The sequence below is a fragment of the Acidovorax sp. JHL-9 genome (genome assembly GCF_000426205.1).
GTDB lineage: Bacteria > Pseudomonadota > Gammaproteobacteria > Burkholderiales > Burkholderiaceae_C > Acidovorax > Acidovorax soli.
The window spans coordinates 1-112,032 of sequence record NZ_AUEX01000005.1; the positions used below are offsets into that span (position 1 = coordinate 1).

Consider the following 112,032-nt stretch of genomic DNA (forward strand, 5'->3'; position numbering starts at 1 on the left):
CTTCACTTCTCTCTCATGAGCGTTTGTAGTGCTAAGCACTAGTTCCAAAGAACTTGGCACTCGCCATCAAACGCCCACGCTTATCGGCTGTATGTTTTTAATGAACCAGATCACAAAGCGCCTAAGCCGCTTCATCATCTTCAACCCGCTGCGATCAGCGAAGCCTTAAATTCTAGCACAGTTTTTGAAGAACCGTCAAACTTTCGAAAACTTTCACTCTCCAGATCCCAGCCACTCACAGCAACCAGACCCACCGAGCGAAGCCTTGAATTATATACCGGGTTTTTACCCAGACCAACCCAAAACCATCTTCTTTTTTCCTCCGCCGCCTGCAACCTACCAAAGAGGGCTCAAGGCAGCGAAGCCATAAATTGTAGCACGGGAAAGTGAGGGAAGTCCAACTTCGCCCGCCGTCTTCAGCCGTGCGCGGCAACAGCCGACTCCAGCGCGTCCACGAACAGATGCGCCACGTCGCAGCCCGTCTGTTCCTGGATCTCCTGGAAGCACGTCGGGCTCGTCACGTTGATTTCGGTGACGCACTCTCCGATGACGTCCACGCCCGCCAGCAGCAAGCCCCGGCTCTGCAAGACAGGGCCCAGTGCTTCGGCAATCTCCCAGTCACGCGCAGACAGTGGCCGTGCCACGCCCTTGCCGCCTGCCGCCAGATTTCCCCGGACTTCGCTGCCCTGCGGGATGCGTGCAAGGCAGAAAGGCACCGGCCTGCCCCCGATGATGAGGACACGCTTGTCGCCGTCCACGATCTGCGGAAGGAATTTCTGCACCATCACGCTTTGCGCTCCGTGGCGGTTGAGTGTTTCCGTGATGCTGCCCAGATTCAGCCCGTCCGGACCGACCCGAAAAATGCCCATGCCTCCCATGCCATCGAGTGGTTTGAGAATGATGTCCTGGTGTTCTGCATGGAAGTGCTGGATGTCTTGCGGATCGCGGGTCACCAGCGTGGGGCCGATGAACTGGGGAAACTCCATGATCGCCAGCTTTTCCGGGTGATCGCGCAAGGCGCGCGGCTTGTTGAAGACGCGTGCACCCTCCCGCTCGGCCTGTTCAAGCAAGTGGGTGGCATAAAAATATTCACTATCGAAGGGCGGATCCTTGCGCATGAGCACGGCATCGAATGCCGTGAGGGGAGAACTACGCAGTGGCTGCGCCTGGAACCATTCGGTCGCATCGCCCGTGAGGGAAATGTCGCGCACCCGTGCAGTCACCTGGCTGCCACGCTGCCACACCAGATCCTGTGGCAGACATGCCGCCAGCTGGTGTCCACGCCGCTGCGCCTCGCGCATCATGGCAAAGGTGGTGTCTTTGTAGATCTTGAAACCTTCGAGCGGATCAGCGATGAACAGGAGTTTCATGGTTTGTCAGGAAAAAATCGTGCGTTAAGTATCGACAGGGTGAACAGGCGGCCACCCCAATGGCATCGCCGCGTTCACTGCGTCCGACCTGGTCAGACGCTCCCGACTTGGGAACGCCTGTACTGTTGCACAAATAGCGCAAGGCTGCCGGCGAGCACACCCCAGAACGCAGACCCCACCCCCGCCACCACCACGCCGCTGAGGGTGACCAGAAAGGTGATCAACGCCGCCTCGCGATGGGACTCTCCCTGCAGCGCGGCAGCCAAGCCATTGCCGATCGTGCCCAGCAATGCCAGGCCGGCGATGGCCACCACCAGCTCCTTGGGAAACGCGGTCAACAAACCCGTGACGACCGCGCCGAAGAGGCCGATCACCACATACAGCAAGCCGCAGGACACCGCAGCCGTGTAGCGTTTGTTGCGGTCCGGGTGGGCCTCGTGGCCCATGCAGATGGCAGCCGTGATGGCGCTGAAATTCAGTGCATAGCCACCAAAGGGCGCCAGCACCAGTGTCGCGAGCCCCGTCATGGTGATGAGGCGCGACACCGGCAGGTCATACCCCGTGGCGCGGATCACCGCCACGCCCGGCAGGTTTTGCGAAGCCATGGTCACGACAAACAGGGGCAGGGCCAGGCTGATGGCAGCAGACCAGGTGAACTGCGGCGCCGTGAACACGGGCATGGCCAGCTCGAAGCGGATGGCCGACCACGACATCTCGCCGCGCAGCGCCACAAAACCGATGGCCAGCGCCAGCGTGATGACCACGGCATAGCGTGGCAGCAGCCGGCGCGCCACCAGATACGTCCCCAGCATCAGCAACACCAGGGGCAGGGCCGTTTGCGCCGCGGCAAAGGCCTGCATGCCAAAGCGCGCGAGCACCCCGGCCAGCAGCGCTGCGGCAATCTCCATGGGAATGCGGCTCATGGCGCGCTCGAACCAGCGCGTAACACCCGCCACCGTGATCAGGACGGCACACACCATGAAGGCGCCCACCGCCTCGGCCATGCTGAAGCCTCCTGCCAGTCCGGCGGTGGCCAGCACGGCTGCACCTGGCGTGGACCAGGCCACCATCACCGGCTTGCGCAGCAAGAGCGAGGGCACCAGCGAGCACAGGCCCATGCCCAGCCCCAGCGCCCACATCCACGAGGTGATTTGCGCGGGTGTGGCCTGAAACGCCTGGGCCGCCTGAAAAACAATGGCCACGGAGCTCGTGAACCCCACCAGCACCGCCACAAAGCCGGCGGTGAAGGCGGAAAGGCTCAGGTCTTTGAAAAATTGCATGGGTGCATTCTGGCATCGCCGCGCGCCAATATTGCTACAAACTCAATAGCACATTGTGCTTGCAACCCAAGCACCACACACCAAAAACATGCCACCCTGGCTAGATTTCAATCTTGGAGCCCAGCTCCACCACGGCGTTGTTGGGCAAATGCAGGAAGTCGGCGGCGCCACTGGCGTTGTGGTGCATCTGGGCAAACAGCTTCTCGCGCCAGGGCGCCATGCCGCTGCCGATGGTGGGAATGATGGTGTCGCGCGAGAGAAAGTAGCTGGTGGTCATGGGCTCCAGCTCACAGCCCCGGCCCCGCAACTGGTGCAGGGCACTGGGGATGTCGGGATCGTTCTTGAAGCCGTAATGCACCACTACCTGCCAGCAATCGTGCCCCAGGGGCTCCACCTGCAGGCGCTTGTCCAGTCCGATCCAGGGCACTTCGTGGTTGCGCACGGTGACGAACAGGTTCTGGCGGTGCAGCACCTTGTTGTGCTTGAGGTTGTGCAGCATGGCGTTGGGCACGGCCCCTGGCTCTGCCGTGAGGAACACCGCCGTGCCGTCCACGCGGGTGGGTGGGTTCAGGAACACAGATTCCAGGAAAGCCTTGAGGTCGATGGCATCGGCGCGCAGCTTGTCGTTGAGCAGGCGGCGCCCCTGCTTCCAGGTCATCATCAGCACGAACACGCCGCCGCCGATCATCAGCGGGAACCATCCGCCCTGGAACAGCTTGAGCAGATTGGACGTGAAGAAGGCCAGGTCCACCACGAAAAAGCAGCCAGTGGCCGCAATGCACAGCGCCAGCGGATAGCCCCAGCCATAGCGGATGACAAAGAACGTCAAGGTGGTGGTGATCAACATGTCCAGCGTCACGGCGATGCCATAGGCCGCAGCCAGGTTGCTGGACGAGCGGAACATCACCACCGCCAGCACAATGGCCACGAAAAGCCCCCAGTTGACCAGCGGGATGTAGATCTGCCCCGTGTCCCGCACGCTGGTGTGCAGGATGTTCAGGCGCGGCAGATAGCCCAGCTGGATCACCTGCTTGGTCACACTGAAGGCGCCCGTGATGAGCGCCTGCGAAGCGATGACCGTGGCCAGCGTTGCCAGGATCACCAGTGGCACCAGGGCCCAGTCAGGCGCCATCATGAAAAACGGATTCTTCACCGCCTCGGGTTCGGCCAGCAGCAGCGCACCCTGGCCAAAATAATTGAGCGTGAGCGCCGGCATGGCCACACCAAACCAGGCCAGGCGGATGGGCCGTTTGCCAAAATGGCCCAGGTCGGCATACAGCGCCTCGGCCCCGGTCACGCACAGCACCACGGCACCCAGAATGATGAAACTGGTGCCCGGATGGGCCCACATGAATCCCAGCGCGTGGTGCGGGCTCATGGCCCAGAGGATTTCAGGGTGGGTGACGATGTGCGACACCCCCAGCACGGCCAGGGACAGGAACCACAGGAGCGTGATCGGGCCGAAAAATTTGCCGATGCCGCCCGTGCCCCGCTTTTGCACGGCAAACAGGCAAAACAGCACAACCAGCGTGAGCGGAATCACATACTGCTTGAAATGGGGCGACACCACCTCCAGCCCCTCCACCGCGGACAGCACCGAAATGGCCGGGGTGATGACGCCGTCGCCATAAAACAGCGAGGTGCCAAAGATGCCCACCGCCAGCAGCCCCTTGCGCAGGCGGGGCTTGTCTTTCACCGCCTGCGAGGCCAGCGCCAGCATGGCAATCAGCCCGCCCTCGCCGTTGTTGTCTGCACGCAGCACCAGCACCACGTACTTGAGGGAAACGATAACGGTCAAGGTCCAGAAGAAGATGGACAGGATGCCGTAGATGTTGTCCGGCGTGAACGGGACATGGCCCGAGCCGAAAACTTCCTTGACCGCGTACAGCACGCTGGTGCCGATATCGCCGTAGACAACACCGATGGCGCCCAGCGTGAGCGCTGCGAGCGATGATTTGGAACTTTGCACTGACACCCCCCGCGGCGCTGGGCAAGACGGGGTTCCGTAACTTTTGGGAATGCTATTGTGCGCCCGCCATCGCACTGGTGGACCGGTCCCGGCTTTTTGTTGCAGTGCAACAACTACGCGCCGACCCCGGTGCCCGTGCGAGGCATGGCCCCGGGTCAGTCGTAAATCTCGGCGTCCGGGTTGGTGGCTTCCAGCTCGTAGCTGGCGGCCAACATGGCCAGGCGCGCCACCACGCCATACATGTAAAAGCGGTTGGGCGCACTCACACCCGGGCGCACGCCGGGCTGGGGCATGTGCGTGCTGTGCTCGAACGCCAGCGGCACAAAACTCGCACCGGGGGCGTTGAGGTTCTCATCCACGCCGCGCTCGGCATGCATGCGATAAAAGCCGCCCACCACATAGCGGTCCATCATGTAGACCACCGGCTCGGCCACGGCCTCGTGCACGCGCTCCTGCGTGAGCACCCCTTCCTGGACGATCACGTCGCTGACCGGCTGACCGTCCTTGATGACGGCCATCTTGTTGCGGGTCTTGCGGTTCAGGTCGTCCAGCTCCTTGGCATCGCGCACGGTCATGATGCCCATGCCATAGGTGCCATTGTTGGCCTTGACGATCACGAAGGGTTTCTCGTGGATGCCGTACTCCTTGTACTTGCGCCGCACCTTGGCGAGCAGTGCATCCACCCCGGTTTGCAACCCGTCCATGCCCGTGCCTTCGGCAAAGTCCACATCACCGCACTGGCTGAACAGCGGATTGATCAGCCAGGGGTCGATGCCGAGCATCTTGCCGAAACGCTTGGCCACTTCTTCGTAGTTCTTGAAATGCGTGCTCTTCCTGCGCACGCTCCAGCCTGCATGCAGGGGCGGCAGCAGGTACTGCTCATGAATGTCCTCCAGGATGCCCGGCGCGCCGGCTGAAAGATCGTTGTTGAGCAAAATCGTGCAGGGGTCGAAATCCTTGAGGCCCAGCCGCCCCTTGGTGCGGATCACGGGCTCCAGCATCACCGAGTCGCCATTGGGCAGCTCGATCAGGGTGGATTTCTTGATCTCGGGGCTGATGGAGCCCACGCGCACATTCAGGCCCGCCATGTTGAAGATGCGCTGCAGCTGCACCACATTGGCCAGGTAAAACGTGTTGCGCGTGTGGTTCTCTGGAATGATCAGCAGGTTGCGCGCCTCGGGGCAGATCTTCTCGATGGCGGCCATGGCGGCCTGCACGGCCAGGGGCAGCATCTCCTTGGTGAGGTTGTTCCAGCCGCCCGGGAACAGATTGGTATCCACGGGCGCCAGCTTGAAGCCGGCATTGCGAATATCGACCGAGGTGTAGAACGGCGGCGTGTGCTCCATCCACTCCAGGCGAAACCAGCGTTCGATGGCCGGCATGGAGTCGAGGATGCGCTGTTCGAGTTCGTTGATCGGCCCCGTGAGGGCCGTGATGAGATGCGGAACCATAGATGCCCTCGGGAAGCGGTTGCGGTGAATTGTAGGAGTTGGGGTCGGGCCAGAGATTCGCAAGGCAGCGCGCTGGCCGGCCCCTGCCGGTCAGCGCCGCCAGAACGCCGGCGTGAGCAGGGCCATGAAGCTCAGTATCTCCAGCCGCCCCAGCAGCATGGCCAGGGTGCAGACCCATAGCTGGAAATCGGTCAGCACGGCGTAGTTGGCGGCGGGGCCCACACTGCCCAGGCCCGGCCCCGTGCAGTTGACGCTGGCCAGGACGGCCGAAAACGCGGTCACCAGGTCCAGATCGGTCAGCAGCAGCACCATGCTCAGGCCGAAAATGGTGGCGCCATACACCAGCATGAAGGCCAGCACCGAGAAGATCACCCGGTTGTCCACCACCGCTTCGCCCAGCCGCACGGGCTGCACGGCGCGCGGATGCACCAGCCGGTTCATTTCGCGGCGCGCCTGCTTGAGCAAGATCAGCACGCGCACCATCTTGATGCCGCAGCCCGTGGAGCCCGCACTGGTCGCCAGGCCCGACAGCAGCAGCATGAACACGGGAGCAAACACCGGCCAGCCCAGATAGTCCACCGTGGAATAGCCGGTGGTGGAGGCCAGGGACACCAGGTTGAACAAGCCGTGGCGCAGCGCATCGAGCGGCGCATACACCCCCTTGACCCACAGCAACCCGGCCACCAGCAGCCCCCCGCCGACCAGCGTGAACAGGGTGGCGCGCAGCTCCGGGTCGCGCCAGAAACCACCCCAGTGCCCCTTGCGGATGGCCACGAAATACAGCGCGAAATTGCAGCTGGCCACCAGCATGAAGAAGATGCAGATGGCCTCCAGCAGCGGCGACTGAAAATAGCCGAAGCTCTGGTCATGGGAGGACAGCCCGCCCAGGCTCACGGTGGAGAACATGTGCATCAGCGCATCCAGCGGTGCCATGCCCGCCCCCCAGTAGGCCAGGCCACACAGGGTGGAGAAAAGGGCGTACACGCCCCACAGCCCTTTGGCGGTGCCGGTCATGCGCGGCGTGAGCTTGGTGTCCTTGAGCGGCCCGGCCGCCTCGGCCTTGAACAGCTGACTGCCACCCACCCCCAGCAGCGGCAGCACCGCCACCGCCAGGATCAGAATGCCCATGCCGCCCATCCACTGCAAAAAGGTGCGCCAGACGTTCACCGACACGGGCAGGGTGTCCAGGCCCGTCAGCACCGTGGCGCCCGTGGTGGTCAGGCCGGAAACGGCTTCAAAGTACGCGTGCGTGAAGGACATCGGCCGCCCGGTGTGGTGCCCCGCCAGCATCAGCGGCACGGCAGCCGCCAGTGGCAGCAGCATCCACACCAGCGAGACCAGCATCACGCCGTGGCGTGGCTGCAGCTCCTGCCGGAACAGGCGCAGGCGCCACCACAACCATGCGCCCGCCAGCATCGTGGCGCCCATGGCCAACGGGTACACGTACCACACCCCGTCCTGGGTCCACAGAGAAACCGCCAGCGGCAGCCCCATGGACAGCGAAAAGATCATGACCAGGATGCCCAGCACACGCAGGACGGGAAACATGTCCACCATGGTGTTGCGCGGACCTGTTCCGGTTCAGAAGAAAGTGGCGCTCACGCGAAAGAGCTTTTCCACGTCGCGCACCAGCCGCTTGTGCGGCAGGAAGAACACCACATGGTCATTGCTCTCGATCACCGTGGCACTGCGCGGAATGATCACCTGCGGCTCGCGCGGCGCATCGGGCGCCCCCCCGGGTGCATCCGGCACCTCCGGCGCATCGGGCAGGCCGCGCACGATCAGGCCGATGTGCACGTCGCGCGGCAGGGCCAGCTCGCTGACCTTGCGGCCCACCACCCGGGAGGTCTTGCGGTCGCCACGGGCCGCGATCTCCAGCGCCTCGGCCACGCCCCGGCGCAGGCTGTGCACGGCCTGCACATCGCCCTGGCGCACATGGGCCAGCAGCTCGCCCAACATGGCCTGCGCGGGCGACAGGGCAATGTCGATCTGCGTGCCGTGCATCAGGTCGGCATAGCTGCGCCGGTTGATCAACGCCAGCACGCGGCGCGCGCCCATGCGCTTGGCCAGCAGGCAGGACATGATGTTGTCCTCGTCGTCGTCGGTCAGGGCCAGAAAGAGGTCGATCTCGTCGATGCTCTCGTCACCGAGCAGGTTTTCATCGGTGGTATCGCCCTGCAGCACCAGGATGTCGGACGGCAGGCGCGAGGCCAGCTCGATGCAGCGCGCACTGTCGTTCTCGATGATCTTCACCAGATAGCGCCCCGGCTCCCTGCCCAGCTCCAGCGCCAGGTGCAGGCCCACACGGCCGCCGCCGGCGATCATGATGCGCCGCACTGGACGCACCGGTGTGGCGTCCCGGCGGTGCAAGGTGGCCAGCACATGGGCGATGTGCTCGCGCGCGGCCAGCACAAAAACCTCGTCGCCGGGCTCGATGCGGGTTTCCCCGGCGCAGGCCACGAAGCGGTCGGGCTCTTCCGGAAAGCGGCGATAGATGGCCACCAGGCGCACCGCCACCTCGGGGGTGCTGCTGCGCATCTCGGCCACGGTGTGGCCCACCATGGGTGCGCCGGCCCGCGCCCGCACCGACACCAGGCAGGCCCGCCCGCCAGCGAACTCGCGCACCTGCATGGCTTCGGGGTATTCGATGAGCTTGCCGATGTAGCGGGTGAGGGATTCCTCGGGGCAGATGATGCGGTCCACCGCAAAGCCCTCGGTGGACACCAGGCGCTCATCCCGCTGGAACCCGGTGGAGCGCACGCGCGCAATGCGCTTGGGGATGTTGAACACCAGCTGCGCCACCTTGCAGCACACCAGGTTGGTCTCGTCCTGGGCGGCGCAGGCGATCAGCAGGTCGGTGTCCTGCGCGCCCGCCTCGGCCAGCACGGCGGGCTCGATGCCGTTGCCCACCACGCCGCGCAGGTCATAGCGCGATTCCAGGTCGCGCAGGCGCTCGGCGTCGGTGTCGATGACGGTGATGTCGTTGCGCTCCGACACCAGGCTGTCGGCCACGCTCTGGCCCACGCGGCCGGCTCCGAGGATGATGATTTTCATGCCGAATCAACCATCAGCCCAATATATTCAAGCGCAAAAGCTATTAAATATATAGCAAATCAGATCCGCACCTCGCCATCGCCCAGCACCACGTACTTGAGCGAGGTGAGGCCTTCCAGCCCCACCGGCCCGCGCGCGTGGAACTTGTCGGTGCTGATGCCGATTTCGGCCCCCAGGCCAAACTCGAAGCCATCGGCAAAGCGCGTGCTGGCATTCACCATCACGCTGGCCGAATCCACCTCGCGCAAGAAGCGCTGGGCGTGCATGTGATTGGTGGTCAGGATGGCGTCGGTGTGGTGGCTCGAATAGCGGTTGATGTGGGCGATGGCCTCGTCCACGCCCGCCACCACCTTCACGCTGATGATGGGCGCCAGGTACTCCTCGCTCCAGTCCTGCTCGGTGGCGGCCGCCAGCCGGGTACCAGGCACCGACTGCAGGATGGCCAGCGCCTCGGGGCAGCCGCGCATCTCCACGCCCTTGGCGGCATACACGGCGCCGATCTGCGGCAAAAACTCCGCCGCCACACCACGCGCCACCAGCAAACCTTCACTGGCATTGCAGGGGCTGTACTTGTTGGTCTTGGCATTGTCGGCAACCTTCACGGCCATGGCGATGTCGCAGGGGTCGTCCACATAGGTGTGGCAGTTGCCGTCCAGGTGCTTGATGACCGGCACCTTGGCATCGCGGCTGATGCGCTCGATCAGGCCCTTGCCGCCGCGCGGGATGATCACGTCCACATACTGCGGCATGGCAATGAGCTGGCCCACGGCCTCGCGGTCGGTGGTCTGTACCAGCTGCACGGCATCCTGCGGCAGGCCGGCCTCGGCCAGGGCCTGCTGCACGATTTTGGCCAGCGCCTTGTTCGAATCGATGGCTTCGGAGCCGCCGCGCAGGATGCAGGCGTTGCCGCTCTTGATCGACAGGCTGGCGGCCTCGATGGTCACGTTGGGCCGGCTCTCGTAGATCATGCCGAACACGCCGATCGGCACGCGCATCTGGCCCACGCGGATGCCGCTGGGCTGCTGCTTCATGCCGATGATTTCGCCAATGATGTCGGGCATGGCGGCGAGCTGCTCGCAGCCCTGGGCGCAGGTCTCCAGCACCTTGGGGCTGAGCTGGAGGCGGTCCACCATGGGCTCAGGCAACCCGGCGGCACGGGCGCGCTCCAGGTCGACGGCATTGTCGGTCTGCAATGCGTCCACGTTCTCGCGCAGCAGGCGGGCCAGGGCCTTGAGCGCTTTGTTCTTGATAGCTGCTGGCGCTTTGGCCATCAGCGCAGAGGCCGTTTTTGCCTGCAAACCGAGGGTGTGGGTGTATTCGGTGACGTTGAGGGCGTTCATGGCAGGATTTTGCCGCAGATACCCCGCTGCGTGCCCGCCGCACTGCGGTTACCCTTGCCCCTTCACTTTGCGGCGGCTCCGATGACACGCTCCCACCTGCTCCAACCCGTGCAAGAAGCACTCCAGGCCTTCACCGCGGGTGCACTGCCCGCGCCCGCCCTCAGCCGCACTGCCCGCGAACAGGCCGAACTGCTCGCCGCCCTGCCGCCACGCTACGCCGAGGTGCTGCACGGCCTGCTGGACCGGCTGGAATCGAGTGCGTTGTTCTCGGAAGAAAGCTGCTCGTTCAGCCAGCAGGATCTGATCGCCAGCCTGCAGATGTGGATCGACAAGGCGCGCGGCCTGCTGGAATCCATCTGAACCAATGCCATTTTTCTGACAGCTATCAGCGCTTGATGGATAAGGTCCAGAGCCAAAAAAACAATGAAAACCTGGCGGTGAAACCTCACCGCGCCGCTTGCGCCAGCCGGCACAGCTGAAACGCCAGCCGATGCAGCGCCTGCCAGCCATTCGTCGGCCAGTCGGGCACCTTCAGGCCCTTGACGATGCCATCCACCTGGTGGGCCGATTGCAGCAGCCGCGCCAGTGCGGCATCGCTGGCCTTGGGCAGGATGCGCTCGAACAGACGCTCCTTGGGGCCCCAGATGCGGTTCTCGCGCAGGGCCATGGGCAGGGGGCGACCCGCGTTCATCGCGTCCTTCACGCGTTTCAGGGCGCGGATGTCTTCGGCCAGCGCCCAATGCACCAGCACCTCGGCCTCGCCCTCGGCCTGCAGGCCGTCGAGCATGCGCTGCACCCGACCCGCCTGCCCGGCCAGCACCGACTCGGACAGTTTGAACACGTCGTAACGCGCCACATTGAGCACGGCGGCCTCGACCTGGGCCTGCGTCAGCTCGCCCGGGGGGTGCAGCAGGGCCAGCTTCTGGATCTCCTGGTGCGCGGCCAGCAGGTTGCCTTCCACGCGGTCGGCAAAGAACTGCAGCGTGCGCTGGCCTTCTTCGCCCGCCACCACGCGCTGGCTTTGCGCGGCCAGGCGCTGGGCAATCCACTGCGGCAGCTGCGCGCGCTCGATGGGGTCGATCTGGATGGAGACTCCGTTGCCCTCCAGCGCGGCAAACCAGGCGCCGGTGCGCGTGGCCTTGTCCAGGCGGGGCAGCATCACCAGCGTGAGCGTGCTGTCGTTGCCCTTGGCCGCCTCGGCAATCTGCTGCAGCGCCACGCTGCCGTCCTTGCCAGGCTTGCCCGAGGGGATGCGGATCTCGATGATCTGCTTGTCGGCAAACAGGCTCAGACTGCCGCCTGCGGCCAACACGGCGCTCCAGTCAAAGTGGGCGCCGGCCACGGTGTAGCTGCTGCGCTCGGCATAGCCCTGGGCCCGGGCAGCGGCCCGGATGGCATCGGCCGCCTCCTGCTGCAGCAAGGGCTCGTCGCCATGCAGTACATAAAGCGGCGACAGACCCCGTTGAAGATGCGGTGAGAGTTGGGCCAGGGCGACTTGCATGCGGCAAAGTTTATCGCCTCGCCATGCACCGAGCGCCCACCGCCGCCAGGACGCCCGCGCACGGTGCACAACGGGGGGCACGGACTGGTCTGCTGTTTTGCTGTTCATGGGTGCCCAAAGCCCCGAGAATTCCGTCCGGGCACCAGCGCCCGCATCAAACTCCACCGCCTTCCCGGAAAGCACCAGCACCATGCCCCCCAACGCCCTGCGCAGCACCCAGCCCATCAGCCTGATCGGCGCCCCCACCGACATTGGCGCGGGCGCGCGCGGCGCCTCCATGGGCCCCGAGGCCCTGCGCGTGGCCGGGCTGCAGGCGGCGCTGCAACGGCACGGGCTGCAGGTGCTGGACCGGGGCAACTTGAGCGGCCCGTCCAACCCCTGGCAGCCGCCCGTGGACGGCTACCGCCACCTGCCCGAGGTGGTGGACTGGAACCAGCGCGTGTGCGATGCCGTGTATGCCGAGCTGCAGCGGGGCCACCTGCCCATCCTGCTGGGCGGCGACCACTGCCTGGGCCTGGGCAGCATCAGCGCCGTGGCGCGCCATTGCGCCGAGGCGGGCAAGCAGCTGCGCGTACTGTGGCTCGATGCCCACGCCGACTTCAACACCAGCCAATTGACCCCCAGCGGCAATGTGCACGGCATGCCCGTGGCCTGCCTGTGCGGCTTTGGCCCGGCCGCGCTGACACAACTGGCGGGCATGCCCGGCGGCGGCCCGGCGCTGCGCCCCGACCAGATCCGCCAGATCGGCATCCGCAGCGTGGACGAAGGCGAAAAGCGCTTTGTGCACGAACAGGGTCTCGAAGTCTTCGACATGCGCCACATCGACGAGGTGGGCATGCGCCAGACCATGCAGCAGGCGCTGGCCGGACTAGATGCCCACACCCACCTGCATGTGAGTTTTGACGTGGACTTTCTCGACCCCGACATCGCGCCCGGCGTGGGTACCACGGTGCCCGGCGGCCCCACCTACCGCGAAGCGCAGCTGTGCATGGAGATGATTGCCGACAGCGGGTGCCTGGCCTCGCTGGACATCGTGGAGCTCAACCCCGCCCTCGATGTGCGCAACCGTACGGCCGCGCTGGCCGTGGACCTGGTGGAGTCGCTGTTTGGCAAGAGCACGCTGATGCGCGCGCCGTCGGCATCAGCGCCTGCGCCTTGAGCAGGCGTCAGCGCTTGGCCACCGCCAGCCGGCGCAGCAGTTGCTGCACGATATCGGTCTGCATGTTGCGGTACAGCAAGGCCTCTTCGGCCTCCTTGGCCAGGGCGATGGCTTCGTTGTAGCTGATCTCGCGCTGCTGCAGCAGCTCGGTGTTGGGGATCAGCTCTTCGCCGGCCGGCGTGCGCAGCTTGAAGCGCACGCGCAGGCGCAATTCCAGCTCGCGCACCTGGCCCGAGGCATTGAGGCCCACCACCACGCGCTCGCGCTGCTCCGACAGCAGGTCAAGCACGGCCTCGGCGGTCGGCAGGTCGGCAGGATCGCGCAGCACCTTCAGTGTGCTGCCCGAGCCCTGCAGCGTGCGCACCAGCTCCCGCGCCAGGGACGAGCCCTGCGGTGCCGCCACGTAGAGCGTTGCGAAGGAAAACTCGGGCACCCCCCGCAGGCGAAACCCGCAGGCGGCCAGCAGTGCCACGGGCGCGAGGGAGAGCAATGTGCGCTTGTGCATCACGGTCACACTACCACGTTCACGAGACGGCCGGGCACCACGATGACGCGCTTGGGTGCGGCGCCAGCCGCGTGCGCCACAAACGCCTCGCTGGCCAGCGCGATGCGCTCGATCTCGGCCTTGTCGGCCTGTGCCGGCACATGGACGGAGCCGCGCAGCTTGCCGTTGACCTGCAGCATCAGCTCGATCTCGTCCTGCACCAGCGCATCGGGATCGACCTGCGGCCAGGGCGCATCGAGCAGATCACCCAGAGACCCGGCGTAACCGAGCTGCGACCACAGGCTGTGCGCCACATGCGGCGTGGCCGGGTACAGGCAGCGCAGCAGGATACCGAAGCCTTCGACGAGCGCCACCTGGGCGCCGGCCGAGTCGGTGGCCTTGAAGTCTTCGAGCGCGTTGATCATCTTCATCGCGCCCGAGACCACGGTGTTGTACTGCATGCGCTGGTAGTCATAGTCCACCTGCTTGAGCACGGTGTGGATCTCCAGACGCAGGGCCTTGGCCTCCTTGCCGAATTCCACATCCTTGAGGGCTTTGGCGCCAGTCACGCCTGCGCCGGCAGCTTCCAGATCCATGGCAGACAGCTTCAGGCCGAAGTTCCACACGCGGCGCAAAAAGCGGTAGCTGCCCTCCACCGCCGCGTCGTTCCACTCCAGCGTGGCTTCGGGTGGAGCGGTGAACATGGTGTACAGGCGCGCGGTGTCGGCGCCGTACTTCTCGATCAGGTCCTGCGGGTCGACGCCGTTGTTCTTGGACTTGGACATGGTGCCCACGCCCTCGTAATCGATGGGCGTGCCCACGGGCAGCAGGCCATCGCCGCTGGTGGCCTCGTTCTTCAGCTTGGCGCCGATGATCTTGCCGCCCTCGTCCAGCACATGCTCCACGTCGTGCGGCCAGAAGTAGTCCTTGCCGCCCTTGGCGGTGCGGCGGCTGTAGATGTGGTTGAGCACCATGCCTTGCGTGAGCAGCTTGGTGAAGGGCTCATCGACCTTGACCAGCCCCAGGTCACGCATGACCTTGGTCCAGAAGCGCGCATACAGCAGGTGCAGGATGGCGTGCTCGATGCCGCCGATGTACTGGTCCATGGGCATCCAGTAATCGGCACCTTCCGCAACCATTTTTTCAGCGTTCTTCGGATCGCAATAGCGCATGAAGTACCACGAGCTGTCCACGAAGGTGTCCATGGTGTCGGTCTCGCGGCGCGCGGCCTTGCCGCAGACCGGGCACACGACACCGGCGTGAAAACCCTCATGCTTGTGCAGCGGGTTGCCCGAGCCGTCAGGCACGCAGTCGGTGGGCAGCACCACCGGCAGATCTTTCTCGGGCACGGGCACGGCGCCGTGCTCGTCGCAATGAATGATGGGGATCGGTGTGCCCCAGTAGCGCTGGCGGCTCACGCCCCAGTCGCGCAGGCGCCAGGTGGTCTTGGTCTCGCCCAGGCCCTTGGCCTGCAGGGCATGGGCCACGGCGGCCACGGCGTCCTTGTAGGAAAGGCCGCTGAAGCTGTCGGAGTTGATGGTGACGCCGCGCTGCTTGTCGCCGTACCAGTCGTTCCACTGGTGGTAATCAAAGTGCTCGCCATCGACCAGCACCACCTGCTTGATCTCGATGCCGTACTTGAGGGCAAAGGCAAAGTCGCGCTCGTCGTGCGCGGGCACGCCCATCACGGCGCCGTCGCCATAGCCCATGAGCACATAGTTGCCGACCCAGACTTCGACCTTTTCCTCGGTCAGCGGATGCGTGACAAACAGGCCCGTGGGCATGCCCTTCTTTTCCTGCGTGGCCAGCTCGGCCTCGGTGGTGCCGCCGCTCTTGCATTCTTCGATGAAGGCTGCCAGCTGGGGGTTCGCCCTGGCGGCGTGGGCGGCCAGCGGGTGCTCGGGCGCCACGGCGCAAAACGTCACACCCATGATGGTGTCGGCACGCGTGGTGAACACGTACATCCTGCCGCCGCCGATCAGCGCGCCATCGTCGCCTGCAATGTCGTGCGGGAAGGCAAAGCGCACGCCTTCGCTCTTGCCGATCCAGTTCTCCTGCATCAGCTTCACACGCTCGGGCCAGCCGGGCAGCTTGTCACCGGTCACGAAGTCGAGCAGTTCCTCGGCGTAGTCGGTGATCTTGAGGTAGTAGCCGGGGATCTCGCGTTTTTCCACCGTGGCGCCGGTGCGCCAGCCCTTGCCGTCGATCACCTGTTCGTTGGCCAGCACGGTCTGGTCCACCGGGTCCCAGTTCACGACCTGGGTCTTGCGGTAGGCAATGCCCTTTTCGAGCATCTTCAAAAACAGCCACTGGTTCCAGCGGTAGTACTCGGGGTCGCAGGTGGCGACTTCGCGGCTCCAGTCGATGGCCAGGCCCATAGCCTGCATTTGCTTCTTCATGTAGGCGATGTTCTCGTACGTCCACTTGGCGGGCGGTACGCCGTTCTTCAGCGCCGCGTTCTCGGCCGGCAGGCCGAACGCGTCCCAGCCCATGGGCATCAGCACGTTGTGGCCGTTCATGCGCAGGTAGCGCGTGAGCATGTCGTTGATGGTGTAGTTGCGCACATGGCCCATGTGCAGCTTGCCGCTGGGATAGGGCAGCATCGAGCAGGCGTAGAACTTCTTCTTGTTCGCGTCTTCCGTCACGCGGTAGGCGTCGGTGGCGGTCCAGTGGTCGTGCGCCGCGCGCTCGACGTCTTGGGGAGAGTATTTTTCTTGCATGGAGGCTCTGCTGGGTGAGAGGGAGGCAGCCGCTGGGCGGCTTTGGCAGATTTTAGGCGGTGACGGGCGCGGCGCCGGGCCTTGCACTGGTGGCTCAGGGTGCTGCTGCGGGCTGCTCGGCGACAAAACCGATGCGCTGCAGCCCCGCGCTGTGGGCTGCACCCATGACTTCGACCACGCGGCCATAGGGCACGGCCGCATCGGCACGCAACTGCACCTCGGTGTCGGGCCGGGCGGCACCAATGCGCTGCAGCCGCTCGGCCAGGGCGGCCTGCGACAAGGGCTGGTCGTCCAGATAGGCCTGACCGCTGCGGTCCACCACCAGGGTCACGAATTGGGGCGCGTCGCCGGGCGTGGCCCCTTGCGCGCGGGGCAGGTCGAGGCGGATGGCACTGGCCAGCAAGGGCGCCGTGAGGATGAAGATCACCACCAGCACCAGCATCACGTCCACCAGGGGCGTCATGTTGATGTCGCTCATGGGCTGGGGCCCGGGGGTGCGCTCCAGCCGGCCGAAACTCATGCCCCCACGCTCCCCGCTGCGCCTGGTTCGCTGCCCCCCAAGGCGCTACCTTGAACAGGGGCCGTGTCGGCCAGCAGCTCGCGCAGGTCGCGCGCAAAACCTTCCAGGTCGGCCTCGATGCGGCCAATGAAGCGGCCGAACACGTTGTAGGCCAGCACGGCTGGAATGGCCACCGCCAGGCCGGCAGCCGTCATCACCAGGGCCTCGCCCACGGGGCCGGCCACGCGATCAATGGTGATCTGCCCGGCACCTGCCATGGCGGAAAGCGCATGGTAGATGCCCCAGACCGTGCCCAGCAAGCCGACGAAGGGCGCCGTGGAGCCCACCGTGGCCAGCAGCACCTGTCCCCACTGCAATCGCCCCAGGGCACCATGCAGGGCATCGCGCAAGACGCGGGTCAGCTGCTGCGACAGGCTCCCGGAGGTGGCCAGGGTGGCCTGTGCACCGGGATTCGACTGATTTGCTACTGAATTTGCAGCAACAACCAAAGGAAGAAAAAGCGCTTCACGGTCAAAGGACGGCAGACGCTGCGCCGCGATGTCCAGCGATGGCGCCTGCCAGAACGCCGCCGTGCAGCGCGCCACGTCGGCCGTGGCCCGGTGCATGAGGCGCATCTTCCAGAAGATCACCACCCAGCTGGCCACCGACATGGCCAGCAGCAGCAGGGCCGTGCCCTGCGTCACGGCATCCCCCTGGCGCCACCAGTGCAGTGCGTCCATACCGGCTCGCTGCGGGGTTAGTTCAGGCCCAGCACGTCGAACATGTCGAACATGCCGGCCTTGCGGTCTGCGAGAAAGCGCACGGCACGCAGGCTGCCCTGGGCATAGGTGGCACGGCTGGACGATTTGTGGGTGATTTCGATGCGCTCGCCAATGCCGGCGAACAGCACGGTATGGTCGCCCACGATATCGCCCCCGCGGATGGTGGCAAAGCCGATGCTCGACGGATCGCGCTCGCCGGTGACGCCCTCGCGCGCATAGACGGCGCATTCCTTGAGGTCGCGCCCCAATGCTTCGGCAATCACTTCCCCCATCTTGAGGGCCGTGCCCGAGGGGGCATCGACCTTGTGGCGGTGGTGGGCTTCGATGATCTCGATGTCGTAACCGGTCGCCATGGCCTTGGCCGCCATCTGCAGCAGCTTGAGCGTGACGTTGACGCCCACGCTCATGTTGGGCGCCATCACGATGGCGGTGCGCTGGGCACATGCCGCGATCTCGGCCTTCTGCGCCTCCGTGAAGCCCGTGGTGCCGACGACGGCCTTCACACCCAGTTCGGCGCACACGGCCAGGTGGGCCAGCGTGCCTTCGGGGCGGGTGAAGTCGATCAACACATCGGCGTTCTTCAGACCCGCACGCACATCCGCGGTGATGGCCACTCCGCTGGCGTGGCCCAGGAAAGCCGTGGCGTCCGAGCCGATGGCGGGGCTGGCCGCCACGTCCAGCGCACCGGCCAGCACCATGTCGTCGCTGGCGCGCAGGGCCTCGATCAGCATGCGGCCCATGCGGCCGGACGCGCCCGCCACCGCGACGCGCAAGGAAGGGGAAGCGGCTGGGTTGGGCAAAGAGTTGCCTGTCATGTGATTCCTGTATCGGTGGATGTGGCGGGTAACGCCGGGTGCCGGAGCCCCGGGCCGCAGCCCTTAGCGCACAGGCGCTTCGAGCGGAGGGTAAGAGTTGGAAGCGGGCTCGGCAGGTGCAGGCACGGGGGCCTTGGGCGCGCGCTCGGGTGCGGGGAAACGCGCCAGCTGGGCGTCGGTGGCCTCCAGCACGGGCACCTTGCCCTTGGTGGAGCGCGATCCCAGGGACGCCACAAACTCGGTTTCGGAGGGCATGGTGTCACTGTCAAACCGCTGCAGCAGATCCCCCTGGAAGAACACGGTGAGCTTGCGCGTCTGCAGCTCCTGGCCGGGACGCTGGATGGTGAACACGTATTCCCAGCGCTCTACGTGGAACAGGCTGGTCACCAGGGGCGTGCCGAGGATGTCGCGCACCTGCTGCCGGCTCATGCCCGGCTGAAGCGCCTCGACCTGCTCGCTGGAAACGAAGTTGCCCTGCACCACAGCCACCTTGTAAGGCGTCACGATGCTCGCCAGGCGGTTGCTGGCACTGTCCAGGCTGCTGCAGCCGGCCAAGGCCGCCAGGCAGGCACCGATGAACAAGGTCACGCCCGGGCGGGCGCTGCAATGGGCTTTGACGGGCATGGGAAAGGGTCGTAAGGCTATGATGAATCCATTGTAGCGGCTGGTCCTGCGTGGCTGGTCGAGCCCGCTGGCGCACGAAAGACAGGGTCATGACGAATATCGACGAACTCAAAAGCACAGGCCTGAAGGCAACCCTGCCGCGCCTGAAGATCATGGAGATTTTCCAGAAGGGCGCGCAACGCCACATGACGGCCGAGGATGTCTTTCGCGTCTTGCTGGAAGAGCGCTCGGACATCGGGCTGGCCACGGTCTATCGGGTGCTCACGCAGTTCGAGCAGGCGGGCATCCTGATCCGCAGCAATTTCGAAAGCGGCAAGGCGATCTACGAACTCAATGAAGGCCAGCACCACGACCACTTCGTGTGCACATCCTGCGGCAAGGTGGAAGAGTTCTACGATCCGGAAATCGAAAAACGCCAGCAGATCATTGCCAAGGCCAAGGGCTGGGTGGTGCAGGACCACACCATGGCCCTGTATGGCCAGTGCGCGCACTGCGCCGCTAAATGAACCACCCCTGAGTCGCTTCGCGTCCCGTCCCGGTGCGTCTCCCTTCAAGGGCCTGCGGATCAGTCCCCTGAGTCGCGCTCCATGGCGCGGCGGTGCCGCTCCACGAATTCCTGGTAGGTATCGATGCCGCGCAACTGCAGGATGGTGTTGCGCACGGCCGCCTCCACCAGCACGGCAATATTGCGCCCCGCCACCACCTGGATCACGACCTTGAGCACTGGCACGCCCAGCACGTCCTGCGTCAGGGGCTCGTAGGGCAGCCGCTCGTAGTCACGCTCCAGCGTTTCCTTGCGCACCAGGTGCACGATGAGCTTGAGGCGCATCTTGCGGCGCACGGCGGTCTCGCCAAAGATGGCGCGGATGTCCAAAAGACCGATGCCGCGCACCTCCAGCAGGTTTTGCAGCAGCTCCGGGCACTTGCCCTCGATGGTGGTCTGGTTGATGCGAAACAGGTCCACGGCATCGTCGGCCACCAGGCCGTTGCCGCGCGAGATCAGCTCCAGCCCCAGCTCGCTCTTGCCCAGACCGGATTCGCCCGTGATCATCACCCCCAGGCCCAGAATGTCCATGAACACGCCATGCATCGTGGTGCGGTCGGCAAAGTGCTTGGAAAGGTAAGCCCGCAGCACATCGATGACGAACGCCGAAGACTCGTGCGTGGCGAACATCGGGATCTGTGCGCGCTCGCACATGGACAGCAGCGCATCCGGCGCGGCCTGGCCGTCGGCCAGCACCAGCACCGGCGGCTCCAGCGTGACGATGCGCCCGATGCGGCGCTGGCAGTCTTCCGGCGTGGCGTTGGTGAGATAGGCGATTTCGCGCTCGCCCAGGATCTGCACCCGGTAGGGATGTATGTAGTTGAGGTAGCCGACGAGATCGGCGCCCGAGCGTGCCGCGCGCACCGCCACCTCGTCAAAGCGGCGCTCTGAGGCGCCCAGGCCTGCCAGCCACTCCCATTTCAGGGTGCCCCGGAATTCCTCGAACAGGACATCGGCGCTGACGACGTTGGGCTTCAAGGCAGTCCCGCCAGGGTCAAGGGAAAAATCAGGCCACCTGGGTGGACTGCCACTCGGCGATCATGCCGTGCAGCACCGTGGCATCGTCGCAGGCCTTGAGCTTTTCGCGCAGCACCGAGTCGCTCAGCAGTTCGGCGATTTCCGAGAGGATTTCCAGGTGCTTCTGGGTTGCCGCCTCGGGCACCAGCAGGAAAATCAGCAATCCGACCGGCATTTCATCGGGTGCGTCGAAGCCAATCGGCTGCGCCAGCTGGAAAACCGCGGCCATCGGCGCCTTGAGCCCCTTGATGCGGCCATGTGGAATGGCCACGCCGTGCCCCAGGCCGGTAGAGCCCAGGCGCTCGCGCGCAAACAGGCTGTCGGTGATCAGCGCCCGCGAAAGACCGTGCAGGCTTTCAAACAGCAGACCCGCTTCTTCAAAAGCACGCTTCTTGCTGGTGGCGTCAACGCTCACAAGGACTTGAGCAGAGGGCAGGATAGAGGCGAGTCGGTTCATGGTCAGGGTAACAATTATGCATACATTGGCAAAAACCCTGATAGCCACGCGCAGGGCAGCAAAAAGCCGCCCGATGGGCGGCTGCGGTTGGCAGGCTGCACCTGCATGGTTTATGCGAGCATTTCGCGCTTGGATGCGTCGTGGTGGTCCTGGATGCGGTCCTTGTGGCGCACAACCTGGCGATCCATCTTGTCCACCAGCTCATCCACTGCGGCATACAGGTCGAAGTGGGAGCTTTCTGCAAACAGGTCGCTGCCCTTGACGTGGATATTGCATTCCGCTCGCTGCCGTTTCTCCTTTTCCTTTTGCTTCTCTACTGTCAGCAGTACCTTGACGTCGACAACCTGGTCGAAATGGCGCGTGATCCGGTCCAGCTTGGTGGTGACGTAGTTGCGCAAGGCGGGGGTCACTTCGATGTGGTGACCGCTGATCGTCAGGTTCATATGAAAGTCTCCTGTGGCTCTCTGTGACAAAAATGCCGCCCTGGATCAAAGAGCGGCCCGGGGAACTCGGATGCATCCTTCGGCGTGAATTCACTATGCCCCCGCACCAGACCAAAAGCAATCCCATACCGCCCCCGGCGGCCGGGTTATGCCGGCGCAGGTGCCATGGCGGCCAAAAGCGCGCACAATGAGCAGGTTATGGGCACACCCCTTGCGCGCCACTGCACCCCGGTGCCGCCCACCCACCCCGCAGGCAACCGCCCCGCCAGGCCAGCGCACAGGCCACCCATGGCCGCAGCGCCCGACCAATCCACCACCACGTAAAATCCGCCGGTCCGAAGCTGCCTGTTTTTTCGCAATTTCTAACAATTTCCGGCCCCTGACCCGCCCTCCGCTCCGCCAGCCCGCACCACCACCATGACCCAGCCCAGCATCTCTGCCCTGCACACTTCTGCCCTGACCTCGCTGCCCCTGCTGGCGCGTGGCAAGGTGCGTGACAACTACGCCGTGGGTGACGACCGCATCCTGATGGTGGCCAGCGACCGCCTGTCGGCCTTCGACGTGATCATGGGCGAGCCCATTCCCGGCAAGGGCGAGCTGCTCACGCAGATGGCGCTGTTCTGGTTCGACAAGCTCGGCCATATCTGCCCCAACCACCTGACGGGCGACGACCCCGAAAGCGTGGTCAGCCCTGCCGAGGCGGCGCAGGTGCGCGGCCGCTCGATGCTGGTGCAGCGCCTGCGGCCAATCCCCGTGGAAGCCGTGGTGCGCGGGTATCTCGCCGGCAGCGGCTGGAAGGAGTACCAGGCGTCGCAGTCGGTCTGCGGTGTGCCCCTGCCCGCCGGCCTGACCAACGCCGCCAAGCTGCCCGAGCCCATCTATACGCCTGCCGCCAAGGCCGCAGCGGGCGAGCATGACGAAAACATCACGTTCGAGCGCACGGTGGAAATGATCGGCCTGGACCTGGCCACGAAAATCCGCGACCTGAGCATCGCCATCTACAAGGCCGCGGCCGAGATCGCGCTGGCGAAAGGCATGATCATTGCCGACACCAAGTTCGAGTTCGGCCTGGCGCCCGATGGCACCCTGGTGCTGATGGACGAAGTGCTCACGCCCGACAGTTCGCGCTACTGGCCCGTGGAAGGCTATGCCGAGGCATTGGCCCAGGGCGAAAACCCGCCGAGCTACGACAAGCAGTTTGTGCGCGACTGGCTGGAGCAGGCCCAGGTCAACGGCAAGCCCTGGGACAAGACCGCGCCCTCGCCCCGCCTGCCACAGGCCGTGATCGAAAAGACCGCCGCCAAGTACCGCGAGGCGCTCGAACGCCTGACGGGCTGAGCGCAACCCGGCAAAGGCAAAAGGCCCCGCGGGGCCTTTTTTCATGCGGTGAGCAGCGCCGTCAGCTCAGCACGACGGAGCTCAGGCGGCGGCGGTAGGTTGCCACCACCGGGTCCTCGGGCGGAATCTGGCCTTCCGCCACCTTCACCTTGGGTGGCTCGATGATTTCCAGGATGGCCACATAGGTCTTGCGCGCCGCCTCGTCGCCCCAGGCCTTGTCGCGCATCAGGATTTCGAGCAGTTCGTCCATCGCATCGGTCCAGCGCTGCTGCGCCATGAGCCAGCGGGCGCGGGCGAAGCGGCTGTCGAAATCGCGCTTGTTTGCGGCAATTTTCACATCAAAATCGGCTCCCGCGTTTTCACCATATGCGCCAGCAGCGACAAAATCAAGCGCATCCATCCAGGCCTTCAGGGCACCGAGCTTGCGCGACGCAGCGGCCTTGGCGATCACCGGGGCAAATGCCACCTTGGCGTCGTCTTCGCGGTCCAGTTGCAGCAGCAGCTTGACATAGTCAAAGCGCGCATCGTCATTGGCCGGATCGGTGACCACGGCATGCTGCAGCTTTTCGAGCGCGGTGTCGGTATCGCCTTCGGCCAGCGCATCGAGCGCCTCCTCTTCCTCGGCTTCTGCCTCCAACACTTCGGCCGAGGGCAGATGCTTGTCGAGAAACGCGCGCACCTGGCCCTCGGGCAAGGCGCCCATGAAACCGTCCACGGGCTGTCCGTTCATCAGCAGCACGCAGGTGGGGATGCTGCGGATGCCGAACATGCCGGCGATCTGCTGCTCCTGGTCCGAATCGATCTTGACCAGCTTGAAGCGGCCGGCGTATTCGGTTTCAAGCTTTTCCAGCACCGGGCCGAGCGACTTGCAGGGGCCGCACCAGGGCGCCCAGAAGTCCACCAGCACGGGCACGTTCATCGAGGCGGCTACCACCTCGGCTTCAAAATTTTCTACGGTGACGTCAATCATGGTGGTGCAGGGCTTAGAGTGGAGCGGTTTGCGTGCTATTTTGGCCCATCGAAATGCCCCCGCGCCAGCCGGGGAGGCGCAAAAAGTAAAATCGCGGGTTCCACCTACAGCGGTGCAGCGGGCGCGGCCCGCGGTTCAGCACCTCCAACACCATGAAACCCATCCAGATCGGCGTGGTCATGGGTTCCAGCAGCGACTGGGACACCATGCAGCACGCAGTGCAAATCCTTGCGCAATTCGGTATTTCGCACGAGGCCCGCGTGGTCTCCGCCCACCGCATGCCCGACGACATGTTTGCCTACGCCGAGGCGGCCGCTGGCCGGGGCCTGAAGGCCATCATCGCCGGCGCCGGCGGCGCCGCCCACCTGCCCGGCATGATTGCCGCCAAGACCACCGTGCCCGTGCTGGGCGTGCCCGTGGCCAGCCGCCACCTGCAGGGCGTGGACTCGCTGCACTCCATCGTGCAGATGCCCAAGGGCATCCCCGTGGCCACGTTTGCCATTGGCACCGCTGGCGCCGCCAATGCCGCACTGTTTGCCGTGGCCCTGCTGGCCTCTGAAAACCCCGAACTGCGCCAGCGGCTCGAAGCCTTCCGTGCCGAGCAGACCGAGGTGGCGCGCAACATGACCCTGCCGCCTGCCGCATGAGCCAAGACACTTCTCTCCCACCGCTGCTGCCGGGATCCACGCTGGGCGTGCTCGGCGGCGGCCAGCTGGGCCGCATGTTCGTGCACCAGGCCCAGGCCATGGGTTACTTCACCGCCGTGCTCGACGCCGACCCCACCAGCCCCGCCGGGCTGGTGAGCCACCACCACATCCAGACGGACTACGAAGACCCGCAGGGCCTGGCCGAACTGGCCCGCCTGGCGGATGCAGTGACCACCGAGTTCGAGAACGTGCCCGCCGCTGCCCTGGCCGCGCTGGCTGCGCAATGCCCGGTATCACCCGCCGCCAGCGCCGTTTCGGTGGCGCAGGACCGCGTGCGGGAAAAAGCCCATTTCGTGGCCTGTGGCGTGCCCTGCGCACCCTATGCCGTGATCGAAACCGCCGAGCAATTGGCCTGCGTTTCAGCCGATCTCTTGCCCGGCATTTTGAAAACCGCCCGCATGGGCTACGACGGCAAGGGTCAGGTGCGCGTCAAAACCGCTGCCGAGCTGGCCGCCGCCTGGGATGCCGTCGGCAAGGTGCCCTGCGTGCTGGAAAAGATGCTGCCGCTGCAGCTCGAATGCTCGGTGCTGGTGGCACGCGGCGTGGACGGCGCCATGGTGCACCTGCCCGTGCAGCGCAACCTGCACCGCGATGGCATCCTGGCCGTGACCGAGGTTCACGAACAAAACTTGCCTCCAGCGATTGCGGAACAAGCGGTAAAAGCGGCGAAATCCGTGGCGCAAGGTCTGGACTACGTGGGCGTGCTGTGCGTGGAGTTTTTCGTGCTGCAGGACGGCAGCCTGGTGGTCAACGAGATCGCTCCCCGCCCGCACAACAGCGGCCATTACAGCCAGAACGCCTGCGATGTGTCGCAGTTCGAGTTGCAGGTGCGCACCATGGCCCGCCTGCCGCTGACGCAGCCGCGCCAGCACAGCCCCGCCGTCATGCTGAACCTGCTGGGCGACCTGTGGTTTGCACAGGGCGATGCAGAGCAGACACCGCCCTGGGCCGCAGTGCTGGCCCTGCCCGGCGCCCATCTGCACCTGTACGGCAAGCGCGAAGCCAAACGCGGCCGCAAGATGGGGCACCTCAACATCACCGCGGCGACCCCTGAAGCTGCGCGTGCCACCGCCCTGAAGGCCGCGGCCTTGCTGGGTATCGCACCGTTCTGATGGCGCCGCTGCAAGCATGATTCTGGACGGCACCCTGCCCGAATCCATCGCCGCCGCCGCGCGTGCCGTGCGCAGCGGCGCCCTGCTGGGCCTGCCCACCGAAACGGTGTATGGCCTGGCGGCCGACGCGAGCAGCGATGCCGCCGTGGCGCAGATCTTCGCCGCCAAGGGCCGCCCCAGCGACCACCCGCTGATCGTGCATGTGGCCGATGCCTCGGGCATCGGCCACTTCGCCAGCGCGGTGCCGGACTTTGCGCAAAAGCTGGTGGACGCCTTCTGGCCCGGCCCGCTCACCCTGATCCTGCCGCGCCTTCCGGGTGTGGCCACGGCCGCCACCGGCGGGCAGGACAGCGTGGGCCTGCGCTGCCCCGCGCATCCCGTGGCCCATGCGCTGCTGGCGGCCTGCGCCGCGTCCGGCGATGCCGCCACCCACGGCGGCCCGCCTGTGTGGGGCGTGGCGGCACCGAGCGCCAACCGCTTCGGCCGCGTGAGCCCCACCACCGCCCAGCATGTGCAGGACGAGCTGGGTGCCGACCTGCTGGTGCTCGATGGCGGCCCCTGCGCCGTGGGCATTGAAAGCACCATCGTGGACTGCACGCGCGGCGTGCCCGTGCTGCTGCGCCCGGGCGCCATCACGCGGGCGCAGATTGCGGCGGCCTGCGGCATCCAGCCGCTATCCAAAGAAGAGCTTCCAGCGCATACACCACGGGCATCTGGAACGCTGGAGGCCCACTATGCCCCTGCCGCCAAGGTGCGCCTGATGGACGCCCGGGCGCTGCAGACCGCGCTGGACCTGCTGGGCGCCGATGCGGCACACATCGCCATTTATGCCCGCAGCGCGCTGCACACACGCTCGTCCAGGCTGGTGATGCGCCGCATGCCCGATGACGCCGCCGCCGCCGCGCAGCAGCTGTTTGCCGTGCTGCGCGGCTTTGACGACCAGGCCGTAAAGCTGATCTGGATCGAGACCCCGCCCGCCACCCCCGAATGGGAAGGCGTGCGGGACCGGTTGCAGCGCGCCGCTGCGGCCTGAGAGGCTGAGCCCCGCGCTTTACATCCGTTGACCTTGCGTCGTTAAACTAGCCCCCCACTTTTCTGGAGAAATACATGGCAGCAAATTGGATGCGCCGCACCTTCGTGGTTGCCGCATGTGCGTCGGCAGCGTTGCTGGCGGCCTGTGGTTCGAGCACGATCGAATCGAAGCTCACGCCCGACCGCTTCATTGCCTTTGGCGATGCCTTCAGCGACGTGGGGCAAAAAGGCGCACGCTATACCGTCAACGACGGCTCCGTCAGCAACTGGACGCAACAGGTTGCCTCGCGCTACGGCAAGACCATCACCCCTGCGGCATCGGGCGGCCTGAGCTATGCCGTGGGCAATGCACGCGTTTCGGCCAAGCCCGATGCGGCTGGCGACGCCACCACCCTCACCATCACCGAGCAGATCGACCGCTTTCTGGCCGGCGGCAGCTTTGGTGCCAGTGACGTGGTGTTCGTCAACGCCGGGGCCAGTGACGTGATCGCGGGCATGGCTGCACTCAAGGCCGGCACCCAGACCGAAGCCAACATGTTGGCCGCAGCCCATGCAGCCGGCCAGGAACTGGCGGGCCAGGTGCGCCGTCTCGTCAATGCAGGCGCCAAGCAGGTGGTGGTAACCGGCACCTACGACATGAGCAAGTCGCCCTGGGCCACGGCCACCAACCAGGCGACCCTGCTCCACAACGCCAGCAGCCGCTTCAACGACGGCCTGCTGGTGAACATCGTCGATCTGGGTGCGACCGTGCTGTATGTGGATGCGGCCTACTACGTCAACCTGTTCACCAATGCCCCTGGCTCCTACAGCTTTGGCAACGTCACCACGCCGGTGTGCACCTCGGTGGATGCGGGCAACGGCATCGGGATTGGCACCGGCCAGGTCAATTCGGCCCTGTGCAATACCTCCACCTTGCTCGCTGGCGCCAACCAGGACAAGTATGTATTTGCCGACGCGGTCTACATGACGCCCTCGGCCCACCGCCAGTTCGGCAACTACGCCTACGACCGCCTGCGGGCCCGCTGGTAAGCCGCGCCGCGCACAGGCAGCAAAAGGCCGGCCCGAGGGTCGGCTTTTTTCATGCGCGCAGTGCCTGGCTATCGGACGGCATCCAACACTGCCCGCGCCTGGGCATGGCAGAACGGGGGCTCGTAGGTACCGTGGTAGTTGCCGTAATACGTGGCAAACGCCGCCGAGGCCGGATCGGTGGGCGCCTTGCCTCCGGGCCCGTACGTGGCCTGCACCAGCGCATCGACATCCACCGAAGTCACGTTGGTCAGCCCCCGGCTGTCAAAGTCGGCCTTCATGGCCTGCTGGTGGATGGCCGGCGGCACCGTGGGGTCGCCCGCACCACCGCACAGCAGCAAGCGCGCCCTGGGGCTCCAGCCCAGGAGGTCGTTCTTTTTGGCCGCCAGAAACAAGAGGTTGGTGCCACCGGCCTGGGCTGCAGCCAGGAACTCGGGCTGGAACACGAGGTCACGGGCCTGGTTGGGCGTGACGCCGGGGCCCCCGGGCAATGCGCCCGAGGACACCAGCGTGGTGGTGTCGAGCGTGGGGCTGGGCAACAGGGTCTCGATGTAACCCGAATAAGGCAGCTTGAAGGCCGTCTTGACGTCGGCATAGACATTGCCATACACCTTTTGCCACGAGGTCACCAGGTAAGGCACGAAGAACTGCACCCCGGCAATCGCATCGGGCACCCGCAGCTGGCCCGACAGGTTGTAGGGCCCCGCCAGGTGGGCTCCTGCCACCACGTTGAACTCGCCGGCATGGTCGCGCTCCGCCGCCCGGTGGGCGGCCATGGACGCATGGCCACCCTGCGAATAGCCGGTGAACATCACCTTGCCCGAGAGGTTGGCGCCCACGCTGGCCGCCGCCGCCCGCGCGGCGCGGACGGAGTCGAGCACCACCGTGGCTTCGGAATCCGCATGCAGATACGGGTGGTAGGCATAGGCCGATTTGGCGAAGCCCAGGTAATCGGTGGCCACCACGGCGTACCCTTGGGCGGCATACATCGCTGCCAGCAAGAAGGTTTCGCCGTCTTGCGGGTTGGCCAGCGTGCGGGGCTTCTGCACATCCGTGCCCTTGGCGTAGGCCACCAGGGGCGCGGGCGCGGTGCAGGCAGGGCCTCCCGGCACCAGCATCACGCCCGATGCGTTGGTGCTCTCACCCTCCCGCACGCCCACCGTGGTGTAGTTGAGCGCCACCACCCGGACATCGCACCGGGCCTTGCCGCTGATCGCCTGCAGGCCGCTGGCCGCCGTCGTGGCATCGATCTGTGCGGCGGTCAGCGTGGTCAGTGTCGCAGCCGGCTCCACCAGCGCACCCCGCTGCGGACCCTCCGAGCCCCCGCAGGCGACCAGCAACGCCGCGGCCGCGGCAACACAGGAAGGGCGGAAATACGTCATGAAGCGATCCCTTGGAGCGGTGAAGAGCCTCACATCGTGCGCGCACCCGCACTGCAGCATCCATAGGGAATTACGCGGCCCGCACCCGCGCCCAGACGCCTGGGCGACACCCCTGGGATTCAGCCCTTGCGGCGCGCGCCGTAGCGCAGCTTCATGCCCAGAATGGCGCCCGACAGTGCCAGCGTGACGGCATTGGCCGCAACAATGGGCCAGGCGGCCAGTGCCACGCCATAGGCCAGCCACAGCGCCACACCCAGCGTGAAGGTGCCGTACATGCCCAGCGAGATGCCGCTGACGTCGCGGGTGCGGAACGTATGCAGCGCCTGGGGCAGAAAGCTGCAGGTGGTCAGGGTCGCAGCCAGGTAGCCGATGAGGTCGTGCAGGGGCATGATGTGAATTGCTTTGAGGCTATTGATCGCGCGCGGTCCAGTCCACCAGGGCGTCGAGCACCGGCCGCGCGGCGCCCGCCTGTGGGTGGTTGACGATGGCCACCAGCACATAGCGGCGGCCGCTGGCGGCATGCACATAGCCGGCAACGGCCATCACGTCGCGCAGGCTGCCGGTCTTGAGGTGGGCCGCGCCCGCACGGCTCTGGCTGCGACGCAGCGTGCCGTCCACGCCGGCAATCGGCAGGGAAGCCACCAGCTCGGGCATCACCGGCGACTGCCAGGCGACCTGCAGCATGCGCGCCAGGGACTGGGCGCTGATGCGGGCCTCGCGGCTCAGGCCAGCGCCGTTGTCGGGCAGGGGCGGTTCGGCATCACCGATGCGCCCCTGCCACCACTGGCGCAGCGTGTCGCGCGCGCCGTCGAACGTGGCCACGCCATTCCTGCGCAAGGCAAGCGTGAGGAACAGCTGCTGCGCCATCACGTTGTTGCTGTATTTGTTCACGTCGCGCACCACCTCGGCCAGAGCGGGCGATGTGGCCACGAACACCGGCATGAGCCCCGCAGGCACCTTGCCGTCCCGCACGCTGCCCGTGAGCTTGCCGCCCAGTTCGCGCCACATGCCCTCCACGGCGCGTGCGGCAAAGCCTTTGGGGTCGGGGAACGCCGCCGCCCACACGCGCTCGCCACAGCGGGCCGGATACGCACCCTGGAACGCGGTACGTGCCGGGTCGGCCAGCTCGGCCCGCAAGGCGGCGCGCCAGTCGCCGCACTCCGCGCCGGTGGCGGCCAGTGGCACCGTGGCCTGGCGCTGCACGCCGGCCAGTGGCGGGTCGTACTGGATGCGCGCCAGCCCGGCGGTGGCATCGGGCACAAAGGTCATGGCCACTGCGTGGTAGTTCAGCAGCAAGGCATCGGGCGCCGCGTTGTAGGGGCGCAGCGGCTCGCCGTCGAAGCGGGCAGCATCATGGTCGGGCACGCCAAAAGCGGTGCGGTCCAGCACGATGTCGCCCACGATGACCTGGATGCCCTGGCCCTGCAGGCGGCGCAGCAGCAGCCACAGGCGTTCCATCACCAGCTTGGGATCGCCCTGGCCCTGGATATACACGTTGCCCTTGAGGCTGTCGCCCTGCACCATGCCGTCCACATACACGGGCGTATTCCAGGTGTAGGCGGGGCCCAGCAGGTCGAGGGCCGCGTAGGTGGTCACCAGCTTCATGACCGAGGCGGGGTTGGTGGCGACCTGCGCGCGGTGCGCCAGCCGCGGTGCCTGGCGGCCGGCCTCTGCATCCACCACCAGCACGGACAGGGCCTCCCGGGGCAGGCGGGCACGCGCCAGTGCCGCCTCCACCTCGGCAGGAAGCGATGCCGGCGCCTGGGCATGGGCTGCACCACCCACGGACAGAAGGCACAAAAACCACCAGCGCACCATGGCCGCGCGGCAACCAGCAGGAACAGACATCATCGGCCAAGTCTATCGCCGGGGTGCATTGCGCAGACCGGAAAATCCCGCAGCGCGCTGGTGCGCCCCTGATAATTGCACTCCGAACCCAGACCCACCCGGCCCCATGAACCTGCTTGCCTTCGACACCAGCACCGACACCCTCTCCATCGCCGTGCAGGCCGGAGATGCCTGGTGGCAGCACACCGGACCGGGGGGCGCGCAGACCTCGGCCACGCTGGTTCCCGCCATTCGCACGCTGCTGGCGCAGGCGGGGCTGTCCTTTGCCACGCTGGACGCGATCGTGTTTGGCCGCGGCCCGGGCTCGTTCACCGGCCTGCGCACGGCCTGCGCGGTGGCCCAGGGGCTGGCCTTTGGTGCGCGCGGCGGCGCGGGCGTGCCGGTGCTGCCGGTGGACACCCTGCTCGCCGTGGCCGAGGAAGCCCGCCACCAGCACGGCTGCACCCAGGTGGTGGCCGTGCTGGACGCGCGCATGGACGAGGTGTACGTGGCGCATTGCGAATGGCAGCCAGACCAGGGCGGCGCTGCCGGCCACTGGCGCACCGATGGCGACTTCGGCCTGTGCGCCCCCGAGGCCGTGCAGGTGCCCGCAGGCTGGACACTGGCGGGCAACGCCGGGGCCGCCTACGCCGGGCGCCTGGCACCCGACGCCCTGCACGCCAGCGCGCTGCCCACGGCCACGGCCCTGCTGCGGCTGGCCCCCGCCCTGCTCGCAGCGGGCGGCGCCGTGCCGGCCCGCGAAGCCCTGCCCCGCTACATCCGCGATAAAGTGGCCTACACCGCTGCCGAACGGGCGGCCCTGCGTGCAACCCCGCCCGCACAGACAACACCATGAGCGCCATCCTCTCGCCCCCCGCCCATGCCCCCGAGGCACGCTTTGAGCCGCTCACGCTGTTCCGGCTGGACGACGTGCTGGACGTGGAATGCAGCGCCTATTCCCATCCCTGGACACGGGGCAATTTCACCGACGCGATGGCCTCGGGCTACCAGGCCCAGCTGCTGATGGCGGGCGACCAGCTGCTGGGTTACTTCGTGGCCATGATGGGGGTGGACGAGGTGCATCTGCTCAACATCACCGTGGCCCCGGCCTGCCAGAGGCAAGGCTGGGCGCGCGTGCTGCTCGACGCCCTGGCGCTGTGGGCGCGCGGGCGGGGTGCCCAGTGGCTATGGCTGGAAGTGCGCGTGAGCAACGAGCGCGCCCTGCATGTCTACCAGGCCCACGGTTTTCGCCGCGTGGGCGAACGCAAGCGCTACTACCCGGCCCCTGGGGGCCAGCGCGAGGACGCCGTGGTCATGAGCCTGCCGTTATGAGTCCGCTGCCATGAGCCTTCACCTCGATGCGCGCCAGCGCGCCATGCTGCAAGAGATGGGTGTCACCGTCTGGGCCCCCGCAGAAACGCCGGCGCCTGCGCCCCCGCCCGTGGCCGATGCCGTGCGTTCCCAGCAGACTGCGACCGCGCCCGCCGCGCACCCGCCGGCGATGGCTGCGGCGGATGCCGGCTCCCGGACGGCACCGCATACCGCACGGGAACGTGCAATCCCCCCGGGCGTCGCCCCGGCCGTCCAGCCGCCCATGCCGCAGGGCGGCAGCGCACCTGCGCTGATCCTGCATGCGCCGCAGGCGCTCTACCCCGCGGCCGACCCCGCGCAGACGCCGGCAGGGCTGGGTGCTGGCTGGCTGGTGGTGGCCGAAAGCCTCTCGCCCACGGAGCCCCTGGCGGGCGAAGCGGGCCGCCTGCTGGACAACATGCTGCGGGCCATGCGGCTGCACCTGCACCCCCGCGTTTTTCTGGCGATCCTGGAGCGCCCCCCGGCCAGCGCCGCTGCAGCGGCCGCCAATGTCACCGCGGCACTGGAGGAAGTGGTGGCGACGCTGCACCCCGCCATGGTGCTGGTACTGGGCCATGTGGCGGCCCGGGCGACCCTGGCGCGCACCGAACCCCTGGGCCGCCTGCGCGCCGAGTTGCACCAGCTGGCGGGATGCCCCGCCATCGTCACCTACGACCCCGCCTTTTTGCTGCGCGCCCAGGGCAACAAGGCCGCTGCCTGGGCGGACCTGTGTCGTGCGCTGGCGCTGGTGCAGGCCACCCCCGCCAGCCCCTGAAAGCCTGTCGACGATCTCGCAGGGATCGTCAACAGGCCCTGAGAATCGGGGTACGCCGCCCCCGCCGGCCCGCGTCACACGCACGCCACGGGCCGGTGCCATAATTCGCGGCTTGCACTTTGACGGAGAAAACCCCGTGGAAACCTACCCGAGTTGGTAGCTTTCAGCTCCCCGGCCTGCCCGTGGGGATGAAAGCACCCCCAAACCCCACTGCAGATGCCACCAAACAGGGAGTGAGCCATGCTCAATATCTTTTCGCTTGCCAACGGCCGTTTGTTCCAGGAAGAAATCGAATCCCTGGAAGAACTCACCCGCTTTCAGCCCATCTGGGTCGATCTGGAAAACCCCACGATCGAGGAAAAACGCTGGATCAAGCAGCACTACGGCCTGTCCATCCCCGAAGACGCGATGGACGAGGACATCGAGGAATCCGCCCGCTTCTACGAAGAAGACAACGGTGACCTGCACATCCGCAGCGACTTTCTCATCGACGACAACGATCAGCCGCGTTCGGTGCGCGTGGCCTTCATCCTGAACCTGACCAACCCCACGCTGAAAAGCAAGGGCGTGCTGTTCTCGATCCACGACGAGGACGTGCCCGTGTTCCGCCTGCTGCGCATGCGCGCACGCCGGGCACCGGGCCTGATCGAGGATGCCAAGGAGGTGCTGCTCGCACTGTTCGACGCCGACGCCGAGTATTCGGCCGACACGCTGGAGAACATCTACGACGAGCTGGAGAAGGTCAGCAAGCAGGTGCTGGCCGGCGACGTGACCGATGCCCGCGCCGGCGAGGTGCTGGCCGCCATCGCCCGCCAGGAGGACTTGAACGGACGCATCCGCCGCAACGTGATGGACACGCGCCGCGCCGTGAGCTTCATGATGCGCAGCAAGATGCTCAGCTCCGACCAGTTCGAGGAGGCCCGCCAGATCCTGCGCGACATCGAGTCGCTGGACAACCACACGGCCTTCCTGTTCGACAAGATCAACTTCCTGATGGACGCCACGGTCGGTTTCATCAACATCAACCAGAACAAGATCATCAAGATCTTCTCGGTGGCCAGCGTGGCGCTGCTGCCGCCCACGCTGATTGCCAGCGTGTACGGCATGAACTTCCAGCACATGCCTGAGCTGGCGCAGACCTGGGGCTACCCGTACGCCCTCGCGCTCATGGTGGCCAGCGCGCTGGGGCCCATGTGGTACTTCCGCAAGCGCGGCTGGTTGAAATAGCCCCCCTGTGGCGCTGACCTTGGGCGCGTCAGTGGCAAACAATGGTCGAATTGACCATTAACGCTTACCGAAAAGCGCCAGGAGCTATCAATTTCATAGCTTTTGCAGAAACCCGTGCACCATGTGGTCGGCATAGCGGCTGGCCACGGTCTGCACAAACAGCGCGAAGTCGCCGTGCGCGGTGTCGTCGGCGCGGTCGGAGATGGTGCGCACGGCGGCAAACGGCACGCCGTAGTCCAGGCACACCTGGGCCACGGCGGCACCTTCCATTTCCACGGCCAGCACGTCGTGGCCCGCGTCGCGCAGCAGGGTGCGCAGCCGGTCGGACTCGTGCGCGGCCGAGACAAAGCGGTCGCCACTGGCCATCAGGCCGTGGTGCACTCGCTGGGTGGGGTTGGTGGTTTTGAGATCAAACTGCCCTTGAGCGCTTGCCACGCAAGCGCGGGCAGCGTCCAAAAGCAGAGCCGACAAAGCCGCATCGCAGGCCAGTCGTGCCCGTGCGTAGCCGGGCAGCTCCCAGCGCGGGAACAGGGGCGAGGCATCCATGTCGTGCTGCACATAGTCCTGGGCCACCACCACATCGCCCACCCGCACACCATCGCCCACGCCACCGGCCACGCCCGTGAACACGATGCGGTCCGCACCAAAGCGCTCGATCAGCGCCGTGGCCGTGGTGGCCGCCGCCACCTTGCCGATGCCCGAAAGCGCCAGCACCACGCCGTGGCCGTGCAGTGACCCGGTCCAGAAGGTACGCCCCGCGTGCACCCTGCGCTGGGGCTGCTGCAAGCTGGTGACAAGGCCGGATTGTTCTTCGGGAAGTGCGCTGAGGATGGCCGTGGTCATGAAAATAGCCTCTGAAAAAGAGAAGGCGACCGAAGCCGCCCGCAAGGGTGAAGCGGGGCACTGCGGCCCCGCGGCCTCACTTCTTGTCGCGCAGTTCGCGGCGCAGGATTTTCCCGACGGGTGTCTTGGGCAGCTCGGTGCGGAACTCGATCACCTTGGGCTGTTTGTACCCCGTGAGCTCGCGGCGGCAGAACTCGCGCACATCGGCCTCGGTGAGGTCGGGCGACTTCTTCACGATCACCAGCTTGACGGCCTCGCCCGACTTCTCGTCGGGCACGCCCACCACGGCGCATTCCAGCACGCCCGGGCAGTTGGCCACCACCTCCTCGACCTCGTTCGGGTACACGTTGAAGCCGCTGACCAGCACCATGTCCTTCTTGCGGTCCACGATCTTGAAAAAGCCGCGCTCGTCCACGACACCGATGTCGCCGGACTTGAAATAGCCGTCTTCGGTCATGACCTTGGCGGTCTCATCGGGGCGCTGCCAGTACCCGGCCATCACCTGCGGTCCCTTGATCACGATTTCGCCGGGCTGGCCCACGGTGGTGACCTCATGGCCATCATCGTCGAGCAGCTTCATGTACGTACTGGGCAAGGGCACGCCAATGGTGCCGGTGAATTCCTTGGCGGTCACCGGGTTGCAGCTGGCCGAGGGGCTGGTTTCCGACAGGCCATAGCCTTCGCAGATGGGGCAGCCGGTCTTTTCGAGCCACAGCTTGGCCACCGCGCCCTGCACCGCCATGCCGCCGCCCACCGATACCTTGAGGTTCTTCCAGTTGACGGTGTTGAAGTCGGGGTGATTGGCCAGTCCGTTGAACAAGGTGTTGACGGCCGGAAAACTGTGGAAGGTGTGCTTGGACAGCTCCTTGAGCACGGCCGGCAGGTCGCGCGGATTGGGGATCAGGATGGTCTTGCCGCCTGTGCGCATGGACAGCATCATGTTCACCGTGAACGCGAAGATGTGGTACAGCGGCAGCGCGCAGATGCTGGTGGGCTGCTCGCCGGCGGGCACCTTCTTCATGACCGGATCGTTCCAGGCCTCGGACTGCAGCACATTGGCGATCACGTTGCGGTGCAGCAGGATGGCCCCCTTGCTCACGCCCGTGGTGCCGCCGGTGTATTGCAGCAAGGCGATGTCGTCGGGCCGGATGTCGGGCTTCTTGAACGTGCCACGCGTGCCCTGGGCCACCGCATCATTGAAACGCACGGCGCCCGGCAGGTTGTAGGCGGGCACCATCTTCTTGACGTTGCGCACCACGTAGTTGACCAGAAGCCCCTTGAGCATACCCAGCTGGTCGCCCATGGCGCACAGCACCACATGCTTGATGGGCGTGTGCGCAATGCAATGCTCCAGCGTGGAGGCAAAGTTCTCGATGATCACGATGGCCTTGGCACCCGAGTCCTTGAGCTGGTGCTCCAGCTCGCGCGGGGTGTACAGCGGGTTCACATTGACCACGACAAAGCCTGCCCGCAGGATGGCCGCCACCGCGACGGGGTATTGCGGCACGTTGGGCATCATGATGGCCACACGGTCCCCCTTGACCAGGCCCAGGCCCTGCAGGTAAGCCGCAAAAGCACTGCTCAAGGCATCGGTCTGTGCAAACGTGACCTCCTTGCCCATGAAGCTGTAGGCGATGCGGTCGGCGTATTGGGTGAATGCCTCGTCCATGAGGGCAACGAGGGAGGGGTAGTGTGACGGGTCGATGTCGGCGGGCACGCCTTGCGGGTAGGCGGCCAGCCACGGGCGGTCGGTCATTTGCGCGGTCTCCAGGTAGGTTTTATTGCGGCCATGAAAACACGCCGGCTTTTTTCAGCACGGCCGTGCTTTTTCTGCGGACGGATTATGCCCGTCAGCCTTTGAGCGCGGCGAGTACTTCGTCAAGCATCTTCTTGGCATCGCCGAACAGCATGCGGTTGTTGTCCTTGTAGAACAGCGGGTTGTCCACCCCCGCATAGCCCGAGGCCATGGAGCGTTTCATCACGATCGAGGTCTTGGCCTTCCACACTTCGAGCACCGGCATGCCCGCGATGGGGCTGGTGGGATCGTCGAGGGCGCTGGGGTTCACGATGTCGTTGGCGCCGATGACCATGGCCACGTCGGTCTCGGGGAAGTCCTCGTTGATCTCGTCCATCTCCATCACGATGTCGTAGGGCACCTTGGCCTCGGCCAGCAGCACGTTCATGTGGCCGGGCATGCGGCCCGCCACCGGGTGGATGCCAAAACGCACGTTGACGCCCTTGGCACGCAGGGTCTGGGTGATCTCGTTCACCGTGTGCTGGGCCTGGGCCACGGCCATGCCGTAACCGGGCACGATGATGACGCTCTTGGCCTCGCGCAGCAGCTCGGCGGTCTCGGCGGCGCTGACGGGCACCGCCTCACCCTGCGGCTCCGCTGCATCACCCTTCTTGGCGGGCGTGCCAGCGCCCGAGCCGAAGCCGCCCGCGATCACGCTGATGAAGTTGCGGTTCATCGCGTTGCACATGATGTACGACAGGATGGCGCCCGAAGAACCCACCAGTGCGCCGGTGACGATGAGCAGGTCGTTGGAGAGCATGAAACCCGTGGCCGCCGCCGCCCAGCCCGAATAGCTGTTGAGCATGGACACCACCACCGGCATGTCGGCGCCGCCGATCGCCATGACCATGTGGATACCGAACAGCAGCGCGATCACCGCCATCACCATCAGCGGCACCATGCCCTGCTCTATCGTCTCGGCGCGCAGGAACTCGCGGCCGAACCAGACCACCACCAGCAGCGCGGCCAGGTTGAGCCAGTGGCGGCCGGGCAGCAGCAGCGGCTTGCCGCCGATCCTGCCGTTGAGCTTGCCGAAGGCGATGAGCGAGCCGGAGAAAGTCACGGCACCGATCAGGATGCCGACATAGATCTCCACCTCGTGGATGATCTTCTCCGCGCCCTGCAGCTGGATCGAGGTATCGACATAGCTGGCAAAGCCCACCAGGCAGGCCGCGAGGCCCACCAGGCTGTGCATGAGCGCAACCAGCTCGGGCATCTGGGTCATCTTGACGACCTTGGCGGCATACAGGCCGATGCCGCCGCCGACCACCAGCGCGCCGACGATCCAGGCCATGCCCGAAGGGCTGACGCGGGGGCCGAACACCGTGGCCAGCACGGCCAGCGCCATGCCGACCATGCCCAGCAGGTTGCCCCGGCGCGAGGTTTCGGGGTTGGAGAGCCCACCCAGGCTCAGGATGAACAAAATGGCCGCTCCCAGGTAGGCAACGGTAGCGAGACTTTGGGACATGTGCGTCTTTCCTTGGCTTTGTCGTTGTTATTTGCGGAACATGGCGAGCATGCGGCGCGTCACGGCAAAGCCGCCGAACATGTTGACCGCCGTGAGCACCAGTGCGGCAAAGGCCAGCCAGAGAATCAACCCATCAGGGCGCCCGTTGACGCCGGCATCGGGTGGCGCAATCTGCACCAGCGCGCCGATGGCGATGATGCTGGAAATGGCGTTGGTGACGCTCATCAGCGGCGTGTGCAGCGCGGGCGTGACGTTCCACACCACCATGTAGCCGATGAAGCAGGCCAGCACGAACACCGTGAAATGCCCCAGGAAAGCCACGGGCGCATAGGCGCCGACGGCCCAGAACAGCAAGGCCAGCACGGCAAAGACGATGGTCAGCGTCTTGGCGGACATGGGTTCACCCGGGCCGTGGCTGGATTTCTTCACGGCCACGGGGGCCGCCGCAGCCTTGGGCGCAGGCGCAGGTGCCTGCTTGAGCGGCGGGGCGGGCCAGGTGATCGCGCCGTCCTTGACCACGGTGAGGCCCCGGATCGCGTCGTCCTCCATGTTGACCACGGCCACGCCGTCCTTGGCCTTGCACAACTCTTCGGTCAGGCGCAGCAGGTTGGTGGCATACAGCGTGGACGACTGCTTGGCCAGGCGCGAGGCCAGGTCGGTGTAGCCGACGATGGTCACCCCATGGCGCACCACGGCCTGGCCAGGCACGGTCAGCTCGCAGTTGCCGCCCTGCTCGGCGGCCATGTCCACGATCACGCTGCCGGGCTTCATGCTCTGCACCATCTCGGCGGTGATGAGCTTGGGCGCGGGCTTGCCCGGAATCAGCGCGGTGGTGATGATGATGTCCGCGTCCTTGGCCTGCTCTGCGTACATCTGCCGCTGCGCGGCCTGGAAGCCTTCGCTCATGACCTTGGCATAGCCGCCGCCGCCCGAGCCCTCCTCTTCGTAATCCACCTTGACGAATTCACCGCCCAGCGACTTGACCTGGTCGGCCACCTCGGCGCGCGTGTCGTTGGCGCGCACCATGGCCCCCAGGTTGGCTGCGGTGCCGATGGCGGCGAGGCCCGCCACGCCCGCACCGGCGATGAACACCTTGGCGGGCGGTACCTTGCCCGCCGCCGTGATCTGGCCGTTGAAGAAGCGGCCAAAGGCGTTGGCCGCCTCGATGACGGCGCGGTAGCCCGAGACACCGGCTGTGGAGGTCAGCGCGTCCATCTTCTGCGCGCGCGAGAGCGTGCGCGGCAGGCAGTCGATGGCGAGCACCGTGGCCTTGCGGGCCGCCAGCTGCTGCATCAGCTCGGGATTCTGGGCGGGCCAGATGAAATCGATGAGCGTCGTGCCCTCGCGCATCAGCGCCACTTCGTCATTGCTGGGCGGACGCACCTTGAAGACGATGTCCGAAGCGGCCCACAGGGCGGCAGCGTCGCCGACGATCTGGGCCCCGGCGGCGCGGTAGGCGTCATCGCTGAAATTGGCGGCATCCCCGGCACCCGACTCCACGGCGACCCGGAAGCCCAGCTTGATCAGCTTTTCCACCACCTCGGGCACGGTGGCCACACGCTTTTCGCCGGGGAAGGTTTCCCTGGGTATGCCGATGCATTGCACCGGTGGAATGGGGTTTGCCTGCATGAATGGTCTCCTCCAAGTTGAGTGATCGTTGCGCGAGCCCCGCTGTGGCTTGCTGCGCTATCGAACCGGGCCGCGATGCTCCGCCCACGCACCCGTGCGCGCTAACTGACCACGAGCTTACATGAAGAAAATGCAAGGCCCACCACCTCCAGGACCCTCTCGCCTGGTTGGCCCCCCCAAAACGCCAACCGGCAGCACAAGGGCTGCCGGTTGGCGCTGGAGGGGGGCGCAAAAACGTCAGTTGACCACTTGGGCCAATTCGCCCGCAGTGTATTTCTGGGCCATCACGGTCAGCGATGCTCCCTTGATCTTGCCCCCCTGGCCTTCACAGCCGAACTCGATGTAACGCTGCTTGCAAATCGCCTTGGCGGCTTCGCGTGCGGGCTTGAGCCATTCGCGGGCATCGAACTTTTCGGGGTTTTCGGCCAGGAACTTGCGCACCGCGCCCGTCATGGCCAGGCGGATGTCGGTGTCGATGTTGATCTTGCGCACGCCGTGCTTGATGGCTTCCTGGATTTCGGCCACGGGCACGCCATAGGTTTCCTTCATCTTGCCGCCGTACTGGTTGATGATGGCCAGCAGCTCTTGGGGAACCGAAGACGAGCCGTGCATCACCAGGTGGGTGTTGGGGATGCGGGCATGGATTTCCTTGACGCGGCTGATGGCCAGGATGTCACCTGTGGGCGGACGGCTGAATTTGTAAGCGCCGTGGCTGGTGCCAATGGCAATGGCCAGGGCGTCCAGCTGGGTGGCCTTGACAAACTGGGCAGCCTCTTCAGGGTCGGTCAGCATCTGGCTGTGGTCCAGCTTGCCTTCGGCACCAATGCCATCTTCTTCCCCGGCATCACCCGTCTCCAGATTGCCCAGGCAGCCCAGCTCGCCCTCCACCGTGACGCCGAACTGGTGCGCCAGCCCCACCACCTTGCGCGTGACTTCGACGTTGTAGTCGAACGACGAAGGGGTCTTGCCGTCCTCCATCAGCGAGCCGTCCATCATCACCGAGCCAAAGCCCAGGTCGATCGCGCCTTGGCACACCTTGGGCGAAGTGCCATGGTCCTGGTGCATGACCAGCGGAATGTGGGGGTACATCTCGGCAGCCGCCTGGATCAGGTGCTTGATGAAGGGCTCGCCCGCATATTTGCGCGCGCCGGCGCTGGCCTGCAGGATGACGGGCGCACCCACCTCGTCGGCTGCAGCCATCACGGCCTGCACCTGCTCCAGGTTGTTGACGTTGAAGGCAGGAATGCCATAGCCGTTGGTGGCAGCATGGTCGAGCAGTTCGCGCATCGAGACGAGGGGCATGGTGGTGAAGTCCGTTCAGGGTTGAGGGAGGCGCTGACAGGCAGCCGGCGCGGTGGTAACCGCTTGGTAACCTGGATTTTACCCGGCCGCCACAGCGCTGGGGGGCGGAAAATCCAGACGGTAGCAGGTGGTGAATGGCGCCGGCGCAGCCGCCACGCCAAAAGTGCCGTGATGCATCTGTGCCACACGCAGCACAATCTCATGCCCCAGGTGCAGGCTGTCCGTCGGGCGCGCGACGCTGGCGTTGCCCGCAGCCGCCTGGGCACGCCCGCCGTCGTCACACACCTGCAGCCAGACCGCCCCGGTGTCGGACTGCCCTATCTGCACGGAAATCCGGGTGCCATGCGGCGTGTGCCTGAGGGCGTTTTCGACCAGATTGCGCAACGCCAGGTCCAGCAGCACGCCATGGCCCGCCATGGGCAAAGCCTCGGGCGCCACCACGGCGATCTCGCCCCCCCGCTGCCAAGCGGCCTGGGCATAGTCGGCACACACAGCGCGCGCCGTGGCGGCCAGGTCCACCGGCGCCTTGGCTTCGTGCAGCTCGGCACGGCTGGCCCGGGCCAGCGCCAGCAACTGGGTCAGCACGTGGCCCGCACGCAAGGCATCCTGCTGTATCCGCGCCAAGGCCTGTGCCTGCGCGTTCGGGTCCAGCCCACCGCCCAGCGCACTGGCCTGCAGCGCGATCGAAGACAAGGGTGTGCGCAGCTCGTGTGCCACCTCGTTGGCCAGACGGCGCTCGCGCACCAGCGCGGCCTGCTGCCGCTCCAGCAGGGTATTGATAGAGGCCACCACCGATTCGAATTCGCTCCATGCGTGGCGCGACGCCAGCCGCTGTGCGATGGCAGGGTCGAGTGCAGCCACATCCGCAGACAGTGCATACAAGGGCCGCAATCCCCGGTGCAAGGCCAGGCCCAGGGCCAGGGCCACCACCGGCAGCAGCCACAACCCCGGCTCGACCATCTGGTCGGCGATGTCCTGCGCCAGCTCGTCGCGCTCGCGCAACTCCAGCAGCACCATGACCTTGCGGGTTCCGGCCTCATCCCATTGCGAAAAGCTGCGCCAGGCCACGGCCTGCGGCCCCAGGCTCAGATCGGCGAACCCCTCGGCCTCATTGAAGGCAGGCAATGGTGCGCTGCCGCTGTGCGCCAGCACATGCCCCGCAGCATTCCATTGCACCACGCTGATGGACTGCTGGTAGTCATGCGCCTTGAGCCAGGGCATGGCGGGGCGCCGCTTAGTGACGGCCTGGTCCACGGCTTCAACAGCGCGCAGATTGATGAGCAGCGCCGCCACACTGGCCAGATGGCCGTCGGTCAGCTCATCCGCCTCATTCACTCCGGCGCGGTACCCCATGAACACGAAGCTGCCCCACACGAGCACCAGCGCCCCCAGAGACCACAGCAGCAGATGCCGGGTCAGCGAGTGGCGGACCGGGCCCCGGGAGGAGCGGGCAGCGGAACCCGGCGCTGTCACCCCAAGGTCTCCTGCGGCATGAAGTAACCCACGCCCCGCATGGTCTGGATGCACCCGCTGCCCAGCTTGCGACGCAAATGGTGGATGTGCACTTCGACCGCGTTGCTTTCAATGGCCGATTGCCAGCTGTACAGGCGCTCTTCGATCTGCTGGCGGGACAGCACCCGGCCCCGGGCCTGCAGCAGCACGAGCAGCACGGAAAACTCGCGCGGCGACATATCGACCGGTTTGCCGGCCTGCACCACCGTGCGCGCAGCCGGATCCACTTCGATATCGCGGTAGCGTATGGTCGGAGAAGCCCGGCCTGCCGCCCGGCGCAGCAGTGCACGCAGGCGTGCATCGAGTTCATCGACATCAAAGGGTTTGACCAGATAGTCGTCGGCCCCCTGGTCCAGGCCGGCGATGCGCTGGCTGACCAGATCGCGGGCCGTCACGATCAGCACCGGGGTCGCAGGATCGGGCAGCGCTGGCGCGCCAGCGGCCGGCGGACTGGCGCGCAGCCGGTGCAACAGCGCCCCGCCTTCACCGTCGGCCAGCCCCAGGTCCAGCAAGACGGCGTCAAAGCGCTCGGCACGCAGGGCGCCCCAGGCCGACGCAATGCCATCGCACACATCCACGGCATAGCCGCGTTGCTGCAGGTTGGTGCGCAGCCCGTTGGCAATGCCTGCATCGTCTTCGACCACTAGGATTCGCATGGCCCGATTGTCACCGCGACTGCACCCAGAAAAAAGTTTAAGACCCCGTTAAGCGCCCACACCTATCGTGCCGAACATGTCGCAGTCAAGCCTTCCTTCCGCCTCGCCACCCCACTCCCTGCGCAGCACCCTGGCCTGGACCCTTGGCGCATTGGCATGCCTGCTGGCCTGGGACGCCCTGGGGCAGGACCGGGCACTGGCCCATGTTTTTGGCTCGGGCACCGGTTTTCCGATGCGCGAGCAGTGGTTCTTCACGCAGGTACTGCACGAAGATGCCCGCCACCTGGGCTGGCTTGTGGTGCTGCTGCTGATCCTGGGCATATGGTGGCCGATGGGCCTGCTGCGGCGCATCGACCTGGGGGAGCGGCTGCAACTGGCCGCCAGCGCGCTGGTGGCGCTGTTTGTAGTGAGCAGCCTCAAGAGCCTGAGTGCCACCAGTTGCCCCTGGGATCTGGCCGAGTTCGGTGGCGTGGCCCGCTACGCATCGCACTGGGCCCTGGGCATCGTGGATGGTGGAGGGGGGCGCTGTTTTCCCGCGGGCCATGCCTCGGCGGGGTTTGCCTTTGTGGGCGGCTACTTTGCGCTGCGGCGGCGCCAGCCGCGCGCCGCGCGCCTGTGGCTGGCGGCATCGCTGGTGGCAGGCCTGATTCTGGGCGGCGCCCAGCAGGTGCGTGGTGCCCACTTCATGAGCCACACCCTGTGGACGGGCTGGCTGTGCTGGACCACCGGCTGGCTGTGCGACCTCGCGGCTGCCGCGCTGCGCCGGCGCCTTGCGCTTGCCGACAGCCCACAACCCGGCGCGCCGCCGCCTGCAGCCAGGTGACCTGGCCGTTGTTCACACCGTGAACGGGGTCAGCTTGCGCGGCAGATTTTCAGCATGTTGGTGCCACCGGGTGCGCCCATGGGTTCGCCGCAGGTGATGGCATACACGTCGCCGCTTTGCACAATGCCACGGCTCTTGAGGTGGCCTTCGGCCTGCGCGAGCGCCGTGTCGCGGTCGGCGCTGGTGTCCATGAGCAAGGGGCGCACATTGCGGTACATGGCCATCTTGCGCTGCGTGGCCACCTTGGGCGTCAGGGCGTAGATCGGGATATGGCTGCGGTGGCGGCTCATCCACAGGGCAGTGGAGCCGCTGTCGGTCATGGCCACGATGGCCTTGGCCTCCAGGTGGTGGGCCGTGAAAAGCGCCCCCATGGCAATGGACTGGTCGATGCGGCCGAAGGTGCGGCCGGTGAAGTCGGCATCCAGCCGATGGTCCTCGGCCGCCTCGGCGGCGGCGCAGATCTTGGCCATCTCTTCCACGGTTTCCAGGGGATACTTCCCGGCCGCCGTCTCGGCGCTGAGCATCACCGCATCGGTGCCATCGAGCACGGCGTTGGCCACGTCGCTCACCTCGGCCCGGGTGGGCACGGGGTTGGTGATCATGCTCTCCATCATCTGCGTGGCGGTGATGACCACCTTGTCGAGATCCCGCGCCATGCGGATCATCTTTTTCTGCAATGCGGGCACGGCCGCGTTGCCCACCTCCACCGCCAGGTCGCCGCGCGCCACCATGATGCCGTCGCTCACGCGCAGGATGGACTCCAGGTGCGGAATGGCCTCGGCGCGCTCGATCTTGGCGATCAGCCCCGGCTTGTGGCGGTATTCCGCCGCCGCCACGTTGCACAGCTGGCGCGCCATCTCCATGTCGGTGGCATTCTTGGGAAAGCTCACGGCCACATAGTCGGCCTGGAAACCCATGGCCGTGCGGATATCTTCCATGTCCTTGGCGGTGAGCGCCGGCGCCGTGAGGCCGCCGCCCTGCTTGTTGATGCCCTTGTTGTTGGACAGCTCGCCGCCAATCTTCACCGTGGTGTGCACGGCCTCGCCGCGCACGGCGTTCACCGTGAGAACGATCAGGCCGTCGTTGAGCAGCAGCACATCGCCGGGCTTCACGTCGCGCGGCAACTCCTTGTAGTCGAGTCCCACGCCGGCCAGATCGCCCGGTTCGTTGCGGGAGGCATCCAGCACGAACGGGGCGCCCTGCTCCAGCTGCACCCGGCCTTCGGCAAACTTGCCGACCCGGATCTTGGGACCCTGCAGGTCCGCCATGATCGCCACCTCGCGCCCGGCGCGCTGCGCAGCGGCGCGCACTGCCGTGGCGCGGTCGATGTGGTCCTGCGCCTTGCCGTGGCTGAAGTTCAGGCGCACCACGTTGACGCCGTTGCGGATCATGCGCTCGAGCAATTGCGGGTCGCTGGAGGCGGGGCCCAGGGTGGCAACAATCTTGGTGGCGCGGCGGGTGGACATGGATGCGTCTCTTTCACTGAACGTGTAATTAAGTTTCCATTTTTACACGGAAGAGGTTACAAGCGCGGAACCACTGGTCGCCATGCCGCCTGGCCACAGCACTGCAGGCACCCGCTTCAGGCGCGCATCAGGGCCTCGATCTCGTCGGCCTGCACCGGCACGCCGCGCGTGATCAGTTCGCAGCCCGCCTCGGTGACGATGGCGTCGTCCTCGATGCGGATGCCGATGTGGTGAAACGCCTCGGGCACACCCGCGGCGGGCCGCACATAGATGCCCGGCTCGACGGTGAGCACCATGCCCGGGCGCAGCACGCGGCTGGGGCGATTGGTGATCAGTTCGCCCGAGAGCGGATCCTTGCGCTGGCCCACCTGGCCCACCTCGCCGGGCTCCACGTAGCTGCCGCAGTCGTGCACGTCCATGCCCAGCCAGTGGCCGGTGCGGTGCATGTAGAACTGGAAGTACGCCCGCTGGTCGATCACGTCCTGCGCCGTACCCACCTTGTTCTTGTCGAGCAGGCCCAGGTCCAGCATGCCCTGCGCCAGCACGGCCACGGTGGCGTCGTGCGGGTCGTTGAAGCGCGCGCCCGCCCTGGTGGCGGCCACGGCGGCGTCCTGGCTGGCGAGCACCAGGTCGTAGAGCGCACGCTGTGGTCCGGTGAAACGGCCATTGGCCGGAAAGGTGCGCGTGATGTCGCTGGCATAGCCGTCGAGTTCGCAGCCGGCGTCGATCAGAACCAGCTCGCCGTCGCGCACGGGCGCGGTGTCGGCGCGGTAATGCAGCACGCAGGCATTGGCCCCCGCCGCGACGATGGAGCTGTAGGCGGGGTATTGCGAGCCCTGCTGGCGAAATTCGTGCAGCAACTCGGCATCGAGGTGGTATTCGCGCACCTCTTCACCCGCACGCAGCATGCGGGCCGAGCGCTGCATGGCGCGGATATGGGCGCCGGCGCTGATCTGGCTGGCGCGGCGCATGATGGCCTGCTCGTGTTCATCCTTGACCAGGCGCATCTCGTCGAGCAGGGTGCACAGGTCGTTTTGCACTGCGGGGCACAGCGCACCGTAGCGCACGCGGGCGCGCACGGCATTCAGCCAGCCCTCCACCCGGGCGGCCAGCCCGCCGTGCGTGGCAAACGGGTACCAGACGCAGGCCCGGTTCTCCAGCAGACGCGGCAGCTGCGTGTCCAGATCGCTGCTGGCATGGGCGGCCTCCACGCCCAGCGCGGCAGGCGCCGCCGCGGGGCCCAGCCGGTAGCCGTCCCAGATCTCGCGCTCGAGGTCCTTGGGCTGGCAAAACAGCGTGCTGCGGCCTTCCTGCGTCAGCACCAGGCAGGCGCCCGGCTCGGTGAAGCCCGTGAGGTAATAGAAATAGCTGTCGTGGCGAAACAGAAAGTCGCTGTCCCGGTTGCGCTGGCGCTCGGGGGCCGTGGGGATGATGGCGATGCCGCCTTCGCCGAGCATCGCGGCAAGGCGGGCCCGGCGCTGGGCGTAGATGGATGTCGGTAGACTCATGCGCTCATTTTGGGCCCTCCGGGCGAAGTGCTGCCTGCCACCCGGCGAATTTCCTTTCACTTTCCGGCTTATCGGTGCCGCACCCGCACGGGCACCTCCTTCCCTTTCTCCATCGCATGCCTGATTTGTTCACCTCCCTCTGGCAATTCACCCTGGCCACCTTCGTGCCGTTGCTGGGGCTCGTGTTGATCGTCGCACTGCCCATCTATGGTGTGTATGTGCGCTGGATCGACATCCCCCGCAAATGGCTGCTGGCCCGGCGCACGGTGCAGGTGCTGCTGGCCGTGGCGCTTCTGTGCAATGCCTGGCTGGGCGTGCGGCTCTACCTGTCGCACAGTACCCAACAGGCCTGGCAAGACGGCGCTTCCGTCCGCGCAAGCCGTGAGCGGTTTGTGCTGCCCCAAGACCATGTATATGGCGAACTGACCATCCCTGCGGGCAGCCTCATCAACCGCCGGGACCCATTCGACAAGGGCGAACCGGACCGCCCGCTGGCGTTGCATGGCCTGGAGGCTGTGCGCTTTGCGCAGCCAGTGCAGGTGGCTGGCGTGTGGGCCAGCGCGCTGCAAACCGTTCCCATGCGCGTGGAGCTGGCGCAGGACCAGCGTATCGGCCCGCTGCACCGCTTTGACAGCGCCAGCCAGAGCTGGGTGCCCAACACCGTCGTGTCGGCACTGAACTGCAAGAAGGGCCAGATTGCCCTGTTCCACGTGCCGCACATTGCCTACGACATCCAGGCGGAGCTGGACAAACCCGCACCCGATGGGCCACAGGCCCGGTTCCTACCCAGCCAATGGCTGTTTCGCAACTGCGAGACGGGCCCGGCCATTGCCATCGAACCCGCACATGGCAACCGCGCCCCGGCAGACTCGCCATAACCGTCTCAACGGTTGAGCTCTGCCAGCCGCTCGGGCGTGCCGACATCGGTCCAGCGGCCGATGTAGAGCGAGGCCGATACCCGGCCAGCGTCCATCGCACGGCGCAGCAGCGGGGCCAGCGGCGCGGCGATGCCGCCGGGGTTGCCCGCCGGGATATCACACCAGGGCGCCGCAAAAAGTTCAGCACGCAACAGGGCGATGGTGCTGTAGGTGTAGCGCGGCGTGGGGTCGTTGGCGGGCAGGTTCAGCGCCACGCCGCCGGCCGACAGGCCAAAGTCGCCACGCGGGTTGTGTGCCGGGTTGGGCACCAGCCACAGGTGGGCCAGATGGTCGCTGGCGGCAAAGGACTGCACGGCGGCACGGTCGAACGCGAAGTCGGGCGCAAACACATCGCCCGCCGCCAGCCAGAAAATGGGGCCCAGCTGCGGCAGGGCGCGGGCAATGCCGCCGGCCGTTTCCAGCGCGGCGCCAAAATCCACGCCCTCATGAGAGTATGAAATCGATAGCTGCTCGTGTTTACGCAGCGCTTCCTGCATGCCATTTCTGCTGGAAAAATAGGCCGGAATCTGCTCGCCCAGCCAGGCGGTGTTGATCACCACGCGCGACACGCCGGCGTCGGCCAGCGCCTGCAGATGCCATTGCAGCAGGGGCTGGCCCTGCACCTGCAGCAGCGGCTTCGGGGTGGTATCGGTCAGGGGCCGCATGCGTTCTCCGCGGCCTGCCGCCAGCACCAGGGCTGGCACCTGCACAGCAGTGGACTGCGTCATTGCACCGCTCCGGTGGCGGGCCCCACGGCGCCGCGCTGCAAGGCATGGCGCTGCACCTCGGCAGGGTCGAAAAGGGCCAGCAGCGCATCCATCAGGGCCTGTGCCCTGGCCGAATGGTCGGCGCCAAAGTTGCAGACATACACATCCAGCGTGACGGCGCTCTGCTCGGGCCAGGTGTGCACGCACAGATGCGACTCGGCCAGCAACACCGTGGCGGTTACCCCGCCAGGGCCTTGCTCCGTGGCCGGGAAGCGGTGGAACAGCTGGCCCACCGCCTGCAGCCCCGCCGCGCGCACGGCATCCGTGCAGGCCAGGGCCAGGGCGGCGGCATCCAGCAGGCGCTGGGGAGCGCAGCGGCAGCCACGCAGATCGGCAGTGAGATGCAGTCCTTGCATGGCCTGCACTGTAGTGCATGGCCGCCGCTGCCCAGGTCTGCCGCAGGCCCATTCAGGCACACGAAAGCCGCCCCGGTAAAATGCGGGGTTTCCCCTGAACCTCCCACCCCCTGACCCCTCCCCCATGGCCAACACCCAGCAATCCCAACAGATGGCCAACGCAATCCGCGCGTTGGCCATGGACGCAGTTCAACAAGCCAACTCCGGCCACCCCGGCGCGCCCATGGGCATGGCCGACATGGCCGTGGCGCTGTGGAGCCGCCACCTCAAGCACAACCCTGCCAACCCCCAGTGGTTTGACCGCGACCGTTTTGTGCTGAGCAATGGCCACGGCTCGATGCTGCTGTATGCGCTGCTGCACCTCACGGGCTACGACCTGCCGATGGGCGAACTGAAGAACTTCCGCCAGCTGCACAGCAAGACCGCAGGGCACCCCGAAGTGGGCCACACCCCCGGTGTCGAAACCACCACCGGCCCGCTGGGCCAGGGCATCACCAACGCCGTGGGCTTTGCGCTGGCCGAGAAGCTGCTGGCCAGCGAATTCAACCGCGAAGGCCATACCGTGGTGGACCACCACACCTACACCTTCCTGGGCGATGGCTGCCTGATGGAAGGCATCAGCCACGAAGCCGTGTCGCTGGCCGGCGCCTGGAAGCTCAACAAGCTGATCGCCCTGTACGACGACAACGGCATCTCCATCGACGGCCAGGTCGCCCCCTGGTTTGCCGACAACACTCCGCAGCGCTTTGCGGCCAGCGGCTGGAACGTGATCGGCCCCATCGACGGCCATGACGCCGACACGGTGGACGCCGCCATCGAAGAGGCCAAGCAGCAGACCGAGCGCCCCACCCTCATCGTGTGCAAGACGCACATCGGCAAGGGCAGCCCCAACCGCGCCAACACGGCCAAGGCCCACGGCGAGCCGCTGGGCACCGACGAAATCGCACTCACGCGCGCAGCCCTGGGCTGGACCAGCGAGCCCTTCGTGATTCCGCAAGACGTGTATGCCGACTGGGATGCCAGGGCCAATGGCCAGGGTTTTGAATCCGTCTGGAACGAGCGTTTTGATGCCTACAGCAAGGCCTTCCCCGAACTGGCTGCCGAGTTCAAGCGCCGCATGGAAGGCAACCTGCCCGCCCATTTTGCGCAAGTGGCCGTGGACACCGTGGTCGCCGCCCACACCAAGGGCGAAACCGTGGCCAGCCGCAAGGCCAGCCAGCTGGCGCTGGAAGCCTTCACCGCTGCCCTGCCCGAACTGCTGGGCGGCAGCGCCGACCTGACCGGCTCCAACCTCACCAACACCAAGAGCACGCCCAACCTGCGCTTTGACCCGCAAGGCGCCGTGGTGCAGACCGAGGTCGAGGGCGGCAGGAAAATCGGTGGCCGCCACATCAACTACGGCGTGCGCGAGTTCGGCATGGCCGCGATCATGAACGGCATTGCGCTGCATGGCGGCTTCATCCCCTACGGCGGCACCTTCCTGACTTTCAGCGACTACAGCCGCAACGCCATCCGCATGGCAGCACTGATGAAGCAGCGCGTGATCCACGTCTTCACGCACGACTCCATCGGCCTGGGTGAAGACGGCCCCACGCACCAGTCGGTGGAACACGCCGCCAGCCTGCGCCTGATCCCCAACCTCGACGTCTGGCGCCCCGCCGACACGGCAGAAACCGCCGTGGCCTGGAGCGTGGCCCTGAGCAACCGCGACAAGCCCACAGCCCTGCTGCTCTCGCGCCAGAACCTGCCCTACGCACCCAAGCGCGACCTGGGCGACATCTCGCGCGGCGCCTATGTGCTGTCCGAGCCTGCGGACGTGGGTCTGAAGAAAAAGGCCCAGGCCGTGATCATTGCCACCGGCTCCGAAGTGCAGCTGGCCCTGAAGGCCCAGCGCCTGCTGGCCGACCAGAAGATCGCCGTGCGCGTGGTCTCCATGCCCAGCACCACCACCTTCGACCGCGAAGATGCCAAGTACAAGAGCAGCGTGCTGCCCGCAGGCCTGCCCCGCGTGGCCGTGGAAATGGGCGTGACCGACGGCTGGTGGAAATACGGCTGCGCGGCCGTGGTGGGCATCGACACCTACGGCGAATCGGCCCCGGCGCCGGTGCTGTTCCAGCATTTCGGTTTCACCGAAGAGAACGTGGCAGCCACCGTGCTGGCCGTGCTCCAGCGCAAGTGATCTGGCAAGGGGCCCCGCAGCGATGCGTGGCCCCTTTGGGTTTTGGATTTTCGGAAATCAACTTTGGAGAGACTATGACGATCAAGATTGGTATCAACGGCTTCGGCCGCATCGGCCGCAACGTGCTGCGCTCGGCCATCCAGAACTTCAGCGACATCGAAGTCGTTGGCATCAACGACCTGCTGGAGCCCGACTACCTGGCCTACATGCTGCAGTACGACTCGGTGCACGGCCGCTTCAAGGGCGAAGTCTCGGTGGAAGGCAACACCCTGGTCGTCAACGGCAAGAAGATCCGCCTGACGCAAGAGCGCGATCCGGCCAACCTGAAGTGGAACGAAGTCGGCGCCGACGTGGTGATCGAATCCACCGGCCTGTTCCTGGACAAGGCCTCGGCCCAGAAGCACATTGATGCGGGCGCCAAGAAGGTGCTGCTGTCGGCCCCCTCGAAGGACGACACCCCCATGTTCGTGTTCGGCGTGAACCACGACACCTACGCCGGCCAGGCCATCATCTCCAACGCCTCGTGCACCACCAACTGCCTGGCCCCCGTGGCCATGGTGCTGAACAACAAGTGGGGCATCAAGCGCGGCCTGATGACCACCGTGCACGCCGCCACCGCCACGCAAAAGACCGTGGACGGCCCGAGCAACAAGGACTGGCGCGGCGGCCGCGGCATCCTGGAAAACATCATTCCGTCGAGCACCGGCGCTGCCAAGGCCGTGGGCGTGGTGATCCCCGCCCTCAACAAGAAGCTGACCGGCATGTCCTTCCGCGTGCCCACCTCCGATGTGTCGGTGGTGGACCTGACGGTGGAACTGGACAAGGCTGCCACGTACGACGAAATCAAGGCCGAGATGAAGGCCCAGTCCGAAGGCGCCCTGAAGGGCGTGCTGGGCTACACCGAAGACAAGGTGGTGGCCACCGACTTCCGTGGCGACACCCGCACCTCCATCTTTGACGCCGACGCCGGCATTGCACTCGATGGCACCTTCGTGAAGGTCGTGAGCTGGTACGACAACGAATGGGGCTACTCGAACAAGTGCCTGGAAATGGTGCGCGTGGTATCCGCCAAGTAAGCGCTGCTGCCCCATGGAAAACGCGCCTTTCGGCGCGTTTTTTTATGCCTCGCCCGGGAAGACCGGGCTCAGCCCACCGTGCAACAGTGCTTATTCCTGCGCTTCACGGATGGTGTCGCGCCCGTGGCGATCCTTCGCCCGGCCCAGGTCGGCGTCCAGCGCGCGCATGAGCTTGTCCATGGCGCCGATGAAGGCGGCGGCCATCTTGTCGGCATCGGCCGTCACGGTCACCGGCGGGCGATTGGCCACGCGGGCCTCGACGCGGCAGCGCTTGTCCTCCACGCCCGATTTGCCAGCATCCACGTCGCTCAGAAACACCTCCACGCGCGTGAGGTGGTCCCGAAACCGCACGAGCCGGGTGCCAGCCTCGTCCTGGATCCATTGCGCGAGCGACTCTCCACCCTGGATGTGGTCGTCGGTGTGTACTTGTACTTGCATAGGGCGCTCCTTGTGAAAATGAAACGGCATGGCGACAGGCCATGACCACCCGTCTGCCTTCATCATGCACGCAAGCGCAGCCCGAGACTTGACGTCCGTCAATGGCAGTTCACCACCTTGGAAAACAACGCCACGGCGCACGCACCCGGCGCCAGTGCCGGAACGGGCATGTACGGCACTTTCCTACAGACGTGGCCGGGGTGTGGTGCTACAAACACAATGGCACACCGCCCTCGCACAGTCTTGCTGCGCACTGCGCCTGTTCCCCATCGGAGCCTCTTCATGCCCGCTTCCCGCCGCCTCAAGATTGGCCTGTCGGCCTGCTTCCAGCATGCCGACCCCACCCGCCCGTTGTTCACTGGCAAGACCCTGCAGTACGTCGAGCAATCGATTGCCCACTGGCTCATGTCGGCCGGTGCCATGGTGGTCATGGTGCCCTGCCCCACGGGCGAGACGGCACGCGGCGACGTCACACTGGACCACTATGCCGAATGGCTCGATGGCATCGTCATGCACGGTGGCGCCGATGTGTGGCCCGGCAGCTACGGCGAGGAACCCCTGCGTGAAGAATGGGTGGGCGACCGCGTGCGCGACCTGTACGACCTGGCCCTGGTGAAAGCGTTTGCCCAGGCCGGCAAACCCATTTTTGGTGTCTGCCGGGGCCTGCAATTGATCAACGTGGCGTTTGGCGGAGCGCTTTACCAGGATCTGCAGACCCAGCATCCGGGCGCGCTGCAACACCGCAATGCCACCACCTACGACCAGCATTTCCACGACATCCACATCGTGCCCGGCACGCATCTGGCGCAGCTGTACCCGGAAAAACCGCGCGCGCGTGTCAACAGCATCCACCACCAGGGCATCAAGCGAGTGGCTCCGGATTTTGTGGTGGAGGCTCTCAGCGAACCCGACGGCGTGCCCGAAGCGATCCGCCTGCAAGCGGCGCCCGGGCGCGGCTACATCGCCGCCACGCAGTGGCACCCCGAGTTTCACCAGATCGGCTCGGAAACCCTGGACGACACCGCGATCCTCAACGACTTTCTGGCCGCCTGCAGCGCCAGCAAGGCGCGTCCAGCAGCGCCCGGCCCCGGTCCGCTGCACCTGCGCGCCGCACGCCTGCTGCGCCAGGCGCTGCGGCGGCGCCATTGACGCTCTCCCACTCGGGACACTAGCGGCCCACCGGCATCAATGCTGGTGGCCGTGCGCCCCGTGCACGTGGCGGTGGGCGATCTCTTCGGCGCTTGCAGCGCGCACCTCGGTCACCTTGCAGCTGAACTTCAGTGCCTGGCCCGCCAGCGGATGGTTGCCATCCAGGTGCACTTCGGGGCCCTTGATCTTGACGACGTTGAACACCTGGGGCCGGCCATCGGCGCCCGCGCCCTGCAGCTGGCCGCCCACCTTCACGCCCGGGGGAAACTCGGCTTTGGGGATGGTGCGCACCAGGCTTTCGTCGCGGGCACCAAAGGCGTCTTCCACCGCCAGATCGAGTGCCGTGCTGAAGCCGACGGCCTGGCCTTCCAGCGCCGCTTCGACCTTGGGGAAGATGTTTTCATAGCCGCCATGCAGGTACGACAGGCTGCCGCCGTCGAGCGGCTTGCCCTGCGGCGTGGTGACCTTGTAGGTGATGGTGACGGCGGAGTCTTTGGTGATGTTCATGGCAATGGCTTTCGGGAACCGCGGCGCATGAACCAGGCCCATGCACCGCACAAAGCAGCCATTGTCGGCGACTCGGGCCATTCCAGGGCACGATCAGGGCTCCCCCGCCGCTTCACCCCAGGCATTGCCGCGCGCATTCGAGCAGGCTGCGCGCCCAGCGCGCGCGGGCCGAGGTATTGAGCCACAGCAGGCCGACCTTGCGCGCATCCGGGGCACGGCCGTCGCCGCCCGGCAGCGCCAGCGTGCATACATCGCGCCCCTGGGACAGCACGCGGCCGATGTCGGGCACCAGGCCCACGCCCAGGCCCTGGTCGACCATCATGGCCACGGCCAGCACCGAGTTGAGCTCCATGCGCTCCACGGGAACTATGCCCTGGGCCTTGAGGTAGCGGTCGGCCAGGCGCCCGCCAGCCAGCGCGCGGTCGTAGCGCACCAGGGGTCGGCTGCGCAGCAGCGCCAGCGGGTCCTGAAGCGCGTCCTCCCGGCGGCACAGCACGACCAGGGGTTCCTCGCGCAGTTCGGCCCAGCAGACGGTCTTGGGCAGGTCGAAGGAGGGCTTCAGGCAGATCAGCACGTCGAGTTCGGACTGCACCAGGGCCGTGTACAGCTCGGGCGTGAGCCCGGCGCGCACGCTGATGTGAACCTGCTCATGGCGGGCCACGAAGGCCTGCATGACGGCGGGCAGAAAGCCGTGCAGGGCCGTGTTCACCGTACCCAGGCGCAGCTCGCCGCCGTCGGCGTCGCCCAGCACCCATTCGCGCAGGCCGTCGAAGTCCTGCAGCAGCCGCTGCCCGCGCTCGAACAGGCGCTCGCCGGCCGCGGTGGCGCGCACGCTGCGGCCATGGCGCACCAGCAGGCAAGCGCCGAGCCCGGCTTCGAGCACGCGCATCTGCTGGGCGATGGCCGAGGGGCTGAGGTCGAGCTGGCGCGCGGCTTCGGACATGGAGCCCGTCTGCACGACGCGCAAGAAATTGTGTATGTACCTGAGATCCATTTGACACATTTTCTTCAAACAAATGCCAGCCGCAAGCCCTGTTTTCCGGCATCGGCCTGGACCATACTGCGGGCAACGAACTTCCAAGGAGACAAGAAAATGCGCGAGTCCGATGTCCTCAGCAGCCGCCAGTGGCTGTCCACCGCGGCGGCCGGCCTGGGCGCTGCCGCCCTGCCCGCCTGGGCACAGCGGCGCAGCACGCGCATCGTCGTGCCATTTGCGCCCGGCGGCGGCAACGATGTGCTGGCGCGACAGATGGCGCACGGCCTCAACGAGGCCTTCGGCTACGGCATGATCGTGGAGAACAAGGCCGGCGCGGGCGGCAATCTGGGCACGGAGATGGTGGTACGCGCACCCGCCGACGGCAGCATCTTTCTGCTGGGCCATACGGGCACGGTGTCCATCAATCCTTCGCTCTACCCGGGCCTCAAGTTCAATGCCTCCACCGATCTGCAGCCGGTGGCCATGTTCGCCTCCTCGGCCCTGCTGCTGGTGGTGCCGGCGGCTTCACCCGCCAAGAGCCTGGCCCAGCTGGCCGAGCTGCTGCGCCGCCGCGGCGGCGAACTCAATTACGCCTCCAGCGGCTCGGGCACGGGCGGCCACCTCACGGGCGAGATGTTCGCCCACGCCCTGGGCGCCAAGGCCATCCACGTGCCGTACAAGGGCACGGCCCCGTCGCTGACCGATCTGGTCGGCGGCAATGTGGACTTCAGCTTCGGCGTGATTCCGGCGGCCATGGCGCTGGTGAAGGCCGGCAAGCTGCGCGCCCTGGCCGTGACCGGCGCCACACGCCAGCCGCAGCTGCCCGACGTGCCCACGGTGGCCGAGTCGGGCGTGCCGGCCCTGGCGGATTTCGAAAGCTCGCTGACCTATGGCGTGCTGGCCCCCAAGGGCACGGCGCAGGAGACGGTCAATGCCCTGGGGCGCGACATTCTCAAGGTGGCGGCCTCCAGCAGCTTCCAGTCGCGCCTGGAGGTGGAAGGCGCCGTGCCGCTGCTGGGCGACAGCAGGCAGTACGCAGCCCGCATCCGCCAGGAAAGCAGCAAGTGGGCGGCGGTGATCAAGGCGTCGGGAGCCACGGCCTGAGGCCGGCGCGCGCAGCATGACCCTGGTGAACGACTATCTGGGCCCGGCAGGCGGCGGCGCCTGGTTTTCCGATGCGCAATGGCTACAGGCCCTGCTGCGCTTCGAGTCCGGCCTGGCCCGCGCGCAGGCCGATTGCGGATTGATTCCGGAGCCCGCGGCCCAGGCCATTGCCCGCGCCTGCGCGCAGGCGCCGCTGGACCGCGACCGCATTGCCGAACAGGCGCGCGCCAGCGGTGCGCTGGGCCTGGCCCTGGTGAAGCCGCTGCAGCAGTGGCTGCAGGCGCACGCGCCCCAAGGCCTGCCCTGGCTGCACTGGGGTGCGACCACGCAGGATGCCGTGGACACGGCCAGCGCCCTGCTCACCCAGCAGGCGCTGCAAGCCCTGCTGGCTGAGCTGCAGGCCCTGGTCGCAGCGCTGGTGGAGCTGGCCACGCGGCATGCGGCCACCCCCATGCTGGCGCGCAGCCTGCTGCAGCCCGCGCAGATCACGAGCTTCGGCTTCAAATGCGCGCAGTCGGCCGCGGCGCTGCAACGCAGCATCGACCAGCTCGCGCAGCTGGCGCCCCAGGCCTTGTGCGTGCAGCTGGGCGGCGCCGTCGGCAATGGCGCGACGCTGGGCACGCACAGACTGGCGGTGGAGCAGGCGCTGGCGCGGCACCTGGGCCTCGGGGCCAGCGGCCGCAGCTGGCATACGCAGCGCGACACCTGGATGCGCCTGGCCATGGAAGTCGCCGTCTGCTGCGGCAGCCTGGCCAAGCTGGCGCGCGACTGGTCGCTGATGTCGCAGTACGAGGTGGGAGAGATCAGCGAGGCCGTGCGCGGCAGCACTTCCAGCGCCATGCCGCACAAACGCAATCCCGTGCACTGCATGCAGGCCGTGGCCCAGGCCCAGGCCGTGCCGCCGCTGGCCGCCCTGCTGCTGGGCTGCATGGCCCAGTCCCATGAGCGCGCGCTGGGTGAATGGCAGGCGGAAGTCGCCCACTGGCCCGAGCTGTGGCGCCACGCCCATGGCGCGGCCGCCGCACTGCGCCAGGCGGCGCAGACGCTGCAGGTCCACCCACGGCGCATGCTGGAGCATGTGGCCAGCCTGCGGGGCCTGGTGTTTTCGGAAGCCTGCGTGCATGCGCTGGCGCCCTTCACCGGCAAGCATGAGGCCCTGGCCGCCGTGGAGCAGCTCGCGCCCCTGGCGCTGGAGCAGCAGCGGGACCTGCAGGAGCTGCTGGTGCCATGGGCCGCCGGCCGCACCGCGCCCGCACAATTGCCAGCGCTGCGCCGCGCGCTGGCCCTGGCCTGCGAACCGCAGCAGGCCGTACAGGCTTCGCAGCGCGAATGCCTGGCCCTTCTGGCCAGCCGTGCGGCAGCCACCTTGGAAGAAAGCCCTGTCAATGCAGAACACACCGACATCTGCCCCTGAAGCCGCCGACAGCCTGCAGCGCGGCCTGGCCAATCGCCGCCGCGTGCTGGGCGATGCCTGGGTGGACCGGTCCGTGGAGAGCGCCAATGTGCTCAATGTGGAGTTCCAGCGCATGATCACCGCCTATGCCTGGGACGGCATCTGGAGCCGCCCGGGCCTGGAGCGCAGCACGCGCCGCATCATGGTGCTGGCCATCACGGCCGCCATGGGACGCTGGGAGGAGTTCGAGCTGCACATACGCACGGGCCTGCAGGCCGACCCGGCCGACAGCGAGGCCGCCCCCCTGGACCTGGACACTATCCGCGAGGTACTGCTGCAGACCGCCGTCTACGCCGGCGTGCCCGCAGGCAACACCGGCATGGCGGTCACGCTCAAGGTGCTCAAGGACCTGGGCCGCACGCCGGAGGCTGCCCGCTTCGTTCCCTGAGCTTGCCGTCTCAGCTTCTCAGGCCTGGGGAGGCTGTTCGTCGGCTTCCGCGCCCGGATAGCGCGCAAAGCGCCGCGCCTCGGTGCCGTGCACCGGGTCCTGCTCGGGCCACGGCCAGCCGCCGAACTGGGTGCGGCGGTAATCGTTCATGGCCTGCATGATCTCGGCTTGCGTGTTCATCACGAAGGGGCCGTACTGCGCCACGGGCTCGCCCATCGGCTGGCCCTGCAGCAGCAGGCATTCCACGGCGCTGGCGCCGGTATTGGCCAGCAGCCAGTCCTGGCCGGCGACCACTTCCAGCGCGGCGTGGCGGTCCACCTCCTGCGGGCCCACGCGCAGGCTGTCGCCCACGAAGAAGTACAGCATGCGGCGCGTGCCCTGGCCTTGTGCCGCAGGCAGCGTCCACTGGGCGCCGGGCTCCAGATGCAGCGTCCAGATGGCCACGTCGCCCTCGGGCTGCGAGGCCCAGGACTCGGGCGGCGGCGCCAGCGGTGCGGGTGCGCCGGGCAAGGCACCCGCCACCACCGTCACCGTGGTGGCACGGCCTGCGGCATCGCGGTGCACCAGGCGCGGAATGTGCTCGTTCCACAGCATGGTGAAGTGCGGCGCCACCATCTTGTTGCGCGCGGGCAGGTTCAGCCAGATCTGGAACAGTTCGAGCGGGTTGGGCTCGGTGGCGTTGAGCAGCGGAAACATCTCCGAGTGCTGGATGCCCCGCCCGGCCGTGACCCACTGCACATCGCCTTCGCCAAAGCGCGCGGCCGCGCCCAGCGAGTCGGCATGGTCGATGAGCCCCTTGCGCACCAGTGTGACGGTTTCAAAACCGCGGTGCGGGTGGCCGGGAAAGCCCGGCACGGTATCGCCGTGGTACATGCTCCAGCCGTCCTTGCGGCTGAAGTCGCTGCCGATCTGGCGGTCTTCCAGCGACACGGCGGGCGCAAAGGCGCCGTTGCCTGCGGGGTAGGCATCGTCATGGTGGGCGCAGAACAGGAACGGGTCCATCGTGGGCCACAGCGGGCCCAACGCCTGGGCTTGCATGATGGGCTGGATGGCGGTGGTGGGGGACGACGGCATCAGGGACTCCTTGGCAGGTGCGCCACCACGATGGGGCGGCACGTGGGTGGAATATGGGGCCAACGCTACCGCAGCAAAAGTGCGCCGGATGGAACACTGCGGTGCACTGCACAGGACAGCGGAATGGGCCCCTCCGACATCGTGCAAGGCGCACAGCCTCTCTGGGCAGCATATTCTGGATGAAATACGCCTCAAGCGCTTTGCATCAATTGCCAAAAGCTATCAAAACAGAAGCGTTCTGCACCACAGCGAATTCAAGGCTGCTGGCGCACAAAGGCCACCGTCAGCCCCTTGGCGGTGACCGTGATGGGCCCCGGCTGCAACCCCAGGCCGTCGAACACGGCCGTGTCTTGCGGGCGCAGCTGGTGCAGCGTGACTTCGCGCAGCGCCTGTTCGGCCAGCACCGGGCCGTAGGCGTTGAGGAGTTCGGTGACGGCGGGCTTGAGGGTGGGAAAATCCAGCGGCCCCAGCCGGATCTGGTGGGCGCGCAGGCTGCGGTCGCTGGCCTCGTAGCGCAGCGCAAACTCCACATCGAAACTGCCCGCATGGCTGCGCCGCAGCGCGGGTCCTGTCGCATCCACCGCCATGGCCGCGCCCAGGCGGTTCACCTCGGGCAGCAGGCGCAGGCGCGGCGCCTGCACCGTCAAATCCAATAGCCCCTGCACTGGCACACTGCGCGGAAACTTCTGCCCCACCATCTCCTGCAACTGCGCCAGCGGCACGGTGTAGCTGGGCTGGGCCTGCACACCGCGCGCGCCCAGCAGCGCCGCCCCCCCCAGGGCCAGGGCCAGGGCGCGGGTGGCGGTGGTCAGAAATCGTCGGCGATGCAGCATGGGTGGTCTCCTGGAATGCAGGTGGGACACGGATGCGGTGAAAAGGTGCCGCATCTGCGGTGCGGTGTAGTTGCTGAAAGTTTCTTCACGCAGTGCTGCATGCGGTTCACCGGAACCTGTGCAGGGTCTCACAGGGAGTCATGCACAGGTTCTCAGCGCCCCACCACCGACCAGCCGGCCTTCTGGTTGCTCTTGTCGTTCTCGTACTCCCAAGCCGTGCCGCAGCGGTCGCACACATAGCGGGTGATGGTCACTTCACCGTGGTCGCGGTCTTCCTTGCGGTTGCCGCGCTGCACCAGTTCGGCGTGGCCGGGCGCCTTGCGCCAGTTGCGCTGGATGCCCTGGCAGGGCTCGCACAGCGCCATGGGTTTGAGTTCGTTCTGTCGTGCCAGGTCTTTGGTCATGGGGGGAGCCCTGGGGGCTGGTGTGTTGGGGGTGGGCCTGGCTTGCAGCCAGCAGGGCGGCTACTGTAAGGCACCGGCGCAAGGCACCGGAGTTTGCGAGCAGGCTCAGGCCATTGTGCTGACATCGCGCAGGCGCTGGTGCAGCGCGTTGCCCTCGTCCACCGGCAGCTGGTTCTTGGCCTGCAGGTAGTGGTGGGTGAACACATCCAGGTAAGCCTCCAGCGTCTGCGCCGCGCGGGTCTCGCCGGCCAGTTCGAGGCACAGGGCTGCCACCTCGCAGGTGCACAGGTGGTCATCGCGCAGGGTGTGGCGCAGGCGGTAGCGTGAGCGTTGCCCGGGCTGCAGGCGGAGCACGGGCAGGCGATCCAGATAGGGGCTTTTGCGAAACATGCGGCGCGCCTCGGGCCAGGTGCCGTCCAGCAAGATGAACAGCGGGCGCTTGCCGGTGGTGCCGCGCGGGGCGTCGGTGTCAGCGTTGCGGGGCAGGGCCTCCACCATGCGCTCGGGCGCCACGCCTTCACCCGGAAACACCACCACCGGCTGCCACTGGGGATCGGCCAGCAGGGCCAGCAGATCCGGGTGCACCGCGGTGCGCGCCCAGCCGAAGGCAAAGGTGTCGGCCACCACATCGGCGATCAGCCAGCCGGTGTTGCTGGGCTTGAGCGCCTCGACATCGCCCATCAGCAGGCACACACCCGCGCGCGTGGGCACGGCCGGGCGCAGCGCGCACAGGCAGTGGCTGGGCAGCAGGCGGCAACCAGGGCAGCGCTCGCCACGCGGGCCGCCACGCGCCAGAAAAGGCTTGGAGCTGCGCGCCAGGCGCTCGGCGCGCTGGCGGGCGACGGCATGGGGTGGTGCGGGCACGCAAGACATGCTCAACGCCCGCCCGCGCATTCCAGCGCGAACAGCGGCACTTCGCAGCGGTGGCTCAGCCACACGCCGCCGCCGATCTCGGCAAACCCTTCCTGCAGGCCGCGCCGGTACAGCTCGGCCCGGTGGCGAAACAGGCGCGGGTCAGTCAGATCGTCGTCGATGATGTCGCGCTCGTAGTCTTCGCGCGTGACGGCTTCGACATACAGCGCGCCCCGGCTCAGCTGGCCCAGATTGCGCAGGGCCAGTTTCAGGTCGGATGGGTTCAGGTAGGGCAGCACGCCCTGGCAGATCACCAGATCGAAGGGCTCGGCCGGACGGCCGGCCACGTCGGGCGCCTGGTAATCCACCACCGAGCCGCGCTCCCAGCCAAAGCGGCCGCACAGGTATTCGCTGAACTCCACGCCGTGGTAGCTGGCCTCGGGAAAATGCCGCGCCAGCGCCGCGCGCCACAGGCCGATGCCGCAGCCCACATCGAGCACCCGCTGCACCGGCACGCGCAGGTATTGCAGGTAACTGCAGACAAAGGCGCCCAGCCGCTCGGCGTGCTCGGGGTCGATCACGCTGGTTTTCTTGTCGTAGTAGTAGCGCTGGTAGTACGCCTCGTCGAACCATTCATCACTTGCAGATTTCACTCGCCACTCCTTCGGCCATGGGACGCACTACACCTGCGTACCCGTATGCCGGAGCAGGCAGTGCCGACTACCGTATGCGCCCAAGTATCGCGCAGCGGGTGGAGGCACGGCTGGCGCCGGGCCATTGCCGCCGGGCGGTGCACAGGGCTGGCGACAGAAAGCTCACGGCTTGGACACCCTGAAGCCAACGCCGCAGTCTCTGCACAGGGTGTGGGCAACCCCTAATCGACCGACGCACCCGACGCCTTCACCGCGGCGCCCCACTGCTTTATTTCGCGGGCAATGAAGTGATCAAACTCGGCGCCCGTGGTGGGTGCGGGCTCTGAACCCCGATCCCGGATGAAGCGCGCCAGCGGCTCGCCACGCAACAGATCCACCACCTCGCGGTTCAGGCGCTGGATGATCTCGGGCGGTGTGCCCTTGGGCGCCATCAAGCCCAGCCAGCCCACGGCCTCGAAGTCCTTGAACTCGGGCACGCCACTCTCGCGCACTGTGGGCACTTCGGGCATTTGCGACGAGCGCTGCGCCGATGTCACGGCCAGCGGGACCGCGCGCTTGCTCTGAATATGCGGCAGCGCGGCCGTGACCGAATCCACCATGAGCGGCACCTGCTCGCCCAGAAAATCCGCCTGCGCCGGGCCGCTGCCCCGGTAGGGAATGTGGGTGATGAACACGCCAGCGCGCGACTTCATCATCTCGCCCGACAGATGCTGTGTGCCCCCAATGCCTGCGCTGGCATAGTTGAGGCGGCCCGGCGCCTTGCGCGCCTGCTCCACCAGCTGCTTCATCGACGTGATGCCCGCGCCCGGCGTGGCCAGAAAGATCAGTGGCACCTTGGCAATCAGCGAAATGCCCACCAGGTCTTTGGTGGGATCGAACGACACCTTCTTGTAGAGCGTCTGGTTCACCGCCATCGCGCTGCCCGCTACCAGCAGCGTGTAGCCATCGGGGGTCGAGCGCACCACGAACTCGCTGCCGATGTTGCTGCCCGCCCCGGCCTTGTTTTCGACCACCACGCTCTGCCCCAGGCGCTGGCCCAGTTGCTCGGCCAGCGCGCGCGCAAAGATATCGGTGGCCTGCCCGGTCGGGAATGGAACGATCAGCTTGATGGGCTTGTCAGGCCAAGCCGCATGGGCCTGCGACGCGCAGCCCAGGGCGAGGCCGGCGGCCACGGAAAGTACAAGACGGCGATGCAGCATGGGGCGTGTCTCCTTGGGTTTTTTGTGACGGTGTGCAGCCCCGCAATGCGAAGCCGATGCCTGCGGCTTGCTGGGCCTGCCCACCCATTCTGCCGCGACCACATCCCCATGAAGCATTCACCGTGCTTGCGCGCTCCACTCTGCCCGCCCGAGGTCATGGTGGCACTCGATACGGCCAGTTTTTTCCGGCGGGAGCCTCAGCGCAGGTGCACGCCGCCATTGGAAAAATCCCTGCGAATGTGGGCGTCAAGCGCGCACCCATTTCGATGCCCCATCCTCGTGGCGTAAAAACCCCGACGGATCGGCAACCACGCAGGTGATGCAAAAGTGCGTGGCAGCGCCTGGCAGGCGACGCCCATGGCCGCACATCACACCACCTGCAGATACCGCCCCGCCAGCTCTTTCTGCGCGGCGGCATCCACGCCCAGCACCTCCACCAGATACGCCTGCACGCCACCAAAGTCGTTGTCCACCGAGTGCAGCGCCGCATCCAGAAACTCCTCCTGCACGCGCCACAGGACGCGCAGCACTTCTTCGGGGGCGTGGCTGCCCATGCCGGGCGGGCGCTGGTAGAGCGCGTTGGTGAGCAGGTAGTCGTGCATGACCACATCGCGCGGCACGCCCAGGGCGAGCAGGATGAGGGCGGCGGCAAAGCCGGTGCGGTCCTTGCCGGCGGTGCAGTGGAAGACTGTAGGCGCGTCGCTGGCCAGCAGCAGGCGAAACAGCGCTGCAAAACGCGGGGCGTTGTCGTGCACGAAGCCGCGATACGTCTCCTGCATCAGCGCCACGGCGTCTTGCGCAGTGAGCTGGCGGCCAGCGCGTTGCAGCTCCAGGGCACGCTGCACCACGGTGGGTTCGATGGCCAGCGGGTGCCGTGCCACGCCAGGCAGGGCGTAGGCATGGGCCGCGCTTTCGGCCTGGCCGCGAAAATCCACCGCGCGGGCCACGCCCAGCCCGGCCAGCAGGGCCTGGTCTTGCGGTGTGAGGGCCGCCAGGTGGTCCGAGCGGAAAAGGCGGCGCCACTTCACCGGCTGCCCGCCGTGGCCGGTGTAGCCGCCCAGGTCGCGGAAATTGCTGGCGCCCGTTAACGGCAGGGAGCGTGTGGGGCTGCTGGAAAGTGTGGAAGCTTGCTGCTGCATGGCCAGGGTTTGGAGTGCGTGGACGGGAGGTGGGTCCAGCTTAGCCCATGCGGGTGACAGTGTATGGCCCGCTCTGTCACCACCTCCTGCCCCTCAGCCCAGGTGATTGCCCAGGATGCCCGCCAGCTCGAACATGCCCGCGCTGTCCTTGCCGAATACGGCGCGCAGCTTGTCGTCGGCGACGATGGTGCGCTTGTCCTTGGGGTCCTGCAGGTTGTGGGCCTTGATGTATTCCCACATCTTCTTCACGGCCTCGGGCCGGGCCACGGGCTCGGCGCCGATCACGGCGGCCAGGGCAGCGCTGGGCGCCTTGCCTGCGGCGGCCTTGCGCGGTGCCTTGGCGGCGGCGGTCTTGGTGGCCGCAGCTTTCTTGGCGGGCGCCTTTTTGGCTGCGACGGTTTTGCCTGCGGCACCTGCGGTTTTGGTCGCGTAGGCGCCAGCGGCGGACTTGCGTGGCGGGAACTTGGATGGCGCAAACTCGAAGTTGACCTTGCCCGCCTCCTTGTCCCACGCCAGGTGGGCCTTGAAGGCGCGGCGCGTGCGCATGCTCACGAACTTGTCGAGCAGGTCGGTCTTGCCGGTCTCCAGCAGCTTGGTCATCTGCTCGCGCTCCACGGGCTGTTGCAGGATGATCTTGCCGCTCTTGAAGGTGCAGCTCGGCGTGGGCTGGGCGGCGGTGGGCACGGCCTTGCTGCACACGTAGTTGCTGCCGTGCTCGTGCACTTCAGACCCACAGATGGGGCAGGTGCCCAGCGATGCGTCTTCAAATTCCACCAGCTCGCCGGATTCCTCGGCATTCTTGTCGTCGCCAAAATCGAATTCGAGCTTGTAGTTGTGCGCCTCGTCGTCGTACTTGATGACGATCTCGGACGTGAACGGCCAGCCCGCCTTGGAGCGGAAGCCCTCCAGCGGGCCGATCTTCCTGTCGCGCAGCAGCTGCTCGGCCTCGGCCGTCTCGAAGGTGCGCCCGGCGGGCGACTTGCCGAAGCTGAAGCCGCAGCCCTCGGCGCCGGGCTTGCCCACGCAGGCGTAGCGGCGGTAGTTTTCCTTCACTACACCGCCGCAGTTGGGGCAGGGCGATTCGAGCGTGGCGTAGTCGCCAGGGATGGTGTCGCGGTCGTATTCCTTGGCCTTCTTGACCATGCGCTCGGTCATGGCGGCGATCTCCTGCATAAAGGCTTCGCGGCTCAACTGCCCCTTTTCCATCTGCGAGAGCTTGTATTCCCACTCGCCCGTGAGTTCGGCGCGGCACAGCTCCTCCACCTCCAACCCGCGCAGCAGCGTCATGAGCTGGAAGGCCTTGGCCGTGGGGATGATCTCGCGGCCTTCGCGCAGCATGTATTTTTCGGTCAGCAGCCCTTCGATGATGGCCGCGCGCGTGGCCGGGGTGCCCAGGCCTTTTTCCTGCATGGCAGAGCGCAGTTCTTCGTCGTCGATCTGCTTGCCGGCGCTTTCCATGGCGCCGAGCAGCGTGGCTTCGGAGTAGCGTGCGGGCGGCTTGGTCTTGAGGCCCTTGGGGTCCACCTGCAGGGTGTTGACCTTCTCGCCGGGCTGCACAGCCACGAGGTTCTGGCCCTTGTCGCCGTCCTTGCCGCCTTCCACTTCGTCGGCCGCTTCCTTGCCGTAGATGGCCAGCCAGCCCGGCTTGACCAGCACCTTGCCTTCGGTCTTGAAGCTGTGCGGGGCCACGGTGGAAATACGCGTGGTGACGGTGTACTCGGCGCTCGGGAAGAACACCGCCATGAAACGGCGCACGACCAGGTCGTACAGCTTTTGCTCGGCTTCGCTCAGGCCACTGGGTGCCTGCAGCGTGGGGATGATGGCAAAGTGATCGCTCACCTTGCTGTTGTCGAAGATGCGCCTGGACGGGCGGATGTAGTTGTTGTTCAGCGCCGTGAGCGCGTGCGGCGCCAGGTGGCGCATGCCGCTGTCGGCCAGCATCTCGAAGGTCTGCTTTGCCACCGGCAAATAGTCTTCGGGCAGCGCGCGCGAGTCGGTACGCGGGTAGGTCAGGGCCTTGTGGCGTTCGTACAGGCTTTGCGCCAGGGCCAGCGTGGTCTTGGCGCTGAAGCCGAACTTGCCGTTGGCCTCGCGCTGCAGGCTGGTCAAATCGAACAGCAGGGGCGATGCCTGGGTGGTGGGCTTGCTCTCTTCGGTGACGGTGGCCTGCTGGCCGCGCACGGCGTTGGCAATGGCCTGTGCTTCGGCGGCAGACCACACGCGGTCGGCCTTGGCCTCGGCATCCTCGCCCTTCTTCCACTTCGGGTCGAACCACTTGGCGGGGTACTCGCCCGCCTGGGCGCCAAAGGTGGCGTGGATTTCCCAGTAGTCGCGGCTGATGAATTTGCGGATTTTTTCCTCGCGCTCCACCACCAGCGACAGCGTGGGCGTCTGCACCCGGCCCACGGTGGTCAAAAAGAACCCGCCGTCGCGCGAGTTGAACGCCGTCATGGCGCGCGTGCCGTTGATGCCCACCAGCCAGTCGGCCTCGGAGCGGCTGCGCGCGGCGCTGGCCAGGCCGGCCATCTGCTGCTCGGTGCGCAGGGCGCTGAAACCGTCGCGGATGGCCTGGGGCGTCATGGACTGCAGCCACAGGCGCTTGACGGGCTTGCCCAGCGGCTTGCTGCCACCGGCGTACTGCTCGATCAGGCGGAAGATCAGCTCGCCCTCGCGGCCCGCGTCGCAGGCGTTGATGAGTTCGGTCACATCCTTGCGCTTGGCCTGCTTGACCACCGCGTTCAGGCGGCTCTTGGTCTTGTCCACGGGCTTCAGATCGAAATACGGCGGGATCACGGGCAGGTGCGCAAAGCTCCATTTGCCGCGCTTCACGTCGAACTGCTCGGGCGCCTGGATCTCCACCAGGTGGCCCACGGCGCTGGTGACTACATAGCGGTCGTTCTCGAAGTGGTCTTCGTGCTTGTCGAACTTGCCGGCCACGGGCGTCAGTGCGCGCACGATGTCTTGCGCGACGGAGGGTTTTTCTGCAATTACCAGGGTCTTGGTCATTTGGGGGCTCTCGCCTGTCATTTGGCTTGCCCGGCTTGCGGGCGCTTCTACAATTCGGCTCTCACGCGCATGCACGCGCACGCACATGTGTGTGCACCATCAAGTTAACAGAGTTTTTGCCATGCCCCGCTCCGCATCGCCCGCCGCCCCCACTGTTGCACCAGGCCGCCGCATCCAGACCCGGCGCTCGGGCGTGCATGGCAAGGGCGTGTTTGCCGTGCAGGACATTGCCGAGGGCGAGGTGCTGGTGGAGTACACCGGCGAGGTCATCGGCTGGCAGGAGGCACAGGACCGCCACCCGCACGACCCCCTGCAACCCAACCACACGTTCTACTTCCATGTGGATGAAGACCATGTGATCGACGCCAAGTTCGGCGGCAATTCGTCGCGCTGGATCAACCACAGCTGCAACCCCAACTGCTACGCCGACGAGCGGGACGGCCGCATTTTCATCACCGCGCTGCGCAATATCAAGGCCGGCGAAGAGCTGAACTACGACTACGGCCTGATCATCGAAGAGCGCTACACCCCGAAGCTCAAGGCCGAATACCCCTGCTGGTGCGGCAGCCCCAACTGCCGGGGCACGCTGCTGGCGCCCAAACGCGGCTGGGCACCACCGGTGCCGCTGCCACCGTCGAGGCCGTCCTCCTCTAAAGCTAGCAAGACCGCAGAGGCGCCTCGGAAGGCCAAGCCGCGAGGCCGCAGCCAGTGAGCGCCACATCCCCCATCCGCTGGCCCGCCGAGGCCATCTGGGAGGCGGTGTCGCCACTGCTGCCGGGCTTCACCGTCGAGGTGCTGCCCACCATCGACTCCACCAACACTGAATTGATGCGCCGCGCCCGCGCCGGCCAGTGCGAACCCACCCTGCTGGTGGCCGAGCAGCAGACGGCAGGGCGCGGGCGGCTGGGACGGGTGTGGCAGAGCGACGTGGGGGCTTCACTCATGATGTCCCTGGGACTCCCGCTGGCACCGGCCGACTGGTCGGGCCTGTCGCTGGCCGTGGGGGTGAGCGTGGCCGAAAGCCTGCAGCCCGTGCCGCCGCCCCCGGGGGTGGAGCAGCCGGCACGCGTGGGCCTCAAGTGGCCCAACGACCTGTGGCTGGGGGGTGGCAGCGGTATGGCGGGCGACCGCAAGCTCGGCGGCATCCTGGTGGAGACGGCAAGTTTCGTCGCGCCCCAGGAGGCCGCAGCGGCCCGCCCCGCCAGCGCCCGTTATGTGGTGGTGGGCATCGGCATCAACGTGCTGCCGCGCAGCCCCGAGGGCCTGAGCATGGCGCCCGGCAGCCTGCAGGAGGTGGAGCCGGGGCTGGATGCCCCCACCGCGCTGCTGCGCATCGTGCCCCCGCTGGTGGCCATGCTGCAGTCGTTCGAAGGCTATGGCTTCGCGCCCATGCAGGCCCGGTTTGCCTCCCGCGACGTGCTGCAGGGCCGCGCCGTGACGCTCAGCGACGGGCAGGCCGGAATGGCCCATGGCGTGGCCGAAGATGGCGCACTGCTGGTGCACACCGCGCAGGGCATGCAGGCCATCACCAGCTCTGAAATCAGCGTACGGCCCGCGGCCGCGCGCCCCGCCTGAAAGACCTGCCCCATGCTGCGTCTTGCCGCCATCGTCCTGCTGCTGGCCAATGCCGGCTATTACGCCTGGTCGCAGGGCTGGCTGCGCACCTGGGGGCTGGCGCCGGTCGAACAGTCCGAGCCCCACCGCCTGGCGCAGCAGATCCGCCCCGAGACGCTGCGCATACTGCCGGCCCGCGACACCGCCCCGGTGGCAGCCCCCGTGGCCAGCGAGGCCCCTGCCGAGGCCGCCACGGTGTGCCTGCAGGCCGGTGTGCTGAACACGCGCCAGGCCGACGCCGTGCGCAGCGCCGCCGCCGGCCTGCCGCAAGGCAGCTGGAGCCTGGAACCCATCACCATTGCCGGGCGCTGGATGGTGTACATGGGCCGCTTTGCCGACGACGAGGCGCTGGAAAAGAAGCGCGCCGAGCTGCGCGCCCGCAAGCTGCCCTTTGACCGCCCTGGCAACCCTGCCCTGGAGCCGGGCCTGTCGCTGGGCCGCTTTGCCACCGAAGAAGCCGCCCAGCGGGCGCTGGCCACACTCAACGGCCAGGGCGTGCGCACCGCCAAAGTAGTGGCGGAACGGGCCGAGGCCCAGGGCTTCACGCTGCGCCTGCCCGCCCTGGACAGCGCCACGCACGCGCAGGCCGAAACACAGCTGCGCCAGGCCCTGGGCGACAAGACGCTGCGCACCTGCCCCTGAGGAAATTGAAAAAACGGCTGCAGCGCTCTACAGCAGAGCGCTACATGCTTCCATTCCAACGGCAAGCCACTGCCTGCACCCGGGCGGGCTCAACCCTGCGGGGCATCGGCGTCTGGCGAGCGCGCGGCAAAGCGCACCGTGAACCGCGCGCCCGGCGGTTGCTGGCCCGGGTGGGCATCTTCCAGCAGCACCTCGGCTGCATGCTGGCGCGCGATCTCCAGCACGATGGGCAAGCCCAGGCCCGAGCCGTCGGCCTCGCTGCCCAGCGCCCGGTAAAAGGGCTGGAAGACCAGCTCGCGCTCGGACTCGGGCACGCCGGGGCCCGAGTCTTCCACCTGCAGCAGCAGCACATGGCCAAAGGTGTCGGCCAGCACGCGGGCGGTGACCACGCCGGGCCTGTCGGGGGTGGAGGGGGTGTAGTTGATGGCGTTGTCCACCAGGTTGCGCACCAGCTCCTTGAGCAAGGTGGGGTTGCCGTCCACCCAGATGCCGGGAGCGCCCGGCTGGGCGCCGTCGTAGCCCAGGTCGATCTGCTTGTCGAGCGCGCGCGGCACCGAGTCGCGCACCACCTCGATGGTCAGGCGGGCCAGGTCGCAGGGCACACGGGCAATGCCCGCGCCGCTGCCCTCGGCGCGCGCCAGCGCCAGCAGCTGGTTGACGGTGTGCGTGGCGCGGATGCTGGAGCGGCCAATCTGCTGCAGCGAGCGCTTGAGCTCTTCGGTGCTGGTGCCCTCGCGCTGGGCCAGGTCAGCCTGCATGCGCAGCCCCGCCAGCGGGGTCTTGAGCTGGTGGGCGGCGTCGGCCAGAAAGCGCTTTTGCGTGGCCAGCGAGTCGCCCAGGCGCGTGAGCAGGTCGTTGACGGATGACACCAGCGGCGCCACCTCCAGCGGCACGGTGCGGTCGTCCAGCGGCGAGAGGTCGTCAGGGCTGCGCTCGCGGATGCGCTGCTCCAGCTGGTTCAGCGGCTGGATGCCACGCGCCAGCGCCAGCCACACCAGCAGCACCGCCAGCGGCAGGATGACGAACTGCGGCAGCATCACGCCCTTGATGATTTCGGTGGCCAGCACGCTGCGCTTTTCGCGCGTTTCGGCCACCTGCACCAGGGCCAGCGGCGCATCGGGCAGCGGCAGGCGCACCCAGATGTAGGCCACGCGGATCTCCACGCCGCGCAATTCGGCGTCGCGCAGGCGCACGTCGCCGGGCGCGGGGCGGTCGTCGTCTTCGGGTTGCGGCAGGTCGCGTTCGCCCGAGAGCAGCTTGCGCCCGGGGCCCATCACCTGGTAGTAAACGATGTCGGAATCGTCGGCGCGCAGGATCTCGCTGGCCGGCTGGGGCAGGTTGAACTGCACCTTGCTGTGCTGCACCGTCACCAGCTGCGCCAGCGCATGGGCGTTGTATTCGAGCGCACGGTCAAACGGCTTGTTGGCCAGGCCCTGCGCCACCAGCCAGGTCAGCGCCAGGCTCACGGGCCACAGCAGCAGCAGCGGCGTGAGCATCCAGTCGAGGATTTCGCCGAACAGGGAGCGCTGCTCGCGCTGGAAGATTTTCAAGGTTTCAAGCCTTTTTGGCCTCTGGCGCTTATCCAATAAGCGCCAAAAGCTATTATTTTTGCTTCAAACTTGGACACCGCACTCACCCACAGCCGGTGCAACTGGCGCGGCCCAGGCCAGTGCACCCGTGGAACTGGCTTTGCCAGGCCACCGGGTGCGTCCCCCTCCCGAAGGAGAGGGGGAAGGCGCGAAGCGACTCAGGGAGTGCATCCTTATCCAGGAATCTTTTCCAGGCAGTAGCCCAGCCCGCGCACCGTGGCAATGCGGATCGGGCCTTTCTCGATCTTCTTGCGCAGGCGGTGGATGTAGACCTCGATGGCGTTGTTGCTCACCTCCTCGCCCCACTCGCACAGGCGCTCCACCAGCTGCTCCTTGCTCACCAGGCGGCCGGCACGCTGCAGCAGCACTTCGAGCAGGCCCAGCTCGCGCGCCGACAGCTCGACCATCTTGCCGTCGATGGTGGCCACGCGGCCGGCCTGGTCGTACACCAGGGGCCCGTGCTTGATGGCGCTGCTGGTGCCGCTCATGCCCCGGCGCGTGAGGGCGCGCACGCGGGCTTCGAGCTCCTGCAGGCTGAACGGCTTGGCCATGTAGTCGTCGGCGCCGTAGTCCAGCCCCTTCACGCGCTCGTCCACGCTGTCGGCGGCGGTGAGGATGAGCACCGGCAGGGCCGAGCCCCGGCTGCGCAGGCGCTTGAGCACCTCCAGGCCGTGCATCCTGGGCAGGCCCAGGTCGAGGATGAGCAGGTCGAACTCGTTGTTGGTCATGAGCGCGGCATCGGCCTCGCTGCCGCTGGCCACATGGTCCACCACGGCGCCCGATCCGCGCAGCGTGCGCAGCAGGCCATCGGCCAGCACCTGGTCGTCTTCGGCAATGAGGATGCGCATGCGGGGTCTCCTGGTGGGGGGCAGCGGTCTGGCGCCGCGCCTGTGCCACGATTTTAGGCGGCGCAGCCCCGCAAATGCTGCGCACTTTGCCGGGAGAACGCGGCGGTGGCGCGCTGCCCCCCCCGGCCACCGCTGCCTTTCAGCGCGGATCGGTGGCCAGCAGCTTGTGCACCAGGGCCTGCAGGTCGGCCTGCAGGCGGGCCATGCCCTCGGGGTGCTGCGCCAGCGTGTGCTCGTCCATGTAGAGCTTGCGATTGATCTCGACCTGGATGCTGTGGCGCTGCTGCGCCGGGTTGCCGTAGCGGCGCACCAGCTCCACGCCTTTGTACGGGTGGTTGTAGTCCACGCTGTAGCCGCAGCCGCGCAGGTGCTCGCAGATCAGCGCCGACAGCGCCGGGCTGGCCGTGCTGCCGTCGCGGTCACCCACCACGAAGTCGGCATGCACGAGGCCCGGGAATTCCGTGGCGAAACGCCCGGCCACCGCGGGCATGGAGTGGCAGTTGAGGTGGATGCTGTAGCCGTGGCGCGCATGGGCCGCGTCGATGGCCGCGCCCACCGCCGCGTGGTACGGACGCCAGCAGCGGTCGATGCGTGCGCGCACCTCGGCCACGGACAGCAGGCGCTGGTAGATGGGCTCGCCGTCGTCGGTGAACTTCCAGACCAGGCCCTTGCCCAGGCGCACCTTGCTGAGCACCCGGGGGTCGGTGGAGAGGGGGTCGGTCCATTCACCATCGAGCAGCGTGGTGTCCAGTTCGGTGGTGTCGCGGTTGGCATCGAGGTAGATGCGGGGGAAATGGGCCTCGATCCAGGCCACGCCGAGCGCGGGGGCAAAGGCGTAGATCTTCTCGACATGCGTGTCTTCCGCGCGGCGCAGCGTGGCCAGGTCGAGTGCAGCGCCAAAGTCGGCGGGGTACTGGGTGCCGCTGTGCGGGGAATCGAGCACCAGCGGCGTCGTGCCGGGCTGGTACGACACCATGCGCGCGGGCGGCGTTGCGCCACCGGGCGAGCCCGTGGCACCGGGCTGGGCTTGCTGGAAGCGGTGGTTGATCAGTTTCAAGGCTGCATGCATAGGCAGAGTGTGCTTAAGGGGGGGCGGCCGGCCGCGCCGCCCGGACCCGACAGACCCCATGGTTATTCCGGTGCCTGTCCGGCTGTGGCCGTCGGGCCCGCAGGCCCGTGCTGCGATCAGTCGAGGCTGACCTTGGCGAATGCCGCCACGCCCTTCATCTTGTCGATTTCGCGGGCGATCTGGGCCGTGAAGGCCTTGGGCGTCGTGCCCGAGGGGTACAGCCCCTGCGCGGCCAGCCGCTCACGCACGGCGGGCTCCTGCAGGGCCTGGGCCACGGCCTGCTGGATGCGATCCACCGCCGCCGACGGCGTGCCGGCCGGCGCCACCAGGCCAAACCACGACGGATCGTTGTTGGCGGCATGGCCCAGTTCGCCGTAGGTAGGCACATCGGGCAGCACATCCAGCCGCTGGGGCCACGAAACGGCCAGCGCCTTGACCTTGCCGGCCTTCACGTGCGGCAGCGACGAAGCCACCTGGTCAAAGTACACCGCCACCTGGCCCGCCAGCACATCGTTGATGGCCGGGCCCGCGCCACGGTAGGGGATGTGCACCATCGAGGTGCCTGTGCTGCTCTTGAACAGCTCGCCCCACATGTGGCCGATGGTGCCGTTGCCCGGCGTGGCATACGACACCTTGCCAGGGTTGGCCTTGAGGTATTTCACCAGGTCGGCAAAGTCCTTGACGGGCAGCGCCTTGGGGTTGACCACGATGACGCCCGGGGCCTTGACGATTTCGGTCACGCCCACGAAATCCCTGGTGGGGTGGTAGGGCAGCTTGCTGTACACGGCGGGGTTCACGCCATGGGTGGACAGCGTGGCCACGCCGATGGTGAGGCCGTCTGCCGGGGCGCGGGCCACTTCCGCCATGCCGATGGAGCCGCCTGCACCACCGCGGTTTTCCAGCACCACGGGCTGCTTGAGGATGCGGGCCATGGCGTCCTGCAACGTGCGTGCCGTGATGTCGGTGGCGCCCCCGGGCGGAAAGGGGACGATCATGCGCAATGGCTTGCCCTCCTGGGCAAAAGACATTCCAGGCGCTAAAGATACGGTTGCCAATGTGGCCAGCAGGTGACGGCGTTGCATAGCTTGTTTCTCCTTTGAGATGCACCGAGGTTAACGAAAGGGATGCCATTGACCAAGCAATGGATATGCCTGATAACATTCCAATCTGGAATGTTTTGAGTACCCACCACCATGTCGCTGCGCCGCCTCGCGCCCCCGCTGCACCTGCTGCGCGCGTTCTCCACCGTGGCGCGGTTCGGCGGCGTCTCGCGCGCCGCCGAGGCGCTGCACCTCACGCAGAGCGCCGTCAGCAAGCAGGTCAAGGACCTGGAGACCTGGGTGGGCGTGCCGCTGTTCGAGCGCACCCGCAAGCGCCTGGCCCTCACCCCTGCCGGCGAACGCTACGAGAAGGCCGTGCAGGCCGTGCTGCTGCAACTCGAAGCCGCCACGCTGGAGCTCATCACCAGCGACGACGGCGGCGGCGCGCTGCACCTGTCGAGCCTGCCCACCTTTGGCGCCAAGTGGCTCATTCCACGGCTGCCGCAGTTCCAGCAACAGCATCCGCAGGTCACGCTGCATTTCGTGCCCTATGTGCACAGCTACAACTTCGAGCGGCCCGAGCTCGACTGCGCCATTTTGTTTGGCGATGGCCACTGGCCCGGCGCCCACGCCCACTACATCACGGGCAACGACGTGGCGCTGATCGCCCCGCGCACCAAGGTGGCCGACTGGCCCATCCATGCCCCGCGCGATGTGGCGCGCCACACCCTGTTGCGCCATGTGACCGTGCCCGAGGCCTGGCTGCGCTGGAGCGAGACGCACGGCGTGCCGGGCGCCATCGACCCGCTGGCCGGCCCGCAGTTCGACCAGTTCCAGACCATGATCCGCGCCGTGATGGCCGGCATGGGCCTGGCCCTGGTGCCGCGCTGCCTGGTGCAGGACGAAATCACCGCCGGCCTGGTGCGCGAGCCGCTGGCCGATTCCGCCCAGCGCGGCGGCTACCAGAGCGATGTGGGCTACTGGCTCTGCTACCCCGAAGGGCGCACGCAGCTGCATGCGCTGCAGTGCTTTCGGCAATGGCTGCTGGCCTGCGCCGCGCCGGTGGGTGCTCAGGCGCCGGTGTCGCCGCCCGCGTAGGCCTCCAGCCCAATGGCCACCACGGTGGCCACGTCGTTGCCCACCTCGGCGCGAAACTCCGCCTCCGCCTGCGCCACCGCGTCCCGGAACGCCTGCAGCCAGGCCAGACCCGTGGGTGTGAAGCACACGCGGCGCGCGCGTGCGTCCAGCGGATCGGCTGCGCGCGTGACCAGCCCCCAGGCCTCGCACTGGTCCACCAGGTGGGCCATGGCCTGCTTGGTCATGCCCGCGCGCTGGGCCAGGTCGGTCAGGCGGTCGCCCGACAGCGCAAGGTGCCGGGTGATGTGCACATGGGCAGCGGTCACCTGGTCGCGTGCCGCCAGGTTGGACAGGGCCAGCGGCACCTCGACATTGCGCGCCATGAGCTGCAGCACCCGGGCATCGAAGCGGCGCAGCGCGCTGCCCATGAGGCGCCCGAGGTGGGTCTGGCGCCAGCGGTCGTCTGGCCCCTGGGAAGGCACAGGGGAAGCGGCGGCAGGGGAAAAATCACTCATGCCAAATTGTCAGGCAAACTGACCAAAAATTGCTTTGTTTTGATTTCACAGCGCGCATAAACTACTGTTCAAGCATCCAGCCTGTGATTAACCGCAGAGCGATGCCAGCATCCAACCTGTTGTTTTTCAAGGAGTTTCTCATGGACGTCGCAGTCAAAGGCACCAACCCCGCATTGCCCGCAAACGCCGAAAAGGCCAAGGCCCTGGCCGCCGCGCTCGCCCAGATCGAGAAGCAATTTGGCAAGGGCACCATCATGCGCCTGGGCGAGGGCGAGGTGATCGAGGACATCCAGGTGGTCTCCACCGGCTCGCTGGGCCTGGACATTGCCCTGGGCGTGGGCGGCCTGCCGCGCGGCCGCGTGGTCGAGATCTACGGCCCGGAATCGTCGGGCAAGACCACGCTCACGCTGCAGGTGATTGCCGAGATGCAAAAGCAGGGCGGCACCTGCGCGTTTGTGGATGCCGAGCACGCCCTCGATGTGCAATACGCCCAGAAGCTGGGTGTGCAGCTGTCCGACCTGCTGATCAGCCAGCCCGACACCGGCGAGCAGGCGCTCGAAATCGTGGACAGCCTGGTGCGCTCGGGCGCCGTGGACCTGATCGTGGTCGACTCCGTCGCCGCCCTCACCCCCAAGGCCGAAATCGAAGGCGAAATGGGCGACAGCCTGCCCGGCCTGCAGGCCCGCCTGATGAGCCAGGCGCTGCGCAAGCTGACCTCCACCATCAAGAAGACCAACTGCATGGTCATCTTCATCAACCAGATCCGCATGAAGATCGGCGTGATGTTCGGCTCGCCCGAAACCACCACCGGCGGCAATGCGCTCAAGTTCTACGCCTCGGTGCGCCTGGATATCCGCCGCACCGGCACCATCAAGAAGGGCGACGACGCCATCGGCAACGAAACCAAGGTGAAGGTGGTCAAGAACAAGGTGAGCCCGCCCTTCAAGACGGCCGAGTTCGACATCCTGTTCGGCGAAGGCATCAGCCGCGAGGGCGAGATCATCGACATGGGCGTGAACGCCAAGATCGTCGAGAAGGCCGGCGCCTGGTATGCCTACAACGGCGAAAAGATCGGCCAGGGCCGCGACAACGCCCGCGAGTTCCTGCGCGAGAACCCCGACCTGGCCCGCGAGATCGAGAACAAGGTGCGCGAGAGCCTGGGCATCGCGCTGCTGCCTGCCGCCCTGCAAGCCGCACCCGCCGGCAAGCCCGCCAAGGGCGAGAAGGAAGACAAGTAAGCAAGGCAAGCAGCTGGCGCTTGTCCGATAAGCGCCAGTAGCCATCCATAGCAGAGCATCACCGCCATGGGCTTTGGCACCCTTTCCCTCAAGGGCCGCGCACTGCGGCTGCTGGCCCAGCGCGAGCATTCGCGCGCCGAGCTGGCCACCAAGCTGGCGCGCCATGTGCAAGAGGGCGATGACCTGAACGCCGTGCTCGACGAGTTGCAGGCCAAGGATTTCATCAACGCCGCGCGCGTGGCCGAATCGCTGGTGCACCGCCGCGCCGCGCGGCTGGGCACGCAGCGCCTGGTGCACGAGCTGCGCGGCAAGGGGCTCGACGATGATCTGGTGCGCGCCACGGCCGAACGCCTGCGCGCCACCGAACAGGAGCGCGCCCAGGCCGTCTGGCGCCAGCGCTTTGGCCGCGTGGCCACCGATGCGCAGGAGCGGGCGCGGCAGATGCGCTTTCTGGCCGCGCGCGGTTTTGCGGGCGATGTGGTGCGCCGCGTGGTGCAGTGCGGCAGCCCGGACGAAGAAGTGGAGTGAAAGCGCGGGAGAGGTTGCGGCAATCCTCCGTGGCCGGCTTCACCGCAGAATTGAAACCAGAAAAGCCGAAAGCACCTTGCCGATAAGCGCCGCCAGCTCTTCAATAATGCGCAAATCCGTCGCCGAATCTGCCCATCCGCTGTGCAACGCTCCGCAGCCGCGGGGCCTGCCGGCTCACAGACCCAGCATCAACTGCAGGTTTTGCACCGCCGCACCGCTGGCACCCTTGCCCAGGTTGTCGAGGCGGGCCACCAGCACCGCGTGGCGATAAGTTTCATTGGCGAACACGCGCAGCTCCAGCCGGTTGGTGTCGTTGAGCGCGGTGGGTTCGAGCTTGCCGTCTTCGGTGGGCGGCAGAACGCTCACCCATTGCGCAGGCGTGTTGCTTTGCGCGTAGTGCGCCGCCAGCGCGTCGTGCAGATCGGCCGCCTTGGGCTGGCCCGGCAGCAGATCCAGGTGCAGGGGCAGTTGCACCAGCATGCCCTGGCGGAAGTTGCCAACAGCGGGCACAAAAATGGGCCGGCGTGTCAGCCCGGTGTATTTCAGGATCTCCGGCAGGTGCTTGTGCGACAGGCCCAGCGCATACAGCTCGAACGGCGCCGCCTGGCCCTGCTCATAGGCTTCGATCATGGTGCGGCCGCCGCCCGAGTAGCCACTGACCGAGGGCAGCGCAAGCGGAAAGTCCTTCGGCACCAGGCCTGCATCGACCAGCGGGCGCAGCAAGGCAATGGCACCGGTGGCATAGCAGCCGGGGTTGGAGACGCGCAGCGCCTCGCGCACGGCCTGCGCCTGGCCCGCGGCCAGCTCGGGGAAACCAAACACCCAGCCGGGCGCAGTGCGGTGCGCGGTGCTGGCGTCGATCACCTTGACCTGGCGGCCGGTGGTCTTTTCGATGTCATCGACCATGGCCACGGTCTCGCGTGCGGCATCGTCGTGCAGGCACAGCACCACCAGATCGACACCCGCAATCAGGTCGCGCTTGGCAGCGGGGTCCTTGCGCAACGCAGGGGCAATGCTCACCAGCTCGACCTGCGGCATGGCCTGCAGGCGCTCGCGGATCTGCAGGCCCGTGGTGCCGGCTTCGCCATCAATAAAGATTCTGGACATCGGAAAGCTCCTGCAAGGGGGTGATTGCGCGCTGACCCACCCCTGTAAGCTTGGCACAAGGGATGGTGCATTGCAGCATGATACAGTCGCCGGCTGCCATGTCCCCGCCCGCGGCCAGACAATAGTCCATGGTAAACGGGTAAATACCACCCTTCCCTGAGAGAGACCTCATGAAGATTCACGAATACCAAGGCAAGGAAATCTTGCGCAATTTTGGTGTGCCCGTTCCGCGTGGCATTCCCGCATTCACGGTGCAAGAAGCCGTTGAAGCAGCCCAGAAGCTCGGCGGCCCCGTGTGGGTGGTCAAGGCCCAGATCCACGCCGGTGGCCGTGGCAAGGGCGGCGGCGTGAAGGTTGCCAAGACCATCGACGACGTCAAGCGCCTCGCTGGCGACATCCTGGGCATGCAGCTCAAGACGCACCAGACCGGCCCCGAAGGCCAGAAGGTCCGCCGCCTGTACATCGAAGACGGCGCCGACATCAAGAACGAACTGTATGTGTCGCTGGTGACCGACCGCGCCACGCAGAAGGTGGCCCTGATCGCTTCGTCCGAGGGCGGCATGGACATCGAGGAAGTGGCCCACTCCACGCCCGAGAAGATCATCACCGAGATGATCGATCCCCTGACCGGCATCACCGCCGAGCAGAGCAAGAAGGTGGCAGCCGCCATCGGCCTGACCGGCGCCTCCATCGACCAGGCCGTGGACATCTTCGCCAAGATCTACAAGTGCTACATGGACACCGACGCGTCGCTGGTGGAAATCAACCCGCTGAACTGCGACTCCAAGGGCAACCTGATGGCCCTGGACGCCAAGTTCAACTTTGACGCCAACGCCCTGTTCCGCCACCCCGAAATCGTGGCCTTCCGCGATCTGGACGAAGAAGATCCGGCCGAAGTGGAAGCCTCCAAGTTCGACCTGGCCTACATCAGCCTGGACGGCAACATCGGCTGCCTGGTGAACGGCGCCGGCCTGGCCATGGCCACCATGGACACCATCAAGCTGTTCGGCGGCGAGCCTGCCAACTTCCTGGACGTGGGCGGCGGCGCTACCCCCGAGAAGGTCACCGAAGCCTTCAAGATCATGCTCAAGAACCCCAAGGTCGAGGGCATCCTGGTCAACATCTTCGGCGGCATCATGAAGTGCGACACCATCGCCACCGGCGTGATCACCGCCTGCAAGGCCGTGAACCTGAACGTACCGCTGGTCGTGCGCATGAAGGGCACGAACGAAGAGCTGGGCAAGAAGATGCTGGCCGAAAGCGGCCTGCCCATCATCGCTGCAGACACCATGGCCGAAGCTGCGACCAAGATCGTTGCTGCCGTGTCCAAATAATTTTGCGGGACAGACCGCAGGCCGCGCAGCGGACAAGCTCTGTCCCCAACTGAATAGGTAACTCTCATGTCGATCTACATCAACAAAGACACCAAGGTCATCACCCAGGGCATCACGGGCAAGACTGGCCAGTTCCACACCGAAAAGTGCCAGGAATACGCGAACGGCAAGAACGCCTTCGTGGCCGGCGTGAACCCCAAGAAGGCCGGCGAGTCGATCTTCAACATCCCGATCTACGCCTCCGTCAAGGAAGCCGCGCAGCAGACCGGCGCCACCGTGTCGGTGATCTACGTGCCGCCCGCAGGCGCCGCCGACGCCATCTGGGAAGCCGTCGAAGCCGACCTGGACATGGCGATTTGCATCACCGAAGGCATTCCGGTCAAGGACATGCTGATGGTGCGCAACAAGATGAAAGCCAAGGAAGCCGCTGGCGGCAAGAAGACCCTGCTGCTGGGTCCCAACTGCCCCGGCCTGATCACGCCCGACGAGATCAAGATCGGCATCATGCCCGGCCACATCCACCGCAAGGGCCGCATCGGCGTCGTGAGCCGCTCGGGCACGCTGACGTACGAAGCCGTGGCCATGCTGACCGAAGTCGGCCTGGGCCAGTCGAGCGCCGTGGGCATTGGTGGCGACCCCATCAATGGCTTGAAGCACATCGACGTGATGAAGGCTTTCAACGACGATCCGGACACCGACGCCGTCATCATGATTGGCGAAATCGGCGGTCCCGATGAAGCCGAAGCCGCCCAGTGGTGCAAGGCCAACATGAAGAAGCCTATCGTGGGCTTCATCGCTGGCGTGACCGCCCCTCCCGGCAAGCGCATGGGCCATGCCGGCGCGCTGATCTCCGGTGGCGCCGACACGGCCGATGCCAAGCTCGCCATCATGGAAGAGTCGGGTTTCATCATCACCCGCAACCCGTCGGAACTGGGCAAGCTGCTCAAGGCCCAGCTGAAGTAATTCTCGTAAGCAGAATTACGGACGACCCGGGCGCCCTCGCCCGATAAACTGGCTGCTCCAAAAAAACAGAAGCGCCCGAAACCAAGGTTTCGGGCGCTTCTTGCATTCATAACAATGGAGTGAAGTCATGGAATTTCTGCACAGTGCCGATTTCTGGATCGGTCTCATCAAGATCGTCTGGATCAACATCATCCTGTCCGGTGACAACGCGGTTGTCATTGCACTGGCCGCGCGCTCCCTGCCGCCGCACCAACAGCGCAAGGCGGTTTTCTGGGGCTCCGGCGCGGCCGTGGTGTTGCGCATCGTGCTGACAGTGGTGGCTGCCAAGCTGCTGGAGCTGTCGTTCCTGCAGATCGTGGGCGGCTGCCTGCTGCTGTGGATCGGCCTGCAACTGCTCAGCGACGACGGCGACGAGGAGGGCGAATCCAAGTCCCACGGCAACCTCATGGCCGCCGTGCGCACCATCCTGATTGCCGACCTGGTGATGAGCCTGGACAACGTGATTGCCGTGGCCGCCGCCGCCCATGGCAACCTGGTGCTGCTGGTGCTGGGCCTGGCCATCAGCATTCCGCTGGTGATCTTTGGCAGCACGCTGATGATCAAGCTGATGGAACGCTTTCCGGTCATCGTGGTCCTGGGTGCGGCCCTGATCGGCTGGGTGGGCGGCGAAACCATTGTCAGCGACGCCTCATTGCACGACTTTGCAGTGGCACACCCGGCCCTGCACTACGTGGCCGCCGCACTGGGCGCCACGTTCGTGGTGGGCATCGGAAAATTCTGGCCACGTCTCCGGCGTGCCGCGTCCTCACAGTAACCAAGACGGCATGGGTTGTGACAAAAATGACACACCCATGACACACCCATGACACCCCGCTCCCCGCCTCGGCGGAAAAAAGGGCCGGCATGGAGCGCCGCCCCTGCCAACCAGGGCAGATGACCCCTTGGCGATGCCCAGGCCGACGCGGGCGCAGAAATTGCTTTTAACCCGTGCCCCACCGTACGACCGAGAGCCGTTGTTGATCATGCAAAGCCATCGCCATCCATGAACCCAGGCATGGTCCCGATTCCTGCCGCCATGGCACGGCCAGACAAAGCACTCGTCTATGATGCGAAGCACGATGCCAATGGGCCAGACATGGCAGATTTCCAGACACCGGCGCTGGAACTTGCCACGCTCCGCAATTCGGGGCTTCCACCGAATTCGGCTGCCTGACGACGCACGCGGCAACCTCCATGACCTATGAATTTTTTGCCCGCACCGACTGCGGACGGGTGCGCAACAACAACGAAGATGCGGTGGCCATCGACCGTGATGCGCGCATCACAATTCTGGCGGACGGCATGGGCGGCTACAACGCGGGTGAAGTGGCCAGCGCCATGGCCACCACCTTCATTCGCACGGAGATGGCGCGCTGGCTGGCCCAGGCCGGCAAGAATGCACCGGCTGCCGATGTACGCAGGGCGCTTGAGATCTGCGTTGAAAACGCCAACCATGCCGTGCTGGGCGCATCCCTTTCCAACCCCCTTTATGCAGGCATGGGCACCACGCTGGTCGTGGGTGTTTTTCGGGATGCCCGGCTCATCCTGGGGCACATCGGCGACTCGCGCTGTTACCGCCTGCGCGGCGGCGTTTTGCAGCAAATCACGCGCGACCACTCGTGGCTGCAGGAACAGGTGGACGCCGGCTTGCTCACGCCCCAGCAGGCCGCCGCATCCAGCAGCCGCAACCTCGTCACGCGTGCGCTGGGCGTAGAACCCCACGTGCAGATGGAAGTGAACGAGTTCCAGGTGGCCCCGGACGATTTGTTCCTCATGTGCTCGGACGGCCTGACCGACATGGTTTCCGATGCCGACCTGGCGGAAATGGTGCGCGCACCCCTGTCACTCGAAGAAAAAGCCACGCTGCTCATCGACACCGCCAATGCCCATGGAGGGCGCGACAACATCAGCGTGCTGCTCGTGCACATGGCGGCAGGCGGCAAAAAACGAGGTTTCATGTCCCGGTTGATCAGGACCGCATGATGCCGCTCAACCCCCCAATACCCCAACACCGCAGGAGTGGATCATGCCCAGAATGATCGTTTCGATCGACAGCGTCGTCATCAAGGACGTCGAATTGACCAAGGAGCGGACCACGCTGGGTCGGCGCCCCTACAACGATATCGTGATCGACAACCTGGCCGTCAGCGGCGAGCACGCCGTCATCCACATGGCCGATGGCGGCGTGGAAATTGAAGACCTGGGCAGCACCAACGGCACCTATGTCAACGCCAAGTCCGTCAAGCGCCAGGAACTGCGCAACGGTGACGTCATTGAAGTCGGCAAATACAAGATCCGCTTCCTCCAGGAGGCCGAGGGCGAAAATTTCGAAAAAACCATGCTCTTCAAGCCAGGCATGGTGCCACCGCTTGCGGCAGCCTCCCGCGCTGCAACAGCGCCCACTCCGCCTGCAGCCAAGCAGCCTGCGGCGATCATCCGGGTGATGTCGGGCGCGGCGGCCGGGCGCGAGGTGATCCTGCAGAAAGTGGTCACCACCATCGGCAAGCCCGGCGTGGCCGTGGCCTCCATCACCAAGCGCCACCAGGGCCATGTGCTGGCGCATGTCGAAGGCCCCGACATGCCCCTGGTCAACGGTGCCGCCATCGGCGCTACCCCCCTGCCCCTCAAGCACGGCGACCGGATCACACTCGCAGGCACGGAAATGCAGTTCGAGCTGGCGTGATGCTTCGGGCGTGTGGCTGGCTTGCCATCCCTGCGCCCCTATTCGCTTGGAATGCAGACCGGGCGGTTGAGCGCATCACAACCCAGAGTAAGGCGGTGGCCTGAAAGTTCGCGAGTTGGGCTGCTCGGGCGCCATTGCCCAGCGCAGCCTGCACCTGGCACCCCACACCCTGGCGCAACTGCAAACCGGCAAACCGTGCCCCCTCTACATCACGCACACCAAGCCGTCCGAGACGCAACTGATCGTCGAAGAACTCCGCCACTTCGACGCCATTGCGCAGCCCGGCGGCCGTGCCCCGCATGACATTTCGTGGCTACAGACGGGGCAAGAGTTTGAGGTGCGAACGCCAGTTGCCAGCAGGCGCAGCACACGATATGTAAGCCGATCTTGCATTTCGTGACACACATGGCAGACAAAAATGTCTCCCGCCGGGTGCGACATTGCCGGCGCCCCTGCGCATTCATATTTTTATCAGCCCACCGAAAGCACTCAGATACGCCTTGTTGCACTCTCCAGTGTGGCACGGATACTGCTTATATCTGCACGAACCTGAAGAATTCTTCTGCAGGTTTTCATTTGCAATTGACTCCGAGGAGAAATTTATGAAGCGTTCCATGCAAAAGGGTTTTACCCTGATCGAATTGATGATCGTGGTTGCGATCATCGGTATTCTGGCTGCCGTGGCTCTCCCTGCTTATCAGGACTACACCAAGCGCGCCAAAATGTCTGAAGTGATTCTGGCTGCATCCTCTTGCCGCACCGGAGTTACCGAGGCATACCAGGCATTGACTGCTTCCACCGCTCCAGCCGCGGACGCTTGGGGCTGCGAAAGTGCGTCGGCAACGAGCAAATATGTTTCCGCAATCCACACCGACGCAAATGGGTTGATTAAAGTCACCATCGCTGATGGTATTGACCCAAATGCTACGGGTAAAATTGTTCTGCTTCAGCCGCAGAATGCTACAGGAGCCAAATTGACCACTGCAAATATTCCAACGGCAGTCGGCCAGTGGGGTTGCGGTGCCAGCAGCACTGATATTTCTGTAATTACGAAGTTTTTGCCTGCAACTTGCCGCGCCACTATTACTCCCTAACGATTTACCGAACTGCTGCCAAGGAAATAAGTGCCTTGGGTAGCAGTGAAAGTAGAGTTTGAGGCGTACCGAACGAGCTTCGGATGCCATCACAAAAAAGCCCTGACGGGAGACTGTCAGGGCTTTTTAGTTGGGTCTGTCGTCTGAGCGTTTTGATCTCCTCCAACAAAAAGGCGATGGCAGACCCGCCTAAACCCTGTACCACTCAGGGTTTTTAACGGGATTCAATTCTTCGCACCAACAAAAGTAGGTGAAGAACCTTTCAATTTGACATTCAGAGAGAAAATTAATTGAAATCTGATTCTTTCCTCGCACAATCTGATGGATATGAAGTTAACAAACTTGACATGAAGGTTTTTCTACCTTTAATGCTCATGGCGTGCGCTTGGCTGGTGCCTAACCACTATGCGCCCTGGTCTTCCGCCTGGGGCGACGCATTGGCAATCGCCGGTCTGCTGGCGCTCTTGCCCGCTGTGGTGGCCGGTGCCGTCGCTGGCCGCCGCATTTCATGGTTGCTTTCGGGCATTGCCGCCTTGTGCAGCGCCGTGCTGGGGATACAACTTGTCACCGGGAAGCTGCTTTTTTCCGGCGATGCATTGATGGCGGCCTTTTATATAGGGTTGTGGCTGGCGGCAGTGGTGGCGGGTGGTTTGCTGGCCACACCGGCCGGCCGCAGCGACGGTGTAAACGCACTGACCGTGGCCTGGTTCTTCGCCGCGCTGCTGTCGATCGGTATTGGATTGGTGCAGTGGACGGGTGCGCTCAACCTGGGTATCTATGGCGCAGAACTCCCGCCCGGCGGGCGACCCTTCGGCAACGTGGCGCAGCCCAACCACTTGTGCACATTGAGCTTTTTAGGCCTGTGCGGCCTGTTGTGGCTGCACCAGCACCAAAAGGTGAGTGGCGCTGCATTTTGGCTGGGGGCCGGATTTCTGTTGCTAGGCATGGTGATGACGCAGTCGCGCACCGGCTGGCTACAAATCGGACTGCTGCTCGGTTGGGGCTTGGCGATGCGGGCGCGCGCGTGTCTGCGCATCACTCGCGGGCAGCTGCTGCTGCTGGGCGCGGCGTTTGCCGCAGGTGTGCTGCTGTGGCCAGCGGTCGGCGATGCGCTGCTGCTGTCCACCGGGCGTTCGATAGACGACCAGATGCAAGCCGGTGCGCGGCTGCCTTTCTGGCGGTCCATGCTCGATGCCATTGGGCGCGAGCCAATGTGGGGCTACGGCTGGCAGCAGGTGGGTGCCGCGCAGCAGCGTGTGGCGCTGGACCACCCCAGCGTTGGGGCCATGTTCGAGCACAGCCACAACCTGGTGCTGGATCTGTTGCTGTGGAATGGTGTGCCGATCGGTGGCCTGATAGTTGCTGCATTGGCCTGGTGGTTCATTGCCCACATTCGCGCCTGCCGTGATGCACGGGTAGTGTGGCTGCTGGCGGCTGTGGGAGGTGTGTTCCTGCATGGGATGCTTGAGTTCCCGCTGGAGTACGCATACTTTCTGATCCCGGTCGGGCTGGCGATGGGCGCCATCGATGGCGTGTCGCCGCTAGGTTTTGCGTCATTTCGGGTACCTCGCTGGGTGGCACTGTCGTTCACGGCCCTGCTGGGCGCCGTGTTCGTGGGTGTGACCACCGACTACCTGAAGGCCGAGGAAAACTACCGCACCCTGCGCATGGAATCGGCCCGCATCGGAGCGGAGGGCATCGTGACACCTGCGCCCGAGTTGCGCCTGCTCACGCAACTGGGCGCATTTTTGCAATTTGCCCGCACGGAGGCCACCCCAGGGATGGCGCCAGAACAGGTGGACTGGATGCGCAAGGTGTCCGAGCGTTTTGGCTATCCGCCAGTCATGTTTCGCTATGCACTGGCAGCGGGCCTCAATGGTCAGCCCGAGGTTGCACAACAAACGCTGGCACGCCTTTGCCGCATTCACGAGCCCCCCCGATGCACAGAGGCCCGTGAGGGCTGGGCGGAGCTTCAAGTGCGTTATCTACAGTTGCCTCCGTTTGCGGCGGAAAAATTGGGGGCAAAACCGAATTGAGGATTGTTTTTGTGCATTTGGCGCTTGCCGAAAGCGTTGACGGCTATCAGGACAGCAGAACCATCGGTGTCCGACTCCAATTTCAGGAACTTATCCTGATGAGTCGGCGCCGCCAGCCTTGGCCGCGATAAGCAGGATCGCCACCCCGGCACCCCGTCCACGTCAACCTGCCGCCGCCCCCGCCACAAAACTCCCCGACTTCCCCCCATGCTTTTCCACCACGCGCACATCGTGGATGGACATGCCCCGGTCCACGGCCTTGCACATGTCGTAGATGGTGAGCAGGGCCACCTGCACGGCGGTGAGGGCTTCCATCTCTACGCCGGTGGGGCCTACGGTTTCCACGGTGGCTGAGCAGAATATGCCGGTAGCATCCGGTTGACGTACGCTGGCAGCCTCGAATTCAAGCGCAACGCGGGTGAGTGCCAGCGGGTGGCACAGGGGGATGAGGTCGCTGGTTTTCTTGGCGGCCATGATGCCGGCGATGCGGGCAATGCCGAGCACGTCGCCCTTTTTGGCGTTGCCGGCCTCGATGAGGGCCAGGGTGGCGGGCAGCATTTCGATGCGGCCGCTGGCGATTGCGATACGGTGCGTGGCGGCCTTGGTGGCCACGTCAACCATGTGGGCCTGGCCCTGGGCATCAAAGTGGGTGAGTGCGGACATGGCGGGGTAACCGAATGAAGTGGGTGGGAAACTTTGCGAGGACGGGGCATCATACGTTCATGTGGAATCGCAAGCGCACCCCCTCGGGCCCCTTGGTGGCCATGGACTCCGTTGGGTCGAGAGAATGGTCAAAACTGCCTCAAGCCCTTGTTAAAAATGCGCTAACAGCTTCTTTGTTGATAGCACTTGCCACCTTGGCGCCGTTACCCGCCAAGGCCCAGCCCGGCCTGCCCACGCTGGGCGACGGCAGCGCGCTCACCACGGGCGAGGAGCGCCGCCTGGGCGACCGCATCATCCGCGAGCTGTACCGCGACCCCGACTACATCGATGACCCGGTGCTGGTGGAATATGTGCAGGGGCTGTGGCAGGCGCTGCTGGCGGCGGCGCGCGCGCGCGGCGAGCTCTCCCCCGAGCTCGATGAGCGCTTTGCCTGGGAGGTGCTGCTGGGGCGCGACCGCACGGTAAACGCCTTTGCGCTGCCCGGCGGCTACCTGGGCGTGCACCTGGGATTGATCGGCGTGGTGGCCACGCGCGATGAGCTGGCCTCGGTGCTGGCACACGAGTTGAGCCATGTCACGCAACGGCATATCGCGCGCCTGATGGCGCAGCAAAGCAAGCAGACGCCCTTGCTGCTGGGGGCGATGGTGCTGGCCGCACTGGCCGCCAGCAAGAACCCGGGGGCCGCCCAGGCCATGATGGTGGGAGGCCAGGCGGTGGCCATGCAGAACCAGCTCAATTTTTCGCGCGACATGGAACGCGAGGCCGACCGCATCGGCTACGGGCTGATGGAGCCTTCGGGCTTTGCGCCCCAGGGTTTCGTGAGCATGTTCGACAAGCTGCAGCAAGCCAACCGCCTCAACGACAACGGCTCGTGGCCTTATCTGCGCAGCCACCCGCTGACCACCCAGCGCATGGCCGACATGCACTCGCGCCTGCCACCCGGTGGCGCGACGCCGTCACCGCAGCCTGGCCTGGAGCACGCCCTGGTGGCGGCCCGGGCCCGCGTGCTGGCCAACCCCGGCGTGGATGCGCTGCGGCTGTGGATCACCGAGCCGCACAACAGCGGCTTTGCCAGCCAACCCGCGCCGCGCCGCGCCGCAGCGCTGTACACCGCGGCCCTGGCCAGCAACCAATTGCGCGATTTTGCGGCCGCGCGCACGGCCCAGGCGCGGCTGGACGAAATGGTGCGTGGCGATGCTGCCGCCCAGCGGCAATCGCAGCGGCTGGCGGCCGAGATCGCGTTGGCGGCGGGCCTGCCCGAAGCGGCGCTGCAGCGGTTGCCAGCAGAAACGGGCCGGCCGGAGCTGGTGCTGCGCACCCAGGCCCTGATGCGCCTGGGACGCCCCGCCGAGGTGACGGGCGCCCTGCAGACCTGGGTGACCACCCACCCGCACGATGCCACGGTGTGGCAGTTGCTGGCGAGCGCCTGGCAGGCGCAGGGGCAGCCGCTGCGCGCCGTGCGTGCCGAGGCCGAATCGCACGCAGCCCGCTACGACTATGCCGCCGCGGTGGACCGCTTCAAGGCCGGGCAGGACCTGGCGCGCAAGAGCCGCAGCGCCGCCGACTACATCGAGGCGTCCATCATCGACACGCGCCTGCGTGCGATGGAGTCACTTCTGAAGGAACAGGCCGCCGAGCGCTGATTCGATCAGCAGGCCCAGGGCCGAATAGATCAGTGAGCCCAGCAGGGCGGCGCCAAAGCCGTTGACGTGAAAGCCGTCCAGCACGCCGGCGGCAGCCCAGAACATGAGGGCGTTGATCACGAACAGAAACAGGCCCACGGTGACCAGGGTCACCGGCAGCGTCAGCACCACCAGCACGGGGCGCAGCACGGCGTTGAACAGGCCGATGACGAAGGCAGCAATCAGCGCCGACGTGTAGCTTTGCACCTGCACGCCGCTGTAGAGGTAGGCCACCAGCAGCAGCGCTGCAGCGCTGAGCAGCCATTTGAGGAGGAGTTTCATGCGCGCAGGATAGCACCGTGCCTGCCTTGGCAGACGGCCCTGTGCGCGCAGGATTACGCCAGGTCCAGCGCCAGCAGGGCGCCCAATCCGGTCAGCAGGCTGGGCAAGGTGCCCGGGAACGACAGGCGGGCCGGCGCAGGAGCTGGTCCGGCGGCGGCATCGTGCCTGGGCCGGCGGGCATCCACCACGCGGGCGGCGCCCAGTTCGGCCTGCAATTGCGCGGCCAGCTCCGGCAAGGGACCTTTGGCCAGCACCGTGGTCACGCGGCTGCCACCCGACGGCAGCAAAGGCAGCAATTGCGCGAACAGCTTCTCGGCCCATTTGTCGCGCCAGTTCTCGCGGGTGCGATGGCTCACCCATTTGCTGATGCGGTGCGTCATGCGCGGTGCGCAGGCCACCAGCACCCAATGCGTGGCGACAGCGGCCTCCGTTGCGAGCAAGGGCGCCAGGATCTGCTGCGCCTGGGCGGCGTCGTCCACGTACACAATGACTTTGTCCATACCACCTCCGAAAAATGGGGCCCATGACAAAGGGGGCATGCAGCCCCCTTTGCGTCAGCCGGTTGCCAGCGCGCACGCTGGCACGTGCAGATACGCCATCAGCCCTCGGCAGGCGCAGCAGCGGTGCGGCGCGCCAGGATCACCTTGCCAGCCGCCAGCACCAGCAGTGCGCCGGCCACGCTGGCTGCGTAGCGGATGGTGTCGGTTTGCGCGATCTTCAGCATCCACTGCCATTTGTCGGGGTTGGCGAAGACCGGGTCGGTCACCAGCATGCCGCCCGCGATCCAGCCCAGCAGCATGCCGCCGAGCGTGATGATGAAGGGGAAACGCTCCATGAGCTTGATGACCAGCTGGCTGCCCCAGACGATGATGGGGATCGAGATCAGCAAGCCCAGCACCACCAGCAGGAGCTGGTGCTCACCCGCGTTCTGCGCGGCGCCGGCAATGGCGATCACGTTGTCCACGCTCATCACCAGGTCGGCCACGATGATGGTCTTGATGGCGGCCAGCAGCTTGTCGCTGGTCTGGATGTCGCCATGGCCGTCTTCATCGGGGGCCAGCAGCTTGACGCCAATCCACACCAGCAGCAGCGCACCCACGAACTTGAGGAACGGCAGCGCCAGCAGCGTCATGGCAAACGCAATCAGGACCACGCGCAGCACGATGGCACCCGCCGTGCCCCAGATGATGCCCTTGGTGCGCTGGGCGGGTGGCAGTTTGCGGCAGGCCAGCGCAATGACCACTGCGTTGTCGCCACCCAGCAGGATGTCGATGATGATGATCTGGCCGAGTGCGAGCCAGAATTCGGGCGATGCCAGAAAGTCCATAAATTCCTCAATATCAATGGGCGAAAGGACGACCTGGCAGCCACTGTAGCGCCGAGCCGGTCCCTGGGATAGGGGGCCTGCGGGGGCGGATCAGAGGCCTGCCGCGCGGGGCAGAGCATGCGAAGGGACGGCCTTGATCAGCCCACAGCGGGCCCATCAAAGGTCTTGCTCGGTTCAGCGCTCTGGCGTGCGCTGAACCCGGACCGCCGGAAGCGATGCTTCGTATTGACGACGGTTCCGATGCCATGCGTCCGGTGGCCAACAGGTGGCACGGCCGAAGCACATGTCGGGAGCTACTCCCCTTCGAAGCGGCGATTGGAACACAGCCCGCACCGGGCATGCAAGATTCCGCTGCAGCGCCAAGGGCATTCATTCAAGAGAAAAAGGCCTGTAGCTCATTGCAGACAAGGATTTAAAGCTATCAAAACAGGATCTCACCGCGCGGAGCAACCACCGCGCGGCTATGATCCACGCCCTGTTGCCCTCCCGTCCCTGCTGCAACAACCGCCACCATGGCCGCCATCCACATCACCGACATCGAAGCCGCCATCAACCACTGGCGCGAGCGCGCCCCCGCCAGCGCTGGCGCGGCGCTGGCGCCCGAGATCAGCGCGCTCGGCGAGGTGTATGCGCGCATGGTGTTCCGCCACGAGAGCGAAGCCGACGAGCAGAGCCTGCCGGCCGCAGCGAGGGCCGCCTGGCTGGCCTGGTACGACACCACGCCCGACACGCCGTGCATTGCCATCTGCTCCACCAGCCAGGGCGACGACTGGTGCAAGGGCTGCGGGCGCAGCTTTGACGAAGTGCAGTTCTGGCCGGCCATGGGCCCCGCCGAAAAACGCGCCGTGTGGCGCCGCATCACGCTGGAGCACACCGCGTGGCGCTTCAACCGCTACGCCGAACGCGCGGCCGAGGGGGCCGGCGGTACCGCGCCGCCCTGACCGCGCCCCTGTACGCCCCGGCCGCAAAGCGCTATGGTGGCGCCATGCTGCGTCTCACCCAGGCCCCGAACATCGCCATTGCCACGCTGTGGGCCGACCTGCTGTGCGAGGCGGGCATGACGGCATCGGTGCAGCGGCAATACCTGGGGGCCGCAGCCGGGCACCTGCCACCCGACCAGTGCCTGCCCGAGATCTGGCTCGACTGCGACGAACACGCCACCCGCGCCCGGGCCTTGCTGCAGGAGCTGCAGGACTTGCCCCAGCGCCACTGGCGCTGCCGCTGTGGCGAGACGGTGGAAGGTGGTTTCGAGCAGTGCTGGCAGTGCGGCGCGCTGATGCCGCGGGGATAGGGAGCCCCCCTGAGCGGCTTTGCCGCTTCCCGCTGATGTGGGCCGCGCCAGTTTCACAGGCTGCGGGGCCGTGGATCAACCCAATGGCTATTTCCAGCGCACCGGCTCCACATGCACGCTGCCCTGCGTGCTGCTGAGGGTGATGGCCCCCTCCTGCACCGTGGCCTGCAGCTGCATGCTGCGCTCGGCCAGTTGCGCCAGCGCCTGCGAGGCCTCGGTGGGAATGCGCCACACCTGCAGCTTTTCGAGCCGCGAGAGCTTGGACTCGATGCCCTTCCACCAGATCTCGGCGGCATGGTGGAAGCAGTACACGATCACCGAATCGGCCTTGCTGCAGGCCTTGGTGAGCGGCTTGTCCTCGGGCTGGCCCACCTCGATCCACACGCGCTTGCGGCCGGTGAAGTCGGTCAGCGAGGCATCGGGGTCGTCCGGATCGGACAGGCCCGCGCCAAAGGCCAGGGTGGCGTCGCCGTTGCACAGGTCATTGAGCTGGTGCGCCGCAATGGCCAGCGCCGCCAGCCGCACCATCATGCGCTCGTCGGTTTCGCTGGGGTGGCGGGCCAGCGTGAGGGCATGGTCGGCGTAGTAGCCGTGGTCGATGTCGGCGATCGCAAGATTCGCCTTGAAGATGGTGGATTTGATGGCCATGCAGCCTCACTATGAAATAGATAGCTGCTGGCGCTTGATACACAAACGCCAGAGGCCAAAACGGCTAAAAACCAGTGGTCAGACGCGCCGCGCCAGTTCGGCGGCCTTGCCGGTGTAGCTGCCGGGCGTCATGGCCAGCAGGCGGGCCTTGTCGGCCTGCGGAATCTCCAGCCCGTTGATCAGCGCGTGCAGCGCCTCGGCCGTCACGGTCTTGCCGCGGGTCACTTCCTTGAGCTTTTCGTAGGCGCCCTGCACGCCATAGCGGCGCATCACGGTCTGGATGGGCTCGGCCAGCACTTCCCAGGCGGCGTCCAGGTCTTCGGCCAGGGCTTCTTCGTTCAGCTCCAGCTTGTTCAGGCCCGTGAGCAGCGAGGCATAGGCCAGCGCGGCATAGCCCAGGGCCACGCCCATGTTGCGCAGCACGGTGCTGTCGGTCAGGTCGCGCTGCCAGCGGCTGATGGGCAGCTTTTCGGACAGATGCCGAAGGAGCGCATTCGCCAGGCCCAGGTTGCCTTCGGCGTTCTCGAAGTCGATGGGGTTGACCTTGTGCGGCATGGTGGACGAGCCAATCTCGCCGGCCTTCAGGCGCTGCTTGAAGTAGCCCAGGCTCACATAGCCCCAGATGTCGCGCGAGAGGTCCACCAAAATGGTGTTGGCGCGCGCCACGGCGTCGAACAGCTCGGCCATGTAGTCGTGCGGCTCGATCTGGATGGAATAGGGCTGGAAGGTAAGGCCCAGGCCCAGCGGCTCGGGCGTCTCGATGACGTTCTTGCTGAAGGCTTCCCAGTCGAAATCGGGCCAGGCCGAGAGGTGGGCGTTGTAGTTGCCCACGGCGCCGTTCATCTTGCCCAGGATCTTGATGGCCGCAATGCGCTCGCTGGCGGCCTGCAGGCGCATGAGCACGTTGGCCATTTCCTTGCCCACCGTAGTGGGGCTGGCTGTCTGGCCATGGGTGCGGCTGAGCATGGGCACGTCGGCAAAGGCGTGGGCCATCTCGCGCAGCTTGAGGATGATGCGGTCCAGGCCCGGCAGCACCACCTGGTCGCGGCCCGCGCGCAGCTGCAGCGCGTGGCTGGTGTTGTTGATGTCTTCGCTGGTGCAGGCGAAATGCACGAATTCCGAGGCCTTTTCCAGCTCGGGACGGGCTTCGAATTTCGATTTGATCCAGTATTCGACGGCCTTCACGTCGTGGTTGGTAGTTTTCTCGATCTCCTTGATGGCGGCCGAATCGGCCTCGGAGAAATTCTTGACCAGGCCCAGCAGGTAGGCGCGGGCACCGGTGGTCAGCGGCTTGAACTCGGCAAATCCGGCATCGGACAGCGCGATGAACCAGGCCACTTCCACCTGAACACGGCGTTGCATGTAGCCGTGTTCACTCATGATGGGCCGCAGGGCGGCAAGTTTGCTGGCATAACGGCCGTCAAGCGGCGACAGGGCGGTAATGGTGGACAGGCTCATGGCGCGAGATTGTAGGCGTGCGCACCCGGTCAGCGCCCCGCGGGCCGCTGCCGATAGAATCGCCAGCGTATGGAACAGACAACCCCGCGCAACGGAAGAAACATGAAACTGATCGGAGCCAACGCCAGTCCTTACGTCCGCAAGGTGCGCATCGTGATGGCAGAAAAAAAGCTCGACTACCAGTTCGTGCAGGAAAACGTCTGGGCCGATGACACCGCCATTGCCAAATCCAACCCGCTGGGCAAGGTGCCCTGCCTGGTGATGGAGGGCGGCGAGGCGGTGTTCGACTCGCGCGTGATCGTGGAATACCTCGACACGCTCTCGCCCGTGGGCAAGCTCATCCCCGCGCAGGGACGCGAACGCGCCGAGGTCAAGACCTGGGAGGCACTGGCCGACGGCCTGGTGGACGCGGCCATCCTCGCGCGGCTGGAGGCCACCTGGGCGGGCCGCCAGGACGGTGAACGCAGCCAGGCCTGGATCGACCGCCAGCTGCACAAGGTGAACGACTGCCTCAAGTCCATGAGCCAGGGCCTGGGCGACAAGCCGTTTTGCAGCGGCATCCACCTGAGCCTGTCGGACATCGCTGTGGGCTGCGCCCTGGGCTGGCTGGAGTTCCGCTTCCCCCAGATCGACTGGCGCAGCGAGTACCCCAACCTGGGCAAGCTGCTCGACAAGCTGATGCTGCGCCCGAGCTTTGCGGACACCCGGCCGTTCTGACCGTTCACGGAGCTTGGTGTCCCAAAAAAGATGCCGGCTCTTGCCGGCATCTTTGTTTCTGAGACAGACAGGGACCGCTATTGGGCCGCGCGCCGCTGCAGCCAGCGCATCAGCCCTCCGACAACGGGCAACTTTGCATACAGCTCTTCGGCGGCATCCCAGTAGTCGCGGTGCAGCGCCACCAGGCCCTGATCGTTCAGCACCAGGTGCGAGGCGCCGCGTACGGTCTGGGGCACACCCCGGTGGAAGTTCTTGAATGCGAACAAGAAATCCCAGGTCAGAAAACACTGCTGCCCCTGCACCACGCGGCCCGTGACCACGAAACGGGGCTGCTCCAGCGCCTCGAACATATGGGCAAAGATGGCTTGAATAGCGGGCACGCCCTGCACCTCGTTGAACGGGTCCTTGAAGCGCGCATCGGGGGCGTAGAGCTGGCCGATGGCGGCGATATCGGCCAGTGAAAGCTGCTCGAAAAACGCCGCCACGCGGGTGACGGCCTGCTCGGTGGACGCGGTGATTTCTGGTGGCTGCATGAAAATTCAAAGGCCTGTGAACTTGCGGACTGCCGGAAAGTACCACCGGTACGGCAGCACGCGCAGCAGTTTCATCACCCGCGTGAAGCGCTTGGGAAAGTGGATGTCGAAATGCCCACGCTCCCAGCCCCGCAAGATGGCCGCCGCCGCCGCCTCGGGCGAGATCAGCGCGGGCATGGTGAAGTCGTTGCGCACCGTGAGCTGCGTGGCCACGAAGCCGGGATTGATCACGCTCACGCCCATGCCCAGGTCATGCAGGTCCAGGTACAGCGCCTCGGCAAGGTGGATGAGCGCAGCCTTGGTGGGCCCGTAGGCCAGGCTCTTGGGCAGGCCCCGGAACCCCGCCACGCTGCTGATGAGGCTCACATGCCCCGGGTGCCCGGCCTGGGCTGCGGTGAGCATGGCGGGCAGCACGGCGGCCAGCACATGCAGTGCGCCGTTGTAGTTGATCTGCTCGTGGCGCAGCATCACGGCCAGGTCGAAGTCGGTGGCGCGCATGTCACGGTAGTAGCCCGCGCAGTAGCACACCAGGTCGGGCGCACCGCCCGCCAGCACCTGCGCGGCGGCGGCCTGCACCTGGGCCGGCTCGGCCGTGTCAAAGGCCAGCGCCGTGCTGCCGGGGTGCTGCCGGGCAAAGGCGTTCAGCGCATCGCTGCTCCGGGCCGAGACGATGACCTGCGCGCCGCGCGCATGCAGCGCCGCCGCCGTGGCCCGGCCAATGCCACTGCTGGCCCCGATGAGCCAGGCCCGGCGGCCCTGCCAGTCGCGCAAGGGTGGGTTGAGCTTCATGGTGCGCGCTTGGTAAAGGACAGGGTGATCTCGCCCAGGCGCACACCGAACTTGCGCATGGTCGCGCGGTTGAGCATCACGCGGTCGTCGATGAGGTACATCCAGTCGTCCAGATCGACGTGGTAGACCTTGCCATCCACGGGCAGGGCCAGGGTGTAGTTCCAGCGGAAGGCGTTGCCGCGCGTCTGGCCGTGGGCCGTGCCCACCACATCGTCGGCGGTGCCGGTATAGCGGCCGTCGGCGTGCTGGGTCAGGCGCCAGATGCGGCGCTGCGTGGTGCCGTCGGAATAGGTGAAGGCTTCGTCGAGCACGCCCTCGTTGCCCGCCCAGGCGCAGTCCATGACCACGGCGAAGCGCTTCACGATCTGGCCGCTGCGGTCCTGGAAGATGCCGTGGGCGTCGATCTTGCCGTTGAAATACCGGGCCAGGTCGAGCACCGGTTTTTCGCTGGCGTAGCCGTCAATGCGCTGGCTGGCGCAGCCGGACAGCACCACGGGCGCAGCCACTGCGGCGGAGAGGAGGAGGCGTCGTTGCATCATGGAATTCACCTGGAGTCGGATCAGGTTCGGGATGGCCGCAGGACCAGGGCAAGCAGCGCACCCGCAGCCAACAGCTTGAGCACACTGGGCAGCACGGCGTAGGCCATGCCCAGAGTCTGCAATCCCTCGTCGCTGCGTGTGCCCGGGGTGTAGCCCCACCAGCCCAGCAGCGGCAGCGCCAGGCCGGCGGCCAGCGCCAGGTTGAGCTTGGTGGCAAAGTTCCACCAGCCAAAGTACGCACCCTCGTGCTGGCCGCTGTCGCCCTCGGCCGCGATCACACCGGCCAGCAGGGCGCTGGGCAGGGCCAGGTCGGTGCCCAGGGCCACACCCGAGAGCGCACAGACCGCCAGGAACGGCAGCACATCGCCTGCGCCCAGGAACGCAGTCCACCCAAACACGGCAATCGCCAGCAGCATGCCCGCCAGCCAGGTGCGCGCCAGGCCCCAGCGCGCCACGGCGCGCAGCCACAGCGGGATCGACAGCGCTGCGCAGACGAAATAAGCGGCCAGGAACATCGGCTCCTGCGCGGGCGGGGCCTGCAGGCGGTCCTGGATGAAGAACAGCACCAGCGTGGCCGGGATGGCGCTGGCTATGCCGTTGAGCATGAACACGGCCAGCAGGCGGCGGAACGCAGGGCGCCCCCAGGGCCGCCACAGGCTGGCGCGCTGCGGCGGGCGATAGACGCCGACATCCATCGCCATCACCGGGCGCGGCGCCCGCGTCCAGGCCCACCAGCCCAGCAACAGGCTGATGGCAAACACACTCAGCATGACCGGCAGCCCCAGCAGCGCGGGCAGCACCGAGGCCAGCACCACGCCCACCAGCGCGGCACCTTCACGCCAGGCCACGATGCGGCCGCGCTGCAGCTCGTCGCCACCCAGGCGTGCGCCCCAGGACTGGTGCGCGATGCCCAGCTGGCTGTAGGCGGTGTAGGTGATGAGCAGCGCCACCAGCACCCAGGCCATCAGCGCATCGGCCCCGGCTACCTGCGGAAAGAACAGGCTGATCAGCCCCAGCGCCAGCACCATGGCCGACACCGCGCCCACCGCCAGCACGGCGCGCACCGAGCGGCCGAACAGGTGGTCGGACAGGCGGCCCAGCAGCGGGTCCGACACCGCATCGAACAAGCGCGCCGCCAGCAGCACCGCGCCCAGCGTGGCCAGCGGCATGCCGAACTCGCGCGCGTAGTGGTTGGGCAGCAGCACATACAGCGGCAGCGCCACGAATGCCAGCGGCAGGCCCAGCAGCCCATAGGCCAGGCCCTGGCCGGCGCGAATGGGCGTGGCGGTGGTCATTGCGGGCCTTGGCTTGGGGTGCGGGTGGCCGCGATCAGCTCCTGCCGCAGTCCGGGCTCGGAGGTCTGGGGCGACAGCCAGATGCCGAAGAACAGGCGCGAAAACTCGGCGTCAGCCACTTCGCCCACCACACGCCCGCCCATCTTGAACACGGCGCCTGCGCCGGGCTGGTACAGGCCCAGCAGCCGGTCGCCGGCCTTCACATCCGGCAAGGCGGCGGCCAGTGCCTGCTGCCAGCGCGTGGCCTGCTGGGGCGTGAAGCGGCCCACGCGGCGCATCTCTTCGATGGAGCGCTTGGCGATGGCCTCGGCCGAAAAATCGCGGTGGTAGGTCAGCTCCAGCGCCAGGGGGTGGGCAGCGTAGTGGTCGGCATCAAAGCCGGGCTGCACCCACAGCCGCGCCCGGTAGATCTCAAACCCCAGAAAGCGCAGCACCCCCTGCCCCACCAGCCGGGCACCCGACAACGGGGCTGCAGCGGCTGCGCTGGCCTCTGCCACCTGCGCCAGCGCGGTGTGAGGGCCCAAACCCATCAATGCGCCAGTGAATATTGCGGTGGCAGCTATATTTTTCATGGCGTCCCTCAGTCCTTGGCCAGCGTGTACTGCACCAGGTCGATGTTGCCCATCGCAAACGCCGCCTCGCAGTACGCCAGGTAGAACTCCCAGATGTGCAGGAAGCGCTCATCGAACCCCAGCTGCAGGATCTGTGCGCGCTGCGCCAGAAAGCGCTCGCGCCAGCGCTTGAGGGTTTCGGCGTAGTCCTGGCCAAAGGTAAACTCGTCCGCCACGCGCAGGCCCGCGGCCTCGGCCTCGCGGCGGAACTCGCGTGGGCAGGGCAGGCAGCCGCCGGGGAAGATGTACTGCTGGATGAAATCGGTGGAGCTGATGTAGCGTGCAAACAGGCTGTCGTCGATGACGATGCTCTGGATGCAGGCCTTGCCGCCGGGCTTGAGCAGGCGGTTTACCGACTCGAAATAGGTGGGCCAGTATTCGCGGCCCACGGCCTCGACCATCTCGATGGAGCAGATGGCGTCGTACGGGCCGTCCTGGATGTCGCGGTAGTCCTGCAGGCGCAGGTCGGCCTTGTCTGCGACATCATGCTGCGCCATGCGCTGCTGCGCAAACGCGAGTTGTTCGGTGGACAGCGTCACGCCGGTGAGGGACGCGCCGAATTCGGTGGTCGCCATCTCGGCCAGCGCGCCCCAGCCGCAGCCGATTTCCAGCACACGGTCACCCGCCTGCACGCCCGCCATGCGCAGCGCGCGGCGCACCTTGGCGTGCTGGGCGGTGCGCAGGTCGCCGCCCGCGTCACCCTCGAACCAGGCGGACGAATAGTTCATCGTGTCGTCCAGCCACAGTTCGTAGAACGCATTGCCCAGGTCGTAATGGGCGTGGATGTTCTTCTGGCTGTTGGCGCGCGTGTTGCGGTGGAGCAGGTGCTTGATGCGGTACAGCAGGCGGCCCGCCCAGGTGCCGTAGATCACGCCTTCGACCTGCTGGCGGTTGGCGATGAGGAGCTTGAGCAGGTCGGTGAGGTGCGGCGTGGTCCAGTCGCCCGCGATGTAGCTCTCGGCAAAGCCGATGTCGCCCGACTTGAGCGCGGCGCTGCACACCTTCCAGTTCTTGAACGTGATGGCGGCCGACGGACCGTTGCCATGCCCGAAGTGCTGCAGCGTGCCGTCTGGCAGCTGGACCGTGAGGTGGCCATGCTGCAGCCGCTGCAGGAGCCTGAGCGCCGTGCGCGCGGCAGCGGGCGTGCCGGCAGGCAGCGTCTGTGCGGATCGTGGGGCGGTGCGGGGCGCGGTGGTGGAGTTCATGGCGGCAGTCTCGTTGTGCAGGGAGGTCAACGGGTCACGGCGGCGGCAGGCGCCTCGGGCTTGCGATGGAAGCGCACGCGCTTGAGCCACAGCCGCAGCGCGTGCCAGTGGATGCGGACAATGATGGCCAGCGTCATGGCGGGGTAGCCCCAGAGCGCGCGGCGCAATGTCTGTGCGGTGATGGCGTGCAAGGTGCCGCTCACGCTGGTCTGGATCAGCGGGCCGGTGTCGTCGTCGTGGTCGATGCGCACCACGGTTCGGCCCGCGTCCTGTGCGCTGGCCTCGGTGCGCATGAAGCGAAAGCGGTAGCTGCCGCTCACCTCGCAGAACGGCGACACGTGGAACACCTTGCGCGCCTGCTGCTCCACGCCATATTGCGGCGCATCCAGCAGGTAGCAGTGGCGCTCGCCAAAGGTGTTATTCACCTCGACCACGATGGCGCGCAGGCGGCCGTCCGCACGGTGGCAGTACCAGAAGCTCACGGGCTTGAAGGTGTAGCCCAGCACGCGCGGGTAGCAGTGCAGCCAGGCCTCGCCCGTAGCGTCGGTGATGCCTTCGGTGCGCAGCAGCTCGTCCAGCCAGGCGAGCGCACCGCCCTGCGCGGCGCCGCGGCCGTCGCCATGGTCCACGTCATGAAAGCTGATGGCGCCCGCCCGGTTCACGGCCAGTGCGCCCCGCACTTTGGTCAGGCTGCGCATGGGCAGCATCAGGAAAAACGTGGGGTAGGCAAACGCATGCCACGTCGGCCGCAGCCGTGTGTGGCGCACCTGGCCGAAGCCGATCAGGGGCGCTGCGGGTGGGGCCGGGGCGTGGCTCACGCGGCCTCCGCCAGAGGTGTGGGCAGGGCCGTCCGCAATTGCTCGGCCACGGCCAGGCCGGACTTGAGGCCATCCTCGTGGAAGCCATAGCCCGTCCAGGCGCCGCAGAACCAGGTGTGCTGCTGCCCCTGCAGTTGGCCCACCTGCTGCTGCGCGCGGATGGCGGCCAGGTCGAACACCGGGTGGGCGTACTCGTAGCTACCGATCACGTGTTCGGGCGCAATGTCGCGCACCGGGTTCAGCGACACCACCACGGGCTGGGCAAACGGCACGGGCTGCAGCTGGTTGATGAGGTAGTGCAGGCACACGCGGGCCGACTCGCGGCTGCGCTGCCGGGCACGCTCGTAGTTCCACGCAGCCCAGGCGGCACGGCGCGCGGGCAGCACCGAGGTGTCGGTGTGCAGCACGGCGCGGTTGGCCTGGTAGCGGATGGCACCGAGCACCGCACGCTCTTGCAGGGTGGGCTGGGCCAGCAGCGCGAGCGACTGGTCGGAGTGCGTGGCCAGCACCAACTTGTCAAAGTGTTCTGTGTGGCCTGCCGTCACCACGCGCACACCGGCCGCGTCGCGCTCGATGCGGCGCACGGGGGTGTTCAGGCGCTTGTCGGCAATGCCTGCCACGATCTTGTCAACGTAGTGGCGCGCGCCACCGGACACCGTCCACCATTGCGGGCGGTGGCTCACCTGGATCAGGCCATGGTTGTGGCAGAACCGGATCATGGTGGCCACGGGGAACTTCAGCATCTGGTCGGTAGGGCAGCTCCAGATGCAACCCAGCATGGGCAGGAAGTACCAGTCGCGAAACGCCTCACCAAAGCGGTGCTCCTGGAGGAAATCACCCAGCGGCTGCATCAGCGCTGCCTCGGCCTGCTGCTCGGCAATGCGCGTGCACAGTTGGTTGAAGCGCAGCAGGTCGCGCAGCATGCCCAGAAAGCGCGGGTTGACCAGGTTGGAACGCTGGGCAAACACGGTGCTCAGGCTGGTGCCGCTCCACTCCAGCGTGCGCCCACGGCGCAGGGCGCCCGGCACCTGCACAGAAAACGACATGTCGGACTTTGCCGTCTCGACACCCAGCTCGGTCAGCAGACGGATGAGATGGGGGTAGGTGCGCTCGTTGAAAACCAGAAAACCGGTGTCCACGCCATGCGTGACGGATCGACCCGACGCATCGGGCAGCATGACGTCCACCGTGTGGGTGTGGCCACCAAAGTAGTCACCCGCCTCATACAGGGTGATGGCCGCCTGGCCGCGCAATTCGTGCGCTACGGACAGTCCGGAGATGCCGGAGCCGATGATGGCGACTTTCATGGCCGGCCCCCTCTGGCCGGCGCCTGGAATAAAAAAGTTGCGAAGCGTCCCGAAACGAATAAGAGAGGGAGGGAGGAGAAGCGCTCCAGGAGGTCAGTCGGAACCCGGGGGCCCGAAAGGCTTCGCAACGTCAAACTGGTAAGGCGCCCAATGCGCTCTTGCAATCTACTGAGTGGAGTTATACCGCCAAAGTTCCAGCCCGTGGCGTAAAAAAAAACAGCCGTGCGTAACGAAGTCATGGAAATCACCGGAGTTCGGGCGTGGCCAGTTGCTGTTCGATGGCGCGCACCAGACCCTTGCTGCCGGGTGCCGTCAGGCTGGAGTAGCTGTCCACCAGCTGCCCGTTGCGCCCGAGCAGGTATTTGTGAAAGTTCCAGCGGGGTGCACCGCCCGAGAGCTGCGCCAGCTGGCGAAACAAGGGCGATGCCTCCGGGCCCTTGACGCTGCTCTTGGCGAACATCGGAAACTTCACACCGAAGGTGTTTTCGCAGAATTCGGCAATCTGCTGGTTGCTGCCGCTTTCCTGGGAGAAATCGTTGGACGGGAAACCGAGCACCACCAGCCCCTGGTCCTTGTAGCGGGCATAGAGTTCTTCGAGCCCCTTGTATTGCCCCGTGAACCCGCAATAGCTGGCGGTGTTGACGATCAGCACCACCTTGCCGCTGTACTGGCACAGCGACTGCGGCTTTTCATCCTGCAGCCGGTCAAAGGTGTGCTGCAGGGTTGGCGGGCAGGCCTGCGCCTCGCCAGAGTGCGCCACCGCGCCCGACAGCATCGCTGCCCCGGCCAGGCCCACTGTGCAAAGGATTCTCGTGCAGCGAGACAAGGGTTTTTCGGTGCATTTCATGGAGACTCTCCTGGAATTTGACCATCTCATCATATTTTACACCACTTGGTATTTATTTATACCAAATAGTATTTTTCACAGATACCACTGCGTGCATTGGCCGACACCACCGGTTCTGGCGCAGGGTATGGGACACCTTTCACCACGGTGAAAGCGCAAGGCCACCCCAAGGGCGGCGCAATGGCCGGAGATCGGCCTTGCAGGCTGAGCGCCGTGGAACGCCGCCGCCGATGGCAGGGACCTTGCGTCCAGGGCAGTTTCAGCGAGGCAAGGGAAAAGAGGCGGCCTTCGGGCCCACCGCGCAACCTGCGCGGCTTGCACTACACCAGGGCCAGCAAACGGGCCAGGGGCCATTGCGCCCTGACGTCCCGGCAGGCCACCACGCCGGCAATCTTCCAGGCGGCGTGGGAGGTATCACGCGGAATCATCTCGCCCGTGGGCATGCCTTCGCGGTCCATCACCACGGCCACACGGGGCGTCGTGGCCGTTGCGCCGCGCCGCAGCACCACCGCCACTTCCTGGTTGGCCAGCCGGACAAAAGCCCCGGGCGGGTACACGCCCAGTGTCTTTACCAGCGCCGCGCCGGCCTCGTCCACCTGGTGCGCTTCGTCGTAGTAACTGGCCTGCAGGGCGGCAGTGACCGGCATGGGAGAGCGCGCCACGCGGGGGGCCAGCCGGGCGCCAAAGATGTCGGCGCGCTGCAGCAGGCGCGCCATCTGCCGGGCCTCGGATCTTTTGGCCAGCGGGCCTGGCGTGCGCTGGTGATGGCAGAGCACCGCTTCCAGCCACGCAGGGTCTGCAACACCCAGCCTGCGCAGCAACTGCTCGGAGCGGCTGGAGTGGTCTTGCACCGCCTCGATCTGCTGCGAGGTGAGCGGCTGGGACTGCTGGGCCAGCTGATCCTGCAGCTCAGTCATGGCGATATTCATGGTGAGCGCAGCGCTGCCCAGCTGTCGCACCCGCTCGTCGGGCCAGTGCAGCATTTCGCGCGCCACCACCATGCACACGCAGCACACCAGCATGGCGTGGGTGGCGCTGTACATGCGGGTTTCCTGCGCCGAAAGATAGATCAGCGCCAACAGCGTGGCATCGGGCGTTTGCTCGCAGTGACGGGCCAGTTCACTGTGCAAGGACTGAAAGCGCCCATCGAAATCACCCGCCAGCGGCGCGCGCAGCAGCTGGGTGGCGCGCAACTGCCATTCCGGCCAATCGGGCACATATTTGCCGCCGCGTTCGCCGCCGGACTGCGCACCTGCCTGGATCTTCAGCGCGGCAATCTGCCCCAGGGAGGTGCCGGACCGCCGCATTTTTTGCAGCGGAGCGAGATACGCACGGTGGCTGTCGCCCGATTCGTCCGTGTCCACGCAGAGCTTCAGGCCGCGCGCCACCAGCGAATCGAGTTCGGCGCGGGTGCGAATGGCATCGCCTTTTTGCGCCAGCAAAGCGCCATCCGCGCCACGCAGCTCAAAAGGCAGGGGCTGACCCAACGGGATGGACTCGATGTTCAGGGCAACAAGGCGCATGGTTCTCGTTACATTATCTAACAATCATCCCGTTGGCAAGGACTATGAACGCGCAACGCCGCACGCCGCTCCAAGGTCCCATCTGCGGGGGAAGCCGGTTTTCTGCCCCACCCCGGACTGGATGCCGTCACCGGCGAGGCGGCTCGTGGACGCTCTGCGCAATGGATGCGCCAGTGCACCGGGGTTTCCCCAACGATGAGGCGCTGGCCTTTCACACGGCCGGAAGAATCGGAGCCTCGCCAAAAACCGCATGCCAGAGCGCCAGCACCGCGCTCTGTTCAGCCTGCAGCGCCGGGGGTGTGACCTCCGTGGGCACCTCGTCCAGCCGCGCGCGGTGCTGGACACGCCGCAGTTCGCGGTAAGCGTCGGCGGCGGCGTGCCCCACCCCGGCGGGCAGCAGCCCCACCTGCTCGGCGCGCTGCAGCAACGCGATGTTGCCCACGTTGCCCACCAGTTCAGGGTGCCTGGCGGAATGTGCCAGCACCAGGTACTGCACCGCAAACTCGGCGTCCACCATGCCGCCCGGGCTGTGCTTCACATCGAACTGCCCGTCGCGCGTGCGATGGGCCGAACGCACACGCTCGCGCATGGTCACGATCTCTGCCTTCAACGCAACCGGGTCACGCGGGGAGGTGACCACGGCTTCGCGCACGGCATCAAACCGGGCCTGCAAGGCCGCACTGCCCAGCACAAAGCGCGCCCGCGTCATCGCCTGGTGTTCCCAGGTCCACGCCGTGTTGCTGCCGCGTTGCTGCTGGTAGGCCGCGTAGGCATTGAAACTGGTGACCAGCAGGCCCGAGTTGCCATTGGGGCGCAGGGCCGTGTCGATTTCGTACAGATCGCCCTCGCCGGTCTTCACGGTGAGCCAGTTGATGAGCTTGCGCACAAAGGCCGCATAGATCTCGGGGGCACGTTCGTCGTCGTCATCGAATACGAAAACGATGTCGAGATCGCTCCCGTAGCCCAGCTCCTTGCCCCCGAGCTTGCCGTAGCCAATGATCGCGAATTGCGGGGTTTCGCGGTGCCGGTTCTTGAGGCGGCTCCAGCACCACTGCGCGGAAATGCGCAGCACGCTGTCGGCCAGGGCGCTGAGGTCATCGGCCACCTGCTCGACCGTGATCCGGTGCTCCACATCGCGGGCCAGCGTCCGGAAGGTTTCCGCGTGCTGCGCGCGGCGCAGCAGATTCAGCAGGGTTTCGTCGTCGTCCTCACCGGTGGACTGCAGCGATGCCAGCCGCAGGGCGAGCTCGCGCTCAAAATCGGCCACGACAAAACGTTCGGCCAGCAGCGTGTCGCCCACCAGCTCATCGATGACGCCGGGGTGCTGCACCAGGTAGCGTGCGGGCCATCGGGCAGCGCCCAGCAGGTGCAGCAACTGCTCATGCACCGAGGGGCGCTCCAGCAGCAGGGCCAGATAGCTTTCGCGGCGCAGCAGGGGCTCCAGCCAGTTGACGAGCCGCACGGCGGCTTCCCCGGTGACGCGCCCTTCGCCCAGCCACTGGGCCGTGCGCTGGACCAGCCGGAACAGCCGGGCGCGCGCTTCGTCGCGCAGCGCAGTCACGCGGGGATGGGTGCGCCATTCGGCCACGCGTTCCCGAAAACCGGCGGGCAGCTGCTCAAGCAGCCCTTCCAGTTCAGGCGGTGGGGCGGCAACCGCACGCGGCCCGCCACATCCGCCGCCATTGCACTCCTTCTTGCCATTGCCGCCCAGCAGGGTGTCGAACTCCTGTGCCACCAGTTCACGGTGGGCGTCGAGTTCATGCAGAAAGCCGCAGCAATCGCCGTGGCCCATGGTGCGGGCAATCCAGGCCAGGTCGTCGTCGCGCGTGGGCAGGACATGGGTCTGCTGGTCATCCAGGTACTGGATGCGGTGCTCCACGCGGCGCAGGAACACATAGGCCCGCGCCAGCGCATCGGCCGTTCCCTGGGGCATGAGCCCCGCCTGGGCGAGGCGTTGCAGCGCATCCAGCGTGGGCCGGCGGCGCAATTCGGGAAACTGCCCGCCACGCACCACCTGCAGCAGCTGCACGGTGAATTCGATTTCGCGGATGCCACCGCGGGACAGTTTCACATCGTTGGCGCGCTCGGGATGTCCGGCGCTGCGTCGGGAGGCATGTTCGCGGATCTGCCGGTGCAAGGTGCGCAGCGCGTCAAACACGCTGTAGTCCAGGTAACGGCGGAATACGAACGGCAGCACCACGCTGCGCAGCGCCAGCACTTCGGCACTGCCGATGCAGCCGTATGGCGCCACCACCCGGCTCTTGAGCCAGGCAAAACGCTCCCACTCGCGTCCCTGCACCTGCAGGTAGTCCTCCAGTGCCGCCAGCGACACGGCGGCGGGGCCGGAGTTGCCATGGGGACGCAGGGCAAGGTCCACCCGGAAGACGAAACCGTGCTCGGTGGTATCGCCCACCAGGCTGTAGATGATCTTCACCGCATGGGCGAAATATTCATGGTTGGAGATGCGGCCGCGCCCCTCCGGGTTGCCGGCCGTTTCGCCGTCCTGCGCGTACACATAGATCAGGTCGATGTCGCTGGATACATTGAGCTCCCGCGCGCCGAGCTTGCCCATGCCGATCACCCACAGGGGCACGGGCTGGCCGTCGGGCCCCAGCGGGGCACCATGGCGGTTGTCGAGTTCGCGGCGGGCCTGGAGGCACGACTGATCCAGCGCGAATTCGGCCAGCTCGGTGACGGCGCGGGTGATGTCTGCGAGCGGCGCCTGGGCGTCGCAGTCGAGCCGGATCAGCCGCTCCATGACCAGTTGGCGCAGCACACGCAGGGCGGTGGCGGTGTCGCACCCCCTGGCCTGCAGTGCTGCAAAGGCCTGCGCCATGCTGCCTTTGTGCGGTGCTCCTGCCGGCAGCAAGGCCAGGTCTTGTGCATAGCGGCGGTGCAGGCGCTGGAAGAAGCGGGAGTATTCGGCCAGGCCGGCAGGGGCAGCCGTGCTGCCGTCAGAAAACTCAGAGGAAGAAGTTGCCATGGTGGATCACGCGGGGGGCCGCTGCATACATAAGAACCTGTTCAAGGGACACCGGTTTTCACTGAACCCACCCTGCGGTCGCGGGTCATAATTCCTGCCACATTCCACCCCACCAATGATCGACACATCCAATCGCCCCACACGCCTGCTGCGATTCGTCGCCGGGTTCGCGCGATGGTCGCTGGGCTGCCTGCTGGCCTTGTGGCTGCTGCTGGCCGTGGCGTGGGGCGCACTGCATGGCTGGATTGTGCCGCGTATTGGTGAGTTTCGCCCGCAACTGGAGGCGCAGGCCGCGCGGGCGCTAGGGGTACCGGTGCGCATCGGGTCGATCGCGGCGCGCTCGGAAGGTTGGATCCCCTCGATAGAGCTGCTGGATGTGGCGCTGCTGGATGCCCAGGGGCGGGCCGCGCTGCAACTGCCGCGCATAGTGGTGGCCCTGTCTCCGCGCTCGCTGCTGAACCGGGGTTTCGAGCAGCTCTACATTGAGCAGCCCGACCTCGACATCCGCAGGCAGCCGGACGGCCGCATTGTGGTGGCGGGCCTGCGCTTCTCCGAGACCCCGGGCGAGAGCAGCGAGGCGGCAGACTGGCTGTTTTCCCAGGGGGAAGTCATCATCCGGGGTGGCACCCTGCGCTGGACCGATGAGCAGCGCGGCGCGCCCGCGCTGGCGCTGGAAAATGTCGATGTGCTGCTGCGCAACAGCAACTGGCAACACCACATGCGCATTGCCGCCACGCCGCCGGCCGCCTGGGGCGACCGGTTCACGCTGACCGGGCGGTTTCGCGCGCCGCTGCTGCGCGTACGCGACGGCAACTGGCAGCACTGGAGCGGCCAGCTCTTTGCCGATTTTTCGCGCGTGGATGTGTCCCGCCTGCGCCACCATGCGGACCTGGGCGTCGAGGTGGCACAAGGCCGGGGCGCCGTGCGCGCATGGGCCGACGTACAGCGCGGCCAGATCGTGGGTGGCACGGCCGATCTGGCGCTGACCGACGTCCATGCCACGCTGGGGCCGCAGCTCAAGGCGCTGGCGCTGCCATCCATCGCAGGCCGGCTGGGAGCCCGACGGCTGGAAGGGGGTTTGGAGCTCCATACGCAGGGGTTGCAGTTCGAGACCGATGATGGCCTGGTGTGGCCCGGAGGAAACCTGCACCTGCAATACACGGAGGCCGCGGGCAAGGCGCCCGCCCAGGGCGAGCTGCGTGCAGACCGCCTGGACCTTGCCGCCCTGGCCCAGATTGGCAGCCGGCTGCCCATCGGGGCCACCGCCCACACTGCGCTGCAAACCTACGCCCCCCAGGGACTGGTCGACGAAGTGCAAGCCACCTGGCGCGGTCCGCTGGAGGCCTTGCAGCAATACCAGGTGCGCGGCAAGGTCACGGGACTGGCCCTGGCTGCGGGCGACCGCGAGGCGGGCAACACCATTCCCGGCCTGCGCGGCGCCAGCATGGACATCGACATGACCCACACGGGCGGCAAGGCCAGCCTGGCCATCGCGTCGGGCGCTCTGGTACTGCCCGGGGCGTTTGAAGAACCGGTCCTGCCGCTGGACCAGTTGAGCGCAGAGCTGCGCTGGCAGGTGGAGGGGCAACGCCTGGCGGTGCAGGCGAGCAATGTACGGTTTGCCAACGCGGACGCGCAGGGTGAGTTGCGCGCCAGCTGGCACACCAGCGATGCCAGCCAGGGTCCCCACTTTTCGCGTTTTCCCGGCGTGATGGACCTCACGGGAACGCTGGTGCGCGCCGACGGCACCCGCGTGCACCGCTATCTGCCCCTGTCCATCCCGGCCGAATCGCGCCACTATGTGCGCGATGCCATCCAGACCGGCAGTGCCAGCAACGTGCAGTTCCGCATCAAGGGCGACCTGGAGCATCTCCCCTTCAATGATCCCCGCCAGGGAGATTTCCGGATTGCAGCCCGCGTCAAGGATGTGACCTATGCCTATGTTCCACCCCGGCTGCAACCCCGCGACGCACTGCCCTGGCCCGCACTGACGCAACTGTCGGGCGAACTGGTTTTCGAGCGTTCGTCCATGCAGGTGCGTGGCGCCACCGGTGGTTTTGCCGGCACACCGGGCGTGCGGCTGGCCAAGGTGGAAGCGCAGATTCCCGATCTGTCCCACACCGTGGTCGCCGTCAACGCCGATGCCCGCGGGCCGTTGGCCGAACTGCTGACCATCCTGCGCACCTCTCCGCTGGCGCGCATGACGGGCCACGCCCTCGACCAGGCCAGCGGCACGGGCCAGGCCGGTTTGCAGCTGCGGCTGAGCCTGCCGATCTCCGACATCGACCAATCGAAGGTGCAAGGCAGCGTGGTGCTCGCGGGCAATGACGTGCACATCACCCCGGAAACGCCGCCGTTGTCGCGCGCACGCGGCACCGTGCAATTTACCGACACCGGCTTTTCCGTGAACGGGGTGCAGGCGCACGCACTGGGCGGCGACCTGCGCCTGGAAGGCGGCATGCGTGCGCTGCCTGCCAGTGCCGCCGCGACGGAGTCCGCCATACAGCTGCGGGCGCAAGGCACCGCCACCGCCGAGGGGCTGCAGCAGGCACGGCAGCTGGGCATGCTTGCGCAACTGGCCCGCAGCGCCACCGGCAGCACGCCCTACACGCTGGCGCTGGCATTTCGCAGGGGCCTCCCCGAGATTCTGGTCACTACCAGCTTGCAGGGACTGGGGCTGGCGCTGCCCGCGCCGCTGGCCAAGACCGCCGATGCCACGCTGCCGGTGCGCTTTGAGACCCAGGTCACCCGGGAATCCCTGGGCGCGGTCCCCACCGGCACGGCCGCGCCGCCAGTGCGTGACCAGCTCACCCTGGACCTCGGCCCGCTGGGATCGGCCAGCTACCTGCGCGAGCACCAGGGTGACCAGACGCGCGTGGTGCGCGGCGCCATCGGCATCGGTCTGACGGCGGGCGAAACCGCGCCCATGCCGGCGGACGGTGTGGCGGCCAACATCCATTCAGCGCTATTGGATGTGGACGCCTGGGAAAAAGTGCTGACCCAGGCGACCACCGCCGACGCCGCCACCCCGGCAACCACCACCGCCGGCAGCGCGGCACCGGACTATCTGCCCACCACCTTCGCGGTGCGTGCGCAGACGCTCACCGTGCAAGGGCGCACGCTGCACAACCTGGTGGTGGGCGGCTCGCGGGATGGCTCTACCTGGCGTGCCAACCTTGACGCCGACGAGCTCAATGGCTATGTTGAATACCGGCCTGCGGGGGCCCGGGACAACCCGGCGGGCCGCATCTTTGCCCGCCTGGCGCGCATGAAGCTGCCGCAGAGCGCCGCCACGCAGTTCGAGGCGCTGCTGGACGAGCAACCCGGCACGATACCCGCGCTGGATATCGTGGTGGACGATTTTGATCTGCGGGGCCGCAAACTCGGCCGCGTGGAGATCGAAGCGCAAAACCGGGGGGAAGGGGCCCAGCGCGAGTGGCGGCTGAACAAGTTCAACATCACGACGACCGAAGCCAGCTTCACCGGCAGCGGCAACTGGGCGGTGCAGGCCGGTGGCGAGCGTGCGCTGCGCCGCCGCACAGTGATGGATTTCCAGCTCGACATCCGCGACTCCGGCGATCTGCTCGCCCGTTTCGGCATGGAAAACGTGGTGCGCCACGGCAAGGGCCGCATGCAGGGGCAGGTGGCCTGGATCGGTGCACCCATGAGCCCGGACTACCGCTCCATGACCGGTCAGATCAACCTGAACGTGGAGTCTGGCCAGTTTCTCAAGGCAGATCCGGGGCTGGCCAAGCTGCTCGGTGTGCTGAGCCTGCAGGCCCTGCCGCGCCGCCTGACGCTGGATTTTCGCGACGTGTTCAGCGAGGGTTTCGCGTTCGATTTCGTGCGGGGCGACGTACGCATCGAGCAAGGCGTCGCCATCACCAACAACCTGCAGATGAAGGGCGTCAACGCGGCGGTACTCATGGAGGGCAAAGCCGACATCGGCCACGAAACGCAGGACCTGCATGTGGTGGTGGTGCCTGAAATCAATGCCATGACCGCCTCGCTGGTCGCCACGGCCATCAACCCGGTCATTGGACTGGGCAGTTTTCTCGCCCAGGTGTTTCTGCGCGGCCCCCTGATCGAGGCGGCCACCCAGGAATTCCGGATCGATGGCACCTGGACCGACCCGAACATCGTGCGCATTGCCCGGCGTGGCCGGGAGTCTGGCAGCGCTGCCGTGCCCCCGGGTGCGGCACAAGGACCCAAGGTGCCTGCCGCGCCTGCAGGAGAGCCCTCATGAAAGTCGCAGCACTGCAGATGGTCTCCGGCACGCAGCGCAGCGACAACCTGGCCATGGCCCGCCGCCTGCTGGAGCAGGCCGCAGCCGCAGGGGCCGAACTGGCCGTGCTGCCCGAGTATTTTTGT

At 66.4% G+C, this 112,032-nt stretch carries 106 protein-coding genes (1 of these 106 only partly in view); 40 read left to right on the forward strand and 66 right to left on the reverse strand.

All coding sequences use genetic code 11. The annotated features are described in order from the left end of the window. Nucleotides 1–416: 416 nt before the first annotated feature. The 7 genes from gshB to K225_RS0105325 form a co-directional block, all read right to left on the reverse strand. Nucleotides 417–1,370: a glutathione synthase gene (gshB, locus tag K225_RS0105295; RefSeq protein WP_026435439.1), complete on the reverse strand. Its 954-nt coding sequence runs from the start codon at nt 1,368–1,370 to the stop codon at nt 417–419. Between the two features lie 92 nt (nt 1,371–1,462). Continuing rightward, nucleotides 1,463–2,650: a benzoate/H(+) symporter BenE family transporter gene (locus tag K225_RS0105300; protein ID WP_026435440.1), complete on the reverse strand. Its 1,188-nt coding sequence runs from the start codon at nt 2,648–2,650 to the stop codon at nt 1,463–1,465. 100 nt (nt 2,651–2,750) lie between these two features. After that, nucleotides 2,751–4,619, reverse strand: coding sequence for a potassium transporter Kup (locus K225_RS0105305; protein WP_026435441.1), 1,869 nt, complete (start codon nt 4,617–4,619; stop codon nt 2,751–2,753). A 155-nt stretch (nt 4,620–4,774) separates the two neighbouring features. Next, entirely contained in the window at nt 4,775–6,070 is a 1,296-nt protein-coding gene (gshA, locus tag K225_RS0105310) for a glutamate--cysteine ligase (protein WP_026435442.1), read from the reverse strand. A 90-nt stretch (nt 6,071–6,160) separates the two neighbouring features. Continuing rightward, nucleotides 6,161–7,627, reverse strand: a complete 1,467-nt coding sequence (locus K225_RS0105315; RefSeq protein ID WP_026435443.1) for a TrkH family potassium uptake protein — start codon at nt 7,625–7,627, stop codon at nt 6,161–6,163. A gap of 24 nt (nt 7,628–7,651) precedes the next feature. Beyond that, on the reverse strand, nt 7,652–9,124 hold the full coding sequence (gene trkA, locus K225_RS0105320; protein ID WP_026435444.1) for a Trk system potassium transporter TrkA: 1,473 nt from the start codon (nt 9,122–9,124) through the stop codon (nt 7,652–7,654). 59 nt (nt 9,125–9,183) lie between these two features. Next, nucleotides 9,184–10,464, reverse strand: a complete 1,281-nt coding sequence (locus K225_RS0105325) for a glutamate-5-semialdehyde dehydrogenase (protein WP_026435445.1) — start codon at nt 10,462–10,464, stop codon at nt 9,184–9,186. Between the two features lie 81 nt (nt 10,465–10,545). Here K225_RS0105325 and K225_RS0105330 point away from each other — a divergent pair, with 81 nt between their 5' ends. Next, a complete protein-coding gene (locus K225_RS0105330; protein WP_026435446.1) occupies nt 10,546–10,824 on the forward strand; it encodes a hypothetical protein in 279 nt (92 codons plus the stop codon). 85 nt (nt 10,825–10,909) lie between these two features. Here K225_RS0105330 and holA read toward each other — a convergent pair whose 3' ends face one another. Continuing rightward, nucleotides 10,910–11,965 carry a DNA polymerase III subunit delta gene (holA, locus tag K225_RS0105335; protein WP_026435447.1) on the reverse strand — a complete coding sequence of 352 codons (1,056 nt, stop codon included), beginning with the start codon at nt 11,963–11,965 and terminating at the stop codon, nt 10,910–10,912. A 190-nt stretch (nt 11,966–12,155) separates the two neighbouring features. Between holA and rocF the strand changes: the two genes are divergently transcribed. Then, a complete protein-coding gene (gene rocF, locus K225_RS0105340) occupies nt 12,156–13,124 on the forward strand; it encodes an arginase (RefSeq protein WP_026435448.1) in 969 nt (322 codons plus the stop codon). A 7-nt stretch (nt 13,125–13,131) separates the two neighbouring features. Here rocF and lptE read toward each other — a convergent pair whose 3' ends face one another. The 6 genes from lptE to K225_RS0105370 form a co-directional block, all read right to left on the reverse strand. Further along, entirely contained in the window at nt 13,132–13,629 is a 498-nt protein-coding gene (gene lptE, locus K225_RS0105345) for an LPS assembly lipoprotein LptE (RefSeq protein WP_026435449.1), read from the reverse strand. Nucleotides 13,630–13,634: 5 nt separating this feature from the next. After that, nucleotides 13,635–16,328, reverse strand: coding sequence for a leucine--tRNA ligase (gene leuS / locus K225_RS0105350; RefSeq protein WP_026435450.1), 2,694 nt, complete (start codon nt 16,326–16,328; stop codon nt 13,635–13,637). A gap of 94 nt (nt 16,329–16,422) precedes the next feature. After that, a complete protein-coding gene (locus K225_RS0105355; RefSeq protein WP_026435451.1) occupies nt 16,423–16,848 on the reverse strand; it encodes a biopolymer transporter ExbD in 426 nt (141 codons plus the stop codon). Further along, nucleotides 16,845–17,567, reverse strand: a complete 723-nt coding sequence (locus K225_RS20400) for a MotA/TolQ/ExbB proton channel family protein (protein ID WP_051248722.1) — start codon at nt 17,565–17,567, stop codon at nt 16,845–16,847. The genes K225_RS0105355 and K225_RS20400 overlap by 4 nt, the downstream gene beginning before the upstream one ends. A gap of 17 nt (nt 17,568–17,584) precedes the next feature. Next, nucleotides 17,585–18,424, reverse strand: a complete 840-nt coding sequence (dapB, locus tag K225_RS0105365; RefSeq protein ID WP_026435452.1) for a 4-hydroxy-tetrahydrodipicolinate reductase — start codon at nt 18,422–18,424, stop codon at nt 17,585–17,587. A 63-nt stretch (nt 18,425–18,487) separates the two neighbouring features. Beyond that, nucleotides 18,488–19,048, reverse strand: a complete 561-nt coding sequence (locus tag K225_RS0105370; protein ID WP_026435453.1) for an outer membrane protein assembly factor BamE — start codon at nt 19,046–19,048, stop codon at nt 18,488–18,490. Between the two features lie 89 nt (nt 19,049–19,137). Between K225_RS0105370 and fur the strand changes: the two genes are divergently transcribed. Continuing rightward, entirely contained in the window at nt 19,138–19,554 is a 417-nt protein-coding gene (gene fur / locus K225_RS0105375; protein WP_026435454.1) for a ferric iron uptake transcriptional regulator, read from the forward strand. A gap of 59 nt (nt 19,555–19,613) precedes the next feature. On the opposite strand, the gene hprK is transcribed toward fur, so the two are convergent. The 3 genes from hprK to hpf form a co-directional block, all read right to left on the reverse strand. Further along, complete coding sequence (gene hprK / locus K225_RS0105380) at nt 19,614–20,570, reverse strand: HPr(Ser) kinase/phosphatase (protein ID WP_026435455.1); 957 nt, start codon at nt 20,568–20,570, stop codon at nt 19,614–19,616. Between the two features lie 28 nt (nt 20,571–20,598). Beyond that, a complete protein-coding gene (locus K225_RS0105385) occupies nt 20,599–21,066 on the reverse strand; it encodes a PTS sugar transporter subunit IIA (protein WP_026435456.1) in 468 nt (155 codons plus the stop codon). A 110-nt stretch (nt 21,067–21,176) separates the two neighbouring features. Further along, nucleotides 21,177–21,509: a ribosome hibernation-promoting factor, HPF/YfiA family gene (gene hpf, locus K225_RS0105390; RefSeq protein WP_026435457.1), complete on the reverse strand. Its 333-nt coding sequence runs from the start codon at nt 21,507–21,509 to the stop codon at nt 21,177–21,179. Between the two features lie 198 nt (nt 21,510–21,707). Between hpf and K225_RS22720 the strand changes: the two genes are divergently transcribed. Further along, the gene (locus K225_RS22720) at nt 21,708–21,833 is read left to right on the forward strand and encodes a hypothetical protein (RefSeq protein WP_255346460.1); all 126 of its coding nucleotides are present in this window, start codon (nt 21,708–21,710) and stop codon (nt 21,831–21,833) included. Nucleotides 21,834–21,926: 93 nt separating this feature from the next. Further along, nucleotides 21,927–22,847, forward strand: a complete 921-nt coding sequence (locus tag K225_RS0105395) for a phosphoribosylaminoimidazolesuccinocarboxamide synthase (RefSeq protein WP_026435458.1) — start codon at nt 21,927–21,929, stop codon at nt 22,845–22,847. A gap of 61 nt (nt 22,848–22,908) precedes the next feature. Here the strand turns inward: K225_RS0105395 and trxA are convergent, their stop codons facing one another. Continuing rightward, nucleotides 22,909–23,817: a thioredoxin gene (trxA, locus tag K225_RS0105400; protein ID WP_026435459.1), complete on the reverse strand. Its 909-nt coding sequence runs from the start codon at nt 23,815–23,817 to the stop codon at nt 22,909–22,911. A 152-nt stretch (nt 23,818–23,969) separates the two neighbouring features. On the opposite strand from trxA, the gene purE reads away from it, so the two are divergent. From purE to K225_RS0105420, 4 genes are all read left to right on the forward strand, one after another. Next, nucleotides 23,970–24,464, forward strand: a complete 495-nt coding sequence (gene purE / locus K225_RS0105405) for a 5-(carboxyamino)imidazole ribonucleotide mutase (protein ID WP_026435460.1) — start codon at nt 23,970–23,972, stop codon at nt 24,462–24,464. Next, nucleotides 24,461–25,636: a 5-(carboxyamino)imidazole ribonucleotide synthase gene (locus K225_RS0105410; protein WP_026435461.1), complete on the forward strand. Its 1,176-nt coding sequence runs from the start codon at nt 24,461–24,463 to the stop codon at nt 25,634–25,636. Before purE ends, K225_RS0105410 begins: the two co-directional genes overlap by 4 nt. A 16-nt stretch (nt 25,637–25,652) precedes the next feature. Then, a complete protein-coding gene (locus tag K225_RS0105415) occupies nt 25,653–26,669 on the forward strand; it encodes an L-threonylcarbamoyladenylate synthase (protein WP_026435462.1) in 1,017 nt (338 codons plus the stop codon). A 74-nt stretch (nt 26,670–26,743) separates the two neighbouring features. Beyond that, on the forward strand, nt 26,744–27,697 hold the full coding sequence (locus K225_RS0105420; protein WP_026435463.1) for an SGNH/GDSL hydrolase family protein: 954 nt from the start codon (nt 26,744–26,746) through the stop codon (nt 27,695–27,697). Nucleotides 27,698–27,765: 68 nt separating this feature from the next. Here K225_RS0105420 and K225_RS0105425 read toward each other — a convergent pair whose 3' ends face one another. From K225_RS0105425 to dacB, 3 genes are all read right to left on the reverse strand, one after another. Further along, nucleotides 27,766–29,076, reverse strand: a complete 1,311-nt coding sequence (locus K225_RS0105425; protein ID WP_026435464.1) for a lipase family protein — start codon at nt 29,074–29,076, stop codon at nt 27,766–27,768. 119 nt (nt 29,077–29,195) lie between these two features. Then, nucleotides 29,196–29,465: a SemiSWEET transporter gene (locus K225_RS0105430; RefSeq protein ID WP_026435465.1), complete on the reverse strand. Its 270-nt coding sequence runs from the start codon at nt 29,463–29,465 to the stop codon at nt 29,196–29,198. A 19-nt stretch (nt 29,466–29,484) separates the two neighbouring features. Next, the gene (gene dacB / locus K225_RS0105435) at nt 29,485–30,894 is read right to left on the reverse strand and encodes a D-alanyl-D-alanine carboxypeptidase/D-alanyl-D-alanine-endopeptidase (protein ID WP_369794838.1); all 1,410 of its coding nucleotides are present in this window, start codon (nt 30,892–30,894) and stop codon (nt 29,485–29,487) included. Nucleotides 30,895–31,030: 136 nt separating this feature from the next. Between dacB and tsaB the strand changes: the two genes are divergently transcribed. The 4 genes from tsaB (at nt 31,031) to corA (ending at nt 34,255) form a co-directional block, all read left to right on the forward strand. After that, on the forward strand, nt 31,031–31,759 hold the full coding sequence (tsaB, locus tag K225_RS0105440) for a tRNA (adenosine(37)-N6)-threonylcarbamoyltransferase complex dimerization subunit type 1 TsaB (protein ID WP_026435467.1): 729 nt from the start codon (nt 31,031–31,033) through the stop codon (nt 31,757–31,759). Continuing rightward, a complete protein-coding gene (gene rimI, locus K225_RS0105445) occupies nt 31,756–32,235 on the forward strand; it encodes a ribosomal protein S18-alanine N-acetyltransferase (RefSeq protein WP_026435468.1) in 480 nt (159 codons plus the stop codon). Before tsaB ends, rimI begins: the two co-directional genes overlap by 4 nt. 10 nt (nt 32,236–32,245) lie before the next feature. Beyond that, the gene (locus tag K225_RS0105450; protein ID WP_026435469.1) at nt 32,246–33,028 is read left to right on the forward strand and encodes a uracil-DNA glycosylase family protein; all 783 of its coding nucleotides are present in this window, start codon (nt 32,246–32,248) and stop codon (nt 33,026–33,028) included. Between the two features lie 240 nt (nt 33,029–33,268). Next, complete coding sequence (gene corA / locus K225_RS0105455; protein ID WP_026435470.1) at nt 33,269–34,255, forward strand: magnesium/cobalt transporter CorA; 987 nt, start codon at nt 33,269–33,271, stop codon at nt 34,253–34,255. A 93-nt stretch (nt 34,256–34,348) separates the two neighbouring features. Here the strand turns inward: corA and K225_RS0105460 are convergent, their stop codons facing one another. The 7 genes from K225_RS0105460 to K225_RS0105490 form a co-directional block, all read right to left on the reverse strand. Then, complete coding sequence (locus K225_RS0105460; protein ID WP_026435471.1) at nt 34,349–35,098, reverse strand: 5'-methylthioadenosine/adenosylhomocysteine nucleosidase; 750 nt, start codon at nt 35,096–35,098, stop codon at nt 34,349–34,351. Between the two features lie 76 nt (nt 35,099–35,174). Beyond that, nucleotides 35,175–36,854, reverse strand: a complete 1,680-nt coding sequence (locus K225_RS0105465) for a long-chain-fatty-acid--CoA ligase (RefSeq protein ID WP_026435472.1) — start codon at nt 36,852–36,854, stop codon at nt 35,175–35,177. A 94-nt stretch (nt 36,855–36,948) separates the two neighbouring features. Continuing rightward, nucleotides 36,949–38,361, reverse strand: coding sequence for a Re/Si-specific NAD(P)(+) transhydrogenase subunit beta (pntB, locus tag K225_RS0105470; RefSeq protein WP_026435473.1), 1,413 nt, complete (start codon nt 38,359–38,361; stop codon nt 36,949–36,951). Nucleotides 38,362–38,388: 27 nt separating this feature from the next. Then, complete coding sequence (locus tag K225_RS0105475; protein WP_026435474.1) at nt 38,389–39,990, reverse strand: Re/Si-specific NAD(P)(+) transhydrogenase subunit alpha; 1,602 nt, start codon at nt 39,988–39,990, stop codon at nt 38,389–38,391. Nucleotides 39,991–40,227: 237 nt separating this feature from the next. Continuing rightward, nucleotides 40,228–41,292 carry a class II fructose-bisphosphate aldolase gene (gene fba, locus K225_RS0105480; RefSeq protein ID WP_026435475.1) on the reverse strand — a complete coding sequence of 355 codons (1,065 nt, stop codon included), beginning with the start codon at nt 41,290–41,292 and terminating at the stop codon, nt 40,228–40,230. A 78-nt stretch (nt 41,293–41,370) separates the two neighbouring features. Further along, nucleotides 41,371–42,765: a two-component sensor histidine kinase gene (locus K225_RS20405; RefSeq protein WP_051248724.1), complete on the reverse strand. Its 1,395-nt coding sequence runs from the start codon at nt 42,763–42,765 to the stop codon at nt 41,371–41,373. Further along, nucleotides 42,762–43,460 carry a response regulator transcription factor gene (locus K225_RS0105490; RefSeq protein WP_026435476.1) on the reverse strand — a complete coding sequence of 233 codons (699 nt, stop codon included), beginning with the start codon at nt 43,458–43,460 and terminating at the stop codon, nt 42,762–42,764. Before K225_RS0105490 ends, K225_RS20405 begins: the two co-directional genes overlap by 4 nt. A 76-nt stretch (nt 43,461–43,536) precedes the next feature. On the opposite strand from K225_RS0105490, the gene K225_RS0105495 reads away from it, so the two are divergent. After that, a complete protein-coding gene (locus K225_RS0105495; protein WP_034711849.1) occupies nt 43,537–44,283 on the forward strand; it encodes a phosphatase PAP2 family protein in 747 nt (248 codons plus the stop codon). Between the two features lie 29 nt (nt 44,284–44,312). On the opposite strand, the gene pyk is transcribed toward K225_RS0105495, so the two are convergent. Both pyk and K225_RS0105505 read right to left on the reverse strand, forming a co-directional pair. After that, nucleotides 44,313–45,749: a pyruvate kinase gene (gene pyk, locus K225_RS0105500; RefSeq protein ID WP_026435478.1), complete on the reverse strand. Its 1,437-nt coding sequence runs from the start codon at nt 45,747–45,749 to the stop codon at nt 44,313–44,315. Between the two features lie 116 nt (nt 45,750–45,865). Then, the gene (locus tag K225_RS0105505) at nt 45,866–47,257 is read right to left on the reverse strand and encodes an aminopeptidase P N-terminal domain-containing protein (protein WP_026435479.1); all 1,392 of its coding nucleotides are present in this window, start codon (nt 47,255–47,257) and stop codon (nt 45,866–45,868) included. A 116-nt stretch (nt 47,258–47,373) separates the two neighbouring features. Here K225_RS0105505 and K225_RS0105510 point away from each other — a divergent pair, with 116 nt between their 5' ends. After that, nucleotides 47,374–48,135: a hypothetical protein gene (locus K225_RS0105510; RefSeq protein WP_026435480.1), complete on the forward strand. Its 762-nt coding sequence runs from the start codon at nt 47,374–47,376 to the stop codon at nt 48,133–48,135. Nucleotides 48,136–48,140: 5 nt separating this feature from the next. Here the strand turns inward: K225_RS0105510 and K225_RS0105515 are convergent, their stop codons facing one another. Continuing rightward, on the reverse strand, nt 48,141–48,902 hold the full coding sequence (locus K225_RS0105515; protein WP_026435481.1) for a nucleotidyltransferase family protein: 762 nt from the start codon (nt 48,900–48,902) through the stop codon (nt 48,141–48,143). After that, nucleotides 48,899–49,297: an adenosylmethionine decarboxylase gene (gene speD / locus K225_RS0105520; protein ID WP_026435482.1), complete on the reverse strand. Its 399-nt coding sequence runs from the start codon at nt 49,295–49,297 to the stop codon at nt 48,899–48,901. The genes K225_RS0105515 and speD overlap by 4 nt, the downstream gene beginning before the upstream one ends. Before the next feature lie 124 nt (nt 49,298–49,421). On the opposite strand from speD, the gene tkt reads away from it, so the two are divergent. Both tkt and gap read left to right on the forward strand, forming a co-directional pair. Continuing rightward, entirely contained in the window at nt 49,422–51,476 is a 2,055-nt protein-coding gene (gene tkt / locus K225_RS0105525; RefSeq protein ID WP_026435483.1) for a transketolase, read from the forward strand. A gap of 74 nt (nt 51,477–51,550) precedes the next feature. Continuing rightward, nucleotides 51,551–52,552, forward strand: coding sequence for a type I glyceraldehyde-3-phosphate dehydrogenase (gene gap / locus K225_RS0105530; protein ID WP_026435484.1), 1,002 nt, complete (start codon nt 51,551–51,553; stop codon nt 52,550–52,552). A gap of 90 nt (nt 52,553–52,642) precedes the next feature. On the opposite strand, the gene K225_RS0105535 is transcribed toward gap, so the two are convergent. Next, nucleotides 52,643–52,990, reverse strand: coding sequence for an HPF/RaiA family ribosome-associated protein (locus tag K225_RS0105535; RefSeq protein ID WP_026435485.1), 348 nt, complete (start codon nt 52,988–52,990; stop codon nt 52,643–52,645). A gap of 282 nt (nt 52,991–53,272) precedes the next feature. Between K225_RS0105535 and K225_RS0105540 the strand changes: the two genes are divergently transcribed. After that, on the forward strand, nt 53,273–54,139 hold the full coding sequence (locus K225_RS0105540) for a gamma-glutamyl-gamma-aminobutyrate hydrolase family protein (RefSeq protein ID WP_026435486.1): 867 nt from the start codon (nt 53,273–53,275) through the stop codon (nt 54,137–54,139). Nucleotides 54,140–54,175: 36 nt separating this feature from the next. Here the strand turns inward: K225_RS0105540 and K225_RS0105545 are convergent, their stop codons facing one another. Both K225_RS0105545 and K225_RS0105550 read right to left on the reverse strand, forming a co-directional pair. Next, nucleotides 54,176–54,646 (reverse strand): peptidylprolyl isomerase, encoded by a 471-nt coding sequence (locus tag K225_RS0105545; protein WP_026435487.1) that lies wholly within the window; start codon nt 54,644–54,646, stop codon nt 54,176–54,178. A 112-nt stretch (nt 54,647–54,758) separates the two neighbouring features. Next, nucleotides 54,759–55,649: a LysR family transcriptional regulator gene (locus tag K225_RS0105550; RefSeq protein WP_026435488.1), complete on the reverse strand. Its 891-nt coding sequence runs from the start codon at nt 55,647–55,649 to the stop codon at nt 54,759–54,761. A gap of 90 nt (nt 55,650–55,739) precedes the next feature. Between K225_RS0105550 and K225_RS0105555 the strand changes: the two genes are divergently transcribed. The 3 genes from K225_RS0105555 to K225_RS0105565 are packed head-to-tail and all read left to right on the forward strand — an operon-like array spanning nt 55,740 to nt 58,567. Next, a complete protein-coding gene (locus tag K225_RS0105555; RefSeq protein ID WP_026435489.1) occupies nt 55,740–56,726 on the forward strand; it encodes a tripartite tricarboxylate transporter substrate binding protein in 987 nt (328 codons plus the stop codon). A 16-nt stretch (nt 56,727–56,742) separates the two neighbouring features. Next, nucleotides 56,743–58,140: a lyase family protein gene (locus K225_RS20410; RefSeq protein ID WP_034711855.1), complete on the forward strand. Its 1,398-nt coding sequence runs from the start codon at nt 56,743–56,745 to the stop codon at nt 58,138–58,140. Next, complete coding sequence (locus tag K225_RS0105565; protein ID WP_026435490.1) at nt 58,112–58,567, forward strand: carboxymuconolactone decarboxylase family protein; 456 nt, start codon at nt 58,112–58,114, stop codon at nt 58,565–58,567. Before K225_RS20410 ends, K225_RS0105565 begins: the two co-directional genes overlap by 29 nt. An 18-nt stretch (nt 58,568–58,585) precedes the next feature. Here K225_RS0105565 and K225_RS0105570 read toward each other — a convergent pair whose 3' ends face one another. The 8 genes from K225_RS0105570 to K225_RS0105605 all read right to left on the reverse strand — a co-directional run bounded on the left by K225_RS0105570 (nt 58,586) and on the right by K225_RS0105605 (nt 67,727). Continuing rightward, complete coding sequence (locus K225_RS0105570; RefSeq protein ID WP_026435491.1) at nt 58,586–59,641, reverse strand: pirin family protein; 1,056 nt, start codon at nt 59,639–59,641, stop codon at nt 58,586–58,588. 254 nt (nt 59,642–59,895) lie between these two features. Then, complete coding sequence (locus K225_RS0105575; protein WP_026435492.1) at nt 59,896–60,474, reverse strand: hypothetical protein; 579 nt, start codon at nt 60,472–60,474, stop codon at nt 59,896–59,898. Nucleotides 60,475–60,626: 152 nt separating this feature from the next. Next, on the reverse strand, nt 60,627–60,878 hold the full coding sequence (locus tag K225_RS0105580) for a hypothetical protein (protein WP_026435493.1): 252 nt from the start codon (nt 60,876–60,878) through the stop codon (nt 60,627–60,629). 105 nt (nt 60,879–60,983) lie between these two features. Next, the gene (locus tag K225_RS0105585) at nt 60,984–61,751 is read right to left on the reverse strand and encodes a tRNA-uridine aminocarboxypropyltransferase (protein ID WP_034711856.1); all 768 of its coding nucleotides are present in this window, start codon (nt 61,749–61,751) and stop codon (nt 60,984–60,986) included. Between the two features lie 2 nt (nt 61,752–61,753). After that, nucleotides 61,754–62,383 (reverse strand): trans-aconitate 2-methyltransferase, encoded by a 630-nt coding sequence (locus K225_RS0105590; RefSeq protein ID WP_026435495.1) that lies wholly within the window; start codon nt 62,381–62,383, stop codon nt 61,754–61,756. A gap of 221 nt (nt 62,384–62,604) precedes the next feature. Next, nucleotides 62,605–63,582, reverse strand: a complete 978-nt coding sequence (locus K225_RS0105595) for a tripartite tricarboxylate transporter substrate binding protein (protein WP_026435496.1) — start codon at nt 63,580–63,582, stop codon at nt 62,605–62,607. Nucleotides 63,583–63,950: 368 nt separating this feature from the next. Beyond that, nucleotides 63,951–64,721 carry a tyrosine-protein phosphatase gene (locus tag K225_RS0105600; RefSeq protein WP_026435497.1) on the reverse strand — a complete coding sequence of 257 codons (771 nt, stop codon included), beginning with the start codon at nt 64,719–64,721 and terminating at the stop codon, nt 63,951–63,953. A gap of 93 nt (nt 64,722–64,814) precedes the next feature. Then, on the reverse strand, nt 64,815–67,727 hold the full coding sequence (locus tag K225_RS0105605) for a DNA topoisomerase III (protein ID WP_026435498.1): 2,913 nt from the start codon (nt 67,725–67,727) through the stop codon (nt 64,815–64,817). Nucleotides 67,728–67,848: 121 nt separating this feature from the next. On the opposite strand from K225_RS0105605, the gene K225_RS0105610 reads away from it, so the two are divergent. From K225_RS0105610 to K225_RS0105620, 3 genes are read left to right on the forward strand one after another with little or no spacing between them, the layout of a single operon-like run. Further along, complete coding sequence (locus tag K225_RS0105610; RefSeq protein ID WP_026435499.1) at nt 67,849–68,439, forward strand: SET domain-containing protein; 591 nt, start codon at nt 67,849–67,851, stop codon at nt 68,437–68,439. Beyond that, nucleotides 68,436–69,302, forward strand: a complete 867-nt coding sequence (locus K225_RS0105615) for a biotin--[acetyl-CoA-carboxylase] ligase (protein WP_026435500.1) — start codon at nt 68,436–68,438, stop codon at nt 69,300–69,302. Before K225_RS0105610 ends, K225_RS0105615 begins: the two co-directional genes overlap by 4 nt. A 12-nt stretch (nt 69,303–69,314) precedes the next feature. Then, complete coding sequence (locus K225_RS0105620) at nt 69,315–69,983, forward strand: sporulation protein (protein ID WP_026435501.1); 669 nt, start codon at nt 69,315–69,317, stop codon at nt 69,981–69,983. Nucleotides 69,984–70,072: 89 nt separating this feature from the next. Here K225_RS0105620 and K225_RS0105625 read toward each other — a convergent pair whose 3' ends face one another. The 4 genes from K225_RS0105625 to K225_RS0105640 form a co-directional block, all read right to left on the reverse strand. Next, entirely contained in the window at nt 70,073–71,533 is a 1,461-nt protein-coding gene (locus tag K225_RS0105625) for a sensor histidine kinase (protein ID WP_026435502.1), read from the reverse strand. Between the two features lie 212 nt (nt 71,534–71,745). Beyond that, the gene (locus K225_RS0105630; protein ID WP_026435503.1) at nt 71,746–72,420 is read right to left on the reverse strand and encodes a response regulator transcription factor; all 675 of its coding nucleotides are present in this window, start codon (nt 72,418–72,420) and stop codon (nt 71,746–71,748) included. A 139-nt stretch (nt 72,421–72,559) separates the two neighbouring features. After that, entirely contained in the window at nt 72,560–73,489 is a 930-nt protein-coding gene (locus K225_RS0105635) for an N-formylglutamate amidohydrolase (protein ID WP_026435504.1), read from the reverse strand. Between the two features lie 116 nt (nt 73,490–73,605). Beyond that, nucleotides 73,606–74,571 carry a tripartite tricarboxylate transporter substrate binding protein BugE gene (locus K225_RS0105640; RefSeq protein ID WP_026435505.1) on the reverse strand — a complete coding sequence of 322 codons (966 nt, stop codon included), beginning with the start codon at nt 74,569–74,571 and terminating at the stop codon, nt 73,606–73,608. Between the two features lie 111 nt (nt 74,572–74,682). Between K225_RS0105640 and K225_RS0105645 the strand changes: the two genes are divergently transcribed. After that, a complete protein-coding gene (locus K225_RS0105645) occupies nt 74,683–75,627 on the forward strand; it encodes a LysR substrate-binding domain-containing protein (protein ID WP_026435506.1) in 945 nt (314 codons plus the stop codon). On the opposite strand, the gene K225_RS0105650 is transcribed toward K225_RS0105645, so the two are convergent. After that, nucleotides 75,600–76,121 (reverse strand): MarR family winged helix-turn-helix transcriptional regulator, encoded by a 522-nt coding sequence (locus tag K225_RS0105650; protein WP_051248725.1) that lies wholly within the window; start codon nt 76,119–76,121, stop codon nt 75,600–75,602. The genes K225_RS0105645 and K225_RS0105650 overlap by 28 nt on opposite strands. A 140-nt stretch (nt 76,122–76,261) precedes the next feature. On the opposite strand from K225_RS0105650, the gene recA reads away from it, so the two are divergent. Both recA and recX read left to right on the forward strand, forming a co-directional pair. Continuing rightward, the gene (gene recA, locus K225_RS0105655) at nt 76,262–77,359 is read left to right on the forward strand and encodes a recombinase RecA (protein WP_026435508.1); all 1,098 of its coding nucleotides are present in this window, start codon (nt 76,262–76,264) and stop codon (nt 77,357–77,359) included. A 66-nt stretch (nt 77,360–77,425) separates the two neighbouring features. Then, a complete protein-coding gene (gene recX / locus K225_RS0105660) occupies nt 77,426–77,887 on the forward strand; it encodes a recombination regulator RecX (protein ID WP_026435509.1) in 462 nt (153 codons plus the stop codon). Nucleotides 77,888–78,061: 174 nt separating this feature from the next. Here the strand turns inward: recX and argC are convergent, their stop codons facing one another. Beyond that, nucleotides 78,062–78,994, reverse strand: coding sequence for an N-acetyl-gamma-glutamyl-phosphate reductase (gene argC / locus K225_RS0105665; protein WP_026435510.1), 933 nt, complete (start codon nt 78,992–78,994; stop codon nt 78,062–78,064). A 170-nt stretch (nt 78,995–79,164) separates the two neighbouring features. On the opposite strand from argC, the gene sucC reads away from it, so the two are divergent. The 7 genes from sucC to K225_RS0105710 all read left to right on the forward strand — a co-directional run bounded on the left by sucC (nt 79,165) and on the right by K225_RS0105710 (nt 87,143). After that, on the forward strand, nt 79,165–80,328 hold the full coding sequence (gene sucC, locus K225_RS0105675) for an ADP-forming succinate--CoA ligase subunit beta (protein ID WP_026435512.1): 1,164 nt from the start codon (nt 79,165–79,167) through the stop codon (nt 80,326–80,328). 66 nt (nt 80,329–80,394) lie between these two features. Then, nucleotides 80,395–81,291: a succinate--CoA ligase subunit alpha gene (gene sucD / locus K225_RS0105680; protein ID WP_026435513.1), complete on the forward strand. Its 897-nt coding sequence runs from the start codon at nt 80,395–80,397 to the stop codon at nt 81,289–81,291. Between the two features lie 127 nt (nt 81,292–81,418). Continuing rightward, nucleotides 81,419–82,105: a TerC family protein gene (locus K225_RS0105685; protein ID WP_026435514.1), complete on the forward strand. Its 687-nt coding sequence runs from the start codon at nt 81,419–81,421 to the stop codon at nt 82,103–82,105. A gap of 419 nt (nt 82,106–82,524) precedes the next feature. Then, nucleotides 82,525–83,313, forward strand: coding sequence for a Stp1/IreP family PP2C-type Ser/Thr phosphatase (locus K225_RS0105690; RefSeq protein ID WP_026435515.1), 789 nt, complete (start codon nt 82,525–82,527; stop codon nt 83,311–83,313). Between the two features lie 43 nt (nt 83,314–83,356). Then, complete coding sequence (locus tag K225_RS0105695) at nt 83,357–84,013, forward strand: FHA domain-containing protein (protein WP_026435516.1); 657 nt, start codon at nt 83,357–83,359, stop codon at nt 84,011–84,013. A 602-nt stretch (nt 84,014–84,615) separates the two neighbouring features. Beyond that, nucleotides 84,616–85,107 (forward strand): pilin, encoded by a 492-nt coding sequence (locus K225_RS21575; RefSeq protein WP_026435518.1) that lies wholly within the window; start codon nt 84,616–84,618, stop codon nt 85,105–85,107. Between the two features lie 437 nt (nt 85,108–85,544). Further along, on the forward strand, nt 85,545–87,143 hold the full coding sequence (locus tag K225_RS0105710; RefSeq protein WP_162143880.1) for a PglL family O-oligosaccharyltransferase: 1,599 nt from the start codon (nt 85,545–85,547) through the stop codon (nt 87,141–87,143). Between the two features lie 162 nt (nt 87,144–87,305). On the opposite strand, the gene moaC is transcribed toward K225_RS0105710, so the two are convergent. Continuing rightward, nucleotides 87,306–87,806: a cyclic pyranopterin monophosphate synthase MoaC gene (moaC, locus tag K225_RS0105715; RefSeq protein ID WP_026435520.1), complete on the reverse strand. Its 501-nt coding sequence runs from the start codon at nt 87,804–87,806 to the stop codon at nt 87,306–87,308. Nucleotides 87,807–87,907: 101 nt separating this feature from the next. Here moaC and K225_RS0105720 point away from each other — a divergent pair, with 101 nt between their 5' ends. Then, complete coding sequence (locus tag K225_RS0105720) at nt 87,908–89,449, forward strand: M48 family metalloprotease (protein WP_051248737.1); 1,542 nt, start codon at nt 87,908–87,910, stop codon at nt 89,447–89,449. On the opposite strand, the gene K225_RS0105725 is transcribed toward K225_RS0105720, so the two are convergent. From K225_RS0105725 to K225_RS0105735, 3 genes are all read right to left on the reverse strand, one after another. Continuing rightward, nucleotides 89,417–89,770, reverse strand: a complete 354-nt coding sequence (locus tag K225_RS0105725; protein WP_026435522.1) for a phage holin family protein — start codon at nt 89,768–89,770, stop codon at nt 89,417–89,419. The two genes, K225_RS0105720 and K225_RS0105725, sit on opposite strands and share 33 nt — an antisense overlap. Nucleotides 89,771–89,823: 53 nt before the next feature. Continuing rightward, nucleotides 89,824–90,270: a hypothetical protein gene (locus tag K225_RS0105730; RefSeq protein ID WP_026435523.1), complete on the reverse strand. Its 447-nt coding sequence runs from the start codon at nt 90,268–90,270 to the stop codon at nt 89,824–89,826. Nucleotides 90,271–90,368: 98 nt separating this feature from the next. Continuing rightward, nucleotides 90,369–91,097: a TerC family protein gene (locus K225_RS0105735; protein ID WP_026435524.1), complete on the reverse strand. Its 729-nt coding sequence runs from the start codon at nt 91,095–91,097 to the stop codon at nt 90,369–90,371. Nucleotides 91,098–91,609: 512 nt separating this feature from the next. Between K225_RS0105735 and K225_RS0105740 the strand changes: the two genes are divergently transcribed. After that, a complete protein-coding gene (locus K225_RS0105740) occupies nt 91,610–92,038 on the forward strand; it encodes a DUF3717 domain-containing protein (protein WP_026435525.1) in 429 nt (142 codons plus the stop codon). Nucleotides 92,039–92,082: 44 nt separating this feature from the next. Continuing rightward, nucleotides 92,083–92,388: a hypothetical protein gene (locus K225_RS0105745; RefSeq protein ID WP_026435526.1), complete on the forward strand. Its 306-nt coding sequence runs from the start codon at nt 92,083–92,085 to the stop codon at nt 92,386–92,388. 87 nt (nt 92,389–92,475) lie between these two features. On the opposite strand, the gene K225_RS0105750 is transcribed toward K225_RS0105745, so the two are convergent. Together K225_RS0105750 and purB are read right to left on the reverse strand one after the other, a co-directional pair. Continuing rightward, nucleotides 92,476–93,036 carry a YaeQ family protein gene (locus tag K225_RS0105750; RefSeq protein ID WP_026435527.1) on the reverse strand — a complete coding sequence of 187 codons (561 nt, stop codon included), beginning with the start codon at nt 93,034–93,036 and terminating at the stop codon, nt 92,476–92,478. Between the two features lie 78 nt (nt 93,037–93,114). Then, a complete protein-coding gene (purB, locus tag K225_RS0105755; protein ID WP_026435528.1) occupies nt 93,115–94,494 on the reverse strand; it encodes an adenylosuccinate lyase in 1,380 nt (459 codons plus the stop codon). Between the two features lie 102 nt (nt 94,495–94,596). Between purB and K225_RS0105760 the strand changes: the two genes are divergently transcribed. After that, nucleotides 94,597–95,211 carry a glutathione S-transferase family protein gene (locus tag K225_RS0105760; protein WP_026435529.1) on the forward strand — a complete coding sequence of 205 codons (615 nt, stop codon included), beginning with the start codon at nt 94,597–94,599 and terminating at the stop codon, nt 95,209–95,211. 77 nt (nt 95,212–95,288) lie between these two features. Here K225_RS0105760 and K225_RS0105765 read toward each other — a convergent pair whose 3' ends face one another. The 11 genes from K225_RS0105765 to glnE all read right to left on the reverse strand — a co-directional run bounded on the left by K225_RS0105765 (nt 95,289) and on the right by glnE (nt 107,661). Next, nucleotides 95,289–95,744, reverse strand: coding sequence for a nuclear transport factor 2 family protein (locus K225_RS0105765; RefSeq protein ID WP_026435530.1), 456 nt, complete (start codon nt 95,742–95,744; stop codon nt 95,289–95,291). 6 nt (nt 95,745–95,750) lie between these two features. Continuing rightward, complete coding sequence (locus tag K225_RS0105770; protein WP_026435531.1) at nt 95,751–96,533, reverse strand: SDR family oxidoreductase; 783 nt, start codon at nt 96,531–96,533, stop codon at nt 95,751–95,753. Beyond that, complete coding sequence (locus tag K225_RS0105775) at nt 96,530–97,072, reverse strand: DUF3833 domain-containing protein (protein ID WP_026435532.1); 543 nt, start codon at nt 97,070–97,072, stop codon at nt 96,530–96,532. Before K225_RS0105775 ends, K225_RS0105770 begins: the two co-directional genes overlap by 4 nt. Nucleotides 97,073–97,092: 20 nt before the next feature. Next, the gene (locus K225_RS0105780) at nt 97,093–98,367 is read right to left on the reverse strand and encodes an MFS transporter (protein WP_026435533.1); all 1,275 of its coding nucleotides are present in this window, start codon (nt 98,365–98,367) and stop codon (nt 97,093–97,095) included. Continuing rightward, the gene (locus K225_RS0105785) at nt 98,364–98,897 is read right to left on the reverse strand and encodes a chalcone isomerase family protein (RefSeq protein ID WP_026435534.1); all 534 of its coding nucleotides are present in this window, start codon (nt 98,895–98,897) and stop codon (nt 98,364–98,366) included. The genes K225_RS0105780 and K225_RS0105785 overlap by 4 nt, the downstream gene beginning before the upstream one ends. Nucleotides 98,898–98,947: 50 nt before the next feature. After that, entirely contained in the window at nt 98,948–100,183 is a 1,236-nt protein-coding gene (locus K225_RS0105790) for a cyclopropane-fatty-acyl-phospholipid synthase family protein (protein ID WP_026435535.1), read from the reverse strand. Between the two features lie 26 nt (nt 100,184–100,209). Beyond that, nucleotides 100,210–101,001, reverse strand: coding sequence for a DUF1365 domain-containing protein (locus tag K225_RS0105795; protein ID WP_026435536.1), 792 nt, complete (start codon nt 100,999–101,001; stop codon nt 100,210–100,212). Continuing rightward, the gene (locus tag K225_RS0105800; protein ID WP_026435537.1) at nt 100,998–102,308 is read right to left on the reverse strand and encodes an NAD(P)/FAD-dependent oxidoreductase; all 1,311 of its coding nucleotides are present in this window, start codon (nt 102,306–102,308) and stop codon (nt 100,998–101,000) included. The genes K225_RS0105795 and K225_RS0105800 overlap by 4 nt, the downstream gene beginning before the upstream one ends. 244 nt (nt 102,309–102,552) lie before the next feature. Continuing rightward, complete coding sequence (locus K225_RS0105805) at nt 102,553–103,083, reverse strand: glutathione peroxidase (protein ID WP_051248727.1); 531 nt, start codon at nt 103,081–103,083, stop codon at nt 102,553–102,555. Between the two features lie 392 nt (nt 103,084–103,475). Continuing rightward, nucleotides 103,476–104,678 carry an HD-GYP domain-containing protein gene (locus K225_RS0105810; RefSeq protein ID WP_026435539.1) on the reverse strand — a complete coding sequence of 401 codons (1,203 nt, stop codon included), beginning with the start codon at nt 104,676–104,678 and terminating at the stop codon, nt 103,476–103,478. A gap of 211 nt (nt 104,679–104,889) precedes the next feature. After that, the gene (gene glnE, locus K225_RS0105815; RefSeq protein WP_026435540.1) at nt 104,890–107,661 is read right to left on the reverse strand and encodes a bifunctional [glutamate--ammonia ligase]-adenylyl-L-tyrosine phosphorylase/[glutamate--ammonia-ligase] adenylyltransferase; all 2,772 of its coding nucleotides are present in this window, start codon (nt 107,659–107,661) and stop codon (nt 104,890–104,892) included. Nucleotides 107,662–107,776: 115 nt separating this feature from the next. Between glnE and K225_RS0105820 the strand changes: the two genes are divergently transcribed. Together K225_RS0105820 and K225_RS0105825 are read left to right on the forward strand one after the other, a co-directional pair. Beyond that, nucleotides 107,777–111,907, forward strand: coding sequence for a YhdP family protein (locus K225_RS0105820; protein ID WP_026435541.1), 4,131 nt, complete (start codon nt 107,777–107,779; stop codon nt 111,905–111,907). Next, nucleotides 111,904–112,032, forward strand: the 5' end (the start) of a protein-coding gene (locus tag K225_RS0105825; protein WP_026435542.1) for a carbon-nitrogen hydrolase family protein. Its footprint extends 687 nt past the window's final position; 129 of the gene's 816 nt are visible here — the first part of the coding sequence; the start codon lies at nt 111,904–111,906; its stop codon lies beyond the right edge, outside the window. Before K225_RS0105820 ends, K225_RS0105825 begins: the two co-directional genes overlap by 4 nt.

What these genes read in the sequence shown, in the direction of transcription:
- K225_RS20400 (WP_051248722.1), bottom strand. Translation starts at nt 17,567, where the DNA reads ATGGACGCACTGCACTGGTGGCGCCAGGGGGATGCCGTGACGCAGGGC.
- K225_RS0105430 (WP_026435465.1), bottom strand. Translation starts at nt 29,465, where the DNA reads ATGCCCCTGCACGACCTCATCGGCTACCTGGCTGCGACCCTGACCACC.
- holA (WP_026435447.1), bottom strand. Translation starts at nt 11,965, where the DNA reads ATGCAAGTCGCCCTGGCCCAACTCTCACCGCATCTTCAACGGGGTCTG.
- K225_RS0105685 (WP_026435514.1), top strand. Translation starts at nt 81,419, where the DNA reads ATGGAATTTCTGCACAGTGCCGATTTCTGGATCGGTCTCATCAAGATC.
- K225_RS0105740 (WP_026435525.1), top strand. Translation starts at nt 91,610, where the DNA reads ATGGCCGCCATCCACATCACCGACATCGAAGCCGCCATCAACCACTGG.
- sucD (WP_026435513.1), top strand. Translation starts at nt 80,395, where the DNA reads ATGTCGATCTACATCAACAAAGACACCAAGGTCATCACCCAGGGCATC.
- K225_RS0105785 (WP_026435534.1), bottom strand. Translation starts at nt 98,897, where the DNA reads ATGGGTTTGGGCCCTCACACCGCGCTGGCGCAGGTGGCAGAGGCCAGC.
- K225_RS0105780 (WP_026435533.1), bottom strand. Translation starts at nt 98,367, where the DNA reads ATGACCACCGCCACGCCCATTCGCGCCGGCCAGGGCCTGGCCTATGGG.
- K225_RS0105810 (WP_026435539.1), bottom strand. Translation starts at nt 104,678, where the DNA reads ATGCGCCTTGTTGCCCTGAACATCGAGTCCATCCCGTTGGGTCAGCCC.
- K225_RS0105570 (WP_026435491.1), bottom strand. Translation starts at nt 59,641, where the DNA reads ATGCCGTCGTCCCCCACCACCGCCATCCAGCCCATCATGCAAGCCCAG.
- lptE (WP_026435449.1), bottom strand. Translation starts at nt 13,629, where the DNA reads ATGCACAAGCGCACATTGCTCTCCCTCGCGCCCGTGGCACTGCTGGCC.
- K225_RS0105515 (WP_026435481.1), bottom strand. Translation starts at nt 48,902, where the DNA reads ATGACGCAGTCCACTGCTGTGCAGGTGCCAGCCCTGGTGCTGGCGGCA.
- fba (WP_026435475.1), bottom strand. Translation starts at nt 41,292, where the DNA reads ATGCCCCTCGTCTCGATGCGCGAACTGCTCGACCATGCTGCCACCAAC.
- K225_RS0105640 (WP_026435505.1), bottom strand. Translation starts at nt 74,571, where the DNA reads ATGCAACGCCGTCACCTGCTGGCCACATTGGCAACCGTATCTTTAGCG.
- K225_RS0105450 (WP_026435469.1), top strand. Translation starts at nt 32,246, where the DNA reads ATGAGCCTTCACCTCGATGCGCGCCAGCGCGCCATGCTGCAAGAGATG.
- rocF (WP_026435448.1), top strand. Translation starts at nt 12,156, where the DNA reads ATGCCCCCCAACGCCCTGCGCAGCACCCAGCCCATCAGCCTGATCGGC.
- recX (WP_026435509.1), top strand. Translation starts at nt 77,426, where the DNA reads ATGGGCTTTGGCACCCTTTCCCTCAAGGGCCGCGCACTGCGGCTGCTG.
- K225_RS0105495 (WP_034711849.1), top strand. Translation starts at nt 43,537, where the DNA reads ATGTCGCAGTCAAGCCTTCCTTCCGCCTCGCCACCCCACTCCCTGCGC.
- K225_RS0105510 (WP_026435480.1), top strand. Translation starts at nt 47,374, where the DNA reads ATGCCTGATTTGTTCACCTCCCTCTGGCAATTCACCCTGGCCACCTTC.
- K225_RS0105490 (WP_026435476.1), bottom strand. Translation starts at nt 43,460, where the DNA reads ATGCGAATCCTAGTGGTCGAAGACGATGCAGGCATTGCCAACGGGCTG.
- gap (WP_026435484.1), top strand. Translation starts at nt 51,551, where the DNA reads ATGACGATCAAGATTGGTATCAACGGCTTCGGCCGCATCGGCCGCAAC.
- pntB (WP_026435473.1), bottom strand. Translation starts at nt 38,361, where the DNA reads ATGTCCCAAAGTCTCGCTACCGTTGCCTACCTGGGAGCGGCCATTTTG.
- glnE (WP_026435540.1), bottom strand. Translation starts at nt 107,661, where the DNA reads ATGGCAACTTCTTCCTCTGAGTTTTCTGACGGCAGCACGGCTGCCCCT.
- purB (WP_026435528.1), bottom strand. Translation starts at nt 94,494, where the DNA reads ATGAGCCTGTCCACCATTACCGCCCTGTCGCCGCTTGACGGCCGTTAT.
- K225_RS0105475 (WP_026435474.1), bottom strand. Translation starts at nt 39,990, where the DNA reads ATGCAGGCAAACCCCATTCCACCGGTGCAATGCATCGGCATACCCAGG.
- K225_RS0105690 (WP_026435515.1), top strand. Translation starts at nt 82,525, where the DNA reads ATGACCTATGAATTTTTTGCCCGCACCGACTGCGGACGGGTGCGCAAC.
- K225_RS0105300 (WP_026435440.1), bottom strand. Translation starts at nt 2,650, where the DNA reads ATGCAATTTTTCAAAGACCTGAGCCTTTCCGCCTTCACCGCCGGCTTT.
- K225_RS0105645 (WP_026435506.1), top strand. Translation starts at nt 74,683, where the DNA reads ATGTCGCTGCGCCGCCTCGCGCCCCCGCTGCACCTGCTGCGCGCGTTC.
- tkt (WP_026435483.1), top strand. Translation starts at nt 49,422, where the DNA reads ATGGCCAACACCCAGCAATCCCAACAGATGGCCAACGCAATCCGCGCG.
- K225_RS0105750 (WP_026435527.1), bottom strand. Translation starts at nt 93,036, where the DNA reads ATGGCCATCAAATCCACCATCTTCAAGGCGAATCTTGCGATCGCCGAC.
- K225_RS21575 (WP_026435518.1), top strand. Translation starts at nt 84,616, where the DNA reads ATGAAGCGTTCCATGCAAAAGGGTTTTACCCTGATCGAATTGATGATC.
- K225_RS0105330 (WP_026435446.1), top strand. Translation starts at nt 10,546, where the DNA reads ATGACACGCTCCCACCTGCTCCAACCCGTGCAAGAAGCACTCCAGGCC.
- K225_RS0105630 (WP_026435503.1), bottom strand. Translation starts at nt 72,420, where the DNA reads ATGCGCATCCTCATTGCCGAAGACGACCAGGTGCTGGCCGATGGCCTG.
- K225_RS0105505 (WP_026435479.1), bottom strand. Translation starts at nt 47,257, where the DNA reads ATGAGTCTACCGACATCCATCTACGCCCAGCGCCGGGCCCGCCTTGCC.
- K225_RS0105775 (WP_026435532.1), bottom strand. Translation starts at nt 97,072, where the DNA reads ATGATGCAACGACGCCTCCTCCTCTCCGCCGCAGTGGCTGCGCCCGTG.
- K225_RS0105460 (WP_026435471.1), bottom strand. Translation starts at nt 35,098, where the DNA reads ATGACCACGGCCATCCTCAGCGCACTTCCCGAAGAACAATCCGGCCTT.
- K225_RS0105585 (WP_034711856.1), bottom strand. Translation starts at nt 61,751, where the DNA reads ATGTCTTGCGTGCCCGCACCACCCCATGCCGTCGCCCGCCAGCGCGCC.
- K225_RS0105420 (WP_026435463.1), top strand. Translation starts at nt 26,744, where the DNA reads ATGGCAGCAAATTGGATGCGCCGCACCTTCGTGGTTGCCGCATGTGCG.
- K225_RS0105765 (WP_026435530.1), bottom strand. Translation starts at nt 95,744, where the DNA reads ATGCAGCCACCAGAAATCACCGCGTCCACCGAGCAGGCCGTCACCCGC.
- fur (WP_026435454.1), top strand. Translation starts at nt 19,138, where the DNA reads ATGACGAATATCGACGAACTCAAAAGCACAGGCCTGAAGGCAACCCTG.
- K225_RS0105575 (WP_026435492.1), bottom strand. Translation starts at nt 60,474, where the DNA reads ATGCTGCATCGCCGACGATTTCTGACCACCGCCACCCGCGCCCTGGCC.
- trxA (WP_026435459.1), bottom strand. Translation starts at nt 23,817, where the DNA reads ATGATTGACGTCACCGTAGAAAATTTTGAAGCCGAGGTGGTAGCCGCC.
- gshB (WP_026435439.1), bottom strand. Translation starts at nt 1,370, where the DNA reads ATGAAACTCCTGTTCATCGCTGATCCGCTCGAAGGTTTCAAGATCTAC.
- K225_RS0105805 (WP_051248727.1), bottom strand. Translation starts at nt 103,083, where the DNA reads ATGCTGTCGGGCGCGGTGGCGCACTCTGGCGAGGCGCAGGCCTGCCCG.
- K225_RS0105535 (WP_026435485.1), bottom strand. Translation starts at nt 52,990, where the DNA reads ATGCAAGTACAAGTACACACCGACGACCACATCCAGGGTGGAGAGTCG.
- K225_RS0105595 (WP_026435496.1), bottom strand. Translation starts at nt 63,582, where the DNA reads ATGCTGCATCGCCGTCTTGTACTTTCCGTGGCCGCCGGCCTCGCCCTG.
- K225_RS0105465 (WP_026435472.1), bottom strand. Translation starts at nt 36,854, where the DNA reads ATGACCGACCGCCCGTGGCTGGCCGCCTACCCGCAAGGCGTGCCCGCC.
- K225_RS0105720 (WP_051248737.1), top strand. Translation starts at nt 87,908, where the DNA reads ATGGACTCCGTTGGGTCGAGAGAATGGTCAAAACTGCCTCAAGCCCTT.
- corA (WP_026435470.1), top strand. Translation starts at nt 33,269, where the DNA reads ATGCTCAATATCTTTTCGCTTGCCAACGGCCGTTTGTTCCAGGAAGAA.
- tsaB (WP_026435467.1), top strand. Translation starts at nt 31,031, where the DNA reads ATGAACCTGCTTGCCTTCGACACCAGCACCGACACCCTCTCCATCGCC.
- K225_RS0105735 (WP_026435524.1), bottom strand. Translation starts at nt 91,097, where the DNA reads ATGGACTTTCTGGCATCGCCCGAATTCTGGCTCGCACTCGGCCAGATC.
- K225_RS0105635 (WP_026435504.1), bottom strand. Translation starts at nt 73,489, where the DNA reads ATGCATGCAGCCTTGAAACTGATCAACCACCGCTTCCAGCAAGCCCAG.
- pyk (WP_026435478.1), bottom strand. Translation starts at nt 45,749, where the DNA reads ATGTCCACCCGCCGCGCCACCAAGATTGTTGCCACCCTGGGCCCCGCC.
- K225_RS0105790 (WP_026435535.1), bottom strand. Translation starts at nt 100,183, where the DNA reads ATGAACTCCACCACCGCGCCCCGCACCGCCCCACGATCCGCACAGACG.
- moaC (WP_026435520.1), bottom strand. Translation starts at nt 87,806, where the DNA reads ATGTCCGCACTCACCCACTTTGATGCCCAGGGCCAGGCCCACATGGTT.
- K225_RS0105820 (WP_026435541.1), top strand. Translation starts at nt 107,777, where the DNA reads ATGATCGACACATCCAATCGCCCCACACGCCTGCTGCGATTCGTCGCC.
- K225_RS0105395 (WP_026435458.1), top strand. Translation starts at nt 21,927, where the DNA reads ATGACCCAGCCCAGCATCTCTGCCCTGCACACTTCTGCCCTGACCTCG.
- K225_RS0105725 (WP_026435522.1), bottom strand. Translation starts at nt 89,770, where the DNA reads ATGAAACTCCTCCTCAAATGGCTGCTCAGCGCTGCAGCGCTGCTGCTG.
- K225_RS0105565 (WP_026435490.1), top strand. Translation starts at nt 58,112, where the DNA reads ATGCAGAACACACCGACATCTGCCCCTGAAGCCGCCGACAGCCTGCAG.
- K225_RS0105730 (WP_026435523.1), bottom strand. Translation starts at nt 90,270, where the DNA reads ATGGACAAAGTCATTGTGTACGTGGACGACGCCGCCCAGGCGCAGCAG.
- K225_RS0105370 (WP_026435453.1), bottom strand. Translation starts at nt 19,048, where the DNA reads ATGCCCGTCAAAGCCCATTGCAGCGCCCGCCCGGGCGTGACCTTGTTC.
- K225_RS0105650 (WP_051248725.1), bottom strand. Translation starts at nt 76,121, where the DNA reads ATGAGTGATTTTTCCCCTGCCGCCGCTTCCCCTGTGCCTTCCCAGGGG.
- K225_RS22720 (WP_255346460.1), top strand. Translation starts at nt 21,708, where the DNA reads ATGGGCACACCCCTTGCGCGCCACTGCACCCCGGTGCCGCCCACCCAC.
- K225_RS0105770 (WP_026435531.1), bottom strand. Translation starts at nt 96,533, where the DNA reads ATGAAGCTCAACCCACCCTTGCGCGACTGGCAGGGCCGCCGGGCCTGG.
- dapB (WP_026435452.1), bottom strand. Translation starts at nt 18,424, where the DNA reads ATGACAGGCAACTCTTTGCCCAACCCAGCCGCTTCCCCTTCCTTGCGC.
- K225_RS0105745 (WP_026435526.1), top strand. Translation starts at nt 92,083, where the DNA reads ATGCTGCGTCTCACCCAGGCCCCGAACATCGCCATTGCCACGCTGTGG.
- hpf (WP_026435457.1), bottom strand. Translation starts at nt 21,509, where the DNA reads ATGAACCTGACGATCAGCGGTCACCACATCGAAGTGACCCCCGCCTTG.
- K225_RS0105760 (WP_026435529.1), top strand. Translation starts at nt 94,597, where the DNA reads ATGAAACTGATCGGAGCCAACGCCAGTCCTTACGTCCGCAAGGTGCGC.
- K225_RS0105550 (WP_026435488.1), bottom strand. Translation starts at nt 55,649, where the DNA reads ATGTGTCAAATGGATCTCAGGTACATACACAATTTCTTGCGCGTCGTG.
- K225_RS0105425 (WP_026435464.1), bottom strand. Translation starts at nt 29,076, where the DNA reads ATGACGTATTTCCGCCCTTCCTGTGTTGCCGCGGCCGCGGCGTTGCTG.
- K225_RS0105555 (WP_026435489.1), top strand. Translation starts at nt 55,740, where the DNA reads ATGCGCGAGTCCGATGTCCTCAGCAGCCGCCAGTGGCTGTCCACCGCG.
- K225_RS0105610 (WP_026435499.1), top strand. Translation starts at nt 67,849, where the DNA reads ATGCCCCGCTCCGCATCGCCCGCCGCCCCCACTGTTGCACCAGGCCGC.
- K225_RS0105580 (WP_026435493.1), bottom strand. Translation starts at nt 60,878, where the DNA reads ATGACCAAAGACCTGGCACGACAGAACGAACTCAAACCCATGGCGCTG.
- trkA (WP_026435444.1), bottom strand. Translation starts at nt 9,124, where the DNA reads ATGAAAATCATCATCCTCGGAGCCGGCCGCGTGGGCCAGAGCGTGGCC.
- recA (WP_026435508.1), top strand. Translation starts at nt 76,262, where the DNA reads ATGGACGTCGCAGTCAAAGGCACCAACCCCGCATTGCCCGCAAACGCC.
- K225_RS0105620 (WP_026435501.1), top strand. Translation starts at nt 69,315, where the DNA reads ATGCTGCGTCTTGCCGCCATCGTCCTGCTGCTGGCCAATGCCGGCTAT.
- K225_RS0105315 (WP_026435443.1), bottom strand. Translation starts at nt 7,627, where the DNA reads ATGGTGGACATGTTTCCCGTCCTGCGTGTGCTGGGCATCCTGGTCATG.
- K225_RS0105410 (WP_026435461.1), top strand. Translation starts at nt 24,461, where the DNA reads ATGAGCCAAGACACTTCTCTCCCACCGCTGCTGCCGGGATCCACGCTG.
- dacB (WP_369794838.1), bottom strand. Translation starts at nt 30,894, where the DNA reads ATGGTGCGCTGGTGGTTTTTGTGCCTTCTGTCCGTGGGTGGTGCAGCC.
- rimI (WP_026435468.1), top strand. Translation starts at nt 31,756, where the DNA reads ATGAGCGCCATCCTCTCGCCCCCCGCCCATGCCCCCGAGGCACGCTTT.
- leuS (WP_026435450.1), bottom strand. Translation starts at nt 16,328, where the DNA reads ATGCAAGAAAAATACTCTCCCCAAGACGTCGAGCGCGCGGCGCACGAC.
- K225_RS0105415 (WP_026435462.1), top strand. Translation starts at nt 25,653, where the DNA reads ATGATTCTGGACGGCACCCTGCCCGAATCCATCGCCGCCGCCGCGCGT.
- speD (WP_026435482.1), bottom strand. Translation starts at nt 49,297, where the DNA reads ATGCAAGGACTGCATCTCACTGCCGATCTGCGTGGCTGCCGCTGCGCT.
- K225_RS0105695 (WP_026435516.1), top strand. Translation starts at nt 83,357, where the DNA reads ATGCCCAGAATGATCGTTTCGATCGACAGCGTCGTCATCAAGGACGTC.
- K225_RS0105605 (WP_026435498.1), bottom strand. Translation starts at nt 67,727, where the DNA reads ATGACCAAGACCCTGGTAATTGCAGAAAAACCCTCCGTCGCGCAAGAC.
- K225_RS0105385 (WP_026435456.1), bottom strand. Translation starts at nt 21,066, where the DNA reads ATGAACCGACTCGCCTCTATCCTGCCCTCTGCTCAAGTCCTTGTGAGC.
- gshA (WP_026435442.1), bottom strand. Translation starts at nt 6,070, where the DNA reads ATGGTTCCGCATCTCATCACGGCCCTCACGGGGCCGATCAACGAACTC.
- argC (WP_026435510.1), bottom strand. Translation starts at nt 78,994, where the DNA reads ATGTCCAGAATCTTTATTGATGGCGAAGCCGGCACCACGGGCCTGCAG.
- K225_RS20410 (WP_034711855.1), top strand. Translation starts at nt 56,743, where the DNA reads ATGACCCTGGTGAACGACTATCTGGGCCCGGCAGGCGGCGGCGCCTGG.
- purE (WP_026435460.1), top strand. Translation starts at nt 23,970, where the DNA reads ATGAAACCCATCCAGATCGGCGTGGTCATGGGTTCCAGCAGCGACTGG.
- K225_RS0105800 (WP_026435537.1), bottom strand. Translation starts at nt 102,308, where the DNA reads ATGAAAGTCGCCATCATCGGCTCCGGCATCTCCGGACTGTCCGTAGCG.
- K225_RS0105545 (WP_026435487.1), bottom strand. Translation starts at nt 54,646, where the DNA reads ATGAACATCACCAAAGACTCCGCCGTCACCATCACCTACAAGGTCACC.
- K225_RS0105540 (WP_026435486.1), top strand. Translation starts at nt 53,273, where the DNA reads ATGCCCGCTTCCCGCCGCCTCAAGATTGGCCTGTCGGCCTGCTTCCAG.
- K225_RS0105600 (WP_026435497.1), bottom strand. Translation starts at nt 64,721, where the DNA reads ATGCAGCAGCAAGCTTCCACACTTTCCAGCAGCCCCACACGCTCCCTG.
- K225_RS0105325 (WP_026435445.1), bottom strand. Translation starts at nt 10,464, where the DNA reads ATGAACGCCCTCAACGTCACCGAATACACCCACACCCTCGGTTTGCAG.
- sucC (WP_026435512.1), top strand. Translation starts at nt 79,165, where the DNA reads ATGAAGATTCACGAATACCAAGGCAAGGAAATCTTGCGCAATTTTGGT.
- K225_RS0105355 (WP_026435451.1), bottom strand. Translation starts at nt 16,848, where the DNA reads ATGAGTTTCGGCCGGCTGGAGCGCACCCCCGGGCCCCAGCCCATGAGC.